The following is a 93913-nucleotide window of genomic DNA, read 5'->3' on the forward strand; positions in this document are numbered from 1 at the left end:
TGGATCCAGCTTTTTGCGGAAACGAACCAGGAAGCCTGCGACCTGCACATCGAAGCCTTCAAGATCGCCGAAGAGATGTCGATTCCGGTGATGGTGTGCATGGACGGGTTCGTGCTCACGCACGCCTTCGAACGCATGGACATTCCCGAACAGGAAGAAGTCGACGCGTTCCTGCCGCCCTATCGTCCCCGTCAGGTGCTCGACCCCGATCATCCGTACTCGATCGGCGCCATGGTCGGCCCCGAAGCCTTTACCGAAGTGCGCTACCTCGCGCACCGTCGCATGCTCGACGCCCTTCCCGTGATCGAACGCACGGCCGAAGAGTTCAAGGCGGCCTTCGGTCGCGAAGCGGGCGGGCTTGTCTCGAGCTACCGCATGGAAGACGCCGAGGTGTGTGTCTTTGCCATGGGCTCGATCCTCGGCACCATCAAGGACACCGTGGACGAACTGCGCGAAGGCGGCATGAAGATCGGCGTCGTCGGTCTCAAGTGCTACCGTCCGTTCCCCGAAAAGGCGGTTCGCGAGGCGCTTGCCCGCGTGCGTTCCGTCGTGGTCGTCGAACGTCAGGTGAGTTCCGGCATGGGCGGGGCGCTCTCGCTCGACGTGATGAAGGCCCTGCGCGGTCTTCCCGTCGAACAGGTGTCCGTCGTGGCGGGCCTCGGCGGGCGTCCCGTCACCAAGGCGTCGCTCACCGACTGCTTCACCCGCGCGGCCGCTGGCGAAATCACCGACGAGCCGTACTTCCTCGACCTCGATCGGGAGCTCGTCGACGCTCAGCTCGAACGCGAGCGCAACGCTCACCACGTCGGTCCCTTGCCCGAAGCCCTCAATCGCGACATCGCCGCCCGCAAGCTCGCGCGCGGCGAGGAGATCTAATCATGAACGAGCAGCAGATCCACTTTTACCAGACGGGCACCTTCACGGTGGGCAACCGTCTTCTCGATCCGTCTCAGCGTTCGGTTCAGTCGTCGATGGATCGCTCGAATTCGCTCAACTCCGGTCATCGCGCCTGTCAGGGTTGCGGCGAGGCGCTCGGCGCCCGCTATGCGGTCGACGCGGCGATGCGAGCAGTCAACGGACGGCTTGCGGCCGCCAACGCCACGGGGTGCCTCGAAGTCTTCTCGACGCCCTATCCGGAAACGAGCTGGCAGATGCCCTGGTTCCACTCGCTCTTCGGCAATACGGCGGCCGTTGCGACCGGCATGGCCGCGGCCTTCCGCGTGCGCGCGAAGAAGACGGGCACGCCCGTCACGCGCGTTCTCGCCATGGGCGGCGACGGCGGCACGACCGACATCGGTTTCGGGTGCCTCTCCGGGATGTTCGAACGCAACGACGACGTGCTCTACATCTGCTACGACAACGAGGCGTACATGAACACGGGCGTGCAGCGCTCGTCGGCGACGCCTCCGGCGGCGCGCACGGCCACCACGCAGATTGCGGGCGAAGAGCCCGGCAACGCCTGGGGGCAGGGCAAGAACGTTCCGCTCATCGCCATGGCGCACGGGATTCCGTACGTCGCCACGGCGACGGTGGCGGACCTGCGCGACCTCGAACGCAAGGTGACGAAGGCCATGTCGATTCGCGGCGCCCGCTACATCCACATCCTCGTTCCCTGCCCGCTCGGCTGGGGGTCGGCCTCCGGTCAGACCGTGCAGCTCGCGCGTCTCGCGCACCAAACGGGGATCTTCCCGGTGTTCGAAGCCGAGTACGGCAAGGTCACCGGCGTCCAGACCATCCGCCGCAAGGAGCCCGTGGAAAGCTACCTGAAGCTCCAGAAGCGCTTCGCGCATCTCTTCGGTCGCAACGGCGAACCCGAAGTGCTCGAACGCATTCAGGCCATGGCGGACAACAACATCGAAAAGTTCGGTCTGCTCGATCTTGACGACGAGACGGCCTCCGTCGTTCCGGTGCCCGAACAGGGCGAAGAACGCGCGCACACGATTTGAGGAGAACGGTCGTGAACAAACCCTTTGCCATCACGCTCGACGTCGGGAGCTCGCTCGCCAACCGCACGGGTTCCTGGCGTACCGTGAAGCCCGTGTATGTCAACCGTCTGCCGCCCTGCAACGCGAAGTGCCCGGCGGGTGAAAAGTGCCGCGACTGGCTCTTCCATGCCGAAAGCGGTCACTACGAAGACGCCTGGCGTACGATCATCGAAGACAATCCCTTCCCCGCCACGATGGGGCGCGTGTGCTATCACACATGCGAAGGCGCCTGCAATCGTGCGGATCTCGACGAATCGGTCGGCATCAATGCGGTGGAACGCTTCCTCGGCGACCACGCGCTCGAAAAGGGCTGGGCTTTCCCGAAGCCCGAAACCTCGAGCGGCCGCCGCGTTCTGGTGGTCGGCTCCGGCCCGGCCGGTCTTTCGGCCGCCTACCACCTCGCGCGTCTCGGTCACGCGGTCCACGTCGTCGAAGCCGCGCCGCAGTCGGGCGGCATGATGCGTTACGGGATTCCCCGTTACCGTCTGCCCCGCGAAATCCTCGACAAGGAAGTCGCCCGCATCGAAGCGCTCGGCGTGACGATCGAATACAACCGCGAAGTGACGGACCTCGCCGAAGAAATGAAGGCGGGCGGCTACGACGCCGTGTTCCTTGCCGTCGGCGCCTCGCAGGCCCGCAACGCCTACATTCCCGCCGGGGACGCGTCGCACATTCTCGACGCGGTGAGCGTTCTGCGCTCGATGGAAGGCGAAGAGCCCCCGATGCTCGGCCGTCGCGTCGTGGTCTACGGCGGCGGCAACACCGCGATCGACGTCGCCCGTACGGCCCGTCGTCTCGGCGCCGAGCCCGTCGTCGTCTACCGACGCACGCGCGATCGCGCGCCTGCGCACGCCTTCGAAATCGAGGAGGCGCTCGAAGAAGGCGTCTCGATGAAGTGGCTCTCCACGATCGCTCAGGCCGAAAAGGGCGAAATCCGCATCGAGAAGATGAAGCTCGACGAGTCGGGCTACCCGCAGCCGACGGGCGAATACGAAACGGTCGAAGCCGATACCGTCGTGCTCGCGCTCGGTCAGCAGTCCAATCTCTCGTTCCTCGACAAAATCGAGGGTCTTGAGATCGACCGCGACGTCCTCAAGGTGGACGAAAACTTCGCCACGGGCGTTCCGGGCATCTACGCGGGCGGCGACATGGTTCCGGGCGACCGGAACGTCACGGCCGCGATCGGTCACGGCAAGCGTGCGGCCCGCGCGATCGACGCCTTCCTGAAGGGTGAGGTCTACAAGGCGCCCGAGCCCGCGGCTCCCGCCACGTACGCCCGCCTCAACACCTGGTACTACAGCGACGCGCCGAAGACGGTGCGCCCGCAGCTCGACCTCATCCGCCGTCAGACGACGTTCGACGAAGTGGTCGAGGGTCTCACCGAAGAAAACGCGCTCTTCGAAGCGCGCCGCTGCATGTCCTGCGGCAACTGCTTCGAGTGCGACAACTGCTACGGCGTCTGCCCCGACAACGCGGTGATCAAGCTCGGTCCGGGCAAGAAGTTCGCCATCAACTACGACTACTGCAAGGGTTGCGGCATTTGCGCGCACGAATGCCCCTGCGGTGCGATCGACATGGTGAGCGAAGACATCTGACGACAGGTGCGGGGAGATGCGTCTCTCCGCCTTCGTCGACGCGCACGCACCCCGACCGGGCCCTCCGATCGGGGTGTTTTTTCGAGGACTCTTATGCAGTTTCTGCAATCGTGGCTCGGGAGCCGATCGCTCTATCGGCAGTTTTCCGCCGTCTTCCGTCTCATCGCCTGCTTCGTCGTTCTCGCGGCCGTACCCGCGCTCGTACTGACGGAGATGTCGTCGGGCTCGGGCGGCGCGATCAACGTGTCGGGGAGCCTGCGCATGCAGAGCTACAAGCTGACCTTCGTCGTCTCCAACCCCTATTCGACCGCTCTCGAGCGTCGGCGCAACACGCTCGAAGCCGTGGCCGAACTCGAAAAACGGCTCTCAAGCCCCGACCTGATCAAGGACGTTCCGAAGGAAGCGGACGACCCCGTGCGCGAACGCTATCGCAATCTTCTGGAAACGTTCGAGAAGGAGATGAAGCCACTCGCGCTCGAGTCGATCGAAAGCGAAAGCGCGCGACGCCTCTTCCTGGGACGCATCGTCGCGTTCGTCGACGACGTGGACGTGTTCGTTCGGGCGCTCGAAGAGAATCTGACGCGCAGGCTGAGCCTACTGAAAATTCTTCTGAGCGTGACGCTCTTGGGGGCCGTGGCTGTGACGTACGTGATGCTGCGCACGTTGCGGCGGCGGATTTTCGCTCCGCTCACCGAACTCGAAGACGCCGTCGACGGCGTGCGTCGCGGGGACTTTTCCGTGCGGCTCCAGGGGCTCGAAGAAAACGAAATCGGCCGCCTGGGCCGCGGGTTCAACTTCATGGTGAAGGAGCTCGAGCGTCTCTACGGGTCGCTCGAAGCGGAGGTCGCGAAAAAGACCGCAGACCTCGATCGGCGCAACCAGGGGCTCGTGTTTCTGCATCGGACGAGCGAGCGGCTCCAGTCGGGCGACGCCGATCTGAAGCGCGTCGCCGCCGAGGTGTTGGAGGACGCGATCGCCTTTTCGGGTGCTCGCGCGGGCGCCCTTCTTCTGCATGCGGGCTCGGGCGAAAACGCGTACGAATTCGCCCGCACGGCGGGCTGGAACGAGGAAGCGCAACACTCGGACTACGTGTTGGAGCTTCCCGTCGTCGGTCGGCACGATGCGTGCTTCGGCGCCTTGAAGGTGTGCTTCGAGCACCCCTGTCCGGAGTGGAAGCGCAACGTCCTCGCGCTCGTTGCGGGTACGTTCGGTCGGGCTCTGGCGGCCGAGCGCCGCGCGTCGGGCGAACGACGGCTTGCCGTGCTCGAAGAGCGTTCGACGATCGCGCGCGAACTCCACGACTCGATCGCACAGTCGCTTTCGTTTGCGCGCATTCAGCTTCTGCGTCTGAAGTTGGGGCTTGAGCGCGACGCGCCCAAAGAGGAAACGATGTCGATTCTCGCCGAGTTGCAGGAAGGCGTCGGGACCGCGTACCGGCAGCTGCGCCAGGTCCTCACGGCCTTTCGTCTGCAAATCTCGGGTGACGGCCTCGACGGGGCGCTCCGTTCCGCGGTCGACGAATTCGCATCGCGCACGGGTATCGAGACGGTTCTTGACAATACGCTTCCCGACTACGAATCGACGGCGAACGATCAGGTGCATCTCGTTCACATCCTGCGCGAGGCGCTCGCCAACGTCGAAAAGCACGCGCAGGCCGCGCACGTCGCCGTGCGGATCGAACCGCTCGGCGAAGGCGGTTTCCGTCTCGAAGTGTGCGACGACGGGATCGGGATTCCCGAGCATGCGGAAAAAGACATGCACTTCGGGCTCTCGATCATGCGCGAGCGCGCTCAGGCGCTCAAGGCCGACATCCGCATCGAGCGGCGCACGGAAGGCGGCACTCGGGTGCTCGTCGAGCGCTCCGGGGAGCGGGCCGATCGTTAAGGTCCGCGGGAGAATCGCGGCCTACAATGAACGCTTCCATCCCGAAGACGGACTACGAAGGGAATCGACCCATCATGACCGAAAAAGAACACTACCGCATTCTCGTCGTGGACGACCATCCGCTTTTCCGTCGGGGCGTACGCGAGCTCCTGAGCCTCGATCCGGGGATCGAGGTGGTCGGCGAAGCGGGTACGCGCGAGGAGGCGGTGGAGCTCGCCCGCAAACTCGAACCCGATCTGACGGTGCTCGACCTGAACATGAAAGGCACGTCGGGCGTTGAAATCCTGACGCTTCTCAAAGAGGAGGACCCTTCGCGGCGCGTCGTGATCCTGACGGTGAGCGACTCGGGCGAGGATCTCACCGCTTGCATCCGGGCGGGCGCGGACGGCTACTTCCTCAAAGACATGGAGCCCGAGCGCTTTCTCGAGGCCGTACGCCGCACGCTCGAGGGGCAGCTGATCGTCGCGCCCTCGATGGTGGTGTACCTCACGGAAATGGTTCGGGACGTGAAGTCCGACCCGATCGTGCAGTTGACCGAGCGCGAGAAGGACGTATTGAAACTCGTGGCCTTGGGCTACACCAACAAAGACATCGCCCGAACGCTCGAGATCGCGGACGGCACCGTCAAGGGGCACGTGAAGCACCTCCTCAAGAAGCTCGGCTTCAAGAGCCGCGTCGAAGCGGCCGTCTGGGCGTCGGGTCAGAAGCTCTGACCGACTGCCCCCGAAAACCAAAGAGCGACGGCAGGCGTGCCGTCGCTCTTTGGTTATCCGGTCGGGAGCGTTCCCGTCAGTTCAGGGGAACGTTCGGATCGGCGGGTTCGTACGAGGGCGCCTGCGCGTCCTTCGAGACGTGGCAGAGCGTGCACTCGTAGCGTTCGCCCGAGAGGCGTTCGCCCGCGTAGTGCGAGCGGGGAATCTGACCCTTCGCGCGCTCGGCGCCTTCCTTCTGCGGACGGTGACACATCACGCACGCATTCTTGTCGGGCGTGATCGGCAGGTAGTCGGCGGTCGGATGCGGCACGGGTGTGGGCGCGCCCGAAGCGCCGGGCAGCTCCGCGCTCGAAGCGGAGAACGCGGCAAGCCCGAGCAGGCAGCCGACCGAAACCGAGAGGATGCGGGTGGAAAGAGGGGTCGTCATGGAGATCTCCTTCAGGTGTTGGAGCGGTCGGACGCGTCGCAACCCGATCGTCGTCCGAAAAGTTCAAAACGCAGGGCGTCCTCGGGGCAGTGTTCGATGCACTTGCCGCAGTTGAGGCATTCGCCCGTCGGAATACGGCCCGTTCGAGCCAGGTCCTTGAAGCGGATGATCTGTCGTTCGGGGCAGACGTGCAAGCAGTCGCCGCAGCGCGTGCACGCCTTGTCCTCGAAGCGGATCCGGAGCGCCGGGCGACGCACGATTCTCCCGACGAGCGCCCAAAAGGCGCCGAGCGGACAGAGGTGGCCGCACCAGCCCTCTTTCATGACCGCAAGCTCCAGGGCGAATACGCCCGAAGCCGCGGCGAGCGCCGAGAGGCCCGTGCCGAAGACGAGGTCCCGCCAGAGGAGCCCCTGAGGGCTCATGACTTCGAAGGCGGCCGTGCCCGTAAGGGCGCTCGCGAGAAGCGCCCCCGCCAGAAGCACGAAGCGCGCCGAGCGGGAAACCCGCAGGGCGTCGGCGGTAAGCCCCAGGCGGCCCCGCAGGAAGGCCGCGAATTCGACCACGGCGTTCATGGGGCAGATCCACCCGCAGAAGGTGCGCGAGCCGAGCGTGCCGTAGAGGAGGAGCACGAGGAGGGCGCCCGTCAATGCGCCGAGCGTCGGGAGGTGTCCCGCCGCGAAGCGCTCGAGCAGTGCCAACGGATCCGAGAGCGGAATCGTATCGAGGACTTTCGACGCGGAGAGCGTCCCCGAGAGGACGGGCCGGTCGAGGAGGGTCCAGCCCCAGCGGGCCGTCCCGATGAAAAGAAGCAGTACGATCCCCTGCACGACGTGTCGCATCGGGGTGTACCGGGAGCGCGGTTTGCGTTCGGTCACGGTTCGTCCTCCCCGCCGTTGAGGTAGTCGAGCGCTTCGGCCGAGGGAGCGTTCCCCGCCGAGGGGGTGCTTTCGGCGGCGGGCGCCTCGCTGCGACGATTTTTCGGGTCGTCCTCGTCGAGCCAGCCGAGTCGGTAGTGCCGGCCGATGGCGCCGAGGTTGGCGTCGCGGTCGACCACGCGAATCGCGGCTTTTTCGGTCGGACAGCCCCGCTCGCAGAGTCCGCACCCCGTGCAGGCGTCGGGATGCACGACCGGAACGAACACCGCGTGCTTGCTCAGTCCCCGGGGGTGCATTTCGATGGTGATGGCGCGGTTGGCTTCGGGGCACTCCCGCAGACACACCTCGCAGCGCAACCCCTGCCACGAGAGGCAGCTGTTCGGGTCGACGGCCGCAACCCCCATGCGGGCGTTGCGGATGTCGTCGAGAAGCGGATCGAGCGCGCCCGTCGGGCACGCTTTCACGCACGGGATGTCCTTGCACATGTAGCACGGGACGTCGCGCGGCGTGAAAAAGGGCGTGCCGATCGGAGCGGGGTCGCCCGGTGCGGCCAGACGCAGCGTGTCGTAGGGGCACGCCGTGACGCAACGGCCGCACCGCGCGCACGCCGCCGTAAAGCGGCTGCCGTCAAGCGCCCCCGGCGGACGGGGGCGCCACTCGGCCCGGCTTTCCCCAAGCGGGGCGAAACCTAGGACGAGCGTGGCGGCGACGGCCGCTCCGGCGGCGCCGGCCGCACGCCCGAGAAGATCGCGTCGTTGGATGGGTGTCGACATCGCAAAGAGCCTTCGTGAGCGTTGCGGAGCGATCAGGCCTTCTTCACGCGAACGGCCGTCTTCTTGTAGTCGGGCTCAAGCGAGATCGGGTCGGTCGCGTCGATGCAGACGGAGTTCGTGCGCACCTTTTCGTCGAAGAAGGCGAGCCACGTGGAACCCTTCGGCATCAGCTGACGGGCCTGGGTTTCGACCACCGCACGGCATTCGCCGTAGCGGCTTTCCACGAGCGCCGTGTCGCCGCGCTTGAGACCGCGCTTCTCGGCGTCGGCCGGGTGCATGTAAAGGAGCGCCGACGGAGCCGCACGGTGCAGCTCCGGCACGCGGCGCGTCATCGAACCCGTGTGCCAGTGCTCGAGGATGCGGCCCGTGGAGAGCCACAGGTCGTAGTGCCCGTCGGGCTGCTCGACCGGAGCGGCGTACGGACGGAAGAAGATCTTGGCCTTGCCCGGATGTGCCTTGGCGGTCTTGTCGGTGACGCCCGTAAGGTTCCCCGTGGGGATCTCCTTCATGAGAGGACCGTAAAAGAGGTTCTCTTCCTTGGCGTACGGGTCGAAGGCCGTGTTGAAGCGGTAGGGCGTTTCCTTGCCGTCGACGACCGGCCACAGGAGCCCCTTCACGTCTTCGCGCATGTACGTGTCGAAGTCCGCGAGGTCGTGACCGTGACCGAGCGTGAACTTGCGATATTCGTCGAAGAGCGCCTTTTCGGGGAAGTACGGGAGACCGAGCGCGTCGCCCGTGCCGTTGAGTTCGTTCGGGTACTTCGGATCGGGCCACACGGCGGCCGCGCGGTCGCCCGTCGGCGCAAAGAGCGCGTCGAAGAGCGTCGACTCGGGCTTGAGACCCATTTCGGCGGCCTTCTCGAGGATGCTCGGGAGCTTGTCGCCCGGGACGCCCTTGAGGGGCGTTTCACCCCAGACTTCGGCGAGCGTGAAGCGCTTGGAGAGTTCCATCATCATCCAGACGTCCGAGCGCGCGTCGCCCGCGGGCTTGACGAGCTGGTGCCAGCCCTGCGTGCGTCGTTCGCCGTTGCCGTAGAGGCCCCACTTCTCGAAGTGGGCCGCGGCCGGCAGGATGAGGTCGGCGGAGCGGGCGGAGAAGGTCGGGTAGATGTCCGACACCACGACGAAGGCGTCCGGACGACGGGCGGCCTTGAGCCAGTGCGTGTTGTTGGGAGCCGACTGCAGGATGTTGACGACCTGCGTCCACACGAAGTCGATCGAGCCGTCTTCGAGGCCGCGCAGCATTTCCATGAGCGACGCGCCGACCTTCGGATTGAGGGTGCCGGCGGGGAGCTTCCAGAGACTTTCCGTCTTCGCGCGGTGCTTCGGATTCGCCACGAGCATGTCGGAAGGCAGTCGGTGGCAGAAGGCGCCCACTTCGCGGGCGGAACCGCAGGCGGAGGGCTGGCCGGTGAGCGAGAAGGCGCCGTTGCCGGGCAGGCCGTGCTTGCCGAGGAGAAGGTGCATCGAATAGACGAGCTCGTTCACCCAGACGCCGCGCTGATGCTGGTTGAAGCCCATGCACCAGAAGCTCATCAGGTTGCGCTTCGTATCGCAGACGAGGTCGGCCAAAGCCATGAGCTTCGCGCGGAAGGTGTCGATCGACTCTTCGTCGTCGCCCTTGGCGAGTTCGGCCACGAAGTCGAGCGTGTAGGGTTCGATCCCGCGCTTGAAGTCTTCGAACGAAATCTGCCAGTGGTTGCCGGCCGTGCCGCCCGAATTCTTCTGTTCGACCACTTCACCCGCCTTGCGGCCCTGCGCAACGGCTTCGTAACGGTCGAGCTTCACTCGGAGCTGGCGCTCAAGCGTGTCCTTTTCGGAGGGCTTGGCGAATTCCGAGGTCGTGCGCAGGCCGTAACCGATGTCGGTCACGCCCGCGGCGAAGATGCAGTGCTTCTCGACGAAGGCCTTGTCGACGAGACCGCGACGCACGATTTCGCGCAGGAGGAAGTTGACGATGGCGAGGTCCGTATTGGGACGGAAGACGATCGTTTCGTCCGCGAGGTTCGAGGAGCTGTTGCGGAAGGTCGTCACGTTGACGATCTTCGTCGTGCGCGCGGTGAGCTTGCGGTTCGCCACGCGGGACCAGAGCACCGGGTGCGCTTCGGCCATGTTGTTGCCCCAGAGAATCATCGTGTCGGCCTTTTCGATGTCCTCGTAGTTGTTGGCCGGCTCGTCGATGCCGAACGTCTGGTAGAAGGCGACGACGGCCGAGGCCATGCAGAGGCGCGCGTTCGGGTCGAGGTTGTTCGAGCGCAAACCGCCCTTAACGAACTTCGACGCCGCGTAGGCTTCCGGAATCGTGTACTGACCCGAGCCGATCACCGAAAGGGCGGCGGGGCCCTTGGCGGCGAGGGTCTTTTTCATCTGACGGGCCATTTCGTCGAGAGCCTCGTCCCAGGTGACGGGTTCGAACTTGCCCTGCTTGTCGAACTTGCCGTCTTTGCGGCGCATCAGGGGCTGCGTGAGACGGTCGGAGCCGTACATGATCTTCGCGTTGAAGTAGCCCTTCACGCAGTTGAGACCGCGGTTGACGGGCGCGTCGGGGTCGCCCTTCGTGGCGACGACGCGACCGTCGCGCACGCCGACCAAAAGGCCGCAACCCGTGCCGCAGAAGCGGCACACGCCTTTGTGCCAGAGGATGCCGTCGTCGGCCGCCTTGGCGGCTTCGGCCTGGGCTTGAGTGACGGGGATGCCGAGGGAAAGGGCGGCGGCGCCGGCGAGGCCCGACTTGATCAGGTCGCGTCGCTGGAAGGTGAGCGGTCGTTCGTGGGTCATGATGCGTAGTCGTAAGAGGAGTGGTCGGAGCGGTGCGGCCCGGGGCCGCGGAGAGCGAAGGTGCGGGCGCGGCCCGTCAGCCTTCCGTGGGTTCGTCGATTCGGTGTTCGATGAGGCTGACGTCGAGCACGCCGCTCGCGCGGCGCACGAGCTCGAAAATCCGAACTTCTTCGTCGACGTTTTCGGCTTCGATCGTGCAGACGATGCGACGCGTGGTCGGGTCCGCGGCATGGACGTCCACGCCGTCGATCTCGGACGCGGCGCGAACCGCATCGTCCAGGCGACCTTCTTCGGCCACCACGAGAATGGAGGAATAGTTCATGGAAAAACGGGGTCTTCGAGTGTCGGAAAAGAACGTCGGGGCGACGTTGAAACCGGAACCGTTTGATGCGGAACTCTCGGTTTTTATTATAAAAATCCGACAAAAATGAACCAGCCCCCGTTGTGGAGAGGGAATCGATCCGTCGCCTCTCCCGAATGGGGGAGGGCGTGTGCCCCCAAGGGGGAGCGAAGCGCCCGAGAGCGTCGAAGAGCGCCCGAAAGCGGGTTACGACGCCCCGTCGTCGAATTTCGACGCGAGTGCCGTGAGGAGTGCGGCTACGAGGAGAAGCGCGGCGAGGAAATAGGGAAGCCCCGCAGCGAGCGCCGACGGGTCCTGTCGACCGGCGTAGAAGATGAGCGGCGTGCCGATCAGGGGACTCACGGCACCCGTAAAGCTGTTGAGCGAGCTGACGGCCCCCATGCGAACGCCCTGTCGCGTGGCGTCGCCCGTGCGGCTCACGAGCCCTTGCACCGTGGGGCCGACGATTCCCATGAGGGCGAACGCGCACATGAGCAAAGCGGCAAGCGGCCCCGAAGTCGAAAGCCCCATGCCGAGAAGCGCGAGGAGCCCGACCAAGAGCCCGATCGTGACGATCCGCTTGGGCGAGAGGCGCCGCGCCGCTTTTGGCAGAAGCCACCCCTGCGTGAACGTGATCGAGAGCCCGAGCGCGAAAATGGAAAAGCCGATCGCCTGAGGTGTCCAGCCGTAGCGGAATTCCGTATAAAGCGCCCACGTGCATTGGACGACGCTTTGCGAAAGTGTGTAGAGCACGACGATGGCGAGCGCGGGAACGAGCGCGCGTTCGCGCCCGAGTTCGGCGAGAGCGCCGAAGGGGTGCATCCGCCGCCAGGGGATCGGCGTCGTGTCGGGCGTCGTGAGGCTCTCGGGCAGAACGAAAAGCCCGTAGAGGAAATTAAGTAAGCAAATGACCGCGGCGACGGCAAAGGGAAGCCTCGGATCGTATTCGCCGAGCAGACCCCCCAGGGCCGGCCCGAGCACGAAGGCGATCCCGAAGATGGCGCCGATTCGGCCGAAAGCGGCGGTGCGTCGATCGGCGGGCGTCACGTCGGCGATGTAGGCCTGCGCCACCACGATATTGGAACTGAGGGCGCCGCCCGCGATGCGGGAAAGAAGGAGAAGCTCCACCGAGGTCGTCACGGCCGGAACGATCATCATCAGTGCGAGCCCGGCGATCCCCGCAAGTAGCACCGGGCGCCGCCCGATGCGGTCCGAAAGCGCTCCGATGAGCGGAGCGAAGAAAAACTGCATGAGGCCGTAACTCACCATGACGGCCCCGTACCAGAGAGTCTGCTCGTCGGGCGAATTCGTCAGCGTGCCGATCAGGCGCGGCAATACGGGGATGATCAACCCGATGCCCAGGGCGTCGAGAAGGACGCAGGCCAGCACGAATCCGACGGCGGGGCGATGGGAGGACATAACGGACGAAGCAAACGATGGGGCTGGGTCGGGGCGTACCCCGACCCAGCCCCGAATAATCGGGGTTCGGAGGAAAAAATATACCGTGTTCGGCCCTCGGGTGCTTAAGTAACATGTCGACACGCAAACGTGTCTAGCGAAATTGTTCAAGATCAAGGGCGCGGAAATTACCGCGTTGCAGGCATTGAAACCCCGGGAATTTTTGTCCGGGTTTCCTTCTGCGCGTCCCGCTCGATGTTAAGGTAGAAACGTATCAACAAAGCGGGCGGCCGCCGATCATGTCCCGAGAAAGCGCGCCCGTTGGTGTTCAACAACCGGAGATTTCTCTATGAATCGCGTCTTTAAGTTCGCGATGCCCTTCCTACAGGCATCGCTTGTAAAGCAAATTTTGGTCGGGCTCGTGCTCGGTATCGCTTTGGGCATGGCTGCTCCGAGCGTTGCGGTTTCGATGGGTTTTCTCGGGACAATCTTCGTTACGGCCCTCAAGGGCGTGGCGCCCATCCTCGTCTTCGTGCTCGTCATGTCTTCGATCGCCAACCAGCGCATCGGAGACGGAGATCTCCACATCAAGCCGATTCTCGTTCTTTACATGGTGGGTACGTTCGGCGCGGCCGTCATTGCCGTGATCGCGAGCTTCCTCTGGCCGACGGAAATTACGCTCGTGGCTCCGCCCGAGTCGGCGAGCGCCCCGGCGGGCATCTTCGAAGTGTTCGAGAACCTGATTCTCAACGTCGTCGACAATCCGGTGCACGCCATTTCGAGCGGCAACTACATCGGCATTCTCGCCTGGTCGATCGCCATGGGGATCGTGTTGCGTCACGGCACGCCCGCCACGCGCGAAGTGCTCTCCGACGCCGCCAAGGGCGTGGAATTCATCGTTCGTCTGGTGATTCGTTTCGCTCCGATCGGTATTTTCGGTCTGGTGAGCTCGACCCTCGCCACGACGGGCCTTGAAGCCATGGCGGGCTACGTGAAGCTTCTTGCGGTGCTTCTCGGTACGATGGCGGTCGTGGCCTTCGTCGTGAATCCGTTCCTCGTTTGGCTCATGATTCGTCGCAATCCGTATCCCTACACTCTGATGACGATTCGCGAGTCGGGCGTGGCCGCCTTCTTCACGCGTTCGTCGGCCGCCAACATTCCGGTGAACCTGGAAATCTGCCGTCGACTCAACCTGCCCGAATCCACGTACGCGGTGTCGATTCCGGTCGGTGCCACCGTCAACATGGCCGGTGCCGCGATCACGATCACGGTGCTCACGCTCTCGGCCGCGTACTCGCTCGGCGTGGCGATCGACATTCCTACCGCGATTTTCCTCTCCTTCATCGCTTCGGTCTGTGCGGCGGGCGCTTCGGGCGTTCCCGGGGGCTCCCTCATGCTGATTCCGCTTGCTTGCGGCTTGTTCGGCATCGACCAGAACACCGCGATGCAGGTGGTGGCCGTGGGCTTCATCATCGGCGTCCTGCAGGACTCCTGTGAAACGGCGCTCAATTCCTCGAGCGACGCGCTCTTTACGATCGCGGCCTGCAAGCGTGCGGAACGCCTGCGTCAGCCGATGAGCTGAAGCAGCTGACCGACGCGAATGCATCGCGCGAAATTCGGGGCCTGCCGGAAACGGCGGGCCCCGTTTTTTCGAGCGTCGCATACGGTCGGGTACAATGGCCGGATTGCCGTTTTTTCAGAAGTTTCGCCCGTTTATGATCCGTTATTCGTCACCTCAGGAAGCGCTCCGACGCGTCTTCGGCTACGACAGTTTCCGAGGATTCCAGGAAGAGGTCGTGAAGACCGTCGTGGAGGGACGGGACGCCTTGGTGCTGATGCCCACGGGCGGCGGCAAAAGCCTCTGCTACCAGATCCCCGCGCTTTTGCGCGACGGCGTGGCGGTGGTGATTTCGCCCCTCATCGCGCTCATGCAGGATCAGGTCGACGCTCTGGAGGAAGCGGGCGTGCGCGCCGCCTACCTCAATTCGACCCAGACGCCCGAAGAGGCGGCCGACGTGCGCGCGGCGCTACAGCGCGGCGAGGTGGACCTTCTTTACATCGCGCCCGAGCGGCTCATGACCGCGGGCATGGGGCGGCTGCTCGACGGTTTGCGTCTGTCGCTCTTTGCCATCGACGAAGCGCATTGCGTGAGCGTCTGGGGGCACGACTTCCGACCCGAATACGGGGCGCTTTCGCACCTGCGGGAGCGCTGGCCCGACGTGCCGCGCATCGCGCTTACCGCCACGGCGGACCGGAAAACGCGCGAAGAGATCGTCGAGAAGCTGCTTGTCGAACCTCGGGAATTCGTGGCGAGCTTCGACCGACCGAACATCTTTTACCGCGTCGTTGAAAAAAAGAACGTGAAGGAGCAGCTCCTCTCCTTCATCCGCTCGGAGCACCCCGGCGAGTGCGGCGTCGTCTACTGCCTGGCGCGCCGCACGACGGAAGAGGTGGCCGAGTATCTGAACGCGGCGGGCATTCACGCGCTCCACTACCACGCGGGGCTCTCGGCCGAGGAACGCTCGCGGCGTCTTTCGGAATTTTTGCGCTGCGACGACACCGTGATGGTGGCGACGATTGCGTTTGGCATGGGGATCGACAAGCCGAACGTGCGTTTCGTCGCGCACGTCGACATGCCCAAGTCGATCGAAGGCTATTTCCAGGAAACGGGTCGCGCGGGCCGCGACGGACTTCCGGCGGATGCGTGGATGGCGTACGGGCTCTCCGACGTCATGACCCAGAAGTACCTGATCGATCAGGGGAATGCCGACTCCCTCTACAAGGAGCTCTCCGTACAAAAGCTCGACGCCATGCTCGCCTACGCCGAGGCGGGCGACTGCCGCCGGCAGCGGCTTCTCGCCTATTTCGGCGAGGCGAGCGCGCCGTGCGGGCACTGCGACAACTGCAAGGAGCCGCCCGAGATGGTCGATATGACGATTGAAGCGCAGAAGCTCCTTTCCTGCATCGTTCGGGTGCAGAAGATGAGCGGCGTGAGTTTCGGTGCCACGCACGTGATCAATATTTTGCTCGGGCGCGAAAACGAGCGGATCGATTCGTTCGGGCATCGGGCGCTCTCCACGTACGGGATCGGGAAAGACGTCTCGGAAGCGCAGTGGCGCATGGTGGTGAGGCAGCTTCTCGCGCGACACGCCCTCTGGGTCGACGTGGAGCGTTTCAACGCGCTTCGCCTCTCGCCCGAAACGGCGGCTCCGATTCTGAAGGGCGAGGAGCGCGTTTTCGTGCGCCGTCTCGTTCACAAGCGTCAGCGGAAAACCGCGGCACCGCAGAAGGACGAAATCCTCCTGCGGCTCTCGAACACGTCCCGCCGCATCTATCACGCGCTTCGGGACTGGCGGCGAACGCACGCCGCGGAAATCGGCAAGCCCCCCTACGTCATTTTCAACGACCGCACGCTTGCGGCCATCGCCGAGGCGAAGCCGCAAAGCGAAGAGGAGCTCGCCGTCATTCAGGGGGTGGGCTCGCGCAAGCTCGAAAACTACGGCGCGGACGTTCTGGAGATCGTCGGGCGCGAGCTCTGATCGGGGACTCAGAGGTCCTTGGGCGAAATGCGCGGCTTTTGCTTGCGCTTGGCGAGAATGCGGTCGAAGAGCCAGTTGGGCAGAAGTCGGAGCACCTTCGCAAGGACGCCCATCTGCCACGGAATGACCGCATAGCTCGTACGGGCGAGAATCGCCTTGACGGCATCGCGGGCGAACTCGTCCGGAGTTTGCAGGAAGGGCATCTTGTAGGGATTCTTGGCCGTCAGGGGCGTGCGCACGAACCCCGGGCAAATCGTCGTCACGCGGATGCCGACCTTGCCCAATTCCACGCGCAGGCTTTCGCAGTACGTGATGACGGCGGACTTGCTCGCGCAATAGGCTTCGGACCCGGGCAGGCCGCGAATGCCCGCCACCGAACCGATCCCGACCAACTGACCCGTGCCGCGGGCCTTCATCGGCGCGATGAAGGGGTGGAAGGTGTTCGCCATGGCAAAGACGTTCGTGCGGTACACCGCTTCGAGTACGTCGAGGTCTTCGTAGAACTCCGTTTTGACGCCGTGGGAGATGCCCGCATTGGCAATGACGATGTCGGCTCCGCCCGTCAGGCGTTCGAATTCGCGCGCGGCGGCGATGATCTCGTCGCGCTTCGTGACGTCGGCCGCAAACGCATGGTGACGTTCGCATCCGCCCGGCAACGTGTCGATGAGTTCGTCGAGTTTTTCGCGGCGACGGGCGACGAGACCGAGTACGGCGCCGCGACGGGCGAATTCGCGGGCCAGGGCTTCGCCGATCCCGCTCGAAGCGCCGGTGATGAAGACGTTGGGCACGGTGGGGCTCCGAAAAAGAAGAGAAAGACCAAAAAGAAAACGGCAGGCCGATCCGTGAAAGACCTCCCTGCCGTTCGGTTCGGGGCGAGCGGGATCAGCCGCGGCGCTGACGACGAACTTCTTCGATGAGGAAGTCGATCGCGGCGGGCGTCTGCTCGCGGGTGCCGACGAGGTGGGCGCCGGTCGTGTAGAGACCCGCGACGCCGACCATCGGCGTGCTGTCGATCTGGTAGGTCTGCCAGGTCTGGGTCGCGATGCGGGCCTTGTTCTGCACGCCGAAGGAGCGCATCGTCTGCTCCCACTTCTTGGCGTCGACGCCGTTGTCGGCCATGAATTCGGCGATGTCGGCGGCGGGGTTTTCGAAGTTGTAGGTGCGTTCCTGATAGATCACGCTCTCGAAGAACTTCGTGTGGAGCTTGTCGAGCAGACCAAGCGCTTCAAGCGCGTAGTAGGTCTGGGTGAAGGGCAGGAACTTCGGCTGCCAGGCGACCGGGCACACGCGGAACGTCACGTCGGCCGGAAGGTTCTTCTTCCAGGCGTTGATCGTGGGTTCGAATTTGAGGCAGTGCGGGCAGGTGTACGCGAAGAACTCGATCACTTCGATCGTGTCGCGACTCGAAGGCGCGGGCGGATTGACGACGAGGTATTCTTTGCCGGCCGTGTAGCTGGGAGCGGCGAACGAGTGGCCCGCAACGGGAGCGAGCGCGGCGGCAATGAGCAGATCACGACGTTGGATCATGGTTCGGAGTCCTTGTTGTGTGTTGTAGGAAGTGGTGTCAGCGACTCGGGATCACTGACGTTGTTCCGCGATCAGAGGCTGATAGCCCTGATCGGAAAGACTGTTGAGCGCTTCTTCGGCGGAAGCCTTGTCGTCGAACGGGCCGACGCGAACGCGCCAGCGGCCGCTCTCGGACGAGATTTTGGTACCGATCCCCATCATGGCGAGTTGGGCGGCGCCGGTTTCGGCTTCGTCTTCGCTCGAGTACGAGCCGACCTGCACCCAATAGGTGACGGGGGTGACCCGACCCGGGGCGACGGCTTTGCCCGAGGCGTCGCGCTCGGCCGTGTCGACCGAGCCCGTCCCAGGGACGGTCACCGTGGCCACGCCGCCGCGGGCGGCGCCCTGGACTTCGGCGGCATTGCGGTTGAGGCGCGCGTTCGGATCGACGCCGCCCGAGAGGGCGACGGAAGGATCGACGTCGGCCGTTACCTTTTCGACCTTTTCCACAAACGGAATGGGGCTGTTGGTAATGAGCAGCGCCGCACCCGCGGCGATGCCGAGACCGGTCACCACACCGATCAGGAAGCCGGCGAAGCCGGTCGAAAAACCACCTTTGGCCACGGTAGGTACCTCCTAAGTGAGTTCGACGGTCAGGCCGCGGGACCTTCCGACTCCTCGCGTCGTTCCATCAGATCGGGAGCGGAGATGCCGAGAAGCGTCAGACCGTTCTTGAGAACGCGACGGGCGGCGGCAAGGAGCGCGAGACGCGCCGTACGTTCCTTTTCGTCTTCGACGAGTACGCGTTCCGCATTGTAGAAGGCGTGGATCGAGGCGGCGAGATCCTTGAGGTAGTAGCAGAGGATGTGCGGCGCCTGATCGCGCGCGGCCTGCGCGAGCGCGGCGGGGAATTCGACGAGCGTGCCGATGAGGGAGAGCGCCGCTTCGCTCGAAAGGGCGGAGAGGTCCGCATCGGCGAGTTCGGCTTCGCTCGGAACGTTCCAGCCCTTGGCGGCGGCGCCCGCAAATACGGACGAAATGCGCGCGTGGGCGTACTGCACGTAGTAGACGGGGTTTTCGTCGCTCTTTTGCTGCGCGAGCGTCACGTCGAAGACGAATTCCGCGTCGGCCTTGCGGGCGACGAGGAAGTAGCGGGCGGCGTCGCGGCCGGCCCAGTCGACGAGGTCGCGCAGCGTGACGTAGTTGCCCGAACGCTTGCTCATCTTGACGGGTTCGCCGTCCTTCACGACGGAAAGCATCTTGTGGAGGATGTATTCCGGGAAGAGCTTCGGGATGTTGAGGTTCTTCACGCCCGAGACGGCCTGCAGACCCGCGCGAACGCGCGCGATCGTGCCGTGGTGGTCGGTCCCCTGAATGTTGATGGCCTTGTCGAAGCCGCGGCCCCACTTGTTGAGGTGGTAGGCGACGTCGGGCACGAAGTAGGTGAACGTGCCGTCGGCCTTCTGCATGACGCGGTCCTTGTCGTCTTTGAGACCGTTGCCGAGGTCGTCGAACGCGGTCGTTCGGAGCCAGAGCGCGCCGTCGGCTTCGTAGGTGTTCCCGGAGGCGATCATCGCGTCGACGGCGTCGCGAACGAGGCCGCGCGAGTAGAGGGAGGACTCGAGGAAGAAGTTGTCGAAGCGAACGCCGAGGGCCTGAAGGTCGTCGTCCTGCTCGTTGCGCAGGTACGCGACGGCGTAGCGGCGAACGAGATCGGTGTCGGAGGCGTCGCCCGTCGATTCGATCGTTTCGCCCGAGTGAGCGTGCACGGGCTTCTTCGCGAGGAAGTCCTTCGCGATCGAGAGAATATATTCGCCGTGGTAGGCGTTTTCGGGCAGTTCGACCGCTTCGCCCTGAAGCTGACGGCAGCGGATCTGCACGGAGAGCGCGAGGTTGCCGATCTGAACGCCCGCGTCGTTGTAGTAGAACTCGCGTTCGACCCCGTAGCCCTGCGAAGCGAAGATGTTGGCGAGCACGTCGCCGAGCGCGCCCTGGCGCGCGTGACCGAGGTGCAGCGGCCCCGTCGGGTTGGCGGAGACGAACTCAAGGAGAATGCGCTTGCCTTCGCCCGCGTTCGAGCGGCCGAAGTCGGCGCCTTCGCGCAGAATCTGGCGAACGACGTCGTGGTGGGCGCTTTGCTGAATGCGCAGGTTGATGAAGCCCGGGCCGGCGATTTCGATCGACGAAACGAGGCTTTCGGTCTTCGGGTTCTGTTTCAGAGCTTCGACCAGAGAAGCGGCGATTTCGCGCGGGTTCTTCTTCAGTTGACGCGCGAGCTGCATGGCGGTCGTACAGGCGACGTCGCCGTGTTCGGGGCTCTTCGGACGTTCGAGAGTGACCGGGGCGTCTTCGACGCCGATCGAGGAGAGGGCTTCTTTGATGAGAGCCTCAAGAGCAACTTTTTGCTGCGCGAGCATGGAGGACGATTCTCTGTGATTGGACGAGCGGCTCAAGTGTATCGGGTGTCTTACGAGAGCACCCTTAAGGGCCGAACGTCGAGGATTAAGAAAATGTTTCGGCCCGTCCTTTTTTGAAGAAACGGGCCCGGGGAAGCGGTTGGCGAACGACTCAGCGCTTGTCGTGCGTGATCGTCGCGTAGGCCGAGTGGTTGTGGATCGATTCGAAGTTTTCCGCCTCGATGCGGTACGCGGCGACGCGGTCGTCGTCGTTGAGCGCCTTGGCCATGTCGCGAACGAGGTCTTCGACGAACTTCGGATGTTCGTAGGCGTACTCGGTCACGTACTTTTCGTCGGCGCGCTTCAGGCGAGCCCAGAGCTGGCACGAGGCGACGGATTCGCTGATGGCGACCTGCTCTTCGAGCGTCATGTCCGACTTGAGGATGAGCGAGCTGGTGAGGTGCGAGCGCTGGTTGTGCGCGCCGTACTTCGAGATTTCCTTCGAGCACGGGCAAAGGCTCGTCACCGGAGTGAGCGTTTCCTGGCGAACCGTGATCGCGCCTTCGTCGGAATCGGCGATCCAGGCGCCTTCGTAATTCATGATGCTCTCAAGCTTGCTCACGGGAGCCGTCTTCTTCACGAAGAAGGGGAAACGGATCTCGATGGTGCCGTCGACCGCGTGGAGGTTTTCGAGCATTTGGCCCATGAGGCGGCGGATGACGTTGACGTTGAGCGGTTCCGTGCACTCGCTCATGAGCGCGATGAAGCGGGACATGTGGGTCCCTTTCTGATCGGCGGGCAACGAAACGGTCATGGCAATCGACGCGACCGTATGCTGGGGGCCGTCGCGACCCTCGATGACAATCGGAAGCGTGACGCCGCGCACGCCGACTCGATCGATGGCGATGTTGCGACCGTCATGGGCGGACTGCACGTCCGGAAGATTGGTTTTAGCGTCCATGGTGTGTTCGTCGAAGTGAGAATGACGGTTCGCGGGTACGCAACCCAAGGCGAACGACGTCAAAATAAGGGAACGATCATCCCGGCGACACGATGCCCCGGGAGAGACGACGAGCCCGAGAGAAGGGCTCCGTCGGGCTTGGGCGCACCCTCGCGAAGGGGGCGCACCAAGTCGCGTTGAACCGCTTATCTTACCTCAACGAGCCGTTCGGTTTTCTCGAAGAGCGCCTCTAAAATAGGCGCAAGACGCTCGGGTACGGCTCGGGATCGGAAAAGAATTCTTGCACTTCGAAGCGTTCGTCCGTATTGAAAAGGCGACCATCGAGCCCCATTCTCTGAGGAAAGACGACCCAAACGGTCGCCGGCATCGACCGGACAACACACATCGGGAGCGTGTCATGCGTTTTGTTTATTTTCAGCCCGGCCGAACTTCGGCAACGAGCATCATTCTCGGCCTGATTTCGATTGCGATCGTGGTTTCGCTCTTCGTCTTCATGATGCCCGTTTTGCTCGGGATCTTCGCCGTCGTCGTGCTGGCCGGCCTGGCCTTCTGGCTCTGGAGCTGGATCAAGATGAAGATGGGCTGGGAGAGCGAGGAGGTGAAGACCTTCCGCGAGGCCATGGCTCAGGCGGAAGCGGCCGCCCGTTCGCAGTATGCGGGGCGCTCGGCGGATCCCGACGGCACGGTCTACGAGTCCGAACGCGTCGAAGTGCGCGCGTTGCGCTCGGATCGCACCCGCCGTCGCGGGATGGACGACGTCTCGGACGTCGAAGAAGTGAAATAACTCAAAGAAGCGGGGAGATGAGGTAACTCGCTCCCTCTTTGAGGCGTTCGACAACGGGACGGCGGCGCCACCGCTCGGGGTCGATCGGAACGGAGGAGGCGCGATAGCGCGCAAGCGTCTTTCCGAAGTTTTCCGCGAAGCCCGCGTCGAAGATGAGGAGCGAAAGCTCGAAATTGAGGTGCATCGAGCGGTTGTCGATGTTGAGCGTTCCGAAGAGAACGAACTCTTCGTCGACGGCCACGGCCTTGGTGTGCAAAAGTCCCCCTTCGAAATAGAGGATTTTGACGCCCGCCTGCAGGAGGTCGTCGAAGTAGCGGCGCGTCGCCCAGGCGACCGCGCGCGAATCCGTGCGGTGCGGCACGATGAGTTCCACCCGAACGCCGCGCAACGCGGCGTTGACGAGCGCGATCACGACGGCTTCGTTCGGAACGAAGTAGGGGGTCGTGATGGAAAGCGTCCGTTCGGCGCGATTGATGGTTTCGATGACGAGGTGAAGACTTTGGTCGCCCTTGTCGTAGGGGCCCGACGGAATGGTGACGACGCTCGCCGGTCCGCAGTTGAGCATGTCGAGTAGCGCGTAATCGTGCTCCAAGTCGGAGAGATCCTCGTCGGGCTGCAGCGCCCAGTCGAAGCGCCATACGGCAAGAAGCGAAATTACGGCGGGCCCTTCGAGGCGCACCATGGCGTCGACCCAGGCGCCCACCTCGACCGCGGCGTCGTACCCCGTCGGGTCGATCATATTGAAGCTTCCCGTATAAGCGACGGCCTCGTCGATCACGACGAGCTTGCGGTGCATGCGCAGGTCGGCCCGTTGGAGGCCCAGGATTTTCCAAAACCGCATCGGCATGGCGGAAGAAAGTTCCACGCCCGCGTCCCGAAAGCGCTGCGCACTCCGGGAGCGGAGAAAACCTCGCGAGCCGAAGGCGTCGAGCAGAATGCGAACGCGCACGCCCCGTGCGCGCGCCGCGAGAATCGCTTCCGAAATGCGATCGATCTCGCCGCCCCCCTCCCAGATGTAGAAGGTCATCGCGATCGACCGCCGGGCGTTGCGAATGTCTCGCAGGAGCGATTCGATCACGGCTTCGGACGTGCCAAGAAGCCGCGGAAGCGACCCCGTCGTCAGCGGCATGCCGCCCAGGCGCGTGGCCAAATGAATGAGCGAGCGGTGCCGCACCAGAAAGCGCGGCAGCGGCCCCAGGGGCGTGAGTTTGTGGTTGGCGATCCGCACCCAGTGTGCGATCGCCTTTTTCTGACGTGCGGCGCGCAGACGACCGACCGGCCGTTCGCCGAACATTAGGTAAAGGAAAAAGCCCGCATAGGGGAGCAGGGTCGTGATGAGGATCCAGGCAAAGCTCGCCCCGGGCGGGTGGCGCGTCAGCATGACGCGCAGCGTCACCGCCACGACGATGAAAACCTGAACGAAGAAGGCGACTAGGCCCCAGAACGAGAAATCCGATGAGCTCGATAGCATGACGATGGTTCCGCTGATCGCCCCATACTAAACGGCAACGGACCCTCGGAGAGCGCGTCGGAAGGCCGATTTCGTGCTGCGCAAGGCCCGAAGGGCATGAAAACTACGTATAAAAACGTATTTTTCGAATTATTTGTGGTATGACCCTTGACAGGTCGCGGGAGGCAGGCAATAATTCAATCCTCTCGCAACGGAGGGGTGCCCGAGTGGCTAAAGGGGGCAGACTGTAAATCTGTTGGCTTACGCCTACGATGGTTCGAATCCATCCCCCTCCACCAGCGAATTTCTTCGCTTCTGCACAGGAAGCAGATAGCGTGCGGAGCTGAAGACACATCGAACTAGGCGGGTGTAGCTCAATGGTAGAGCAGAGGCCTTCCAAGCCCCCGACGAGGGTTCGATTCCCTTCACCCGCTCCATGTCGCGCCCATGTGGCTCAGTGGTAGAGCACTCCCTTGGTAAGGGAGAGGTCATGCGTTCGATCCGCATCATGGGCACCACAAATTCTCCTTTTCTTCCACGTACAGAATCCGCTCGGCGGATTTTTGTTTAGGAGCCTTCCAAAAATGGCCAAGGGTAAGTTTGAACGAACCAAGCCCCACGTTAACGTGGGCACCATCGGTCACGTTGACCATGGCAAGACCACGCTGACCGCTGCGATCACGACGATCCTTTCGTCGCACTTCGGCGGCGAAGCCAAGGCGTACGACCAGATCGACGCGGCTCCTGAAGAAAAGGCCCGCGGTATTACCATCAATACCGCTCACGTCGAATACGAAACGGAAACGCGTCACTACGCGCACGTTGACTGCCCGGGCCACGCCGACTACGTCAAGAACATGATTACCGGTGCCGCCCAGATGGACGGCGCGATCCTCGTGGTCTCGGCTGCCGACGGTCCCATGCCCCAGACGCGCGAACACATCCTGCTCGCCCGTCAGGTCGGCGTTCCCTACATCATCGTCTTCCTGAACAAGTGCGACATGGTCGACGACGAAGAGCTTCTCGAACTCGTTGAAATGGAAGTTCGCGAACTCCTCTCGAAGTACGACTTCCCGGGCGACGACATCCCCATCGTCAAGGGTTCCGCCAAGCTCGCTCTCGAAGGCGACAAGGGCCCCCTCGGCGAACCGGCCATCCTCAAGCTTGCCGAAGTGCTCGACAGCTACATCCCGACGCCGGAACGCGCCGTTGACCTTCCGTTCCTCATGCCGATCGAAGACGTGTTCTCGATCTCCGGTCGCGGTACGGTGGTTACGGGCCGTGTCGAACGCGGCGTGATCTCGGTTGGCGACGAAATCGAAATCGTCGGCATCAAGCCCACGACGAAGACGACCTGCACGGGCGTCGAAATGTTCCGCAAGCTGCTCGACCAGGGTCAGGCCGGCGACAACGTCGGTATCCTCCTCCGCGGCACGAAGCGTGAAGACGTCGAACGCGGCCAGGTTCTCGCCAAGCCCGGTTCGATCACGCCCCACACGCACTTCAAGGGCGAAGTCTACGTCCTGACGAAGGAAGAAGGCGGCCGTCACACCCCGTTCTTCAAGGGCTATCGTCCCCAGTTCTACTTCCGTACGACGGACGTGACGGGTACGATCGAACTGCCGGAAGGCGTTGAAATGGTCATGCCCGGCGACAACATCACGATGACCGTCAAGCTCATCTGCCCGATCGCCATGGAACAGGGCCTCCGCTTCGCCATCCGCGAAGGCGGCCACACCGTCGGCGCCGGCGTCGTTGCCCAGATCATCGAATAAGATCTGAACGACAGGGGTATAGCTCAATTGGCAGAGCGACGGTCTCCAAAACCGTAGGTTGGGGGTTCGATTCCCTCTGCCCCTGCCACCAAACAAAAAAGCCAAGTCCAGCTAACGCGGACTTGGCTTTTTTCTTGACTAAAAAAAAACGCTCCCTGCGGGATGCAGTGCAAAAGGCAAGTCGTTAAAATGACAAGCTATTTTTGCTGTGGCCGCGGGGTACGTCCCCGGAAGAGTCGCACGGCGCGTGCGGCTCGGGTACACCTGGATGAATGAATCATGACCAACAACCAAAACGTTGAAACGGTGACGAGCAAGTCCGACATCGCGCTCGTGACGCTTGCCGTCCTCTGCGCGATCGCCGGTGTCGTGGCGTTCGCCCTCCTGACGGAGCAGCCGCTCTCGATCCGTCTGGCCTCTCTCGGCGGCGGTCTCGTCCTCGGCGTGCTTCTGGCGTGGGTGAGCCCCTCCGGCAAGCGCCTTTTGGCCTACGGCCGTCAGTCGTACGAAGAACTGCGCCGCGTCGTGTGGCCCACGAAGAAGGAAACGCTCAATACGACCGGCCTCGTCATGGCTTTCGTCGTCGTGATGGCGTTTTTCCTCTTCGTCGTGGACAAGCTCATCGAGCTCGGCCTCTACGACGGCCTCCTTCGTCTTTCCCTTTAACCTTCCGGAGTGACTTATGTCGGACGCCAAGATGCAGTGGTACACCCTCCACGTTTATTCGTCGATGGAAAAGAGCGTCAAAAAAGCTCTGGAAGAACGCATTTCGCACAGCGACCTTCGCGACCAGTTCGGTCAGGTGCTCCTGCCGATCGAACGCGTGCAGGAACTGCGCAACGGCCGCAAGATGACGAGCGAACGCCGCATGTACCCCGGGTACGTCTTCATTGAAATGGAAATGAACGACGCGACGTGGCACCTCGTCAACTCGACCCCCCGCGTGATCGAGTTCCTCGGCAACAACAACCCGGTCGTTCTTTCCGAGAACGAAGTCGCGAACATCCTCAACGCCGCGAGCGTGAGCGCCGAAAAACCCCGTCCCAAGATCGAGTTCGAAGTGGGCGAGACGATCCGCGTCAAGCAGGGCGCCTTCAAGGACTTCACGGGTCGCGTCGAAGGCGTCGACTACGACAAGAGCCGCCTCAACGTGTTCGTGTCGATCTTCGGTCGCGACACGCTCGTCGATCTGGCGTTCAACGAAGTCGAAAAAATCTAAAAAAAGCGGGATTTTGAGTTGCACGCCGAAATTCGTGCGTGTATAGTCTCGCTTCTCGATTCAAACCAACTGGGGAGCTTCCGCGCGCATCGGTTTGCGGCGGGGCGCTTGAACCCAAGAGGAAATTTCAATGGCTAAGAAAATCGTCGGCTTTATCAAGCTGCAGGTTCCTGCCGGTAAAGCCAATCCTTCGCCTCCTATCGGCCCGGCGCTCGGTCAGCGCGGTCTGAACATCATGGAGTTCTGCAAGGCCTTCAACGCTAAGACCCAGGGCATGGAAGCCGGTCTTCCGATCCCGGTCGTGATCACGGCTTACGCGGACAAGAGCTTCACCTTCGTGATGAAGACCCCGCCCGCCACGATCCTGATCAAGAAGGCTGCGAAGATCCAGAAGGGCTCCTCGCGTCCCCACACCGACAAGGTGGGCAAGATCACGCGTGCTCAGGCGGAAGAAATCGCCAAGCAGAAGGAACCCGATCTTACGGCTGCCGACCTTGACGCCGCCGTTCGCACGATCGCCGGCTCCGCTCGTTCCATGGGCATCATTGTGGAGGGTCTGTAATGGCTAAGCTTACGAAGCGTATGCAGGCCCTTCAGGGCAAGGTTGAAGCCGGCAAGGTCTACGCCGCCATCGACGCTCTCAACCTCGTCAAGGCCACCGCCACCGCCAAGTTCGACGAATCCGTCGACGTGGCGATCCAGCTCGGCATCGACCCCCGCAAGTCCGACCAGGCCGTTCGCGGCGCCGTCGTGATGCCGGAAGGCACGGGCAAGTCGGTTCGCGTCGCCGTCTTCACGCAGGGCGCCAACGCCGACGCCGCTCGCGAAGCCGGTGCCGACATCGTCGGTTTCGACGATCTCGCCGCCAAGGTCAAGGCCGGTGAACTCGACTTCGACGTCGTGATCGCCTCGCCCGACGCCATGCGCGTCGTCGGCCAGCTCGGTCAGATCCTCGGCCCGCGCGGCCTCATGCCGAACCCCAAGGTCGGTACCGTGACCCCGAACGTCGCCCAGGCCGTCAAGAACGCCAAGGCCGGTCAGGTCCAGTTCCGCGCCGACAAGGCCGGTATCATTCACGCCCCGATCGGTCGTGCTTCGTTCGAAGCCGAACGTCTGCAGAAGAACCTTGCCGCTCTCGTTGACCAGCTCAACAAGCTCAAGCCCGCTTCTGCCAAGGGCCAGTACCTCCGCAAGGTCGCCGTCTCCTCGACGATGGGCCTCGGCGTTCGCGTTGACATCGGTTCGATCAACGCCTAATCGGTACGCAACTTTTCAGGGGTGGACGCTCCTGTCGGCAACGCTGGAAACGGCGTTGCGACTCCCCCGCAACGGGGAGACGTCCGGGGGAATTCGTTCCCTCTCGAGGTCGTGAGGCCTCAAGGGCTTTGGGTGGCGGGAGGCAACTCCCGCCGCTGTCAAAGACCGCTGGAGAGTTCCGGCGCCGTGTATTCGGGAAAGACAATGGATGCACGCCGTCGGACTTTTAATGGTCTTGTGTCTTCGGACGGAAACTTTCCGAGTACCTTCGAAGGAACCGCCAAGACGTCCAGCGCAGACGGTAAACCGAAGAGAGATATTGCGTTGTGTTTCTTTCGCACCGAGCGATCGGTCGAATACAAAAAACAGCCAAAACTCTCAGAAGTGCGCCGGTTATTTAAACCGGTGTCCGGGATTCGTTTCGGACACCTCTGAGTGGAGCCAGACCGTGGGTCTTAATCGTCAAGATAAAGCGGCTGTCATCGAGGAAGTTGCCGGCATCGTTGCCAACTCTTCCGCGATCGTCATCGCCGAATACCGTGGGCTGAGCGTTGAGGCCGTCACCAAGCTTCGTGCGGAAGCGCGTAAGAATGGTGTGACGTTGCGTGTTGTCAAGAACACGTTGGTTCGCCGTGCCGTGGAAGGTACGGAGTTTGCCGGGCTTGCCGACCAGTTCGTTGGTCCGCTCGTCTACGGCTTCTCCGCCGATCCCGTCGCTGCCGCCAAGGTTCTCGTCAACTTCGCCAAGGGCAATGACAAGCTCGTCATCAAGGGCGGTGCGATGGCCAACTACGTCATGGACGTGGAAGCCGTCAAGAACCTCGCCGAAATGCCGAGCCGCGAAGAGCTCATTGCCAAGTTGATGGCTACGATGAACGAACCTATTGCGAAGTTCGTCCGCACCATCAACGAAGTCCCGGCGCGCTTCGTGCGCACCGTGGCTGCCGTGCGCGATGCCAAGGAACAGGCTGCTGCCTAATTTCATTTTCAAAACAAACACTACGTAATACGGAGCTGTAAAATGGCCCTTACCAATGAAGAAATCCTCGAAGCGATCGCTTCCAAGACCGTCCTCGAAATCTCCGAACTCATCAAGATGATGGAAGAAAAGTTCGGCGTTTCCGCTGCTGCCGCCGCTGTTGCCGTGGCCGCCCCGGCTGCTGGCGCTGCCGCCGCTGCTGAAGAAAAGACGGAATTCGACGTCGTGCTCGAAAACGCCGGCTCGAACAAGATCGCCGTCATCAAGGTCGTCCGCGAAATGACCGGCCTCGGCCTCAAGGAAGCCAAGGACCTCGTCGAAGGCGCTCCCAAGGCTGTCAAGGAAGGCCTCCCGAAGGCCGACGCCGAAGCCGCTGCCAAGAAGCTCGAAGAAGCCGGCGCCAAGGTCGTCCTCAAGTAATTCCGTTTGTTGAATTACTCCGCGGGGCAGGCGATAATGGATCACTGCCCTGCGTCAAAGCCTCCGCAAGGAGGCTTTGATCTAGGTTCCCCTCCTGCATAAACCTTGAAGGAACACAGATCAAAGTCTCTTTCCTTGATGAACCGGTCCCAACACACTGCCCGATGATTTGTTCGCCGCGCGGACTCAGATGCCTGTCTGAAGTGCCGAGCGGCTTTTCGGCGTCCATAGGTTCCGCGTTCCTCCAAGATCCGACTTTTTGGTTCATCCCTAGTGCCGAACGGAGTGTCCATGTCGTACTCGTTCACTGAAAAGAAGCGCATTCGGAAGAGCTTTGCCTCTCGTCCGAGCGTCCTTGAAGTGCCTTCCCTGCTTGATACTCAGCTTCGTTCCTACGAAGAATTCCTGCAGGCGAATGTCGCTCCTGCCGCCCGCAACGCTACCGTCGGGCTTCAGGCAGCATTCTCTTCCATCTTCCCGATCCGCAGCCACAACGGTTACGCTTGCCTCAAGTTCGTCAACTACGAACTCGCCGAGCCCGAGTTCGACGTCGCCGAGTGCCAGTTGCGCGGTCTTACGTTCAGCAGCCGCCTGCGCGCCAAGATTCGTCTCGAGATCTACGATCGCGAAGCCGCGCAGCCGGAAACCGTGAAGGAAATCCGCGAGAACGACGTCTACATGGGCGAAATCCCGCTCATGACGGAGAAGGGCTCCTTCATCGTCAACGGGACCGAGCGCGTTATCGTCAGCCAGCTGCACCGCTCCCCGGGCATTTTCTTCGAGCACGACAAGGGCAAGACTCATTCCTCCGGGAAGCTTCTTTTCTCCGCGCGCGTGATTCCGTACCGCGGCTCCTGGCTTGACTTCGAATTCGACGCGAAGGACATTCTCTACTTCCGCGTCGACCGTCGTCGCAAGATGCCCGGCACGATCCTCCTCAAGGCCATCGGCTTTACGGCCGAGGACATCCTTGCGCGCTTCTTCGACTTCGATCGCTTCACGCTGCGCACCGTCGGCGCCGAACTTCCCTTCGTGGCCGAACGCCTGAAGGGCCAGACCGTCTCCTTCGACATCGAAGGACCCGACGGCAAGATCATCGTGCCCCGCGACAAGCGCATCACCGCCAAGCATGTCCGTGACATGACGAAGGCCGGCATGACCTCGATCGTCGTGCCCGACGAGTACCTGCTCGGTCGCGTGCTCGCCAAGGCGGTCGTCGACTCCGAAGGCGAACTCCTCGCGAACTGCAACGAAGAAATCACCGAAGGTCTTCTCTCGAAGCTTCGCACGGCGGGCGTCGCCCAGATCGAAACGCTCTTCACGAACGAGCTCGACCACGGCGCGTACATCTCCAACACGCTCCGCCTCGACGACACGCCCGATCAGTTCTCGGCTCGCGTGGCGATCTATCGCATGATGCGTCCGGGCGAACCGCCCACGGAAGACGCCGTCGAAACGCTCTTCAAGCGTCTCTTCTTCGATGCCGACGCGTACGATCTGTCGCGCGTGGGCCGCATGAAGGTCAACGCCCGCTTCGGTCGCGACTCGGCCGAAGGCGCGATGACGCTTACGAACGAAGACATCGTCGACACGATGGCTCTTCTCGTCGCGCTTCGCAACGGTCAGGACAACGTCAAGCTCATCGATGAAAACGGTGTCGTGCGCGACTGCGCCGTCAACGGCGTCGACGACATCGACCACCTCGGCAACCGTCGTGTTCGCTGCGTCGGCGAACTCGCCGAAAACCAGTTCCGCTCCGGCCTCGTGCGCGTCGAGCGAGCTGTCAAGGAACGCCTCAACCAGGCCGAAAGCGACGGTTTGACCCCGCAGGACCTCATCAACTCGAAGCCCATCTCCGCGGCCATTCGCGAATTCTTCGGTTCGAGCCAGCTCTCGCAGTTCATGGACCAGACGAATCCGCTCTCCGAAATCACGCACAAGCGTCGTATTTCGGCTCTCGGCCCGGGCGGTCTGACGCGCGAACGCGCGGGCTTCGAAGTCCGCGACGTGCACTCGACCCACTACGGTCGCGTCTGCCCGATCGAAACGCCGGAAGGTCCGAACATCGGTCTGATCAACTCGCTCGCCCTTTACGCCCGCCTCAACGAGTACGGCTTCCTCGAAACGCCGTACCGCAAGGTGATCGACGGCGTTGCGACGCAGGAAATCCATTACCTCTCCGCCATTGAAGAAGGCAAGTACATCATTGCCCAGGCCAATGCGGAAATGGACGACGAAGGGCGTCTCACGCAGGAACTCGTTTCCGCGCGCGACAACGGCGAAACGATCCTTGCTTCGCCCGACCGCATCCAGTACATGGACGTGGCTCCGTCGCAGATCGTTTCGTGCGCCGCGGCGTTGATTCCGTTCCTCGAACACGACGACGCGAACCGTGCTCTGATGGGCGCGAACATGCAGCGTCAGGGCGTGCCGTGCCTCCGACCCGAAAAGCCCGTCGTGGGTACCGGGATCGAACGTACGGTGGCCGTCGACTCGAAGACGACCGTCCAGGCTCGCCGCGGCGGCGTCGTCGACTACGTCGACGCCAACCGCGTGGTTATTCGCGTGAACGACGAAGAGAGCGTGGCCGGTGAAACGGGCGTGGACATCTACAACCTGCAGAAGTTCACCCGCTCGAACCAGTCGACGAACATCAATCAGCGTCCGATCGTCGTGAAGGGCGACCACGTTGCCCGCGGCGACGTGCTCGCCGACGGCGCTTCGACCGACATGGGCGAACTTGCCCTCGGTCAGAACATGCTGATCGCGTTCATGCCGTGGAACGGCTACAACTACGAAGACTCGGTGTTGATCTCCGAACGCGTCGTCGCCGACGACCGCTACACGTCGATCCACATCGAAGAACTCTCGGTTGTTTCCCGCGACACGAAGCTCGGGCCGGAAGAAATCACCCGCGACATCTCGAACCTTTCCGAGAACCAGCTCAACCGCCTCGACGACTCGGGCATCGTCTTCATCGGTGCCGAAGTCAAGGCGGGCGACGTGCTCGTCGGCAAGGTGACGCCGAAGGGCGAAACCCAGCTCACGCCGGAAGAAAAGCTCCTGCGCGTGATCTTCGGTGAAAAGGCCTCCGACGTGAAGGACACGTCGCTGCGCGTTCCCTCGGGCATGACCGGTACCGTGATCGACGTTCAGGTCTTCACGCGCGACGGCGTCAAGCGCGACAAGCGTGCCGAAAGCATCATCGCCGACGAACTCAAGCAGTACCACCGCGACCTCGACGACCAGCTTCGCATCGTCGAACGCGACGCGTTCGACCGTCTGCGTCGTCAGCTCGTGGGCCACAAGGTCGTCTCCACGATGCAGCTCGAAGGGCTCGGCGCGGACGGCGTTCTTACGGCCGACGTCCTCGGTGCGATGCAGGGCTACGACCTCTTCAACCTCCGCATGGAAGAAGAAGCCGCCCAGCACTACATCGAACTCACGAAGCAGGCGATCGAGCACACCCGTGCCGAAAACGCCCGCAAGTACGAGCTCAAGAAGGACAAGCTCACCCGTGGCGACGAACTGCCCCCGGGCGTGCTCAAGATGGTCAAGGTCTACATCGCCGAACGCCGTCGTCTGCAGCCCGGCGACAAGATGGCCGGCCGTCACGGTAACAAGGGTGTGGTCTCGAAGATCTGCCCGGTCGAAGACATGCCGTACATGGCCGACGGTCGTCCCGCCGACATCGTGCTCAACCCGCTCGGCGTTCCGTCCCGTATGAACATCGGTCAGGTTCTCGAAGTGCACCTCGGCTGGGCCGCCAAGGGTATCGGCTGGCGCATCGAAGAAATGCTCAAGACCGAAACGGCTCGTCAGATCCGCTCGTTCCTGAACGAGGTCTACAACCGTACCGGCAAGACCGAAGATCTCGACAGCCTCACGGACGAAGAGATCATGGAACTCGCCCGCAACCTCAAGAACGGCATGCCCTTTGCGACGCCGGTCTTCGACGGTGCGAGCGAAGAGCAGATCCGCATGATGCTCGACCTCGCGTTCCCGGACGACGAAGCTCAGCGCCTCGAACTGACGCCCGCCAAGACGCAGGCGCGTCTCTACGACGGCCGTACGGGGGAACCGTTCGAGCGTCCCGTGACCGTGGGCTACATGCACTACCTGAAGCTCCACCATCTCGTCGACGACAAGATGCACGCCCGTTCCACGGGTCCGTACTCGCTCGTCACGCAGCAGCCGTTGGGCGGCAAGGCCCAGTTCGGCGGCCAGCGTTTCGGCGAAATGGAAGTGTGGGCCCTCGAAGCCTACGGTGCGTCGTACGTCCTGCAGGAAATGCTGACCGTCAAGTCCGACGACGTGAACGGTCGTACGAAGGTGTACGAAAACATCGTCAAGGGCGATCACAAGATCGAAGCGGGTATGCCCGAGTCGTTCAACGTGTTGGTCAAGGAAATCCGGTCGTTGGGTATCGACATCGACCTCGTGAAGAACTGATGAGGAAACTTAAGCGATGAAAACAGCGCTTAACGACATTTTCAACCAGGTCCAGAAGGACGAGCATTTCGATGCGATCCGCATTGGTCTTGCGAGTCCCGAGAAGATCCATTCGTGGTCGTACGGCGAAGTCAAGAAGCCGGAAACGATCAACTACCGTACCCAGAAGCCGGAACGCGACGGTCTTTTCTGCGCCAAGATCTTCGGCCCGACGAAGGACTACGAGTGCATTTGCGGCAAGTACAAGCGCCTCAAGAATCGCGGCGTCATCTGCGAGAAGTGCGGCGTTGAAGTCACGCTCGCCAAGGTGCGTCGCGAACGCATGGGTCACATCGACCTGGCGAGCCCCGTCGCACACATCTGGTTCCTGAAGAGCCTGCCGAGCCGTATGGGCATGGTGCTCGACATCCCGCTGCGCGACATCGAACGCGTTCTTTACTTCGAAGCCTATATCGTTGTCGATCCGGGCCTCTCGACGCTCGAACGCGGTCAGCTGCTCAACGAGGAAGAGTTCATCCAGGCGACGGCCGAATTCGGCGACGACTTCAAGGCCATGATGGGTGCCGAAGCCATCGGCGAACTTCTCCGTACGATCGACATCGACGGCGAAGTCGACCGTCTGCGCGAAGAACTCCGCTCGACCAACTCCGAAGCGAAGATCAAGAAGTACGCCAAGCGCCTCAAGGTCCTCGAAGGCTTCCAGCACTCGGGCATCCGTCCCGAGTGGATGATCCTGACGGTTCTGCCGGTGCTCCCGCCCGACCTGCGTCCTCTCGTGGCGCTCGACGGCGGCCGCTTCGCCACGTCGGACCTGAACGACCTCTACCGTCGCGTCATCAACCGCAACAATCGTCTCAAGCGCCTTCTCGAAATTAAGGCGCCGGACATCATCGTGCGCAACGAAAAGCGCATGCTGCAGGAAGCGGTGGACTCGCTCCTCGACAACGGTCGTCGAGGCAAGGCGATGACGGGCGCCAACAAGCGTCCGCTCAAGTCGCTCGCCGACATGATCAAGGGCAAGTCGGGTCGCTTCCGTCAGAACCTGCTCGGTAAGCGCGTCGACTACTCGGGTCGTTCCGTTATTACCGTCGGTCCGGAACTTCGTCTGCACCAGTGCGGTCTGCCGAAGCTGATGGCGCTTGAGCTCTTCAAGCCCTTCATCTTCAACAAGCTCGTGCTGCGCGGTCTCGCGCCCACGCCGAAGGCCGCCAAGAAGATGGTGGAAAACCAGGAAGCGGTCGTTTGGGACATCCTCGAAGAAGTCATCTTCGAGCACCCCGTGATGCTTAACCGTGCTCCTACGCTGCACCGTCTCGGTATTCAGGCGTTCGAACCGAAGCTCATCGAAGGCAAGGCCATTCAGCTCCATCCGCTCGTTTGCGCGGCGTTCAACGCCGACTTCGACGGCGACCAGATGGCCGTTCACGTCCCGCTCTCGCTCGAAGCTCAGCTCGAAGCGCGCAGCCTCATGATGTCTTCGAACAACGTGCTCTTCCCGGCGAACGGCGACCCGTCGATCGTTCCGTCGCAGGACATGGTGCTCGGTCTCTACTACGCCACGCGCGAACGCATCAACGGCAAGGGCGAAGGCATGTACTTCGCCGACGTCGCCGAAGTTCAGCGTGCCTGGGACAACCACGTCGTCGATCTGCAGACGCGTTGTACGGTTCGCATCCGCGAGTACGACCTCAACAAGCAGACGGGCGAATTGACGCCGAAGGTCGTTCGTTACGAAACGACCGTCGGTCGCGCGCTCCTTTCCGAAATCCTTCCGAAGGGCATGAGCTTCAAGGAGCTCAACATCACCCTGAAGAAGAAGGAAATCGCCAAGCTCATCAACCGTTGCTTCCGCAAGTGCGGTCTCAACGCCACGGTGATCTTCGCCGACCGTCTGAAGGACAACGGCTACCGTCTCTCGACGCGCGCCGGCATCTCAATCTGCGTGGGCGACATGACCGTCCCCGCTCAGAAGGAGCAGCTCGTCCGTGCGGCCGAACAGGAAGTGAAGGAAATCGAGGCGCAGTACACCTCGGGTCTCGTCACGCAGGGCGAACGCTACAACAAGGTGGTCGACATCTGGGGCCGCACCTCCGACCAGGTCGGCAAGGTGATGATGCAGGAACTCTCGACCGAACCCACCATCGACCGTCACGGTCAGAAGGTTCGTCAGGAGTCCTTCAACAGCGTCTACATGATGGCCGACTCCGGGGCTCGAGGCTCCGCCGCTCAGATCCGTCAGCTCGCCGGCATGCGCGGCCTGATGGCCAAGCCGGACGGCTCGATTATCGAAACGCCGATTACCGCGAACTTCCGCGAAGGTCTGAACGTTCTGCAGTACTTCATCTCGACCCACGGTGCTCGTAAGGGTCTGGCCGACACGGCTCTGAAGACCGCGAACTCGGGTTACCTGACGCGTCGTCTCGTCGACGTGACGCAGGACCTCGTGGTGGTCGAGGACGATTGCCATACGACGCACGGCGTTGAAATGCGCGCGCTCGTCGAAGGCGGTGAAGTCATCCAGGCGCTGCGCGACCGCGTGCTCGGTCGCGTGACGGCGGTTGACGTCATCAACCCCGACACGAACGAAGTCGCCATCGCCGCCGGCACCCTCATCGACGAAGATCTGTGCGATCTCATCGACGAGCTCGGCATCGACATGGTCAAGGTCCGCACGCCGCTCACCTGCGAAACGCGTTACGGCCTTTGCGCGAAGTGCTACGGTCGCGACCTCGGCCGCGGCTCGATCGTCAACGCGGGCGAATCCGTGGGCGTCATCGCCGCTCAGTCGATCGGCGAACCGGGCACGCAGCTTACGATGCGTACGTTCCACATCGGTGGTGCCGCGTCGCGTGCCGCCGTCGCCTCGAGCATCGAAGCGAAGTCGGCCGGTACGATCCAGTACTCGCCCGCCATGCGCTACGTGAAGTCCTCGAAGGGCGAACTCGTCGTCATTTCCCGCTCGGGCGAAGTGATCGTGACCGAACACGGCCGCGAACGCGAACGCCACAAGGTGCCTTACGGCGCCACGATGCTCGTCCGTCCGGATCAGGAAATCCGCGCCGGCCAGCAGCTCGCGACGTGGGACCCGATGACGCGTCCGATCATTTCGGAGTACGCCGGTCGCATCAAGTTCGAGAACGTGATCGAAAACGTCACGGTCATGAACCAGGTCGACGAAGTGACGGGTCTCTCGAGCCTCGTCGTCATCGACCCGAAGAAGACCACGACGAAGTCGGGCAAGGCGAGCTCCGCGGGCATTCTCCGTCCGTTGGTGCACCTCATCGACGAAAACGGCAACGAAGTGAAGATCCCGGGTACGGACCATTCCGTGACGATTCAGCTGCCGGTGGGCGCCTTCGTGGTGATCCGCGACGGTCAGGAAATCGGCATGGGCGAAGTGCTCGCGCGTATCCCGACCGAATCGCAGAAGACCCGAGACATTACCGGCGGTCTGCCGCGAGTGGCCGAACTCTTCGAAGCCCGCAGCCCGAAGGATGCCGGCATGCTCGCCGAAGTGACGGGTACCGTCACGTTCGGTAAGGAAACGAAGGGCAAGCAGCGTCTCATCATCACCGACAGCGAAGGCAACGCGCACGAAACGCTCATCAGCAAGGACAAGACCGTTCTCGTTCACGACGGTCAGGTCGTGCAGAAGGGCGAAGAGGTGGTCGACGGTCCGGTGGATCCGCACGACATCCTGCGTCTGCTCGGTATCGAAGAGCTCGCTCGCTACATCGTCGACGAAGTTCAGGACGTGTACCGTCTGCAGGGCGTGAAGATCAACGACAAGCACATCGAAGTGATTGTTCGTCAGATGCTGCGCCGCGTTCAGATCACCGATCCGGGCGACACGAACTTCATCCAGGGCGAACAGGTCGAACGCTCCGAAATGCTCGACGAGAACGATCGCGTGATCGCGCTCGGCAAGCGTCCGGCGTCGTACGACAACGTGCTCCTCGGTATCACGAAGGCCTCGCTCTCGACGGACAGCTTCATCTCGGCCGCTTCGTTCCAGGAAACGACGCGCGTTCTGACGGAAGCCGCCATCATGGGCAAGCGCGACGAACTGCGCGGCCTGAAGGAAAACGTGATCGTCGGTCGCCTGATTCCTGCCGGTACGGGTCTTGCCTACCACAAGGCTCACAAGGAAAAGGAACTTGCCGAACGCATCGAGCGCGAAACGGCCGATCCGATCGAGTCGCCCTTCGAAGGCGACGCACCGGTCGCTCCCGCCGCTCCGGTCGTGCAGGATCCGTTCTTCTTCGTGAACTTCCAGGAAGACGCCGAACATCCGATCACCTTCCGTGATCCGGAACCCGAGCCCGAAGGCGAGGGTGAAGGCGAAGCCGCGGCTCAGCCCGAAGGCGAAGCCAAGGCCAAGGCCGAAGCTCCGGCCGAAGCTCCGAAGGCCGAAGAGCCCAAGCAGGAAGAGTAAAGCGAGCAGGGGAGTCCGCCCGAGAGGGCGGCTCTCCGATCGGAACGCTTTCCCGACCGCCCCTTCTCGCGAAGGGGCGGTTTGTTTTTATTGAAAAATATCGCGCGGCCTCGCTTGACAGCGCCTGCGCTATGACCGAAAATCACGTGCTTTCCAGAGTGGGATCAGACCCGCCGCGATCTTCGGACCGCAAAAAGTCCCCCGTTCCGGAAAGTTGAGTAAAAACCTGAGCCCTCCGCCCCCGGCGGTCGGCCAATTTTTAGACGGACGTTTATGCCTACTATCAACCAGCTTGTTCGCAAGCCCCGCGAGCTCACTCGCGACAAGAGCAAGAGCCCCGCGCTGAAGAACTGCCCGCAGAAGCGTGGCGTTTGCACGCGCGTGTACACCACGACCCCGAAGAAGCCGAACTCGGCTCTCCGTAAGGTCGCCAAGGTGCGTCTGACCAACGGCTTCGAGGTCATCTCCTACATCGGCGGTGAAGGCCACAACCTGCAGGAACACTCGGTCGTCCTCATCCGCGGCGGTCGTGTGAAGGACCTTCCGGGTGTGCGTTACCACATCGTCCGCGGCTCCCTCGACACGCAGGGCGTCAAGGATCGTAAGCAGGCCCGTTCCAAGTACGGTGCCAAGCGCCCGAAGGCCGCTTAATTCCATTCGCGGTGACACACCGTGGAGAAACGGTCGGGTTCACCGGTTGAGCCGACCGAGTAAGTCGCGGTCCATGGGACCGCTCATGAAACATTTGCACGTATTCCCGCACTTTGAAATGGGAACGTGCATAGACTGAAGACACGAAAGAGGTAAAAAATGCCCCGTCGTCGCGAAGTTCCGAAACGCGAAGTGCTGCCCGATCCCAAGTTCGGCAGCGTTGAAATCACCAAGTTCATCAACGTGATCATGCTTGACGGCAAGAAGGCCGTGGCCGAACGTATCGTTTACGGCGCCCTCACGCAGATCGAAGAAAAGTCCGGCAAGAACGCCCTGGAAGTCTTCACCACCGCTCTCAACAACGTCCGTCCGTTGGTGGAAGTCAAGTCCCGCCGCGTCGGTGGTGCCAACTACCAGGTCCCGGTTGAAGTCCGCCCCGTCCGCCGTATGGCTCTCGCCATGCGCTGGCTCCGCGAAGCGGCCAAGAAGCGTTCTGAAAAGTCCATGCCGCAGCGCTTGGCTGGCGAGTTGCTCGACGCGGCCGAAGGCCGTGGCGGCGCCATGAAGAAGCGTGACGAAGTCCATCGTATGGCTGAAGCCAACAAGGCCTTCTCGCACTTCCGCTTCTAATTCGCATCTTGCCGCACACGGCCCCGGGCCGTGTGCGGCGTATTTGAGAGGAACCTTAAATGGCTCGTCAAACCCCGATCTCGCGTTACCGCAACATCGGTATTTCCGCCCACATCGACGCGGGCAAGACCACCACGTCCGAACGCATTCTGTTCTACACGGGCGTCAATCACAAGATTGGCGAAGTGCACGACGGTGCCGCCACGATGGACTGGATGGAACAGGAGCAGGAACGCGGCATCACGATTACCTCGGCTGCCACGACCGCCTTCTGGCGCGGCATGGAAATGCAGTGGGAACCGTACCGCCTCAACATCATCGACACCCCGGGCCACGTCGACTTCACGGTCGAAGTGGAACGCTCGATGCGCGTCCTTGACGGCGCCTGCATGGTTTACTGTGCGGTCGGCGGCGTTCAGCCCCAGTCGGAAACGGTGTGGCGTCAGGCCAACAAGTACCGCGTTCCCCGCCTCGCGTTCGTCAACAAGATGGACCGTACCGGCGCCAACTTCTTCAAGGTCTACGACCAGATGAAGAAGCGCCTCCAGGCGAACCCCGTGCCCATCGTCGTGCCGATCGGCGCCGAAGACCAGTTCGAAGGCGTGGTCGACCTCATCAAGATGAAGGCGATCATCTGGGACGACAAGTCTCAGGGCATGAAGTTCGAATACCAGGACATCCCCGCCAACCTTCAGGCCACGGCCGAAGAATGGCGTGAAAAGATGATCGAAAGCGCCGCCGAAGCTTCCGAAGAGCTGATGAACAAGTACCTCGAAGAGGGCACCCTCTCCGAAGAAGACATCATCGCCGGCCTCCGTCAGCGCACGATCGCCTGCGAAGTGCAGCCGATGCTCTGCGGTACCGCCTTCAAGAACAAGGGCGTTCAGCGCATGCTTGACGCCGTCGTTCAGTTCCTCCCGGCTCCGACCGACATTCCGCCGGTCCCGGGCTTCGACCTCGACGACAACGAAGTTACCCGTGAAGCGAGCGACGACGCTCCCTTCTCGGCTCTCGCTTTCAAGATCATGACCGACCCCTACGTCGGCCAGCTCACGTTCTTGCGCGTCTACTCCGGCGTTCTCAACTCCGGCGACACGGTTCTCAACTCCGTGAAGAACAAGAAGGAACGTATCGGTCGACTCCTCCAGATGCACGCCAACGAACGTAAGGAAATCAAGTTCGTTGAAGCCGGCGACATCGCCGCCGCCGTGGGTCTGAAGGACGTGACGACGGGCGACACGCTCTGCGCGATCGAAGCCCCGATCATCCTCGAACGCATGGAATTCCCGGAACCTGTTATTTCGCAGGCCGTGGAACCCAAGACGAAGGCCGACCAGGAAAAGATGGCTCTCGCCCTCAACCGCCTGGCTCAGGAAGACCCGTCGTTCCGCGTTCGTACGGACGAAGAATCCGGCCAGACGATTATTTCGGGTATGGGCGAACTCCACCTTGAAATTCTCGTCGACCGCATGAAGCGCGAATTCAACGTCGAAGCGACCGTCGGCAAGCCCCAGGTGGCCTACCGCGAAACGATCCGCTCCGTCGTCGAAAACGCCGAATGCAAGTTCGCCAAGCAGTCGGGCGGCCGCGGCCAGTACGGTCACGTGGTTCTCAAGCTCGAACCGCTCGAACCCGGTAAGGGCTTCGAATTCGTCGACGCCATCAAGGGCGGCGTGGTTCCCCGTGAATACATCCCGGCCGTTGAAAAGGGCGTGGAAGACACGCTCAAGGCGGGTGTGCTCGCCGGCTTCCCGGTCGTCGACGTGAAGGTCACGCTCCACTTCGGTTCGTACCACGAAGTCGACTCGAACGAAAACGCCTTCAAGATGGCCGCTTCGATGGCCTTCAAGGACGGTATGCGCAAGGCCAACCCCGTGCTCCTCGAGCCGATCATGGCCGTTGAAGTCGAAACGCCCGAAGAAAAGATGGGCGACGTCATGGGCGACCTTTCGTCCCGTCGCGGCGTCATCCAGGGCATGGACGACCTCGTCGGCGGCGGCAAGAGCATCAAGGCCGAGGTTCCCCTCGCCGAAATGTTCGGCTACGCCACGCAGCTCCGCTCGCTCACGCAGGGCCGTGCGACCTACACGATGGAATTCAAGCACTACGCTGAAGCTCCGCGCAACGTCGCCGAAGCCGTCATCGCTGACAAGGCGAAGTAATCTAAAATACTCAGAGTTTTAACCCCATTACTTTAAGGACCTAAAATGGCCAAGGGTAAGTTTGAACGAACCAAGCCCCACGTTAACGTGGGCACCATCGGTCACGTTGACCATGGCAAGACCACGCTGACCGCTGCGATCACGACGATCCTTTCGTCGCACTTCGGCGGCGAAGCCAAGGCGTACGACCAGATCGACGCGGCTCCTGAAGAAAAGGCCCGCGGTATTACCATCAATACCGCTCACGTCGAATACGAAACGGAAACGCGTCACTACGCGCACGTTGACTGCCCGGGCCACGCCGACTACGTCAAGAACATGATTACCGGTGCCGCCCAGATGGACGGTGCGATCCTCGTGGTCTCGGCTGCCGACGGTCCCATGCCCCAGACGCGCGAACACATCCTGCTCGCCCGTCAGGTCGGCGTTCCCTACATCATCGTCTTCCTGAACAAGTGCGACATGGTCGACGACGAAGAGCTTCTCGAACTCGTTGAAATGGAAGTTCGCGAACTCCTCTCGAAGTACGACTTCCCGGGCGACGACATTCCCATCGTCAAGGGTTCCGCCAAGCTCGCTCTCGAAGGCGACAAGGGCCCCCTCGGCGAACCGGCCATCCTCAAGCTTGCCGAAGTGCTCGACAGCTACATCCCGACGCCGGAACGCGCCGTTGACCTTCCGTTCCTCATGCCGATCGAAGACGTGTTCTCGATCTCCGGTCGCGGTACGGTGGTTACGGGCCGTGTCGAACGCGGCGTGATCTCGGTTGGCGACGAAATCGAAATCGTCGGCATCAAGCCCACGACGAAGACGACCTGCACGGGCGTCGAAATGTTCCGCAAGCTGCTCGACCAGGGTCAGGCCGGCGACAACGTCGGTATCCTTCTCCGCGGTACGAAGCGTGAAGACGTCGAACGCGGCCAGGTTCTTGCCAAGCCCGGTTCGATCACGCCCCACACGCACTTCAAGGGCGAAGTCTACGTCCTGACGAAGGAAGAAGGCGGCCGTCACACCCCGTTCTTCAAGGGCTATCGTCCCCAGTTCTACTTCCGTACGACGGACGTGACGGGTACGATCGAACTGCCGGAAGGCGTTGAAATGGTCATGCCCGGCGACAACATCACGATGACCGTCAAGCTCATCTGCCCGATCGCCATGGAACAGGGCCTCCGCTTCGCCATCCGCGAAGGCGGCCACACCGTCGGTGCCGGCGTCGTTGCCCAGATCATCGAATAAACACGGGTTCGCGCTTAGGCGCAAAAAATCCGGTCGTTTGACTTGATCGACAGAGGGAGCGGGGTTATACTCCGCTCCCTCTGTTCTTTTTTTGTTCTTTTTTCTAGGAAAACGAAATGCAGTCTCAGCGCATTCGCATCCGCCTCAAGGCGTACGACTACAAGTTGATCGATCAGTCGGCTCTTGAAATCGTTGACACCGCCAAGCGCACCGGCGCCGTCGTTCGCGGCCCCGTTCCGCTCCCCACCCGCATCCAGCGTTTCGACATTCTCCGTTCGCCGCACGTCAACAAGACCTCGCGCGACCAGCTCGAAATCCGCACGCACCAGCGTCTCATGGACATCGTTGATCCCACCGACAAGACGGTTGACGCGCTCATGAAGCTCGATCTTCCCGCCGGCGTCGACGTCAAGATCAAGGTCCAGTAATACGATTGATCCCCGGCCGTCCTCAAAAAATACAGCAACTTCAGTTGCATGGGATTTTCAAGACGGCTACAATCGCGCCTTTCTGTCCTGATCCCTTTCCGACTTCAAACGAAAGGGCAAGGATTTTTTTGGAAAACGGTCCCGGCCAATCGCAGCCGGGGTGGAGAAAACAATGAGTGATAAGCTCGGCCTCGTCGGTCGTAAGATCGGCATGACGCGTATTTTCACGGAAGACGGCGTGTCCGTGCCCGTGACCGTGCTCGACGTGTCGAACAACCGTGTCACGATGGTGAAGACGGTCGAAACCGACGGCTACAATGCAATCCAGGTCGCGTTCGGCTCCAAGAAGCCCTCGCGTGTGAGCAAGCCCCTTGCCGGCCATTTTGCCAAGGCCGGCGTCGAAGCGGGTTCGACGCTCAAAGAGTTCCATATCGATGCCGAAAAGGTCGCCGAATTCAAGCCCGGCATGACCCTCTCGTGCGAAATGTTCACGGAAGGCCAGAAGGTCGACGTGACCGGCACGACCATCGGTAAGGGTTTCGCTGGCGCCATCAAGCGCCACCACTTCTCGTCCAACCGCGCTTCCCACGGTAACTCCGTGACGACCCGCGCTCCCGGCTCCATCGGTAACCGCCAGGACCCGGGCCGTGTGTTCCCCGGTAAGCGTATGGCCGGCCATCTGGGCGATGTGCAGCGCACGACTCAGAATCTCGTGATCGCGCGTGTCGACACTGAACGTCAGCTTCTGCTGGTTCGCGGTGCGGTCCCCGGCGCTAAGGGCGGCGAAGTCATCGTCCGTCCGGCTGTTAAGGCGTAAGGAGCGAAACAATGGAACTGAATGTCCTGAACGAGCAGGGTAAGACGGTTGCGGCCGCCGACGCCGTGTTCGGTCGTGAATACAACGAAGCCCTGGTCCACCAGATCGTGGTGGCTTTCCAGGCCAATGCGCGTCTCGGCACGCGCGCTCAGCTCACGCGAGCTGAGGTCCACCACTCCACGAAGAAGCCCTGGCGTCAGAAGGGTACGGGTCGTGCCCGTTCCGGTATGACGTCCTCGCCCGTGTGGCGTGGGGGCGGCCGTGCGTTCCCGAACTCGCCGGTCGAAAACTTCAGCCAGAAGGTCAACAAGAAGATGTTCCGCGCTGCGATGGCTACGATCTACTCGAAGCTCGTCGCCGACGAACGTCTGACGGTTGTCGAAACCATCAAGGCTGATCTCCCGAAGACGAAGGCTTTTGCCGATCAGCTCAAGACGATGGGCCTCAACACGAAGACCCTCATCATCGTCGAAGACGAAGAGCTCAGCGACAACCTCATCCTCGCGTCGCGCAACATGAAGGACGTTCTCGTCGTCCCGCCGCGCTACGCCGATCCGCTCTGCCTCCTTTACTTCGACAAGATCGTTGTCACGAAGGCGGCTGTCGCCCAGATTGAGGAGATGTTGGCATGAACCAGGAACGTCTGATGAAGGTGCTCGTCGGCCCCGTGATCTCTGAAAAGTCCACGATGGTTGCCGAGAAGCACAACCAGGTCTCTTTCGTTGTCGTTCCGAACGCCACGAAGACCGAAGTTAAGGCTGCTGTTGAAATGCTCTTCAACGTGCACGTCAACTCCGTTCAAATTCTTAACCTGAAGGGCAAGCAGAAGCGCTTCGGCCGTTTCATGGGCAAGCGCAACGACGTTCGTAAGGCGATCGTCTCCGTTGCCAAGGGTGAAGAAATCAACTTCGCGCAAGAGGTGAAGTAATGGCTCTCGTCAAACTCAAGCCGACTTCCGCCGGTCGCCGTCACGCGGTCAAGGTTGTCAACAAGGAGCTCCACAAGGGCAAGCCCTGGGCCGCTCTCGTTGAGAAGAAGAATCGCGGCTCGGGCCGTAACAACAACGGCCACATCACCTGCCGCCACAAGGGTGGCGGTGCCAAGCGCGCCTACCGTATCATCGACTTCAAGCGTCAGAAGGACGGCGTGCCCGCCCGCGTCGAACGCATTGAATACGATCCGAACCGTTCCGCCAACATCGCTCTCGTGCTCTACGCCGACGGCGAACGCCGCTACATCATCGCCCCGAAGGGCCTGACGGTCGGCCAGGAAATCATGAACGGCCCGGAATCCCCGATCAAGGTCGGCAACACGCTTCCGCTGCGTAACATCCCGGTCGGTTCGACGATTCACTGCATCGAACTCCTCCCGGGCAAGGGCGCCCAGATGGTTCGTGCCGCCGGTGCTTTCGCTCAGCTCGTCGCTCGCGAAGGCGAATACGCTCAGATTCGTCTGCGCTCCGGTGAAGTCCGTCGCGTTCTCATTGAATGCCGCGCCACGATCGGCACGGTCGGCAATGAAGAAAACAGCCTCCGCGAACTCGGCAAGGCCGGTGCGAAGCGCTGGCGCGGTATCCGTCCGACGGTCCGTGGCGTTGCCATGAACCCGGTCGACCATCCGCACGGCGGCGGCGAAGGCAAGACCGGTACCGGTCGTGCTCCTGTCACGCCTTGGGGTCAGCTCACCAAGGGCTACCGCACCCGCAACAGCAAGCGCACCGATTCCATGATCGTGTCGCGTCGTAACCGCAAGTAAGGGGGCCTTGAATGTCTCGCTCTTTGAAGAAAGGCCCGTTCGTCGACGGGCACCTCATGAAGAAGGTCGAAGCCGCTCAGGCGAGCCGCGACAAGCGTCCGCTCAAGACCTGGTCGCGTCGTTCGACGATTCTTCCGGAATTCATTGGTCTGACCATCGCCGTCCACAACGGCCGTCAGCACGTTCCGGTGTACATCAACGAAAACATGGTCGGCCACAAGCTCGGCGAATTTGCGCTCACGCGCACGTTCAAGGGCCACGCTGCCGGTGACAAGAAGGTGGGTAAGTAAATGGAAACTACTGCTATCGTCCGTGGTGTCCGCCTGTCGGCCCAGAAGGGTCGTTTGGTTGCTGACCTCGTTCGCGGCAAGCCCGTGGACAAGGCCCTCGCCATCCTCACCTTCACGCAGAAGAAGGCCGCGGTCATCATCAAGAAGGCTCTCGAAAGCGCCATCGCGAATGCCGAGCACAATGACGGTGCCGACATCGACACGCTCGTCGTGACCAAGATCCATGTGGAAAAGGCTGCCACGTTGCGCCGTTTCGCCGCTCGCGCCAAGGGCCGCGGCACGCGCATCAACAAGCAGACCAGCCATATCTATATCTCCGTCGGCGACGCGAAAGCTAAGTAAAGGTGTACCATGGGTCAGAAAATTAATCCCACCGGCTTCCGTCTTCCCGTGACGCGCAACTGGACGTCGCGTTGGTACGCGGTTGGCCGCGAATTCTCCCGCACGCTCGGTGAAGACCTCGCTGTCCGCAGCTTCCTCCAGAAGAAGCTTCGCAACGCCAGCGTGAGCCGCATCCTCATCGAACGTCCGGCGAACAACGCTCGCATCACGATCTTCTCGGCTCGTCCCGGTATCGTGATCGGCAAGCAGGGCGCCGACATCGAAGCGCTTAAGGCCGAAGTTCAGAAGATGATGGGCGTGCCCGTTCACGTCAACATCGAAGAAGTTCGTCGTCCCGAACTCGACGCTCAGCTGATCGCCGACGGCATCACGCAGCAGCTCGAAAAGCGCGTCATGTTCCGCCGTGCCATGAAGCGCGCGATGCAGAACGCCATGCGTCTCGGTGCCCTCGGCATCAAGATCATGTCCTCGGGCCGTCTGAACGGCGCCGACATCGCCCGTTCCGAATGGTACCGCGAAGGCCGCGTGCCCCTGCACACGCTTCGCGCGAACATCGACTACGGCTTCTCCGAAGCGCACACGACGTACGGCGTCGTGGGCGTCAAGGTCTGGGTCTACAAGGGCGACAACTTCAACGCCGAAGCCCTCGAAGCTCAGGCTCCCCGTGAAGACCGCCGCAGCCGCCGCCCGGGCGACCGTGCCGGCAAGCCCGGTGCGCGCCGCAACAACGGCCGCCGCAACGAAATGAAGCAGGACCGCCCCGCGCGCAAGCCTGCTGCTAAGGACGGAGAATAACGATGCTGCAACCGAATCGTCGCAAATATCGTAAGGACCAGAAGGGCCGCAACTACGGTCTCGCCACCCGTGGCGCGAACGTTTCGTTCGGTGAATTCGGTCTGAAGACGCTCGAACGCGGCCGCATCACGGCTCGCCAGATCGAAGCTGCCCGTCGCGCCATCACGCGCCACATCAAGCGCGGTGGTCGCGTTTGGATCCGCGTGTTCCCGGACAAGCCCATCTCGAGCAAGCCCGCCGAAGTCCGAATGGGTAACGGTAAGGGTAATCCCGAATACTGGGTCGCGCTCGTTCAGCCGGGCCGCGTGCTCTATGAAATGGACGGGGTTGACGAACAGCTCGCCCGCGAAGCCTTCGCGCTCGCCGCGGCCAAGCTGCCCGTGAAGACCACGTTCGTTGTCCGCCAGATCGGCATGTAAGGAGACGGACATGAACGCTAAGGAAATGCGCGCCAAGGATGAGGCCGCGCTCAAGCAGGAACTCAACGATCTTCTGAAGACGGAATTCAAGCTCCGCATCCAGAAGTCCACCCAGCAGCTCCAGAATACGGCTTCGCTGCGTGCTACGCGTCGTGACATCGCGCGTGCCCGCACGATCCTTACCCAGAAGGCGACCACGAAATGACCGAACAGACCAATGAAGCTCTGACCCGTACCCTCCAGGGCACGGTGACCAGCAGCAAGATGGAAAAGACCGTTACGGTTCTCGTGGAACGTAAGGTCAAGCATCCGCTGTATGGCAAGTACGTTCTCAAGAGCAAGAAGTATCATGCTCATGACGAACTCGGCTGCGGTGAAGGCGACAAGGTCGAAATCGCGGAAACGCGTCCGATGTCCAAGACCAAGTCTTGGGTCGTGACCCGCGTGATTTCGAAGGCCGAAGTGCTTTAATCGCGTCGCGAGCAAAAAAACGCTCAAATCGGTTGCACGATAATTTTTCCTAAGTTATAGTTGCAACCCGTCGCCCGGAAGACCCCTGGTGGTGTTCCGGGCGATGCATTTCTAGGGTTGTGATTGAGCCCGTTTCCCCCGACCCTGCAGTCGGGGCTTCGGAGCGGTCTCGCTTATGACCTTCCTCCCGAAACGGGACCAATACTATCCGCTAATGTGGAATAAGTTGGGATTTTCTAACCATGATTCAGATGCAAAGCCGACTGGACGTCGCCGATAACACCGGTGCGCGTTCGGTGATGTGTATCAAGGTGTTGGGCGGCTCCAAGCGCCGTTATGCCAACATCGGTGACGTCATCAAGGTGACTGTCAAGGAAGCGGCCCCCCGCGGCCGTGTCAAGAAGGGCGAAGTTTACAACGCGGTCGTCGTTCGTACCGCTCACGGTGTTCGCCGCGCGGACGGTTCGTCGATCAACTTCGACGGCAACGCCGCCGTTCTTCTCAACAACAAGCTGGAGCCGATCGGCACCCGCATCTTCGGGCCGGTGACGCGTGAACTGCGTACCGAGCAGTTCATGAAGATCGTGTCGCTTGCTCCTGAAGTTATCTAATTCAAGGAGAAGCGATGCAGCGTATCCGTAAGGGTGACGAAGTCATCGTCATTGCTGGCCGCGACAAGGGCACGAAGGGCACCGTCCTCTCCCGCGTCGATGACCGCCACGTCATTGTCGAAGGCGTTAACGTCGTCAAGAAGTGTGTTCGTCCGAATCCCACCCTCGGCGTGACCGGCGGTATCGTCGACAAGACGATGCCCATCGATCAGTCGAACGTCATGCTGGTCAATCCGGCTACCGGTAAGGGTGACCGCGTCGGCTTCAAGGAAGTCGACGGCAAGAAGGTTCGCGTGTTCAAGTCGAACGGCGCTGTTGTCGGCGCCAAGGCCGAATGAGGGTGACGATGTCGCGTTTTAGTTCTCTTTATCAGGACACGATCGTCCCCGAACTCACCAAGAAGTTCGGCTACAAGACCGTCATGCAGGTTCCCCGCATCACCAAGATCACCCTCAACATGGGTGTCGGTGAAGCCGTGAACGACAAGAAGCTCGTCGACAACGCCGTCGCCGACATGACCAAGATCGCCGGCCAGAAGCCTGTGATCACCCGCACCCGCAAGGCCATCGCGAACTTCAAGATTCGCGAAAACATGCCCATCGGCTGCATGGTCACGCTCCGCGGCGAACGCATGTACGACTTCCTTGACCGTCTCGTTACGGTTGCCTTCCCCCGCGTTCGCGACTTCCGCGGCGTGTCGGGTCGCGCCTTCGACGGCCGCGGCAACTACAACATCGGCCTCAAGGAACAGATCATCTTCCCGGAAATCGAATACGACAAGATCGACGCTCTCCGCGGGATGAACATTTCGATTACCACGACGGCGAAGACCGACGAAGAAGCCAAGGCGCTTCTTGCCGGTTTCAACTTCCCGTTCCGCAACTAAGGGTTGACGCAAAATGGCAAAACTTGCTCTGATTAACCGCGAAGCCAAGCGCGCCGCTACGGTCGCCAAGTTCGCGGCCAAGCGCGCCGCCCTCAAGGCTATTATCAACGACGCTACCCGCTCGATGGAAGAGCGCCTGGAAGCCCGCGCCAAGCTGCAGGCTCTCCCGCGCGACGCGAGCCCGGTCCGCCAGCGCAACCGCTGCGCCCTGACCGGTCGTCCCCGTGGCACGTTCCGCAAGTTCGGTCTGTGCCGCGGCATGATCCGTGATGCCGCCATGCGCGGTGACATTCCCGGCCTTGTCAAGGCCAGCTGGTAAGCGAGGAGATTACAACAATGAGTATGAGTGATCCGATCGCCGACATGCTGACCCGCATCCGCAACGGTCAGATCGTCGACAAGGCCGAAGTGGTCATGCCTTCCTCCAAGCTGAAGGTTGCGATCGCCAAGGTTCTGAAGGATGAAGGCTACATCGATGACTTCGCTGTGGTCGCCGAAAACGGCAAGCCCGAACTTCGTGTTCAGCTCAAGTACTACGCCGGCCGCCCCGTGATCGAACGCCTCGAACGCGTTTCCCGTCCTGGCCTCCGTATCTACAAGAGCTCCGGCGCCATTCCCCAGGTGATGAACGGTCTCGGCATCGCGATCGTTTCCACCCCGAAGGGCGTGATGACCGACCGCGCTGCCCGCGCTGCCGGCATCGGCGGTGAAGTTCTCTGCTACGTCGCCTAAGCCAAGGAGTGTGAAATGAGCCGAATTGCTAAGATTCCCGTTTCCATCGCCAAGGGCGTGACGTACACGCTCACCGAGGAAAACATCTCCGTGAAGGGTCCCGTCGGCGAAGTGTCGATGCACATCCTTCCGAAGGTTGCGATCAAGGAAGAAGACGGTCACCTCCACTTCTCCCAGCTTGATGAATCCCGTGAAGCCAACGCCAACGTCGGTACGATGCGTGCGCTCGTCGCCGACATGGTCAAGGGCTGCTCGGTCGGTTTCGAAAAGAAGCTCCAGCTCGTGGGCGTGGGCTACCGTGCCCAGGCTCAGGGCGACAAGCTCAACCTGTCGCTCGGTTTCTCCCACCCCGTCGTGCACCAGATGCCCGCCGGCGTGAAGGTTGAAACGCCCAGCCAGACCGAAATCGTGATCAAGGGTGCCGACAAGCAGAAGGTCGGTCAGACCGCTGCCGAAGTCCGCGCTTACCGTGCTCCCGAACCCTACAAGGGCAAGGGCGTCCGTTACGCCGACGAAGTCGTCATCATCAAGGAAACCAAGAAGAAGTAATCGGGGCGATTGAAGATGATCAACAAGAAACAAAGCCGCTTGCGCCGCGCGCGTGCCACGCGTGCCCGCATTCTCTTGCAGAAGGTCGATCGCCTGACGGTCCATCGCACCAACCTGCACATTTACGCCAGCATCATTTCCGCGGACAACCGCCGCACCCTGGTTTCGGCCTCGACGCTCGAACCCGAAGTGCGCGCGCAGCTCGCGTCCGTCACGGGCCGCGGCGGCAACATTGCCGCTGCCAAGATCGTTGGTGCCCGTCTTGCCGAAAAGGCGAAGGCCGCCGGTATCGAATCCTGCGCCTTTGACCGTTCCGGCTACCGTTACCATGGCCGTGTCGCCGCGCTCGCTGAAGCCGCGCGCGAAGCCGGCCTCAAGTTCTAAGGCAGGAGCTCATGGCTAAGGTTCAAGCTAAAAACGCTGTGGTCGACGAACAGGACGAAGGCCTGCGTGAAAAGATGATCGCGGTCAACCGCGTCACCAAGGTTGTTAAGGGTGGTCGCATCCTCGCGTTCGCCGCTCTTACGGTTGTCGGCGACGGCGACGGTTCGGTCGGTATGGGTACGGGCAAGTCCCGCGAAGTGCCGCAGTCCGTCTCCAAGGCGATGGAACGTGCCCGTCACACGATGAAGCGCGTCCCGCTCAAGAACGGCACGATTCATCACGCCGTCGAAGGTCGTCACGGCGCTTCCCGCGTCATCATGATGCCCGCCCCCGAAGGCACCGGCGTGATCGCCGGCGGCCCGATGCGCGCCGTTTGCGATGCCGTCGGCATCCGCAACGTCGTTGCCAAGGCTTACGGTTCCACGAACCCCTACAACCTGGTTCGTGCCACTCTGAAGGCTCTCGACAATCTGCGCAGCCCGGCGGAAATCGCCGCCAAGCGCGGTAAGACCGTCGAAGAGCTCCTCGGCTAATCAGGAGACCAAGACATGTCCGAAAAGAAGACCGTTAAGGTTACTCTGGTTAAGAGCCCCATCGGTACGAAGGCGGATCACCGTGCCACGCTCGCTGGCCTGGGCTTGAAGAAGCTCAACCAGTCGCGCGTTCTCGAAGATACGCCCGCCGTGCGCGGCATGATCAACAAGGTTGCGTACCTCGTGCGCGCCGAATGATCGGAAAGGATTCGAAAATGCGTTTGAATACGATCAAGCCCGCTGAGGGCTCGAAGCACGCCCGTCATCGCGTCGGGCGCGGCGTCGGCAGCGGCTGGGGCAAGACCGCCGGTCGCGGCCACAAGGGTCAGAAGTCCCGTGCTGGCGGCTTCCACAAGGTTGGTTTCGAAGGCGGCCAGATGCCGATGTATCGCCGCCTCCCGAAGCGCGGCTTCACGTCGCTTACCCGCAAGTTCTGCGAGGTGGTGCGTCTGTCCGACTTGGAACGTCTGGGCGTTGAAGAAATCGATCTCGCCGTCCTCAAGGACGCCGGCGTCGTTTCCGCTCTCGCTCAGAACGCCCGCGTGATCCTCTCGGGTAGCATCACCCGCAAGGTCACCGTGCGTGGTCTCGGCGTCACCAAGGGTGCCCGCGCTGCCATCGAAGCGGCCGGCGGCGCCATTGCTGACTAAGACTCAAAGCTTCTAAAGAGGACACCGACGTGGCGACCAGCCCCAGCACCAAGCAACAGCAGTCGGGCCTCAGCAAGTACGGCGACCTTAAGGGTCGCCTGATCTTCCTGGCGCTTGCGCTCGTTGTCTACCGTATCGGCGCTCATGTGCCGGTCCCGGGTATTGACCCCGACATGCTCAACCAGCTGTTCAATCAGCAGCAGGGCGGCATTCTCGGGCTGTTCAACATGTTCTCCGGTGGCGCTCTCTCGCGCTTCTCGGTGTTCGCGCTCGGCATCATGCCGTACATCTCTGCATCGATCATCATGCAGATGCTGTCCTACGTGCTGCCGTCGCTTGAAGCGTTGCGTAAAGAAGGCGAATCCGGACGCCGCAAGATCACCCAGTACACCCGTTACGGGACTCTGGCACTGGGTATCTTCCAGGGGTTCGGGATCGCCGTCGCCCTCGAGAGCCAGGCGGGCCTCGTTCTTGATCCCGGAATGCTCTTCCGCATCACGACGACGGTCTCCCTGCTCACGGGGACGATGTTCCTCATGTGGCTCGGTGAGCAGATCACCGAGCGTGGCTTGGGCAACGGTATCTCGATCATCATCTTCGCCGGTATCGTGGCCGGTCTCCCGAACGGGGCCTCTGGTCTCTTCCAGCTGGTTTCGACGGGTGCCATCAGCCCCCTGGCGGCGATCTTCGTGATCGCGATCGTGCTCGCCGTTACCGCTTTCGTCGTCTTCGTCGAACGCGGTCAGCGTCGAATCACCGTCAACTATGCCAAGCGTCAGATCGGCAATCGAATCTACGGCGGCCAGAGCTCGTATCTGCCGCTCAAGATGAACATGTCGGGTGTTATTCCCCCGATCTTTGCTTCGTCGTTGATTCTCTTCCCGGCGACCCTTGCGGGTTGGTTCACGAGCGGGGACTCCACCCGCTGGATCCGTGACCTTGCCGCTTCGCTCTCTCCGGGGCAGCCGCTCTACACGCTCCTTTACGCCGCGCTCATCGTTTTCTTTGCCTACTTCTACACGGCGTTGGTCTTCAACCCGAAGGAAACGGCGGAGAATCTGAAGAAGAGTGGTGCTTTCATCCCGGGCATCCGTCCGGGTGAGCAAACGGCCCGCTACATCGACCGGGTGCTTCTGCGCCTAACGCTCGGCGGTGCCGCCTATCTGGTGTTCGTTTGCCTCGTGCCTGAATTCCTGAACCTTCGTTTCAACGTGCCGTTCTACTTCGGCGGCACCTCGCTGCTCATCGTGGTGGTGGTGACGATGGACTTCATGAGCCAGGTTCAGGCGTACATGATGACGCACCAGTATGAAAGTTTGCTGCGGAAGACCAACTTCCGCGGCCTGGGTCAGAAGTAATTCCGACCCATCGTTAAAAACCCGATGCCCTGTTCCGGCCCGACCGGCCGGAACGGCATGGCGGGATTCCAGGCGGGCGTCCTTCCTTCGGGAATGGCGCCCGATGGTTACCCGAAATCCCGAGCCGAAACATCAGGATGCACTACGTCCCGTTTCGAGTTGCAGGGAACAGAAATTTCGATTAGTATTCTGCGTTTCTGCCATGTGGGCATTGTTATCCGTGCACTCGTGCACGTGGAGATGAGAATGAAGGTTAACGCTTCGGTCAAAAAGATGTGCCGCAAGTGCAAGATCATCAAGCGCAAGGGCGTTGTTCGTGTGATCTGCGCCGACCCGCGTCACAAGCAGCGTCAAGGCTAAAGAGGTAACAGAATGGCTCGTATCGCCGGTATTAACATTCCGCCGCAGCAGCACGCCGAAATCGGTCTCACCGCCATCTATGGCATCGGCCGTTCTCGCGCTCGTGCGATTCTCGATTCTTGCGGTATTGAATATTCCAAGAAGATCAAGGATCTTACTGACGCCGAACTCGAACTCGTCCGTGATGGTGTTTCCAAGTACACGGTCGAAGGCGATCTGCGTCGCGAAATCCAGTTGTCGATCAAGCGTTTGATCGACCTCGGTACCTATCGTGGCATGCGCCACCGTCGCGGTCTTCCCTGCCGCGGCCAGCGTACCCGTACCAATGCTCGCACCCGTAAGGGCCCCCGCAAGGCCGGTGTGACGCTCAAGAAGTAATAAAGGATTACTATGGCTGGCAACAATTCCAAGCAGGCTGCTGGGCAGCGTGCTCGTAAGAAGGTCAAGAAGGTTGTGACGGAAGGCATCGCCCACGTCCACGCTTCCTTCAACAACACGATCATCACGATCACCGACCGCCAGGGCAACGCGATCGCCGCGTCCTCGTCCGGCGCTCAGGGCTTCAAGGGCTCCCGCAAGTCCACGCCGTTCGCCGCTCAGGTTGCGGCCGACGTCGCCGGTAAGGCCGCTCTTGAATACGGTCTCAAGAACGTCGAAGTTCGCATTTGGGGTCCCGGTCCCGGCCGCGAATCGTCCGTGCGCGCCCTTAACGCGCTCGGCATCCGCGTGACGTCGATCCAGGACGTGACGCCGATCCCGCACAACGGCGTTCGCCCCTCCAAGCGTCGTCGCGTCTAATCACTGATTGATTTTCTGTTGTATCCCCGTGTCCACCTGCAAACTGAGGCACGTGGACTGAATGTAGGGATTACCTACAGGATAAAAGAGGCATTTTTAAATGGCACGATATCTCGGTCCTAAGCTCAAGCTTTCGCGCCGCGAAGGCATTGATCTTAATTTGAAGAGCGCCCGTCGTTCGTTTGATTCCAAGGTCAAGGACGTCGGTTCCAAGCCGGGCCAGCACGGTAAGATTTCCGGAGCCCGCATGTCCGACTACGGTAACCAGATGCGTGAAACGCAGAAGGCCAAGCGTATGTACGGTGTGCTCGAACGTCAGTTCCGCCGCTACTTCGCGGAAGCCTCGCGTCTGCGCGGCAACACCGGCGAAAAGCTGTTCCAGCTCCTTGAAAGCCGTCTTGACAACGTCGTTTACCGCATGGGCTTCGGCTCCACGCGCGCCGAAGCGCGTCAGCTGGTCAGCCACGGCGCCATCCTCGTGAACGGCAAGAAGGTGAACATTCCTTCTTACAATGTCAAGGCCGGCGACGTCATCTCCGTGCGTGAAAAGGCCCAGAAGCAGGCCCGCATCGCCGAGGCTCTCGACCTCGCGCAGCAGAACGGCTTCCCGGCCTGGGTTAGCGTCGAACCGAAGAAGTTCGAAGGTACCTTCAAGAACGTTCCGGCCCGCGACGAAGTCGCTCCGGAAATCAACGAAGCCCTCATCATCGAACGCTACTCCCGCTAATTGTCCCGACGGCTCTCGTTCCGCACCGTGTAGTGCGCAGTGCGGAACGATCCGTCTCAGACAATGTCCACAGGCAAAAAACGCGGTCTCCTCCGGAGTCCGCGTTTTTGTCCCTTACGGCGTTGGCATTCGCGAGGCGCTTTCTCCTGAGGCCCCTCCCGAATGCATTACAATGCAGGCGGCCGTCCGTCTGGCCGGTCCAATCCCGCCTTATCGGCGTAACGAACCGAGGGCAAGCAGGAATATCACCATGGCAAGCACCGCTCTTTTGAAGCCCACGATGGTTGACGTCCGTCCGGACGCCGACAACCCCAACCGTGCCGTCATCACGCTCGAACCGTTCGAACGCGGCTACGGCCACACGCTCGGCAATGCGCTCCGTCGCATTCTCCTCGCGTCGATGGTCGGCTACGCTCCCACGGAAGCGCAGATCACGGGCATCGTTCACGAATACTCCCAGATCGACGGCGTCCTCGAAGACGTCGTGGACATCCTCCTCAACCTCAAGGGCGTCGTCTTCAAGCTCGAAGGCCGCGACGAAGTCACCGTCATGCTCCGCAAGGACGGCGAAGGCATCGTCACCGCCGGCGACTTCGACCTCCCCCACGACGTTCAGGTTCTCAACCCCGAACACGTGATCGCTCACCTTTCGGGCGGCCGTCTCGAAATGCAGGTCAAGATCGAGAAGGGTCGCGGCTACCAGCCCGGCGACGTCCGCGGCTTCCGCGACGACTACTCGAAGACCAACATCGGCCGCATCATCATGGACGCGTCCTTCTCGCCGATCCGTCGCGTCGCTTATCAGGTTCAGGCCGCTCGCGTCGCGCAGCGCACCGACCTCGACAAGCTCGAAATGACGATCGAAACGAACGGCGCCATCGGTCCGGAAGAAGCCCTTCGCGAATCCGTGCGCATCCTCCAGGATCAGCTCACGGTCTTCGGTTCGATCCACCCCGACGACGTCACCGTCGAGAAGGAAGAAGAAGCGGCCAACAATCCGCCTCCGATCGATCCGATCCTCCTGCGTCCGGTCGACGACCTCGAACTCACGGTTCGTTCCGCCAACTGCCTGAAGGCCGAGAACATCTACTTCATCGGCGACCTCATCCAGCGCACGGAAAACGAACTGCTCAAGACGCCGAACCTCGGCCGCAAGTCCTTGAACGAAATCAAGGAAGTGCTCGCCGCTCACGGTTTGACGCTCGGCAGCAAGCTCGAAAACTGGCCGCCCGCCAACATCGAACGCTAATCGACCGGAATTCCGGAAGGTTCTTCAAACTTCCGGTTTCGAGTTGAACGCGAAGGCGCAATCGTTTATGATTGCGCCTTTCTTCTTGCTCACCCGACCGCCGTTCGACCGAACGGATAGAAGACACGGGGGCTTTTTTCAAGACTCACTCTTAAGGAATACGAATCATGCGTCATCGTCATGGTCTTCGCAAGCTCAACCGCACGAGCGCCCACCGCCTCGCCATGCTCCGCAACATGATGTGCTCGCTCATCAAGCACGAAGCCATCAAGACCACGCTGCCGAAGGCCAAGGAACTCCGTCGTGTCGTCGAACCGATGATCACGCTCGCCAAGGAACCCACGCTCGCCAACAAGCGCCTCGCTTTCAACCGCCTGCGTGACCGCGAAGTCGTCGTCAAGCTCTTCGACGTCATCGGCCCGCGCTTTGCGAACCGTCAGGGCGGCTACACCCGCATCCTGAAGATGGGCTACCGCGTCGGCGACAACGCCCCCATGGCCTACATGGAACTCACGGAACGCGCCGAAAAGGCCGAAGAAGTCACCGCCGAATAATTTCGACGCGTAACTTCCGCTGCGGGCGGACGCTTCTTCCGAGGAGCCCCCGTCCGCCGTTACCTGAAAAGCCCGGTCCCGCGATCGGGCTTTTTTCTTAGCCGGAACACGGAGGAAGTCATGGATGCCATGCGTATCGACAAGTGGCTGTGGGCGGCGCGGTTTTTCAAAACCCGCTCCCTCGCCCAGGAAGAGGTCGGCCTCGGGCGCGTGCTTATAGCCGGTCAGCGTGCGAAACCCTCGCGCGACGTGCGCGTCGGGGACCGCCTTGAAATTCGCCGCGGCGACGAGGTGTTCGTCGTCTACGTCGAAGCCCTCTCCAATCAGCGCGGACCCGCCGAAGCCGCCCGAAAGCTCTACCGCGAAACGGAGGAAAGCCTTCAGGCGCGCGAAGCCGCCAAGGAGCGCCGCCAGATCGCCTTCGAACCTGCGTCGACCATCCGACACGGTCGCCCCACGAAGCGCGAAGGTCGCGAACTGCGTCGCCTTCGCGAAGGCTTCTGAGGCCTTGCGCAAAACGAAAAAGCCCCGCTCGCAGGCGGGGCTTTTCCTCATTCGAGGGCGGTCGGTCAGTAGCTGTAGCCTTCCTTGATCCAACGCGCGACGTCGAGGGCGTAGTACGTGAGGATGCCGTCGGCACCCGCACGCTTGAAGCAGACCATCGTTTCGTAGACGATCTTCTTTTCGTCGATGGCGCCCGCCATGGCGGCGAACTTGATCATCGCGTATTCGCCCGAGACGTGGTAGGCGAAGGTCGGGGCCTTGAACTCTTCCTTCACGCGCCAGAGGACGTCGAGGTAGGGAACGCCCGGCTTCACCATCACCATGTCGGCGCCTTCGGCGAGGTCGAGACCCACTTCCCAGAGCGCTTCGTCGCCGTTGGCGGGGTCCTGCTGGTAGACCGCCTTGTTCGACTTGCCGAGGTTCGAGGAGGACCCCACGGCGTCGCGGAAGGGACCGTAGTAGCAGGAGGCGTACTTGGCCGAATAGGCCATGATGCGCGTGTGGATGAGACCTTCCTTTTCAAGGCGGTCGCGGATGATGCCGATGCGCCCGTCCATCATGTCGCTCGGAGCGACGACGTCGGCGCCCGCGCGGGCCTGAGCGAGAACCTGCTCGACGAGCACTTCGATCGTTTCGTCGTTGAGGATGTAGCCCGTTTCGTCGATGAGACCGTCCTGACCGTGCGTCGTGTAGGGGTCGAGCGCCACGTCGCACATGATGCCGAGCTGCGGATAGGCGGCTTTGAGGGCCTTCACGGCGCGCGGAATGAGACCGTCGGGGTTGGCGGCTTCGCGACCGTCGGGGGTCTTCAGGTCGTCTTCGATGTGCGGGAAGAGCGCGAGCATCGGAATGCCGTATTCGACGCATTCGCCCGCGACCTTGAGGAGTTCGTCGATCGTCAGACGGTCGACGCCCGGCATCGAGGGAACGGGTTCGCGACGGGACGTACCTTCCATCACGAAGACGGGCAGGATGAGGTCGTTGGCCGTCAGCACGTTTTCGCGCATGAGGCGGCGGGAAAAGTCGTCGTGACGCATGCGACGCATGCGCACGCTCGGATATGCACCAAGAGTCTGCATTTCAGTTACCTCAGGAGATTCAGGGGTCTCCGCTAAAAAAATCAGTCGTTTTTTTCGGGGGTCGCGTTCGCGCTCGGGGTTTCGACTTCGGGCGCGGGTTCGCGCAGGCCGAGCCAGAGTTCGAGCCGTTCGGCGAGCTCCGCGGTCCCCTCTTTCTTGAGGCCCGAGAAGAGCTGCACCGTGACGTGAGGACCGATTTCGCGCGCCCGGGCTTCGGCTTCCCGCAGCACCTTGCGTCGTTCCATGGTCTTCAGCTGATCGGCCTTGTTAAGGAGCCAGTGCATCTTCACGCCCGGGCGTGCCTTCATGAATTCGATCAGCCACTCGTCGGTCGGCATGAAGGGACGGCGCGCGTCCATGACGATCACGAGGCCCGTCAACGCTTCGCGTCGCGCGATGTACCCGCCCACGAGGTCGGACCACGTGCGGCGCGTGTCTTCGCTCGCCTTGGCAAAGCCGTAACCCGGCAGGTCGACGAGGTGACCGACCGTTTCACGGCCGCCCTCCTCGGCTCGGCGCGTGAGCCCGAAGAAGTTGATGAGTTGCGTGCGACCCGGGGTCTTGCTCGCGAAAGCCAGTCGCGTCTTTCGGGTCAGCACGTTGATCGTCGTCGATTTGCCGGCGTTGGATCGGCCGGCAAAAGCGATTTCGGGCGCGTCCCCCCGCGGCAGGCCGGAAAGCTTGGCGGCGGAAATCACAAACTGGGCGGTGTCGAAAATGCTCACGTTGATCTCTGGATTCGTACGATGGAGTCGTCGGCGAACGAAGCCCCGCGGGTAACGTTACCCGCCGAAGCTTACTCGGCCGTTAATCGGTTCGGCGTGCGGGCGGAATTCGCATTCGCGGACCCGCACCCGGTTGCAATCTTTCCACATCCTAAAACAAGAACGCCCCGCCGAGGGGTGCGACCCCTTCCTGCGGGACGTTCGTCGGGCGGGCGACGGATGCGGTCGTCGCCTCGCCTCGTCGGAAACGCGCGGACTCAGCTACCGCTCGAACCGAAGACGTCGTTCGTCTGCATGCCGACGCGAACGAAGGTCGTGCGCATCGTGAGCTCCTTGAGGCGACGCGCGCCCACGTAGGTGCAGGCGGAGCGCACGCCCCCGAGGATCCCCTGAACGGTCGCGTCCACCGGACCGCGGGCGGGAATGAGAACGGCTTTGCCTTCCGCCGCTCGGTAGGCGGCGACGCCCCCGGCGTACTTGTCCATGGCGTTCTTCGAGCTCATCCCGTAGAAGCGCTTGAAGACCTTCCCGTTTTCTTCCACGGTTTCGCCGCCCGCTTCGTCGTGGCCGGCGAGCATCCCGCCCAGCATCACCCAGTCGGCGCCGCCCCCGAAGGCCTTGGCGATGTCGCCCGGGACCGTGCAGCCGCCGTCAGCGCAGATGCGCCCGCCCAAGCCGTGGGCGGCGTCCGCGCATTCGATCACGGCGGAAAGCTGCGGGTAGCCCACGCCCGTCATCTTGCGGGTCGTGCAGACGGAGCCCGGGCCGATGCCGACCTTGACGATGTCGGCTCCGGCAAGAAGAAGCTCTTCGGTCATGTCGCCCGTGACGACGTTGCCCGCCATGATGACGACGTTCGGATACGCTTCGCGGACCTTCTTCACGAAGGCAACGAACGCTTCGGTGTAGCCGTTCGCGACGTCGATGCAGACGTATTCGACGGCGTTCTCGGAGCGCGTCATCACGTCGCGGAACTTCTGCCAGTCGTGTTCGCCGATGCCGAGCGAATAGAAGGCCGTGTGCTTCTCTTTGAGGTTGCGGAAAAAGTCCACGTAGGTGTCGGCGTCGTAGTGCTTGTGCAGCGCCGTCGAGAGGCCGTACGCGGCGAGCGCGCGCGCCATTTCGAGCGTGCCCGTCGTATCCATGTTGGCGGCGACGATCGGAATGCCGTGGTAGCGCACGGGCGAGTGGAGGAACTTGAATTCCCGCGTGATATCGACCTCGCTGCGACTCGTGAGGGTGGAGCGCTTCGGACGGATGAGCACGTCCTTGAAGTCCAGACGGAGCGTATTTTCGATATGCATGTCAATCTCGCAAAGTGAATGCCGTTCTCGGCGCGTGCGCAACCGACGGCCACAAAAAACGCCGGACGTCTCGGCAGACGTTCGGCGTTAATGAATTGTAGGAGAAAATCAACGGGTTGTGGGTCGGGGCGCGTGCAAAAAAGTTCGGCCTGTTTGAGCGTGCCCCTCCCCTCCTTTTCCCGTCGACGCCCGTCAGCGGGCGGCGTTGAGGAACGCAAGCCGCACGCGGTTCACGCGTTCGAACGCTTCTTCGTCGAGCGGCCCCTGCTTCGCGCACTCGGGAGCGCGTTCCGCGGCGAAGAGTTCGAGGACGTCCTGACGTTCGCGAAGGGTCGTCGGGAGTCCCTTTTCGATCATGACTTCGGCGGGCAGCGGCCGGGAATTGTAGTTCGAGGCCATGGACATGCCGTAGGCGCCCGCCGTGCAAACGGCGAGCACGTCGCCCGCGGCGACTTCGATCTCGCGGCGGCTCCCGAGCCAGTCGCTCGACTCGCACACCGGCCCCACGATGTTGACGGGCTTGGCGCCCGCTCGGGCGGGGTGCGCCACGGGTTCGATCCGGTGCCAGGCGTCGTAGAGGGTGGGTCGAATGAGTTCCGTCATCGACGCGTCGACGATGCAACAGTCCGCGTCGGCTTCCATGGGCTTCACGTATTCGACGGTTGTGAGGAGCACCCCCGCTTCGGCGACGATCGAGCGGCCGGGCTCGATCAGGATTTCGACGGGGTAAGGCGCCTTTTCCTTCGTGAGCGCCGCAAGGCGCTCGACGAGCGCTTCCGGGGCGAGCTCGGGATCGCCCACGCGGTAGGCCACCGCCGCACCGCCCCCGAAGTCGACGTGCGCGACGCGAATGCCGTCCGCGTCGAGTTCGCGCAGAAGCGCGAAGAGCACTTCGGTCATTTCTTCGTAGGGTCGGGGGTCGGAGACCTGGCTGCCGATGTGGCAGGAGATCCCTTCGACGCGCAGGTTCGCGAGCTCTGCCGCGCGACGGTACGCGTCTTTCACGTCGCGAAGCGCGATGCCGAACTTCGCCGATTTGAGGCCCGTGGCGATGCGCGCGTTCGTGTGCGGGTCGACGTCCGGATTGACGCGCATCGAGACGGGCGCGACGACGCCGAGCTCTCGGGCGACGGCGTCGATGCGCTCGAGTTCGGCGAGGCTCTCGACGTTGAAGCAGCGAATGCCCGCCGCAAGGCCGGCCGCGATGTCGGATCGGGTTTTGCCCACGCCCGAAAAGACGATCCGCTTCGGGTCGCCCCCGGCGTGCAGAACGCGCATGAGTTCGCCCTGGCTCACGATGTCGAACCCCGCCCCTTCGGCGGCGAGAAGCCCCAGCACGCCCATGGTGCTGTTGGCTTTGGCGGCGTAGCAGACGAGATGCGCCGTGTCGCCGAAGGCCGCGTCGTAGCGGCGGTACTTTTCACGGATGAGTTCGGACGAATACACGTACGTGGGCGTCGCATGAAGGCGCGCGACTTCGGAAAGCGGGAAGCCGTCGCAGCAGAGTTCGCCGTCGATGCGCTCAAAGCCCGTACGGCGTGCGACGGTGTCGGCAGTGGTGTTCATGGCGGAAAGAAAAAAGAGAGGGAGTGCGTTAGAAGAAGGCCGACAGGAAGCTCGAAGCTTCGGGAAGATAGAGATCTCCCTTGAGGCCGCAGCCTGAGATAATGCCCGTAAGGGCGGCAAGCGCCCCGATGATCATGAATTTGCGCATGGGAAGAGTTCCTTCATGGATGAAACGAAGTTTCTCGAGCTCGCGGACGCCGAGCTCAACCGCCTTCAGGATGCGATCGAATCCGAAAGCGACGACGCGGAGTGCACGCGCAGCGGCAACGTGCTCTCCATTGTGACCGACGACGGCCCCGAGGTGGTCGTCAACATTCAAACGCCGATGCGTGAGATTTGGTTGGCGAGCCTTCGCGGAGGGTATCACTTCCGCTTGGAGGGCGGCGTCTGGAAGGAGCGCCGCACGGGCGAAACGCTCGAAGCGCGTTTGCGCGCGGCGATGAAGCCCTGAGGAGCCTTGGACGAAATCTTTGAGGAAAACGGCCGCCCCCTTTCGGGGAGCGGCCGATTTCGTACGTCAGAAGATTTGATCCCGCACGAGATCGCGGGTTTCCGCGTCGCCGCTCGCGCCGAGGAGTCCCTCGGTGCCGCCCTTCACCGGATCGCGGTAAAAGAGCTCGCCGTCGCGCTCGATCACGGTTTCGGGTTGGACGCGCACGGCTTCGGGTTCGTCCTTGAGCGCGGCCTTCATGAAGTCGATCCAGATCGGCAGCACGAGACCGCCCCCGGTTTCCCGAGCCCCGAGCGGACGGGGCGTGTCGTAGCCCATCCAGCCCACGGCCACCGTGTTGCCCGCGTAGCCGCAGAACCAGGCGTCGTGGCTGTCGTTGCTCGTACCCGTTTTGCCCGCGATGTCGTCGCGCTTCAGAAGACGCGTCGCGCGCGCGGCGGTGCCGCGAACGGCCACGCCGTGCAGGAGCGAATTCATGATGTAGGCGTTGCGCTCGTCGATCGCGCGGATCGATTCGTCGCCCGCCTGACGGTTCGTAGCCTGCATGAGGGTGCGGCCGTCCGCATCGGTCACGCGGTCGATGAGGTAGGGCTGCACGCGGTAGCCGCCGTTGGCGAACACCATGTAGCCGCCGAGCATCTGCCAGGGCGTGACGCTGCCCGCGCCGAGCGCCATCGGGAGGTTGGCCGGGTGGTTCTCGGGCGCGAAGCCGAACTTCGTCACGTACTCCTGCGCGTAGGCCGGCGTGATCGCCTGCATGACGCGAATCGTCACGAGGTTCTTCGACTTTTCAAGCGCCTTCCGCAGGGGCATCGGCCCGTCGAAGCGCCCGTCGTAGTTCTTCGGCTCCCAGAGGCGGTTGCCCGTCAATTTCGGGTCGATCGAAATCGGCGCGTCGTTGACGATGGTCGTGGGCGAAAAGCCCTTGTCGAGCGCCGCCGAGTAGATGAAGGGCTTGAAGCTCGAACCGGGCTGACGCCAGGCCTGCGTCACGTGGTTGAACATGTTGAGGTTGAAGTCGAACCCTCCGACGAGCGCGCGCACGGCACCCGTGTTGTAGTCGGCGGCGACGAACGCCGTTTCGACCTGCGGCACCTGGGCGAGCGTCCACTGTTCGTTCTTCTTCCCGCTGCGCATCACGCGGATGATCGAGCCCGGTCGCAGGGGCGTGATGTTCTTCGCGGGCTTGGCCGCGAGATGGCGCCGACCGAACTTGAGGCTTTCCTTGTCGAGCGTGACGGTGATGCTCGGCGAAATGGCGGCGACGACGTGCTTCGAGTCGGCTTCGAGGACGACCGCGGGGAGCATGAAGGGCGAGGACGCCGTTTTCGAGAGCGCCGTGCGGATCGCCTTGGCGCGCTCTTCGGGCTTCGAAATGTCGACGAACCCCTCGGGACCGCGGTAGCCGTACTTGCGGTCGTAGGCGATCAGGTGACGGCGCACGGCCTCGACGGCCGCGTTCTGTTCGTCGGTGCGGATGGTGGTGTAGACGTTGATGCCGCGCGAATAGGTTTCGTCCTTGAAGATGTCGTAGACGAGCATGCGGGCGAGCTCGGCCGCATAGTGCGCGCTCACGCGGTCGTTTTTCAGGTTGCGCGCGATCTGCTCCTCTTCGGTGGCGGCGCGGCGCGTCTGCATCGGCTGGCTCTTTTCGGTGACGTACGTGAGCTCGTCGATGTAGCCGAGGTCGTACATGCGACGTAGCACGTAGTTCTTGCGCATCGTGGCGCGCGTCGGATTGACGATCGGGTTGTAGGCCGAGGGCGCGACCGGAAGACCGGCGAGCGTCGCCGCCTCGCCCACGGAAAGCTCCGCAAGCGACCGGCCGAAGTACGTGCGCGCGGCGCTCGCAAAGCCGTAGGAGCGCTGCCCGAGGTAAATCTGGTTGAGATAGATTTCGAGGATTTCGTCCTTCGTGAGCTGCTGCTCGATCTTGAAGGACATGGCGATTTCGTAGAGCTTGCGGGTGTAGGTGCGCTCCGAGGAGAGGAAGAAGTTGCGCGCCACCTGCTGCGTGATGGTCGAGCCCCCCTGACCGCGGCGGCCCGTGAGCACGTTGATGATCGCCGCACGGGCGATCCCCGTGATTTCAATCCCGGGGTGCTCGTAAAAGCCCGCGTCCTCGGCGGCGAGGATGGCGTTTTTCACGTAGGGCGGAATGTCTTTGAGACGCACGAAGTCGCGACGCTCTTCGCCGAACTCGCCGATGAGCTTGCCGTCCGCGCTCCAGACGCGCAACGGCACCTTCGGACGGTAGTCCGTCAGGGTGTCGATCGGGGGGAGCTGACGGTAGATGAAGGCAAAAACAAAAACGGCGAGCAGGATTCCGGAAAGAACCCCCGCCGCCGAGATGCCGAGAAACCACTTCATGAAAGTCCGGAACCGGGACGGAGTCGTCGGTCGGGTCGGCTTTTTTCGAGGAGTTGTCGTCACGTCGTAAATCTGGCTCGGAGAAAAAGGAGGGACGCGGATACCCGCGTATCCGCGAGATTATAAGTGTCGTCGTCGGCGCAAAACCGATTCGCCCCTCGCGCAGTGTGTAAGAAAAGCTTCCTTTTTCTGAGGCCTCCCGCAGGGAGGTCGGGACGCTTGTCGTAAAATATCGATCTTTTCGAGGGGCGATCCGACCTGACGGATTCCCCCCGTTCGACACAACCGCCGGGGCGCTTTCGACAGTCGGTCGAAGGTGCCTTTTGCCGTCTCCGTCCGATTTTTCTTTTTCTGCGCTCATGTGCGACGCCATCTATCGCTACGACATCACGGTCGGCTCCGAGTCGATCGACCTGCTCGGCCACGTCAACAACCGCGAGTATTTGCGTTGGATGGAAGAGGCCGCCACGGCTCACGCCGCCGGTCTCGGCTGGAGCTTTGAGAATCTCAAGGCGATTCGTCGCGCCTGGGTGGCGCGCGAGCATTGGATCGAATACCTGATGCCCGCGTTCGAAGGCGAGCGGCTCGCACTTTTCACGTGGGTGCAGAATCTGCGCGGCGCGGCGAGTCTTCGCCGCTACGCGCTGCGCCGGGGCGACGATCTTCTCATGACGGGCGCCACCGAGTGGGTGTTCGTCGACTACGAACGGCGCCGCCCCGTGCTTGTGACGCCGGAGATGCGCGCGTCGTTCCCGCGCGTGGCCGAAGACGATCCGCGACTCGAGGCGCTCGGCATCGCGCGGTGCGTGCGCTGGTCGCCCGCGCCCGCACACCGGGGAGGGGCCTGATGCAGGATTACGTAACGATCGACCGACTCACCTTCGGGTACGGGTCGCGGAAAATTCTCGAAGACGTTTCGATGCGCTTCGGGGCGGGCCAGGTGGTGGCCATCATGGGCGGCTCGGGCATGGGCAAGACGACGCTTCTCAAATTGATTGGGGGTCTGCTCGTACCGCAATCCGGGCGCATCGCGATCGGCGGTGAAACGCTCGACCCGCGCGACCGCAAGGCGCTCTACCGGATCCGCCGCCGCATGGGGATGCTCTTTCAGTTCGGGGCGCTCTTCACGGACCTTTCGGTCTTCGAGAACGTGGCCTTTCCGATGCGCGAGCAGACGGACCTCGACGAAGAGACCGTGCGGGACCTCGTCCTCATGAAGCTCAACGCCGTGGGGTTGCGCGGGGCGGCCTCCTTGATGCCCTCCGAAATCTCGGGCGGCATGGCGCGGCGCGTGGCGCTTGCGCGCGCGATCGCGCTCGACCCCGCGCTCATTCTCTACGACGAACCCTTTGCGGGGCTCGATCCGATTTCGATGGGGGTGACGGCGAACCTCATTCGCCGCCTGAACGACGCGCTCCATGCGACGTCCCTCATCGTGACGCACGACGTGGCGGAAACCTTTGCGATCGCCGACTACGTCTATATGGTGTCGTCGGGCCGCGTGGCGGCTCAAGGGACGCCCGAGGAGCTGAAGCGCTCGGACGACCCCTTCGTGCGTCAGTTCATCGGGGGGCTCCCCGACGGTCCCGTGCGGTTCCACTACCCCGCGGGGACGCTCGCGGACGATTTCGGTTGGGGGAAAAATCGATGAACGTCATTGAAAGCATCGGTCGCTTTTTCGTCCGGCTTTTCCGCTCGATCGGACGCTTCGGACTCTTTTCCTGGGCGCTCTTGACGCGCCTTGCGGGCGTGCGCGCCTCGCACGTCGTCAAGCAGATCCACTTCATCGGGAACTATTCGCTCCTCATCATCGGCGTCTCGGGCCTTTTCGTCGGCTTCGTTCTGGGGCTTCAGGGCTACTACGTGCTTGTGAGCTACGGGAGCGAAGAAGCGCTCGGCGTCATGGTCGCGCTTTCGCTCGTGCGCGAGCTCGGTCCCGTCGTCACCGCCCTTCTCTTTGCGGGGCGCGCGGGTACGGCCTTGACCGCCGAAATCGGCCTCATGCGCGCGGGCGAACAGCTCGCCGCCATGGAAATGATGGGGGTCGATCCGATGAAAAAGGTGTTCGCGCCGCGCTTTCTCGGGGCCTTCGTCGCGATGCCGATTCTGGCGCTCGTCTTTTCCGCCGTGGGCATCATCGGCGCCTGGATTGTCGGCGTGGGCCTCATCGGCACGGACTCGGGCGCCTTCTGGTCGCAGATGCAAAGCGGCGTCGACTTCAATCACGACGTCGTGAACGGCATCGTCAAGTCGGTCGTCTTCGGCACGGCCGCCGCGCTCGTCGCGCTTTACGAGGGCTATGCGGCCCGTCCCACGCCCGACGGCGTCGCCCGCGCGACGACGACGACGGTGGTGGTTTCCTCCCTTCTCGTTCTCGGGCTCGACTTCATGATGACGGCCTGGATGTTTACTACGGTGTGAAGAAGATGCAGAACAATCGTTCGCTTGAATTTTTCGTCGGGCTCTTCATCGTCATCGGCTTTGCGGCGCTCCTTTTCATGGCTCTGCAGTCGGCGAATCTCGGCAGCTACAGCTGGGGCCACAAGACCTATTCGGTCACGGCGGATTTTGAAAACATCGGGGGCCTCAAGCCCCGTGCCGCCGTGAAGAGCGCGGGCGTCGTGGTCGGTCGCGTGAAGTCGATCGAGTTCGATCCGCAGACCTTCCAGGCGCGCGTCACGATGGACATGGACGCGGCCTATCCCTTCCCCGCGGACACGTCCGCGAAGATTCTGACGGCCGGTCTGCTCGGCGAGCAGTACGTCGGCCTCGAAGCGGGCGCCGACGAAGCGAACCTCGAAGACGGCGGTCGCATCCGCCGCACGCAGTCGGCGGTCGTTCTTGAAAACCTCATCAGTCAGTTCCTCTATTCGCAGGCCGAAGGCGGCTCGAAGAACTAAGGAGAGTCACCGTGAACAACAAACGACCCGTAGGCGTGTTGCTCGGCTGTGCGGCGGTTGCGCTGCTTGCGACGGGCTGCGCCGAAATTCCTTCCAACGCGGGCGAAAATCCCGCCGACCCGTGGGAAACCATGAACCGCCACGTCTGGAGCTTCAACGACGGGATCGACCGCGCGGTTCTGAAGCCCGCGGCCGAAGGGTACGTGAAGGTCACCCCGGAAATCGTTCGTACGGGCGTCTCGAACGCGTTCGACAACCTTTTCGTCCCGAGCCACGCGCTCAACAACACCCTGCAGGGGAAGGTGGACGACGGTATCGGCTCGGTCTTCCGATTCCTCGTCAACACGACCTTCGGGATCGGGGGGCTCTTCGACGTGGCAAGCCGCATCGGTCTTGAGGCGAAGCCCGAAGACTTCGGGCAGACGCTCGGCGCCTGGGGCGTGCCCTCGGGTCCCTACGTCGTTCTCCCCCTCCTCGGCCCCTCGTCGACGCGCGACATGTGGCGCTTCGCCGAAGAGTTCGGTACCAGTCCGCTCACGTACGCGCTCTGGCACGAGGACTGGTACTGGTCGACGGGTATCGGTGCTCTGACCGTGGTCGAAGCCCGCGCGCGGTTGCTTCCGCTCGAAGACATCCGCAAGAATACGGTGGACGACTACGTGGCCGTGCGCGACGCGTACCTCGCGCAGCGGCGCATGCTCGTCAACGACGGCAAGGTCGACGAAGCGGAAGAACTTCAGTCGCTCACGGCCCTCCCCGTCGACGACGAAGAGTGAGCCCGCGGGCCCGTGCAACTTTAAGGAAGATCCATCATGACGACTTGGAATCGACGAACCGTCCTTACGGGCGCATGCGGCGCCGCGCTCCTTTTGGCCGCGGGCCTGCCCGTTCGCGCCGCGGACGACAAGGGCGACCCCTACGCGTTCGTGGTCGACTTGACGAACGCCGTGCTTGAAGAAATCCGCAAGGATCCGAAGCTTCACGCCGCCGAGCCCGCCCGCGTGCGCGCGCTCGTCGACACGTACCTCCTCCCTGCGGCGGACTTCACGATGATGACCCGCATGACCGTAGGGCCGAAGTGGCGTCAGGCCTCGCCCGAACAGAAGGCGCGTCTGGAGAAGGGTTTCCAGGAACTCCTCATTCGCGTCTATTCGGGGGCGCTCACGAACGTGACGGACGAGCGGTGCGAACTGCGTCCGACGCGCCGCCGCCCCCCGGCCGACGAAATGGTGATCCGCACGCTTCTGAAGAGTTCGGGCAAAAACGACGTCGGCATCGACTACCGCATCTACCGCAACAAGGCGGGTGCCTGGAAGGTGGTCGACGTCAACGTCGAAGGCATCTGGATGGTGGAAAACTACCGCTCGCAGTTCGCCTCCGTGCTGAGCCAGGACGGCATCGACGGTCTCATCGCGATGCTTGAGACGCGTACCGACGAACTCGCGGCGAAGAACGGCTCCGCCGCCGGGACGAAGTGACCATGCGCGTCGACGACGAATCGATTACGATCGAGAACGTGCGCGAGGTGAAGGCGAAGCTCTTCGCCCGACTCGAAGCGGGCGAGACGCTCTTCGACCTCTCCGGGGTGAAGCGCGTCGACAGCGCCGCGCTCTCCCTCGTGCTCGCGCTCGGCCGAGCGGCTGGGGCGCGCGGCGCGCGCGTAGCGTTTGCGAATCCCCCCGAGCAGCTCCGCGCCCTCGGGGACTTGTACGGGCTCGAGGCGCTCGGACTTTTCGAGGGCGCGAAAGAAGGGGACTGACTCCCAACTTTCATTACATTTTGTCCGCAATCGCATCGTGCGCCGATGCGGGGCGGACCGTTAAGATGTGTGCGCACGCACATAACAGACGCGCCGATTGAGGGGGCGCCCTTTGGGGCGGTCCCCTCTTTCATTTGGGGGCGCGCGACAAGAGAGATTCACATGCAGAAACTTCGAATTACGGGCGGTCGCCGCCTCGTCGGTGAAGTCCGTACCTCGGGCGCCAAGAACGCCGCTCTTCCGATCCTCGCCGCATCGATTCTGACGGCCGAGGACCTCGTCCTTCACAACGTGCCCGATCTGGCCGACGTGCGCACGATGCTCAAGCTGCTCGAAGGCATGGGCGTGAGCGTGAAGCGTTCGGGCAACGACGTGACGCTCAACGCCGGGGCCCTCACCGAAACGGTGGCGCCCTACGAACTCGTGAAGACGATGCGTGCCTCCATCCTCACGCTCTGTCCGCTCGTCGCGCGTTTCGGCTCGGCAAGCGTCAGTCTGCCGGGGGGCTGCGCCATCGGGGCGCGCCCGGTCGACCAGCACATCAAGGGCCTGCGCAAGCTCGGCGCCGAGGTGGAAATCGAGCACGGCTACGTGAACGCGAAGTCGGGTCGCCTCAAGGGCGCCCGCATCGTCACCGACATGGTGACCGTGACGGGTACGGAAAACCTCATGATGGCGGCCGTTCTCGCCGAAGGCACCACCGTTCTCGAAAACGCGGCCCGCGAACCCGAAGTGGTCGACCTCGCCGTGTGCCTCAACGCCATGGGCGCGAAGATTTCCGGGGCGGGCACCCCGACGATGGTGATCGAAGGGGTCGAGCGCCTCCACGGCGCGGAACACGCCGTGATCGCCGACCGCATCGAAGCGGGCTCCTTCATGTGTGCGGCGGTCGCGACGCAGGGCGACGTGCTCGTCACGCACTGCGTTCCCTCCGACATGGAAGCCGTCATCGTGAAGCTGCGCGAAACGGGCGCGACCGTCGAAACGGGCGCCGACTGGGTGCGCGTGAAGATGGACAAGCGCCCCGCGGCGGTGTCTCTGCGCACGGCCCCGCATCCCGCCTTTCCGACCGACATGCAGGCGCAGTTCATGGCCGTGAACGCCCTCGCGGAAGGCACCGCCCACATCACCGAAACGATCTTCGAAAACCGCTTCATGCACGTGCCCGAGCTCGCCCGCATGGGGGCGAAGATCGAAATCGAAGGTCACACCGCCATCGTGCACGGCGTGCCGAGCCTTTCGGGCGCGGACGTCATGGCGACCGACCTGCGCGCCTCCGCTTCGCTCGTCATCGCGGCTTTGGCCGCCAACGGCACGAGCACGGTCGACCGCATCTACCACCTCGACCGCGGCTACGAAGCGATGGAAGCGAAGCTCCGAGCGCTCGGCGGCGACATCGTTCGCATCAACGAGTAAGGCGCGGCCCCTCGGGCCCGAGCCGAAAAACCGAAAGAGAACCGGCCTCGCGCGTCGGTTCTCTTTTTTTTGCGCGTTTTCTCATCCGTCCGACGTAGTCAATCTCTATTTTGGTCGATGGCGGCGTCGGGCTTCTTGCGGGATAATGAAGAGATACGTCCGTCGGACGTGTTTTCGACCATTCAAAAGAGGCTCTCCATCATGGAAGATTGTCTGTTCTGCCGGATCGTCCGGGGCGACATCCCTTCTCAGAAGGTTTATGAGGACGACGACGTTCTCGCTTTCCGCGACATCCATCCCAAGGCTCCGGTGCACTTCCTCATCATCCCGAAGAAGCACATCACCTCCCTTGCCGAGGCCGAACCCGAGGACGCGCCGCTTTTGGGTAAAATGCTTTCGCTCACCCGGACGCTGGCTCTCCAAGAGGGCTGCCGGAACGGTTTCCGCGTGATCATCAACACCGGCCGCGACGGCGGTCAGGAGGTCGGTCACCTGCATATTCACGTGCTGGGCGGTCCCCAGCCCTGGAAGTAATTCACCAATTCCCAACGGAGATTCACTATGGGTTCCTTTTCTGTCTGGCACTGGCTGATCGTCCTCGTCATCGTCGTGCTTGTTTTCGGTACGGGCAAGCTCAAGAACATGGGCAAAGACCTCGGCGGCGCCATCAAGGGCTTTAAGGAAGGCATGAAGGAAGGCGACGACGACAAGGCTCCGCAGGCCAAGGAGCAGCTCGCTCAGTCGAAGGACACGGTCGACGTCGAAGCCAAGGAAAAGACCAAGGCCGACTGATCGACGTCCCCTCGGGCGCGCGTCGCTCGAAGACCCGTCAACGACCGCGGCAGTCTTACGGCTGACCGCGGCCTTTTCAATGCCTCACTGCCGGAAAACGCATGTTTGATTTCGGTTTCAGCGAAATGCTCATCATCGGGGTGGTCGCACTGGTCGTGCTCGGCCCCGAACGCCTTCCGACGGTCGCACGGACGGCCGGGGAATGGGTCGGCAAGGCCCAGCGCTTCGTCGCGCAGGTGAAGTCCGACATCGATCGGGAGGCTTCGCTCTCGGAACTGAAGAAGATTCAGGACGAAGCCAAAGCGATCGCGAACGACATGAAGTCGAGCGTCGAAGCGGCGGCGAGCGACATCGAAAAAGACGTCAACGCCGTGGCGAGCGACGTGAAGACGGCTGGCGACTCGATCGAATCGGCCGTCGAAGATGCGGTGGCCGAAGCCAAGCCCGAACCCGTCAAGACGGCGTCCGCGGAAGACATCGCGAACGTGTACGGCTGGGGTACGCCTTCCGGAGCGCAGAGCGCCCCGGGCGCCAACGGTTGGGGCGGCGGTTGGTCCGAACCCAAGACGTTCTCGAAGCGCTACCACTCGGGCCCGTCCGTCGACGAACTCGCCTCCGAGATCGATCGCCTTCGCCGCGAACTCGGCTTGAAGGAAGCCCAAATGGGCGGTACGGCCGGTCGGGGCCGTCGCCTCGCGCCCCGCGCACGCAGCAACCGCCCGCGCATCTACCGCTGACGAATTCCTATGGCTCAAGAGAACCTTCCTATTGAAGCGCCGGACGATCCCGCCAACGAGCAGCCGCTCGTGAGCCACCTCGTCGAGCTGCGCAACCGTATGGTGAAGTGCGCGATTTCGATCATCGTCGTTTTCGTCGCGCTTTCGCCCTTCATGAAGCAGATCTTCGACTTCCTGAGTCAGCCGCTGATGGTGGCTCTGCCTCAGGGCGTGAAGCTTCTGGCGACGGGGGTCGTGGCGCCCTTCATGGTGCCCTTGAAGGTGACGCTCTTCGTGGCGTTCCTCATCGCGCTCCCCTTCGTTCTTTATCAGATCTGGGCGTACGTGGCGCCCGCTCTCTACCGTCGCGAAAAGCGCCTCGCGCTCCCGATTCTCGTTTCGTCGATCATCATGTTCGCGATCGGGATGGCGTACTGCTACTTCATCGTGTTCCGCATGGTGTTCCAGTTCATCGCGGGCTTCTCGCCCGACTCGGTGAATTTCGCCCCGGACATCGACTCGTACTTCAGCTTCGTTCTGACGATGTTCCTCGCTTTCGGTCTCACGTTCGAAGTGCCGATCGTCGTCGTGGTGCTCAACCGCGTGGGTTTCGCCACGCACGAAAAGCTCGTCAAGGTGCGTCCCTACGTGATCGTCGGCGCCTTCATCCTCGCGGCCATCTTCACGCCGCCCGACGCGCTTTCGCAGCTGCTGCTCGCGGTGCCCCTCGTCGTGCTCTTCCAGCTCGGCATCTGGCTTGTGAAGATGTTCGGGAAGTCGAGCGAAGAAATCGAAGAAATGAAGGCCAAGCAGGCGAACGAAGACGAGTAAGTCGCTTTTCCGTCCGCACGGCATTCGCAATACAAGAAGGGCCGCCCGCAGGGGCGGCCCTTCTTTTTCGGGTGCTTGGCGTCGGCAACGAACTCCGTCAGTGTTCGGGGGCGTCTTCGGGGGCCGACTCTTCGTCGTAGGCGGGCGGAAGCGACTCTTTTTCGAGGGAGCCGAGCGGCCGCACCGACGCCTTGATCGAGAGACGAACGCGCTTTTGGCCGCGGAGCACCTCGACCGAAACCGTTTTTCCGGGCGGAATTTCGGCGATGCGCTGCAACACGCGATTGACCCGCACCGCGGGGACGTCGTCGATCGACAGCACCACGTCGCGGGCGCGCAGGCCCGCCGCGAGCGCGGGGCTCTCGGGAATCACCTGACGCACCACGATCCCGCTCGTCACCGAGAGTCCGAGATCGCGCGCGAGCTCGTCCGAGAGCTGCTGCGGCACGAACCCGAGATAGCCGCGCTTGACGCGCTCGCCCGCCATCAGGCTCGGGAGCACCCGCTCGATGATCGAAGTGGGGATGGCAAAACCGATGCCGACGAATCCTTCCGAGAGGTCCGGGGAGAAGATGGCGGTGTTGATGCCGATCAGACGCCCTTCGAGGTCGACGAGGGCGCCGCCCGAATTCCCCTGATTGATGGCGGCGTCCGTCTGAATGAAGTCCTCGTAGTTGTTGAGCCCGAGTCCGTGGCGCCCGAGCGCCGAAACAATCCCGGCCGTCACCGTCTGCCCCACGTCGAAGGGGTTGCCGATCGCAAGGACGGGCGCGCCCACGCGCAGCGCGGTGCTGTCGCCCATGGCGATCTTGGCAAGCCCCGTCGCGTCGACGCGCAGGAGCGCGAGGTCCGTTTCAGCGTCGGTGCCGACGATCCGGGCGGTGTAGGTCTTGCCGTCGGGGAGGGCGACCTTCGGGTTTGAAATGCCCTCGACGACATGGTAGTTTGTGAGGATGTAGCCGTCGGAGGTGACGACGACGCCGCTTCCGAGCGGGTTGACGTGGTGCTCGACGTGCGCGTCGGCGCCCGCCTCGTCCCGACGCGCGTCGCGGCGGGTGAAAATGTTGACGACGGCCGGTGCGGCCCGGTCGACGGCGGCCGAGAGGATCGATTCGGTGTCCGCGGCCGACGTAACGTGAGGAACGGGTGCCGGTGCGGCGCCCGGGGTTGCGGGCGCTTTTGTGACGGCTTCGGCGGGTGCCCGTTCGGGGCCGACCGCTTCCCACGTCCAGACGACGCCGACGGCAATCGTGACGGTTTGAGCGAATAAGAGCCAGAGACGTTTGAGCATGCGCGTCGTAGGGTGAAAATCGCGGATAGGACGAAGGAAAAATGAAGACAACGGAACTCGCCGCCGAAATCGGCGGCTTTCTCGAAGCGGACAACTTTCAAGATTATGCTCCGAACGGACTTCAGGTCGAGGGGGGCGGCGAGAGTCGTCGCATTCTGCTCGGCGTGACGGCCTCGCAGGCACTCCTCGATCGGGCGGTCGAGCAGGGGGCCGACACGGTGCTCGTGCACCACGGCTGGTTCTGGAAGGGCGAATCCCCGCGCGTCGTCGGCATGAAGGCGCGTCGCCTTCGCACGCTCATGAAGCACGACATCGCGCTCCTCGCGTACCACCTGCCGCTTGACGCCCATCCCGAGGTCGGCAACAACGCCGAAATCGCCCGACTGCTTGAACTTTCCGTTCTCGGGAAGGCGGGCTCGCTCGGGCTCCTTCACTACGGGGAGCCGCTCGGGGGCGACGTCGCTTTCGACGCTTTCTTCGAGAAGGTCGGGCGTGTCTTCGACCGCACCCCTCAGCTTCTCGGTCGTGCGCCCGAACGGGTGCGGCGCGTCGCCTGGTGTTCGGGTGCGGCTCAGGACGAGCTCGAACGCGCGGCCGCCCTCGGGTGCGACGTCTATATCTCGGGCGAAGCAAGCGAACGGACGACGCACGAAGCGCGCGAACTCGGGATCGCGTACCTCGCCTGCGGCCACCACGCGACGGAGCGCTTCGGCATTCAGGCGCTCGGCCGGTGGCTCGCAAACCGGCATCCGGAGCTTGAAATCGCGTACGAAGAAATCGACAATCCGATCTGACATATCTCGTAACAATTGCCGTCTTCTCCTCTCTCCGTAGGGAAGGCGGCAGTTTTCAGGGTGCTTCGTTGGCGAGACGGGTGGATTTCCACTAAAATCAAAGTCTTTCGGTCGGGATTTCCCCCGTTCCTTTTGCCGCGCTTGCGTCAGGCTAGAGTCGCGGCCCTATTGACAGAGAGTTTGTCCACCATGATGACGCTTTTTTCGGGCCCCACGTGCCCGTTCTCCCAGAGCAGCCGCATTGTTCTTCATGAAAAGGGATGTGAGTTCTGCATCGAGTCGCTCGACCTCGAAGGCATCAGCCCCGAACATCAGGCTCAGTTCGAAGCGATCAGCCCGTACCGCGAACTCCCGGTTCTCATCGAACGCGACCTGATTCTCTACAACGTGTTCGTCATCAACGAATACATCGACGAACGCTTCCCGCATCCGCAGCTCATGCCCGCGGATCCCGTCGGTCGCGGCCGTACCCGTCTGTTCCTCAACATCTTCGAGCGCGACCTCTTCCCGCACGTTCGCGTGCTCGAAAACACGCAGTCGACCGAGGCGCAGCGTGAAACCGCCCGTCGCAGCCTCATCTACTACCTCAACTTCATCGCCCAGCGCATCGGCCCGACGAAGTTCATCATGAGCGACGACTTCCAGATGCTCGACGCCGTGCTCGCTCCGATCCTCTGGCGCCTGCAGCACTACGGCATCACGCTGCCCAACGAATCGTCGAAGCTCTCGATCTACGCCGAACGACTCTTCACCCGTCAGTCCTTCATCGACTCGATGACGGCTCAGGAACGTTCGATGCGCAAGTAATCGAACGCCCGGGAGGGGAACCGAGTCTCCCCTCTTCCCGTTCGTGTTTTACCGAGGAGCCAAACATGAGTCTGCGCGAATCCGTGCTTCTGACCGTCCGCGAGTGGTGCGAAGAGAAGAACGACGATTGCTACATCTGGGTTGCGGTGGACGATTCGGTCCGCGTGCCGGCCGCGTGCGTGCACGACGGCTGGGTCATCCTGGACATTTCCTCGTCGGGCGTCGACGGCTTTTCGACGGCCGACGGCTGGATGAGCTTCGTGGCCGACTTCCCCGACAATCCCGACTTCACGGTGTGCCTGCCGCTTTGCCGCATTCTGCGCGTCGGCTCCCCGAACGAATTTGAAGACGGGGTGCACTTCGAAGGTGCGGGCGTTGCCACGGACGAACTCTGGGCGCGCTGTCCCGTTCCCGAGCTGTACGACCGACCGAAGGCCGAAAGCGAGCCCGCCGACAACGGCGCCTCGGGCGGCTTCCGCGTGATCGAATAAGCTATAATATTCGGCCCGCCTCTTTAGCTCAGTTGGTAGAGCAACCGCCTTGTAAGCGGTAGGTCGTCTGTTCGAGTCAGACAAGGGGCACCACAAATTCAAGTCCCGTACCGTCGATTGACGGTGCGGGATTTTCGTTTTTGCTTCCGGGGCGCGCGCGAAGGACGCCCCGGACGAGCGGTCTTCAGTTCGGGCGGCGCCCCGACGTCACGCGTTCGTTGTCGCCGTAGTCGCGCTTCGTGTGCACGGCCGCAAAGCCCGCCTCAAGGAGCGCCTCCCGAACGGCTTCGCCCTGGTCGTACCCGTGCTCGAGAAGGAGCCACCCGTTCGGGTTCAAGTGCGCCATCGCGCCCGCTACGATCGCTTTCAGGTCCGCGAGACCGTTCTCGGGCGAAGTGAGGGCCGTGATCGGCTCGCAACCGAGGGCCTTCAGGTGCTCGTCGTCTTCGCGGATGTAGGGCGGGTTGCTGACGATGATGTCGAACGTTTCGTCGCCGACCGCCTCCCACCAGGAGCCCGAGCGGAATTCCACCGCGGCCTCGAGCGCTTCGGCGTTTTTGCGGGCGACGACGAGCGCCTTTTCGGAGGCGTCGGTGGCCACCACGGTCGAGCCCGGCATTTCAAGCGCGAGCGTCACGGCGATGCAGCCGCTCCCCGTTCCGAGGTCGAGCACCTTGGGCGCGGCGGGCGCGACGACGAGCGTCTGCTCGACGAGTACTTCCGTATCGGGTCGGGGAATGAGGACGGCATCGTCGACGAAAAAGTTGCGACCGAAAAATTCCTGCCGCCCCGTGAGGTACGGAACGGGGGTGCCCGCAAGCCGGAGCGAAACGAGCATTTGAAAGCGCAGTACGGACTCGTCGGAGAGTTCCTCGTCGTCGTGGGCGATGAGGTACTCGCGGCGCTTGCCGATGACGTGTGCGAGCAAAACGGCCGCTTCGAAGCGCCCGACCTGCATCGAGCCTTCTTGCAGTACGCCGCGGATCGTGCGCACGAGGATGGGATGGGTAGAGGTCGTACTGGTCATGCGGTTTCTCCGTTCTTGTCCCTGTCGAAAGCGGCGCCCCTGCGGTCGGCTTCTCCCCGAATCGGGCTTTACTCCCCGAGTGCGGCAAGTTCCCGCACCTGGTGCTCCATGAGAAGCGGTTCGATCAGCTCGTCGAGGTCGCCGTCGAGAATGTCCGACAGTTTGTAGAGGGTCAGATTGAGGCGGTGATCGGTCACGCGGCCCTGGGGAAAATTGTAGGTGCGAATGCGCTCCGAGCGGTCGCCTGAACCGACGAGTTCGCGCCGCTCCGAGGCTTCCCGCGCCTGCTGCTCGGCCAAACGCGCCGCGCGGATGCGGGCGGCGAGGATGCTCATCGCCCGCGCTTTGTTCTGCGTCTGGCTGCGTTCGTCCTGACATTCGACGGTGAGGCCCGTCGGCAGGTGCGTGATTCGGACGGCCGAATCCGTTTTTTGCACGTGCTGCCCGCCCGCGCCCGAGGCGCGGAAGACGTCGATGCGCAGGTCCGAGGGGTTGAGGTCGACCTCGTCGAGCTCGTCGGCTTCGGGCATGACGGCGACGGTGGCGGCGGACGTGTGGATGCGCCCGGCCGACTCGGTGGCGGGCACGCGCTGCACGCGGTGCACGCCCGACTCGAATTTGAGGCGCTCGTAGACGCCCCGCCCGACGATGCGCACGATGATTTCGCGGTACCCGCCGTGCTCGCTCGGATTGCTTGAAACGACTTCGGACGTCCACCCGCGGCTTTCCGCGTAACGCAGGTACATGCGCAGGAGGTCCCCGACGAAGAGCGCGGACTCGTCGCCGCCCGTGCCCGCACGCAGTTCGAGAAAGACGTTGCGCTCGTCGTTGGGATCCTTCGGAAGGAGCGAGATGCGTAGCGTGCGTCCGTACGCGTCGAGTCGCTTGCGGGCCTGTGCCATCTCGTCGAAGGCGAAGTCCGCCGTGTCGGGGTCGAGGCTCAGTTCGCGGGCGGCCTCCAAGTCGGCTTCGCTCGACTCGTAGGAGCGCAGCGTCTCGACGACGGGCTCCAATTCGCTTCGCTCCTGAAGGAGCGCGGTGTAAAAGCAGATGTCGCCGAGCGTCGAAGAGTCGGAGAGTTGCCGGTCGATTTCCTCAAGACGGCGCGCAAGTGCGTAGAGTCGATGGCGAAGACGGTCGTCGAGCATGGAGGGTGGGCGGAAAAATTCGGGTGAAAAGCGAAGCGGACTTCGCGGGGCGGACCGTTTCGGGGAGGCTTGCGCTTCCCGACGGTCGGCCAAGACGCAGAAAAGTATAGCCATTCTCAAAAACCGTCTGCGTATCGGCATATCGGTGTTGCGGTACGGCGCCTCGGGCGCGTACTCGCAAAAAAAGGGATCGCGCATGCGATCCCTTTCGGTCGGGTTTCCCCGGAAGACTCAACGGTCGTGACGTCGATAGAAGCGGTCGAGCAGCCGCTCCATGAGGTCGCGGTCTTCGTTCGAGAGCCCTTCGCCGTTGCGAAGCAGAATCGTCGGGTCGTGCATGAGCTTGTTGGTGAGACCGTGCGCGAGCATTTCGAGGACTTCCTCGGGCTTGTCGCCGTGGTGCAGGTGGCGAAGCGCCCGGTTCAATTCGAAGTCGCGCAGATAGTTCGCGCGGTCGCGCAGCGACTGAATGGAGGGCACGGCGTCGCGCAGTTTGAGCCAGTCCGCAAAGTCCGTCACGCGCAGACCGATGATGGTTTCGGCCTGGGTGATCGCGGCCTGGCGGCTTTGCTTCCCTTCGCTCACGACCTTGCCGAGGTCGTCGACCGTATAGACGTACACGTCGTCGAGGCGGTCGATTTCGGGTTCCACGTCGCGCGGCACCGCCAGGTCGACGATGAACATCGGACGGTGACGGCGTTCCTGAACGGCGCGCTCGATCATGCCGAGACCGATGATCGGGAGGGCGGAAGCCGTGCAGGAGACGATGATGTCGTACTGGGCGATTTGCGCAGGCAGGTCCGCGAGACGGATCGCGTCGGCGTGCACCGTGCGCGCGAGGGTCTGACCGCGTTCCATGGTGCGGTTGGCGATCGTGATCGACTTGGGCTTCTGGGCGGCGAAGTGCGCGGCGCAGAGTTCGATCATTTCGCCCGCACCGACGAAGAGCACGCGCTCGTCGTCGAGGTGCCCGAACAGGCGCAGCGCGAGACGCACGGCGGCCGCGGCGAGACTCACGGAGTTCGCGCCGATGGCGGTGGCCGTACGCACTTCCTTGGCGACCGTGAAGGTCGACTGGAAGAGGTGGTTGAGCATGACGCCGAGACCGCGGGCGGTGCGAGCAAGCTTCTCGGCCTTCTTCATCTGCCCGACGATCTGCGTTTCACCGAGCACCATGGAGTCGAGCCCGGAGGCGACGCGGAACGTGTGACGGGCGGCCTCTTCCTGCTCGTAGGTGTAGATGTGGGGTTCGAGCTCCGAGAGCGGAACGTCCTTCTCGTTGGCGATGAAGGAGAGAAGCGCCGTGCGCGCGCTCTGGGCGTCGGTCGCCGCGCAGTAGATTTCCGTGCGGTTGCAGGTCGAGAGGATGGCGCATTCGTGGATGCCGCCCTGAGACGGTGCCGAGTAGCGTTCGAGCAGGCGCGCGATCGTATCGACGATCTCGTCGGGGCCGAAGGCCACGCGCTCGCGAACGGAAATGGGTGCCGTCGTATGGTTGAGACCTAAAGCAAGAAGCTGCATTGCTGATCGTAAGAGGGCATCGGACGCGCCGCGGCGTACCGGCGGCACGTCGAGACGTCCGAAGAAAAGTTATTCTTTAGGGGCCTGCGAATTATACGTAGTCTAGGTTTTCCGCAATCTTAAGACGATTTTTGAATTTTGCTATGGACGGAGCAAAGAGCGCGTATTCCTCGGAAAGAGAGCCGCTTCGGCGTGCCGCCGAGCGCGCGAAGGCGCTCGTGCGCCGTCGGGCGCTCCTCGCGGCGGGCGCGGCCGGGGTCGCACCCCCGGGGGTGGACGTGCTCGTCGATGCGGCCTCGCTTGCGGACCTGCTCGCGCGGATCAACCAGCTCTTTCTTCTCGCGCCCGAAGATGCGGCGAAACTTTCCACCGAGGAGCGCATCGCGGTCGCGCAAGCGCTCGACGACGTCGGGGCGCGCTTTGCGGGGCGAAGCCTTTCGGGCTTACTCGTTCTCGAAGCCCTTAAAGCCGCGGGCGCCCGCTGGGCGGGCGCTCGGGTCGCGAGTTGGGTCCCCGTGGCGGGACGCGTTGCGGCGGCTTCGCTTTCCTACTACCTTTTCCACCGGCTCGGTACCGAGCACATCAACGAATGCCTGCGCGTTCGGACGGTGGCCGCTTTGCGGCTCGGACGGCCGGACGACTTTTGAACCCATTCGAACCCATTCTCCATTCCTTCAACGGACTTACACCATGACGAATTTGTCGCAAGGGACGCAGCGTCGTCCGCTCGGCCTCGGTCATCACCGCTCGGCCCTCATTCTTTTTTCGGGCGGTCAGGACTCGACCACCTGTCTCGGCTGGGCGCTGGAGCGCTTCGAGCGCGTCGAAACGCTCGGCGTCGAGTACGGCCAGCGTCACGACGTCGAAATGACCTGCCGGCGCCGCGTGCTCGAAGTGGTCCGCACGCTCAAGCCCGAATGGAACGAACGCCTGGGCGAAGATCACGTGCTCGACCTCTCGGTGCTCGGTCAGGTGTCGGACTGTGCGCTGACGCGCGAAAAGGCGATCGAATTCGAGGAGGACAAGGTCCCGAACACCTTCGTTCCGGGGCGCAACCTGCTCTTTTTCACGCTCGCGGCCGCGCTCGGCTATCGACGCGGGATCGACGTGCTCGTGGGCGGGATGTGCGAGACGGACTACTCGGGTTACGCCGACTGCCGCGACTCGACCATGAAGAGCCTCCAGGTGACGCTCGGCCTCGGGCTCGACCGCCCGGTGGTGATTGAAACGCCCCTCATGTGGAAGACGAAGGGCGAAACCTGGGCGATGGCGCACGAAGCGGGCGGCGACGCGTTCGTCGATCTGATTCTCGAAGAAAGCCACACGTGCTACGCGGGCGACCACACGCACCGCCACGCGTGGGGGTACGGTTGCGGCGAATGCCCGGCCTGCCGCCTGCGCGAGCACGGCTGGAACGAGTGGCTCGCCCTGAAGGCCGAAGCGGAATAAAAGAAAGGGCCGTCGCAGAGGCGACGGCCCTTTGAAAATTTGGTGGCTAGGGACGGAATCGAACCGCCGACACGCGGATTTTCAATCCGCTGCTCTACCAACTGAGCTACCTAGCCGAAGCTCAAGCCTCTCCGTTCCGAGGGAACGGGGTGTGTGGTGGCTAGGGACGGAATCGAACCGCCGACACGCGGATTTTCAATCCGCTGCTCTACCAACTGAGCTACCTAGCCATCCATGAGGTTAGAAGCGTAATTCTATAGATGAAATTTCGTTTTTGCAAGGGGGCTTCCAAGAAAAACATGGAAATACCGCAAACTTGGTATTTCCGGGTTGACGTGGGCGCCGACTTAAACCGTACACTCTCGAAAATCAACCATCCATCCGACGGAGCCACGCGACGTGAAGCATTGTTTTATTGCCGCCCTCACCGCTCTCATGCTGATTCCGGGCGTTCAAGCCGCCACCGAACAGTCGGTGCGCGACAACCTCATGAAATCGACGGGCCTGAAGGCCGAAGCGGTTCGTCCCGCCCCCGTGAAGGGGCTCTGGGAAGTGGTGATCCAGGATCGCATCTTCTACGTCGACGACGACGTGAAGGTCGTCTTCTCGGGTTCGCTCATCGATACCGCCACGAAGACGAACCTCACGCAGGAGCGTCTGCGCGAAGTGGCGCGCGACAACTGGAAGAAGTGGCCCTTCGAAGACGCCGTGAAGCAGGTCTTCGGCAAGGGCGAACGCGAAGTCATCGTCTTTTCGGACGCGAACTGCACGTACTGCCGCATGATGGAAGACACCTTCGCCGCGGCGGGCAACCTGACGGTCTACACGTTCATCGTCCCGATGTTGCGCGGTGAAACCAACAACCGCGAAATCGTCTGCTCGAAGGACCCGGCCGAAGCTTGGCACAACTGGATGGCGCGCGGCATCGCGCCCGCTCCCGCGCCCGAGGGGTGCGACGCCTCGGTTCTGCAGCGCAATGCCCGTCTGATGAGCCGCTACAACATCACGGGTGCGCCCACGCTCTTTTTCCCGTCGGGCGACCGCATGACGGGCGCCATGACGCCCGAACAGCTCGAAAGCATGCTGCAGCGCTGAGGGCGCACGGCACATGAAAAAAGCTCGGCCTCGGCCGAGCTTTTTTCATGTCCGGACGCTTTTCGTGCGCCTCCGTGCGCCTCGTCAGCGGCGAAGATCCCGGGGTTCGAGCCCGTTCGGCACGAGCATCCAGGCTTCGACGCGACTCTTTTGGCGCCCCGCCGCGGCACCCGCATCGTCGCCGAATCCCCAGAAGAAGTCGAAGCGAATCGGACCGCGGATCGCACCCCCCGTATCCTGAGCGACGACGGGTTTCACGAAGCGAAGATCGGGCTTTTCCTGACTCACGCTCACGACGGCGGGCGTGCCGAGCGTCCAGAATTTCGGGTCGACCGCGACGCTTGCGCGCGGGGTGAGCGGGACGCCCTGAGCGCCCGTGGGCCCGAGGTTCGGGTCGCCGTTGCGCTCTTCGAAAAAGACGTAGCTCGGGTTTTGGGCGAGCGCCTCGGCGACGCGCTTGGGATTCTCTTTCGCCCAGGCCTGGATGCGCTGCATCGAGAGTTCGTGCGGTTTCAGGTGGCCCTTCTCGACAAGCCACCTGCCGATCGAGCGGTAGCGGTAGCCGTTCTGGTCGGCAAAGCCCACGCGCATGTAGGTGCCGTCGGGCAGAAGAATCCGGCCCGACCCCTGCACCTGGAGGAAAAAGGCCGCAACGGGATCGTCGACCCAGGCGATCGCCCACCGATCGAGGTCGGTGCGCTTTTGAATGACGCCGCGGGTGTCGTAGGGAACGACGCGGCGGCCTTCAAGCTTGCCGCGAAGGCGCATCCCCTTGAGTTCGGGGTAGAGGTCCGCGAGGTCGATCACGAGAAGGTCGTCGGGCACGCCGTAAATCGGATGCACGAAGGGAGCCTGGCGCACGCGGCTTCCGAAAAGGAGCGGCTCGAAGTACCCGGTCATGAGGCCCGCCTCCTGGCGCCCGACCTCTTCGTTGTTTTCGTACTTCGCCACTTCGACCTTCCAGGGCGTGAAGTTCGCCTCGAAGAATTCCCGAGCGAGTCCCGGCCGAACGGTTTGCGCCCGCAGGCAAACGTCGCGCCACGCGTCGCGCTTGCCGATCGACGTGCAGGAGAGGCGGAAGGCTTCGAGGGCGCTCTCCCAGTCCTTCTTTTCCGAAGCGGGCAGGGCCGAGAAGGACACGGCCTCATAGACGGGGCCCGACGCTTTTTTGACGGGCGCGGCGGGCTCGGTCGGCTCCGGAGGCGTCGTCGAACAGGCGGCAAGGAGCGTAAGGAGCGCGAGCGCGCTCCATCGAAGCGGTTTCAAAGTCATCGGAAAATGTCTGCGGATTGAGTTCGTGACGCGTGCGGATTGCGTCGCGTCGGTGGGGGAAGTCTAGCGTTTCGTCGACGAAGACGAAGTGCGGAATCGTCCGAAAGGTCCCCTCCGAGTATACTGAGCCGCACCCAACAACCGGTTTTTTCGAGGAGTTCCTCATGCGTACCTGCCGCATCGCCCCGTCCATCCTTTCCGCGGATTTCGCCCGTCTCGGCGAAGAGGTTCGCGCCGTAACGGAAGCGGGCGCGGACTGGATTCATTTCGACGTGATGGACAATCACTACGTGCCCAACCTCACCGTGGGGCCCCAGGTGCTCAAGGCCATCCGTCCGTGGACGACGGCGCCGATCGACGTGCACCTGATGGTCGAGCCCGTCGACGCGCTCGTGCCCGCCTTCATCAAGGCGGGTGCCGACATCATCACGTTCCACTGCGAAGCGTCTCGGCACATCGACCGTACGCTTCAGCTGATCCGCGACGGCGGCGCCAAGGCGGGCCTCGTCTTCAATCCCGCCACGCCTCTTTCCTACCTCGACTACGTGCTCGATCGCGTCGACGTGGTCCTTCTGATGAGCGTCAATCCGGGCTTCGGCGGCCAGAGCTTTATCTCGTCGACCCTCGAAAAGGCCGCCCGCGTGAAGGAGATGCTCGATCGGTACGAAGCGGAATCGGGTCGTCGGATCGCGCTTGAAATCGACGGCGGCATCAAGCCCGAGAACATCGCCGCCGCGGCCGCCGCGGGGGTCGATACGTTCGTGGCGGGCTCGGCCGTGTTCGGCGCGGGGCATATCGACGGCTATCGCGACGTCATCGCCCGAATGCGTGCGGCCGTGGCCGCGCTCGACGCCTGAGGTCGTACGATGCCCGAAGCGGTACTTTTCGACCTCGACGGCACGCTCGTCGATTCGCTTCCGGAGCTCCACGAGGGGGTCGCGCGCACGGCGCGCGAACTCGGCCTGCGCGAGCCCGACCCTTCCGTCACGGCGCGCATGATCGGGAAAGGCATCAAAGTTCTCGGCGAGCGCCTTGCCGCCTGGTGGCGGGAGGGGGAGGCCCTCCCCGCCGGGGTCGACGCGACGACGATCGTCGAGCGACTCTCCGCAAACTGGTGCGCGATGACGGGCGAGCGGGTGCGGCCCTTTCCGGGCGCCTTCGAGGGCGTACGGGCGCTGCGTCGTGCGGGGATCCGCACGGCGCTCGTCACGAACAAGATTCGTCCCCTGACGGAAGCGTTCCTTGCGTCGCGCGGTCTCGCGGACGCGTTCGACGCGGTCCTGACGGGAAGCGACGTCGAACGCCTGAAGCCCGAACCCGACATGCTTCGGGCCGCTCTGAAGCAGCTCGGCGTCGCGCCCGAGGAGGCGGTCATGGTCGGCGACAGCGCCAACGACGCGCTCGCGGGACGCCGCGCGGGCGTTCGGGTGTGTCTTCTTGAATGCGGCTACAACGAAGGCGTGCCGATGAAGACCTGGGCCGCCGAGAACGGCTTCGACGAAGTCGACGCCGACGTGGCGGCGCTCGTCGAACGGTTGTTGAAGGAGGACCGGCAATGACGCGTCCGTTTTTCTCCGCCGCGGGCGTGCTTCCCGCGGTGTGCGCGCTGCTTTTGGGTCTCGGCGGTGCGGCGCCCGTTGCGGCCGCCGCCGACAACAAGGGCGCTTCCGCCGACACGATCGAAACGATCCTCGCCTGCCACGCGAAGGCGAAAACGGACGACCAGAAAGGGCGGTGCCTCGAGCGCGAACTGAAGTTCGTCGAAGCCGAACACAAGGATGCGGTCGAGCGCGTGACCGTCGTTGCCAAGGCCTGGGACAAGCCCACCAAAACGCGTCGCCGTTGGGACGCGTTCCTGCGCTCGTCGCAAAGCTTCGAGACGTTCGTGAAGCGCGAGTGCGCCTTCGTGGCGCTCACGACGAAGGGGAACCGCACGAAGGAAGAAAACGCCGAACTCGCCTGTCGAATCGGCTACTACCGCATGCACACGGACGTGCTGGAAAATCACTACCTCGGAGCCGCCCGATGAGCGACCTGCGACGACCCGACTGGAGTACCGAGCGCGTCGACGCCGCCTGGCGCGAGACGATCGACGCCTACATGGCGTCGCCCCGGGGCGAAGAACTTCGAGAACGCGTTGCCGCAGCAGACGTCTCCGTCTTTCCTCCGCGCCCCTTTCGGGCGCTCGAATTGACGCCGCTTGCCTCCGTGCGGGCGGTGATTCTGGGGCAGGACCCCTACCACACGCCGGGGAAAGCCGAGGGGCTTGCCTTCTCGGTCCCGACGGGCGAGCGGATGCCGCCGTCGCTACGGAACATCTTCAAGGAAATCGCCGCCGAAACGGGCGCGGCGCCGCGCGGCGACACGTCGCTCGTCGACTGGGCCGAATCGGGGGTGCTCCTTCTCAACACGCTCTTGACCGTCGAAGAAGGGCGCCCGATGAGCCATCGGGGGCTCTGGGAGCCCCTGACCGATCAGCTGATCCGACGCGTTTCGGAGGGGTGCGACCACGCGGTCTTTCTCCTCTGGGGTGCGCCCGCCCAGGAAAAGCGCCCGCTCATCGACGAAAGCCGCCACGCGGTGCTCGTCTCGAACCACCCCTCGCCCCTTTCGGCGACGCGCGGCCGCACGCCCTTTCTCGGAAACGGCCACTTCGCGCAAGCGAACGCCCTCCTCACGGCCTGGGGTAAGCCCCCCGTCGCCTGGGGCGGAGCCGCCGAACCGACGCTCTTCTGATGGAGAGGGTACCCCCTCTCCCCTCCCCCTCCCCGGGGGAGGGTCTCTCCGATCCCGACCGAACCCGAAGTCAGGATTCGGCGTGCAGGTCTGCGAGTTCGAAGGGAAGGAGCGCCTGCCAGGCGGTGTCCGTTCGAGTGAGGTCGAGGACGCCCTCAAAGATCCGGTTCTCCCGGAACCAGTGAAGGACGACCTTGCGCCCCGTTGCGCGTTCGAACTGGCGGTCGATTTCGTCCGGACGGCAGCGCAGCCCGTCGACGGCGAGAAGTTCGTCCCCCGGGAAGAGCCCCGCGGCGCGCGAGGGACTCCCAAGAGCGCTCCACGTCACCGTGCTGCGTCCGTCCGCTTCCTTTTTGAGGCCGAGCCCCGCCAGCCGCAGCGCGGCGGGCGCCGACGGGTCGGCTCGGCGCTTCAAGCCCCGGCGCGCGAGCGCCGCATCGAGCCGCTCGCCCCAGAGGGCGCGGTCGCCCTCCTCACGGGTGAGGCTCGCGATGAAGGCCGTCAAGTCGATCCCGGAGGCGCCCCGAACGACTTCCGCGAAGCCCCCCGGCGCAAGGCCCCGGTAGGTGCCGTTCGCAAGGCTCGCGCGGTCCCTCGCCCACCAGGCCGCAAGCACCGTGTCGAGCGAAGCGCGCCCGCAGGTGCGGGTGCGCAGTTCCTCGTCGAGAAGGAGCGCCGCAAAGGCGCCCTTCGCGTAGTAGCTCACCGTGCTGTAGAGCGAATCGGCCGTGGGGCGGTAGAGCTTCACCCAGGCGAGGCGACTCGAACGCTCGAGCGACATCGCGTCGAACCCCTCCCGACCCCAGGCCGCGTTGAGGCGGGTGACGAGCGCTTTGCGGGTTTCCTCCGCCGTACGCAGGCCCGCAAGTTCCAGAAGGCGGCTCTCGTAATAGGAGGTGATCCCTTCGAAAATCCACAGGTCGTCCGTATAGACGGGACGCGTGAGGTCGGCCTCGACGATGACGGTCGGGCGCAGCCTGCGAACGAGCCAGGCGTGGAAGTATTCGTGGGCAACGAGGGAGAGAAATTCCGAATAGGCCTTCGGGGGCTCGGTTTCGCCTTCGGCGGGAAGCGCGTAGAGGTCTTCGAGCAGCACGCACCCGTCGGCGTGCTCCAGACCGCCGTAACTCTTCGGCGAGAGGTGCAGGTGAACGACGTAGCGGGAGAAAGGCGCCTTTTCTTCGTTCGGGTCCCAGAAGCGGATCACGGTTTCGAAGATCGTTCGCAAGTCCTTCGCGATGCGCTTCGTGTTGAGGGACGCGGTCCCCGTGACGACGATCTCGTGTTCGACGCCGCAGGCGTCGACGAGAAAGCGCACGGCTTCGGAGCGCTTCAAGGGAAGAAGCGTCATGGGGGCGTCGAGGAGCGCTTCGCGCGAGGGGGCGCCGAACGCACGATCGGGGCGGCGCGCAAGCGTCGTGCAGACGGACCACTCGTCGGGGAAGCTCACCCGAGCCCAGTCGTCGTTCGGGGACTCGGCCGCTCCGTCGAGCGGCATGATGAAGAGCGCGCTCGGATTGATGAAGCCGCGCTTTTCGTCGATGTAGGCGTCGTGGATGCCGAGGCTGTCGGCAAAGACGTCGTAGGCGAGCGTGATGCGGTTCCCCGGCTCGATGCCCGCCAACGAGACGCGCCAGCGATCGGCTTCGTACCAGTCGACGACGAGCGGCGCCCCTTCGCACGAGGCGGTGACGTTGCGCACCCGCCCCGAGTAGGCGCGTTCGACGTAGCTGCCGAAGGTCCACGAGGGAAGGTAGAGCGTGAGGGTTTCGGCCTTCGGCGCGTCGAGCGCGAGCTCGACGCGGAAGAGACGGGCTTCGGGGAGGGGACGGATGACGTAATCGAGCATGTCGTGAGTGGGCGGGGCCCGGAACAAAAATGCAATGGAAAAAGGATACGCCGCACGGGGCTCAAAAAAGTTCTTGACAACGCAAAAAATCTGCGTATAATTTACTTCCTCTCGCGAACGACGACGCTTCGAGCGGCGGACTTTGAGAGGGAAGCAAGAACGAGAACGAAAAAACTTCGAAAAATTTTCAAAATCGCTCTTGACAAAACGAAATCGACTCTGTATGATTTCAACTCTGTGCTTCACGAAGCGCAGTGCTCTTTAAAAATTAGATTCAACGAACCGATAAGTGTGAACATCGGAAAGCGAGAGGTCGTTTAACGACAACGTGTCCTCACGGGCACGGCTCAAAAATTTTACGAAGTTCGCACTTGTCTGATAGAAAGACGAAGGTTAATTCCTTCCTCTTTCAATTCCGGCGAGAGAGCGAAAAACAGAGATTGAACTGAAGAGTTTGATCCTGGCTCAGATTGAACGCTGGCGGCATGCTTTACACATGCAAGTCGAACGGCAGCACGGGGAGCTTGCTCCCGGGTGGCGAGTGGCGCACGGGTGAGTAATACATCGGAACGTGTCCTCTTGTGGGGGATAACAACCCGAAAGGGTTGCTAATACCGCATGAGACCTGAGGGTGAAAGCGGGGGATCGCAAGACCTCGCGCAAGGGGAGCGGCCGATGCCCGATTAGCTGGTTGGTGAGGTAAAGGCTCACCAAGGCGACGATCGGTAGCTGGTCTGAGAGGACGACCAGCCACACTGGGACTGAGACACGGCCCAGACTCCTACGGGAGGCAGCAGTGGGGAATTTTGGACAATGGGGGAAACCCTGATCCAGCCATGCCGCGTGCAGGATGAAGGTCTTCGGATTGTAAACTGCTTTTGTCAGGGACGAAAAGGTTTCGGTTAATACCCGGAACTGCTGACGGTACCTGAAGAATAAGCACCGGCTAACTACGTGCCAGCAGCCGCGGTAATACGTAGGGTGCAAGCGTTAATCGGAATTACTGGGCGTAAAGCGTGCGCAGGCGGTTCCGTAAGATAGATGTGAAATCCCCGGGCTTAACCTGGGAATTGCATTTATGACTGCGGGACTGGAGTTTATCAGAGGGGGGTGGAATTCCAAGTGTAGCAGTGAAATGCGTAGATATTTGGAAGAACACCAATGGCGAAGGCAGCCCCCTGGGATACGACTGACGCTCATGCACGAAAGCGTGGGGAGCAAACAGGATTAGATACCCTGGTAGTCCACGCCCTAAACGATGTCTACTGGTTGTTGGGGATTCATTTCCTTGGTAACGAAGCTAACGCGTGAAGTAGACCGCCTGGGGAGTACGGTCGCAAGATTAAAACTCAAAGGAATTGACGGGGACCCGCACAAGCGGTGGATGATGTGGATTAATTCGATGCAACGCGAAAAACCTTACCTAGCCTTGACATGCCAGGAATCCCGAAGAGATTTGGGAGTGCCCGCAAGGGAATCTGGACACAGGTGCTGCATGGCTGTCGTCAGCTCGTGTCGTGAGATGTTGGGTTAAGTCCCGCAACGAGCGCAACCCTTGTCACTAGTTGCTACGAAAGGGCACTCTAGTGAGACTGCCGGTGACAAACCGGAGGAAGGTGGGGATGACGTCAAGTCCTCATGGCCCTTATGGCTAGGGCCTCACACGTCATACAATGGTCGGAACAGAGGGCAGCGAAGCCGCGAGGCGGAGCAAATCCCAGAAAACCGATCGTAGTCCGGATTGCAGTCTGCAACTCGACTGCATGAAGTCGGAATCGCTAGTAATCGCGGATCAGCATGCCGCGGTGAATACGTTCCCGGGTCTTGTACACACCGCCCGTCACACCATGGGAGTGGGGTTCACCAGAAGACGTTTGTTTAACCGCAAGGAGGACGGCGTCCACGGTGGGCTTCATGACTGGGGTGAAGTCGTAACAAGGTAGCCGTACCGGAAGGTGCGGCTGGATCACCTCCTTTAAAGAGAGCAAGTCCGAACGGCCTGCCGCTCTTCACGGTGTTCACACTTATCCGTGTCGTTGAAATGATTTTCGAAGACAGGAATGTTCTTTAAAAATTTGGAAAAGAAATGAAGCGTTCAACTGAATGCGCCGGCTCTTGATGAGAGGGTCGGAGATGCAGCAGTTGAGGGTTGTGATTGCATTCATTTGATTTCATGAAGTTCTCAAGAACCGACATAAATCAGAGAAACAGCGAAACACGTTACAGGTTGCTTGTAGCTTTGAAGGCAAAAGGCTTCAGAGTTATAGGATCAAGTGACTAAGTGTATGTGGTGGATGCCTTGGCGATCACAGGCGATGAAGGACGTGACAGCCTGCGAAAAGCTGTGGGGAGCTGGCAAATAAGCTTTGATCCACAGGTCTCCGAATGAGGAAACTCACCTGTTTTACAGGTATTCATAACTGAATACATAGGTTATGAAGGCGAACGCGGTGAACTGAAACATCTAAGTAACCGCAGGAAAAGAAATCAACCGAGATTCCGAAAGTAGCGGCGAGCGAAATCGGAGAAGCCCTGTGTTTGATAATGACTTCGATACCGGAACGATCTGGAAAGTTCGGCTATAGAGGGTGACAGCCCCGTACGGGAAATCGCAGTCATGGTACTAAGAACACGACAAGTAAGGCGGGACACGTGACATCCTGTCTGAAGACGGGGGGACCATCCTCCAAGGCTAAATACTCGTGATCGACCGATAGTGAACCAGTACTGTGAAGGAAAGGTAAAAAGAACCCCGGGAGGGGAGTGAAATAGATCCTGAAACCGCATACATACAAACAGTAGGAGCCTCGTAAGGGGTGACTGCGTACCTTTTGCATAATGGGTCAGCGACTTACGTTCAATGGCAAGCTTAACCGTATAGGGGAGGCGCAGCGAAAGCGAGTTCGAACAGAGCGATTCAGTCGTTGGGCGTAGACCCGAAACCAGATGATCTATCCATGGCCAGGTTGAAGGTGTGGTAACACACACTGGAGGACCGAACCGACTAGTGTTGCAAAATTAGCGGATGAGCTGTGGATAGGGGTGAAAGGCTAAACAAATCTGGAGATAGCTGGTTCTCCCCGAAAACTATTGAGGTAGTGCCTCGTGTATGACTCCAGGGGGTAGAGCACTGTTATGGCTAGGGGGACATGGCGTCTTACCAAACCATGGCAAACTCCGAATACTTGGAAGTTTGAGCACGGGAGACAGAGCACCGGGTGCTAACGTCCGGACTCAAAAGGGAAACAACCCAGACCGCCGGCTAAGGTCCCTAATATTGACTAAGTGGAAAACGAAGTGGGAAGGCTAAGACAGTCAGGAAGTTGGCTTAGAAGCAGCCATCCTTCAAAGAAAGCGTAATAGCTCACTGATCGAGTCTTCCTGCGCGGAAGATGTAACGGGGCTAAGTCAATAACCGAAGCCGCGGATGCACAGCAATGTGCGTGGTAGGGGAGCGTTCCGTAAGCCTGCGAAGGTGACTTGCAAAGGTTGCTGGAGGTATCGGAAGTGCGAATGCTGACATGAGTAACGTTAAAGCGGGTGAAAAGCCCGCTCGCCGTAAGCCCAAGGTTTCCTGCTCTACGTTCATCGGAGCAGGGTGAGTCGGCCCCTAAGGCGAGGCTGAGAAGCGTAGCTGATGGGAACAAGGTTAATATTCCTTGACCGCCGCCAAGTGCGAAGGGGGGACGGAGTATTGAAGATCATCCGGGTGTTGGAAGTCCCGGTTTCCGAGCGTAGGAAGTCGACAGGCAAATCCGTCGACGAATTTCCGAGGCGAAGGATCGAGGTTCTACGGAACCGAAGTGATTGGATGTGCTTCCAGGAAAAGCCTCTAAGCTCCAGCTTGGCGGGACCGTACCGCAAACCGACACTGGTGGGCGAGCTGAATATGCTCAGGCGCTTGAGAGAACTCAGGAGAAGGAACTCGGCAAATTGACACCGTAACTTCGGGATAAGGTGTGCCTTGGTAGCGTGAAGGGAGAAACACCCGGAGCGTGAAGAGGTCTCAGAGAATCGGTGGCTGCGACTGTTTACTAAAAACACAGCACTCTGCAAAGACGAAAGTCGACGTATAGGGTGTGATGCCTGCCCGGTGCTGGAAGATTAATTGATGGGGTGCAAGCTCCTGATCGAAGTCCCAGTAAACGGCGGCCGTAACTATAACGGTCCTAAGGTAGCGAAATTCCTTGTCGGGCAAGTTCCGACCTGCACGAATGGCATAACGATGGCCACACTGTCTCCTCCTGAGACTCAGTGAAGTTGAAGTGTTTGTGATGATGCAATCTCCCCGCGGCTAGACGGAAAGACCCCATGAACCTTTACTGTAGCTTTGCATTGGACTTTGAACCGATCTGTGTAGGATAGGCGGGAGACTGTGAAGCGAGGACGCCAGTTCTCGCGGAGTCGTCCTTGAAATACCGCCCTGATTTGTTTGAGGTTCTAACCTAGGTCAGTCATCCTGATCGGGGACCGTGCATGGTAGGCAGTTTGACTGGGGCGGTCTCCTCCTAAAGGGTAACGGAGGAGTGCGAAGGTACGCTAGGTACGGTCGGAAATCGTGCTGATAGTGCAATGGCAAAAGCGTGCTTGACTGCGAGACCGACAAGTCGAGCAGATACGAAAGTAGGTCATAGTGATCCGGTGGCTCTGTATGGAAGGGTCATCGCTCAACGGATAAAAGGTACTCTGGCGA

97 protein-coding genes, 7 tRNA genes and 2 rRNA genes (2 of these 106 only partly in view) are annotated in these 93913 nt (G+C 62.3%); 80 read left to right on the top strand and 26 right to left on the bottom strand.

Annotated elements, in window-relative coordinates; all coding sequences use genetic code 11:
• From S6FBBBH3_RS01310 to narL, 5 genes are all read left to right on the top strand, one after another.
• A protein-coding gene (locus tag S6FBBBH3_RS01310; RefSeq protein ID WP_120176037.1) for a transketolase C-terminal domain-containing protein crosses the window boundary here: on the top strand, window positions 1-876 show its 3' portion. 390 nt of this gene lie to the left of the window's left edge; only the last 876 of its 1266 coding nucleotides appear in the window; the start codon falls outside the window, past its left edge; it ends in the stop codon at window positions 874-876.
• Between the two features lie 2 nt (window positions 877-878).
• On the top strand, window positions 879-1946 hold the full coding sequence (locus S6FBBBH3_RS01315) for a thiamine pyrophosphate-dependent enzyme (protein WP_120176039.1): 1068 nt from the start codon (window positions 879-881) through the stop codon (window positions 1944-1946).
• Between the two features lie 11 nt (window positions 1947-1957).
• Window positions 1958-3580 carry an NAD(P)-binding protein gene (locus S6FBBBH3_RS01320; protein WP_170143794.1) on the top strand — a complete coding sequence of 541 codons (1623 nt, stop codon included), beginning with the start codon at window positions 1958-1960 and terminating at the stop codon, window positions 3578-3580.
• A 93-nt stretch (window positions 3581-3673) separates the two neighbouring features.
• Window positions 3674-5464, top strand: coding sequence for an ATP-binding protein (locus S6FBBBH3_RS01325; RefSeq protein WP_120176042.1), 1791 nt, complete (start codon window positions 3674-3676; stop codon window positions 5462-5464).
• A gap of 26 nt (window positions 5465-5490) precedes the next feature.
• The gene (gene narL / locus S6FBBBH3_RS01330; protein WP_232008805.1) at window positions 5491-6177 is read left to right on the top strand and encodes a two-component system response regulator NarL; all 687 of its coding nucleotides are present in this window, start codon (window positions 5491-5493) and stop codon (window positions 6175-6177) included.
• A 76-nt stretch (window positions 6178-6253) separates the two neighbouring features.
• On the opposite strand, the gene S6FBBBH3_RS01335 is transcribed toward narL, so the two are convergent.
• The 6 genes from S6FBBBH3_RS01335 to S6FBBBH3_RS01360 all read right to left on the bottom strand — a co-directional run bounded on the left by S6FBBBH3_RS01335 (window position 6254) and on the right by S6FBBBH3_RS01360 (window position 12788).
• On the bottom strand, window positions 6254-6604 hold the full coding sequence (locus tag S6FBBBH3_RS01335) for a nitrate reductase cytochrome c-type subunit (RefSeq protein ID WP_120176043.1): 351 nt from the start codon (window positions 6602-6604) through the stop codon (window positions 6254-6256).
• An 11-nt stretch (window positions 6605-6615) separates the two neighbouring features.
• Window positions 6616-7479 carry a quinol dehydrogenase ferredoxin subunit NapH gene (gene napH, locus S6FBBBH3_RS01340; RefSeq protein ID WP_232008806.1) on the bottom strand — a complete coding sequence of 288 codons (864 nt, stop codon included), beginning with the start codon at window positions 7477-7479 and terminating at the stop codon, window positions 6616-6618.
• Window positions 7476-8252: a ferredoxin-type protein NapG gene (gene napG, locus S6FBBBH3_RS01345; RefSeq protein ID WP_120176046.1), complete on the bottom strand. Its 777-nt coding sequence runs from the start codon at window positions 8250-8252 to the stop codon at window positions 7476-7478. Before napG ends, napH begins: the two co-directional genes overlap by 4 nt.
• Window positions 8253-8284: 32 nt before the next feature.
• Window positions 8285-11029, bottom strand: a complete 2745-nt coding sequence (napA, locus tag S6FBBBH3_RS01350) for a nitrate reductase catalytic subunit NapA (RefSeq protein ID WP_120176047.1) — start codon at window positions 11027-11029, stop codon at window positions 8285-8287.
• 76 nt (window positions 11030-11105) lie between these two features.
• Window positions 11106-11351: a chaperone NapD gene (locus S6FBBBH3_RS01355; protein WP_120176049.1), complete on the bottom strand. Its 246-nt coding sequence runs from the start codon at window positions 11349-11351 to the stop codon at window positions 11106-11108.
• Between the two features lie 225 nt (window positions 11352-11576).
• The gene (locus tag S6FBBBH3_RS01360; protein WP_331813071.1) at window positions 11577-12788 is read right to left on the bottom strand and encodes an MFS transporter; all 1212 of its coding nucleotides are present in this window, start codon (window positions 12786-12788) and stop codon (window positions 11577-11579) included.
• A 328-nt stretch (window positions 12789-13116) separates the two neighbouring features.
• Here S6FBBBH3_RS01360 and sstT point away from each other — a divergent pair, with 328 nt between their 5' ends.
• Both sstT and recQ read left to right on the top strand, forming a co-directional pair.
• Window positions 13117-14349 (top strand): serine/threonine transporter SstT, encoded by a 1233-nt coding sequence (gene sstT / locus S6FBBBH3_RS01365; RefSeq protein ID WP_120176052.1) that lies wholly within the window; start codon window positions 13117-13119, stop codon window positions 14347-14349.
• 133 nt (window positions 14350-14482) lie between these two features.
• Entirely contained in the window at window positions 14483-16306 is a 1824-nt protein-coding gene (gene recQ, locus S6FBBBH3_RS01370; RefSeq protein WP_120177777.1) for a DNA helicase RecQ, read from the top strand.
• A gap of 8 nt (window positions 16307-16314) precedes the next feature.
• Here the strand turns inward: recQ and S6FBBBH3_RS01375 are convergent, their stop codons facing one another.
• The 5 genes from S6FBBBH3_RS01375 to folE2 all read right to left on the bottom strand — a co-directional run bounded on the left by S6FBBBH3_RS01375 (window position 16315) and on the right by folE2 (window position 21169).
• Window positions 16315-17094, bottom strand: a complete 780-nt coding sequence (locus tag S6FBBBH3_RS01375) for an SDR family oxidoreductase (protein ID WP_120176054.1) — start codon at window positions 17092-17094, stop codon at window positions 16315-16317.
• A 94-nt stretch (window positions 17095-17188) separates the two neighbouring features.
• Window positions 17189-17833 (bottom strand): thiol:disulfide interchange protein DsbA/DsbL, encoded by a 645-nt coding sequence (locus S6FBBBH3_RS01380; protein ID WP_120176055.1) that lies wholly within the window; start codon window positions 17831-17833, stop codon window positions 17189-17191.
• Between the two features lie 51 nt (window positions 17834-17884).
• On the bottom strand, window positions 17885-18436 hold the full coding sequence (locus S6FBBBH3_RS01385) for an SPOR domain-containing protein (RefSeq protein WP_120176057.1): 552 nt from the start codon (window positions 18434-18436) through the stop codon (window positions 17885-17887).
• A 29-nt stretch (window positions 18437-18465) separates the two neighbouring features.
• Entirely contained in the window at window positions 18466-20229 is a 1764-nt protein-coding gene (gene argS / locus S6FBBBH3_RS01390) for an arginine--tRNA ligase (RefSeq protein ID WP_120176058.1), read from the bottom strand.
• A 151-nt stretch (window positions 20230-20380) separates the two neighbouring features.
• Window positions 20381-21169, bottom strand: coding sequence for a GTP cyclohydrolase FolE2 (gene folE2 / locus S6FBBBH3_RS01395; RefSeq protein ID WP_120176060.1), 789 nt, complete (start codon window positions 21167-21169; stop codon window positions 20381-20383).
• Window positions 21170-21566: 397 nt separating this feature from the next.
• Here folE2 and S6FBBBH3_RS01400 point away from each other — a divergent pair, with 397 nt between their 5' ends.
• Window positions 21567-21953 carry an adenosylhomocysteine nucleosidase gene (locus S6FBBBH3_RS01400; protein WP_120176061.1) on the top strand — a complete coding sequence of 129 codons (387 nt, stop codon included), beginning with the start codon at window positions 21567-21569 and terminating at the stop codon, window positions 21951-21953.
• 1 nt (window position 21954) lies between these two features.
• On the opposite strand, the gene cls is transcribed toward S6FBBBH3_RS01400, so the two are convergent.
• Window positions 21955-23424: a cardiolipin synthase gene (cls, locus tag S6FBBBH3_RS01405; RefSeq protein ID WP_120176062.1), complete on the bottom strand. Its 1470-nt coding sequence runs from the start codon at window positions 23422-23424 to the stop codon at window positions 21955-21957.
• A 192-nt stretch (window positions 23425-23616) separates the two neighbouring features.
• Between cls and S6FBBBH3_RS01410 the strand changes: the two genes are divergently transcribed.
• The 46 genes from S6FBBBH3_RS01410 (at window position 23617) to S6FBBBH3_RS01635 (ending at window position 57831) form a co-directional block, all read left to right on the top strand.
• Window positions 23617-23702: transfer RNA gene (locus tag S6FBBBH3_RS01410), tRNA-Tyr, on the top strand.
• Between the two features lie 64 nt (window positions 23703-23766).
• Window positions 23767-23840 (top strand) — tRNA-Gly (locus S6FBBBH3_RS01415).
• Window positions 23841-23846: 6 nt separating this feature from the next.
• A tRNA-Thr gene (locus S6FBBBH3_RS01420) sits at window positions 23847-23921 on the top strand.
• 66 nt (window positions 23922-23987) lie between these two features.
• Window positions 23988-25178, top strand: coding sequence for an elongation factor Tu (gene tuf / locus S6FBBBH3_RS01425; RefSeq protein ID WP_120176064.1), 1191 nt, complete (start codon window positions 23988-23990; stop codon window positions 25176-25178).
• A 12-nt stretch (window positions 25179-25190) separates the two neighbouring features.
• Window positions 25191-25266 (top strand) — tRNA-Trp (locus S6FBBBH3_RS01430).
• 191 nt (window positions 25267-25457) lie between these two features.
• Window positions 25458-25844 carry a preprotein translocase subunit SecE gene (gene secE / locus S6FBBBH3_RS01435; RefSeq protein WP_120176065.1) on the top strand — a complete coding sequence of 129 codons (387 nt, stop codon included), beginning with the start codon at window positions 25458-25460 and terminating at the stop codon, window positions 25842-25844.
• 16 nt (window positions 25845-25860) lie between these two features.
• A complete protein-coding gene (gene nusG, locus S6FBBBH3_RS01440) occupies window positions 25861-26397 on the top strand; it encodes a transcription termination/antitermination protein NusG (protein WP_120176066.1) in 537 nt (178 codons plus the stop codon).
• 130 nt (window positions 26398-26527) lie between these two features.
• On the top strand, window positions 26528-26959 hold the full coding sequence (rplK, locus tag S6FBBBH3_RS01445) for a 50S ribosomal protein L11 (RefSeq protein ID WP_120176067.1): 432 nt from the start codon (window positions 26528-26530) through the stop codon (window positions 26957-26959).
• On the top strand, window positions 26959-27654 hold the full coding sequence (rplA, locus tag S6FBBBH3_RS01450) for a 50S ribosomal protein L1 (protein ID WP_120176069.1): 696 nt from the start codon (window positions 26959-26961) through the stop codon (window positions 27652-27654). The genes rplK and rplA overlap by 1 nt, the downstream gene beginning before the upstream one ends.
• Window positions 27655-28102: 448 nt before the next feature.
• Window positions 28103-28633 carry a 50S ribosomal protein L10 gene (rplJ, locus tag S6FBBBH3_RS01455; protein ID WP_120176070.1) on the top strand — a complete coding sequence of 177 codons (531 nt, stop codon included), beginning with the start codon at window positions 28103-28105 and terminating at the stop codon, window positions 28631-28633.
• Between the two features lie 42 nt (window positions 28634-28675).
• Window positions 28676-29053, top strand: coding sequence for a 50S ribosomal protein L7/L12 (gene rplL / locus S6FBBBH3_RS01460; RefSeq protein WP_120176072.1), 378 nt, complete (start codon window positions 28676-28678; stop codon window positions 29051-29053).
• 291 nt (window positions 29054-29344) lie between these two features.
• Window positions 29345-33505 (top strand): DNA-directed RNA polymerase subunit beta, encoded by a 4161-nt coding sequence (gene rpoB, locus S6FBBBH3_RS01465; RefSeq protein ID WP_120176073.1) that lies wholly within the window; start codon window positions 29345-29347, stop codon window positions 33503-33505.
• Between the two features lie 16 nt (window positions 33506-33521).
• Window positions 33522-37940, top strand: coding sequence for a DNA-directed RNA polymerase subunit beta' (gene rpoC / locus S6FBBBH3_RS01470; RefSeq protein ID WP_120176075.1), 4419 nt, complete (start codon window positions 33522-33524; stop codon window positions 37938-37940).
• A 273-nt stretch (window positions 37941-38213) separates the two neighbouring features.
• Window positions 38214-38591, top strand: a complete 378-nt coding sequence (gene rpsL / locus S6FBBBH3_RS01475; protein ID WP_120176076.1) for a 30S ribosomal protein S12 — start codon at window positions 38214-38216, stop codon at window positions 38589-38591.
• Between the two features lie 159 nt (window positions 38592-38750).
• Window positions 38751-39221, top strand: coding sequence for a 30S ribosomal protein S7 (gene rpsG / locus S6FBBBH3_RS01480; RefSeq protein ID WP_120176077.1), 471 nt, complete (start codon window positions 38751-38753; stop codon window positions 39219-39221).
• A gap of 59 nt (window positions 39222-39280) precedes the next feature.
• Window positions 39281-41383 carry an elongation factor G gene (gene fusA, locus S6FBBBH3_RS01485; protein WP_120176079.1) on the top strand — a complete coding sequence of 701 codons (2103 nt, stop codon included), beginning with the start codon at window positions 39281-39283 and terminating at the stop codon, window positions 41381-41383.
• A gap of 45 nt (window positions 41384-41428) precedes the next feature.
• Window positions 41429-42619, top strand: a complete 1191-nt coding sequence (tuf, locus tag S6FBBBH3_RS01490) for an elongation factor Tu (protein ID WP_120176064.1) — start codon at window positions 41429-41431, stop codon at window positions 42617-42619.
• A 116-nt stretch (window positions 42620-42735) separates the two neighbouring features.
• A complete protein-coding gene (gene rpsJ / locus S6FBBBH3_RS01495) occupies window positions 42736-43047 on the top strand; it encodes a 30S ribosomal protein S10 (RefSeq protein ID WP_005431601.1) in 312 nt (103 codons plus the stop codon).
• 172 nt (window positions 43048-43219) lie between these two features.
• A complete protein-coding gene (rplC, locus tag S6FBBBH3_RS01500; RefSeq protein WP_120176080.1) occupies window positions 43220-43864 on the top strand; it encodes a 50S ribosomal protein L3 in 645 nt (214 codons plus the stop codon).
• An 11-nt stretch (window positions 43865-43875) separates the two neighbouring features.
• Window positions 43876-44496: a 50S ribosomal protein L4 gene (gene rplD, locus S6FBBBH3_RS01505; protein ID WP_120176082.1), complete on the top strand. Its 621-nt coding sequence runs from the start codon at window positions 43876-43878 to the stop codon at window positions 44494-44496.
• Window positions 44493-44792: a 50S ribosomal protein L23 gene (gene rplW / locus S6FBBBH3_RS01510; protein ID WP_120176083.1), complete on the top strand. Its 300-nt coding sequence runs from the start codon at window positions 44493-44495 to the stop codon at window positions 44790-44792. Before rplD ends, rplW begins: the two co-directional genes overlap by 4 nt.
• Window positions 44792-45619: a 50S ribosomal protein L2 gene (gene rplB, locus S6FBBBH3_RS01515; RefSeq protein WP_120176085.1), complete on the top strand. Its 828-nt coding sequence runs from the start codon at window positions 44792-44794 to the stop codon at window positions 45617-45619. The genes rplW and rplB overlap by 1 nt, the downstream gene beginning before the upstream one ends.
• A gap of 11 nt (window positions 45620-45630) precedes the next feature.
• Window positions 45631-45909: a 30S ribosomal protein S19 gene (gene rpsS, locus S6FBBBH3_RS01520; RefSeq protein ID WP_120176087.1), complete on the top strand. Its 279-nt coding sequence runs from the start codon at window positions 45631-45633 to the stop codon at window positions 45907-45909.
• Window positions 45910-46251, top strand: a complete 342-nt coding sequence (rplV, locus tag S6FBBBH3_RS01525) for a 50S ribosomal protein L22 (RefSeq protein ID WP_005434263.1) — start codon at window positions 45910-45912, stop codon at window positions 46249-46251.
• A gap of 9 nt (window positions 46252-46260) precedes the next feature.
• Window positions 46261-47046 (top strand): 30S ribosomal protein S3, encoded by a 786-nt coding sequence (gene rpsC, locus S6FBBBH3_RS01530; RefSeq protein WP_120176088.1) that lies wholly within the window; start codon window positions 46261-46263, stop codon window positions 47044-47046.
• Between the two features lie 2 nt (window positions 47047-47048).
• A complete protein-coding gene (rplP, locus tag S6FBBBH3_RS01535; protein WP_005434266.1) occupies window positions 47049-47465 on the top strand; it encodes a 50S ribosomal protein L16 in 417 nt (138 codons plus the stop codon).
• A gap of 10 nt (window positions 47466-47475) precedes the next feature.
• A complete protein-coding gene (gene rpmC / locus S6FBBBH3_RS01540; RefSeq protein WP_120176090.1) occupies window positions 47476-47670 on the top strand; it encodes a 50S ribosomal protein L29 in 195 nt (64 codons plus the stop codon).
• A complete protein-coding gene (gene rpsQ / locus S6FBBBH3_RS01545) occupies window positions 47667-47936 on the top strand; it encodes a 30S ribosomal protein S17 (RefSeq protein ID WP_120176092.1) in 270 nt (89 codons plus the stop codon). The genes rpmC and rpsQ overlap by 4 nt, the downstream gene beginning before the upstream one ends.
• 242 nt (window positions 47937-48178) lie before the next feature.
• On the top strand, window positions 48179-48547 hold the full coding sequence (rplN, locus tag S6FBBBH3_RS01550; protein ID WP_120176093.1) for a 50S ribosomal protein L14: 369 nt from the start codon (window positions 48179-48181) through the stop codon (window positions 48545-48547).
• Between the two features lie 14 nt (window positions 48548-48561).
• The gene (gene rplX, locus S6FBBBH3_RS01555; RefSeq protein WP_120176095.1) at window positions 48562-48885 is read left to right on the top strand and encodes a 50S ribosomal protein L24; all 324 of its coding nucleotides are present in this window, start codon (window positions 48562-48564) and stop codon (window positions 48883-48885) included.
• Between the two features lie 8 nt (window positions 48886-48893).
• Complete coding sequence (gene rplE, locus S6FBBBH3_RS01560) at window positions 48894-49433, top strand: 50S ribosomal protein L5 (RefSeq protein WP_120177778.1); 540 nt, start codon at window positions 48894-48896, stop codon at window positions 49431-49433.
• Window positions 49434-49446: 13 nt separating this feature from the next.
• Window positions 49447-49752 carry a 30S ribosomal protein S14 gene (rpsN, locus tag S6FBBBH3_RS01565; protein ID WP_120176097.1) on the top strand — a complete coding sequence of 102 codons (306 nt, stop codon included), beginning with the start codon at window positions 49447-49449 and terminating at the stop codon, window positions 49750-49752.
• 17 nt (window positions 49753-49769) lie between these two features.
• On the top strand, window positions 49770-50165 hold the full coding sequence (gene rpsH, locus S6FBBBH3_RS01570; RefSeq protein ID WP_120176099.1) for a 30S ribosomal protein S8: 396 nt from the start codon (window positions 49770-49772) through the stop codon (window positions 50163-50165).
• A gap of 15 nt (window positions 50166-50180) precedes the next feature.
• Window positions 50181-50714, top strand: coding sequence for a 50S ribosomal protein L6 (rplF, locus tag S6FBBBH3_RS01575; protein ID WP_120176100.1), 534 nt, complete (start codon window positions 50181-50183; stop codon window positions 50712-50714).
• 15 nt (window positions 50715-50729) lie between these two features.
• Window positions 50730-51098, top strand: a complete 369-nt coding sequence (rplR, locus tag S6FBBBH3_RS01580; RefSeq protein ID WP_120176102.1) for a 50S ribosomal protein L18 — start codon at window positions 50730-50732, stop codon at window positions 51096-51098.
• Window positions 51099-51109: 11 nt separating this feature from the next.
• Entirely contained in the window at window positions 51110-51631 is a 522-nt protein-coding gene (gene rpsE / locus S6FBBBH3_RS01585) for a 30S ribosomal protein S5 (RefSeq protein WP_120176104.1), read from the top strand.
• A 15-nt stretch (window positions 51632-51646) separates the two neighbouring features.
• Window positions 51647-51829: a 50S ribosomal protein L30 gene (gene rpmD / locus S6FBBBH3_RS01590; RefSeq protein ID WP_120176105.1), complete on the top strand. Its 183-nt coding sequence runs from the start codon at window positions 51647-51649 to the stop codon at window positions 51827-51829.
• 17 nt (window positions 51830-51846) lie between these two features.
• Window positions 51847-52281 (top strand): 50S ribosomal protein L15, encoded by a 435-nt coding sequence (gene rplO, locus S6FBBBH3_RS01595; protein WP_120177779.1) that lies wholly within the window; start codon window positions 51847-51849, stop codon window positions 52279-52281.
• 29 nt (window positions 52282-52310) lie between these two features.
• Entirely contained in the window at window positions 52311-53639 is a 1329-nt protein-coding gene (secY, locus tag S6FBBBH3_RS01600; protein ID WP_120176106.1) for a preprotein translocase subunit SecY, read from the top strand.
• Between the two features lie 246 nt (window positions 53640-53885).
• Window positions 53886-53999, top strand: a complete 114-nt coding sequence (gene rpmJ, locus S6FBBBH3_RS01605; protein ID WP_038006473.1) for a 50S ribosomal protein L36 — start codon at window positions 53886-53888, stop codon at window positions 53997-53999.
• Between the two features lie 12 nt (window positions 54000-54011).
• A complete protein-coding gene (gene rpsM / locus S6FBBBH3_RS01610) occupies window positions 54012-54377 on the top strand; it encodes a 30S ribosomal protein S13 (protein WP_120176108.1) in 366 nt (121 codons plus the stop codon).
• A 12-nt stretch (window positions 54378-54389) separates the two neighbouring features.
• Window positions 54390-54797 carry a 30S ribosomal protein S11 gene (gene rpsK / locus S6FBBBH3_RS01615; protein WP_120176110.1) on the top strand — a complete coding sequence of 136 codons (408 nt, stop codon included), beginning with the start codon at window positions 54390-54392 and terminating at the stop codon, window positions 54795-54797.
• A 100-nt stretch (window positions 54798-54897) separates the two neighbouring features.
• Window positions 54898-55524, top strand: coding sequence for a 30S ribosomal protein S4 (rpsD, locus tag S6FBBBH3_RS01620; protein ID WP_120176112.1), 627 nt, complete (start codon window positions 54898-54900; stop codon window positions 55522-55524).
• A 250-nt stretch (window positions 55525-55774) separates the two neighbouring features.
• A complete protein-coding gene (locus tag S6FBBBH3_RS01625) occupies window positions 55775-56773 on the top strand; it encodes a DNA-directed RNA polymerase subunit alpha (RefSeq protein WP_120176114.1) in 999 nt (332 codons plus the stop codon).
• A gap of 167 nt (window positions 56774-56940) precedes the next feature.
• Complete coding sequence (gene rplQ / locus S6FBBBH3_RS01630; protein ID WP_120176116.1) at window positions 56941-57327, top strand: 50S ribosomal protein L17; 387 nt, start codon at window positions 56941-56943, stop codon at window positions 57325-57327.
• Window positions 57328-57447: 120 nt separating this feature from the next.
• Window positions 57448-57831: an RNA-binding S4 domain-containing protein gene (locus S6FBBBH3_RS01635; RefSeq protein WP_120176118.1), complete on the top strand. Its 384-nt coding sequence runs from the start codon at window positions 57448-57450 to the stop codon at window positions 57829-57831.
• A gap of 65 nt (window positions 57832-57896) precedes the next feature.
• On the opposite strand, the gene hemB is transcribed toward S6FBBBH3_RS01635, so the two are convergent.
• The 5 genes from hemB to lptM form a co-directional block, all read right to left on the bottom strand.
• A complete protein-coding gene (gene hemB, locus S6FBBBH3_RS01640) occupies window positions 57897-58910 on the bottom strand; it encodes a porphobilinogen synthase (RefSeq protein ID WP_120176119.1) in 1014 nt (337 codons plus the stop codon).
• Between the two features lie 41 nt (window positions 58911-58951).
• Window positions 58952-59635 (bottom strand): ribosome biogenesis GTP-binding protein YihA/YsxC, encoded by a 684-nt coding sequence (gene yihA, locus S6FBBBH3_RS01645; protein WP_120176121.1) that lies wholly within the window; start codon window positions 59633-59635, stop codon window positions 58952-58954.
• 257 nt (window positions 59636-59892) lie between these two features.
• Complete coding sequence (locus tag S6FBBBH3_RS01650; RefSeq protein ID WP_120176123.1) at window positions 59893-60939, bottom strand: GMP reductase; 1047 nt, start codon at window positions 60937-60939, stop codon at window positions 59893-59895.
• Window positions 60940-61131: 192 nt separating this feature from the next.
• Window positions 61132-62505 carry a diaminopimelate decarboxylase gene (lysA, locus tag S6FBBBH3_RS01655; protein ID WP_120176125.1) on the bottom strand — a complete coding sequence of 458 codons (1374 nt, stop codon included), beginning with the start codon at window positions 62503-62505 and terminating at the stop codon, window positions 61132-61134.
• 28 nt (window positions 62506-62533) lie between these two features.
• Window positions 62534-62653 (bottom strand): LPS translocon maturation chaperone LptM, encoded by a 120-nt coding sequence (gene lptM, locus S6FBBBH3_RS11215; RefSeq protein WP_120176127.1) that lies wholly within the window; start codon window positions 62651-62653, stop codon window positions 62534-62536.
• 15 nt (window positions 62654-62668) lie between these two features.
• Between lptM and cyaY the strand changes: the two genes are divergently transcribed.
• Window positions 62669-62956, top strand: coding sequence for an iron donor protein CyaY (cyaY, locus tag S6FBBBH3_RS01665; RefSeq protein ID WP_120176128.1), 288 nt, complete (start codon window positions 62669-62671; stop codon window positions 62954-62956).
• A gap of 66 nt (window positions 62957-63022) precedes the next feature.
• Here the strand turns inward: cyaY and S6FBBBH3_RS01670 are convergent, their stop codons facing one another.
• Window positions 63023-65326, bottom strand: coding sequence for a penicillin-binding protein 1A (locus S6FBBBH3_RS01670; protein ID WP_232008808.1), 2304 nt, complete (start codon window positions 65324-65326; stop codon window positions 63023-63025).
• Window positions 65327-65685: 359 nt separating this feature from the next.
• Between S6FBBBH3_RS01670 and S6FBBBH3_RS01675 the strand changes: the two genes are divergently transcribed.
• The 12 genes from S6FBBBH3_RS01675 to tatC all read left to right on the top strand — a co-directional run bounded on the left by S6FBBBH3_RS01675 (window position 65686) and on the right by tatC (window position 73740).
• Entirely contained in the window at window positions 65686-66174 is a 489-nt protein-coding gene (locus S6FBBBH3_RS01675) for an acyl-CoA thioesterase (RefSeq protein ID WP_120176131.1), read from the top strand.
• Complete coding sequence (locus tag S6FBBBH3_RS01680) at window positions 66174-66977, top strand: ABC transporter ATP-binding protein (RefSeq protein ID WP_120176133.1); 804 nt, start codon at window positions 66174-66176, stop codon at window positions 66975-66977. Before S6FBBBH3_RS01675 ends, S6FBBBH3_RS01680 begins: the two co-directional genes overlap by 1 nt.
• Window positions 66974-67747, top strand: coding sequence for a lipid asymmetry maintenance ABC transporter permease subunit MlaE (gene mlaE, locus S6FBBBH3_RS01685; RefSeq protein ID WP_120176135.1), 774 nt, complete (start codon window positions 66974-66976; stop codon window positions 67745-67747). The genes S6FBBBH3_RS01680 and mlaE overlap by 4 nt, the downstream gene beginning before the upstream one ends.
• A 5-nt stretch (window positions 67748-67752) precedes the next feature.
• Window positions 67753-68226, top strand: coding sequence for an outer membrane lipid asymmetry maintenance protein MlaD (gene mlaD, locus S6FBBBH3_RS01690; RefSeq protein WP_120177780.1), 474 nt, complete (start codon window positions 67753-67755; stop codon window positions 68224-68226).
• 11 nt (window positions 68227-68237) lie between these two features.
• A complete protein-coding gene (locus tag S6FBBBH3_RS01695) occupies window positions 68238-69002 on the top strand; it encodes an MlaA family lipoprotein (protein ID WP_120176137.1) in 765 nt (254 codons plus the stop codon).
• 36 nt (window positions 69003-69038) lie between these two features.
• Window positions 69039-69704 carry an MlaC/ttg2D family ABC transporter substrate-binding protein gene (locus S6FBBBH3_RS01700; RefSeq protein ID WP_120176139.1) on the top strand — a complete coding sequence of 222 codons (666 nt, stop codon included), beginning with the start codon at window positions 69039-69041 and terminating at the stop codon, window positions 69702-69704.
• Window positions 69705-69706: 2 nt separating this feature from the next.
• Window positions 69707-69985, top strand: a complete 279-nt coding sequence (locus tag S6FBBBH3_RS01705; RefSeq protein ID WP_120176141.1) for an STAS domain-containing protein — start codon at window positions 69707-69709, stop codon at window positions 69983-69985.
• Between the two features lie 162 nt (window positions 69986-70147).
• Complete coding sequence (gene murA, locus S6FBBBH3_RS01710) at window positions 70148-71401, top strand: UDP-N-acetylglucosamine 1-carboxyvinyltransferase (protein ID WP_120176143.1); 1254 nt, start codon at window positions 70148-70150, stop codon at window positions 71399-71401.
• A 201-nt stretch (window positions 71402-71602) separates the two neighbouring features.
• Window positions 71603-71935, top strand: coding sequence for a histidine triad nucleotide-binding protein (locus S6FBBBH3_RS01715; protein WP_120176144.1), 333 nt, complete (start codon window positions 71603-71605; stop codon window positions 71933-71935).
• Between the two features lie 27 nt (window positions 71936-71962).
• Window positions 71963-72193: a Sec-independent protein translocase subunit TatA gene (tatA, locus tag S6FBBBH3_RS01720; RefSeq protein ID WP_120176146.1), complete on the top strand. Its 231-nt coding sequence runs from the start codon at window positions 71963-71965 to the stop codon at window positions 72191-72193.
• A 101-nt stretch (window positions 72194-72294) separates the two neighbouring features.
• The gene (gene tatB, locus S6FBBBH3_RS01725) at window positions 72295-72930 is read left to right on the top strand and encodes a Sec-independent protein translocase protein TatB (protein WP_120176148.1); all 636 of its coding nucleotides are present in this window, start codon (window positions 72295-72297) and stop codon (window positions 72928-72930) included.
• A gap of 9 nt (window positions 72931-72939) precedes the next feature.
• Window positions 72940-73740: a twin-arginine translocase subunit TatC gene (tatC, locus tag S6FBBBH3_RS01730; protein WP_120176149.1), complete on the top strand. Its 801-nt coding sequence runs from the start codon at window positions 72940-72942 to the stop codon at window positions 73738-73740.
• 97 nt (window positions 73741-73837) lie between these two features.
• On the opposite strand, the gene S6FBBBH3_RS01735 is transcribed toward tatC, so the two are convergent.
• Window positions 73838-75031, bottom strand: a complete 1194-nt coding sequence (locus tag S6FBBBH3_RS01735; RefSeq protein ID WP_120176151.1) for a S1C family serine protease — start codon at window positions 75029-75031, stop codon at window positions 73838-73840.
• Window positions 75032-75072: 41 nt separating this feature from the next.
• Between S6FBBBH3_RS01735 and S6FBBBH3_RS01740 the strand changes: the two genes are divergently transcribed.
• The 4 genes from S6FBBBH3_RS01740 (at window position 75073) to S6FBBBH3_RS01755 (ending at window position 77216) form a co-directional block, all read left to right on the top strand.
• Window positions 75073-75825 carry a Nif3-like dinuclear metal center hexameric protein gene (locus S6FBBBH3_RS01740; protein WP_120176153.1) on the top strand — a complete coding sequence of 251 codons (753 nt, stop codon included), beginning with the start codon at window positions 75073-75075 and terminating at the stop codon, window positions 75823-75825.
• Between the two features lie 189 nt (window positions 75826-76014).
• Window positions 76015-76632, top strand: a complete 618-nt coding sequence (locus S6FBBBH3_RS01745) for a glutathione S-transferase N-terminal domain-containing protein (RefSeq protein WP_120176154.1) — start codon at window positions 76015-76017, stop codon at window positions 76630-76632.
• Window positions 76633-76697: 65 nt separating this feature from the next.
• The gene (locus tag S6FBBBH3_RS01750) at window positions 76698-77123 is read left to right on the top strand and encodes a stringent starvation protein B (RefSeq protein ID WP_120176155.1); all 426 of its coding nucleotides are present in this window, start codon (window positions 76698-76700) and stop codon (window positions 77121-77123) included.
• Window positions 77124-77140: 17 nt separating this feature from the next.
• Window positions 77141-77216, top strand: a tRNA-Thr gene (locus tag S6FBBBH3_RS01755).
• A gap of 91 nt (window positions 77217-77307) precedes the next feature.
• On the opposite strand, the gene prmC is transcribed toward S6FBBBH3_RS01755, so the two are convergent.
• From prmC to hemA, 3 genes are all read right to left on the bottom strand, one after another.
• The gene (gene prmC / locus S6FBBBH3_RS01760; RefSeq protein ID WP_120176156.1) at window positions 77308-78150 is read right to left on the bottom strand and encodes a peptide chain release factor N(5)-glutamine methyltransferase; all 843 of its coding nucleotides are present in this window, start codon (window positions 78148-78150) and stop codon (window positions 77308-77310) included.
• Window positions 78151-78218: 68 nt separating this feature from the next.
• Window positions 78219-79298, bottom strand: coding sequence for a peptide chain release factor 1 (prfA, locus tag S6FBBBH3_RS01765; protein ID WP_120176157.1), 1080 nt, complete (start codon window positions 79296-79298; stop codon window positions 78219-78221).
• A 231-nt stretch (window positions 79299-79529) separates the two neighbouring features.
• The gene (gene hemA, locus S6FBBBH3_RS01770; protein WP_120176158.1) at window positions 79530-80819 is read right to left on the bottom strand and encodes a glutamyl-tRNA reductase; all 1290 of its coding nucleotides are present in this window, start codon (window positions 80817-80819) and stop codon (window positions 79530-79532) included.
• A 143-nt stretch (window positions 80820-80962) separates the two neighbouring features.
• On the opposite strand from hemA, the gene S6FBBBH3_RS01775 reads away from it, so the two are divergent.
• A complete protein-coding gene (locus tag S6FBBBH3_RS01775; RefSeq protein WP_120176159.1) occupies window positions 80963-81466 on the top strand; it encodes a hypothetical protein in 504 nt (167 codons plus the stop codon).
• Between the two features lie 43 nt (window positions 81467-81509).
• Window positions 81510-82268, top strand: coding sequence for a 7-cyano-7-deazaguanine synthase QueC (queC, locus tag S6FBBBH3_RS01780; protein WP_120176160.1), 759 nt, complete (start codon window positions 81510-81512; stop codon window positions 82266-82268).
• A 40-nt stretch (window positions 82269-82308) separates the two neighbouring features.
• On the opposite strand, the gene S6FBBBH3_RS01785 is transcribed toward queC, so the two are convergent.
• Together S6FBBBH3_RS01785 and S6FBBBH3_RS01790 are read right to left on the bottom strand one after the other, a co-directional pair.
• Window positions 82309-82384 (bottom strand) — tRNA-Phe (locus S6FBBBH3_RS01785).
• Between the two features lie 38 nt (window positions 82385-82422).
• A tRNA-Phe gene (locus S6FBBBH3_RS01790) sits at window positions 82423-82498 on the bottom strand.
• A gap of 169 nt (window positions 82499-82667) precedes the next feature.
• On the opposite strand from S6FBBBH3_RS01790, the gene S6FBBBH3_RS01795 reads away from it, so the two are divergent.
• Window positions 82668-83363: a DsbC family protein gene (locus tag S6FBBBH3_RS01795; RefSeq protein WP_232008809.1), complete on the top strand. Its 696-nt coding sequence runs from the start codon at window positions 82668-82670 to the stop codon at window positions 83361-83363.
• 84 nt (window positions 83364-83447) lie between these two features.
• Here S6FBBBH3_RS01795 and mltA read toward each other — a convergent pair whose 3' ends face one another.
• Entirely contained in the window at window positions 83448-84635 is a 1188-nt protein-coding gene (gene mltA, locus S6FBBBH3_RS01800) for a murein transglycosylase A (protein ID WP_120176161.1), read from the bottom strand.
• Window positions 84636-84799: 164 nt separating this feature from the next.
• Here mltA and rpe point away from each other — a divergent pair, with 164 nt between their 5' ends.
• From rpe to S6FBBBH3_RS01820, 4 genes are read left to right on the top strand one after another with little or no spacing between them, the layout of a single operon-like run.
• Window positions 84800-85492, top strand: coding sequence for a ribulose-phosphate 3-epimerase (gene rpe / locus S6FBBBH3_RS01805; protein WP_120176162.1), 693 nt, complete (start codon window positions 84800-84802; stop codon window positions 85490-85492).
• Window positions 85493-85501: 9 nt separating this feature from the next.
• The gene (locus tag S6FBBBH3_RS01810; protein ID WP_120176163.1) at window positions 85502-86194 is read left to right on the top strand and encodes an HAD family hydrolase; all 693 of its coding nucleotides are present in this window, start codon (window positions 85502-85504) and stop codon (window positions 86192-86194) included.
• A complete protein-coding gene (locus tag S6FBBBH3_RS01815; protein WP_120176164.1) occupies window positions 86191-86664 on the top strand; it encodes a lysozyme inhibitor LprI family protein in 474 nt (157 codons plus the stop codon). The genes S6FBBBH3_RS01810 and S6FBBBH3_RS01815 overlap by 4 nt, the downstream gene beginning before the upstream one ends.
• Window positions 86661-87371, top strand: coding sequence for a uracil-DNA glycosylase (locus tag S6FBBBH3_RS01820; RefSeq protein ID WP_120176165.1), 711 nt, complete (start codon window positions 86661-86663; stop codon window positions 87369-87371). The genes S6FBBBH3_RS01815 and S6FBBBH3_RS01820 overlap by 4 nt, the downstream gene beginning before the upstream one ends.
• 70 nt (window positions 87372-87441) lie before the next feature.
• Here the strand turns inward: S6FBBBH3_RS01820 and S6FBBBH3_RS01825 are convergent, their stop codons facing one another.
• Window positions 87442-89220, bottom strand: a complete 1779-nt coding sequence (locus tag S6FBBBH3_RS01825; RefSeq protein WP_120176166.1) for a M61 family metallopeptidase — start codon at window positions 89218-89220, stop codon at window positions 87442-87444.
• 442 nt (window positions 89221-89662) lie between these two features.
• Here S6FBBBH3_RS01825 and S6FBBBH3_RS01830 point away from each other — a divergent pair.
• Both S6FBBBH3_RS01830 and S6FBBBH3_RS01835 read left to right on the top strand, forming a co-directional pair.
• A 16S ribosomal RNA gene (locus S6FBBBH3_RS01830) occupies window positions 89663-91197 on the top strand.
• 290 nt (window positions 91198-91487) lie between these two features.
• Window positions 91488-93913 (top strand): 23S ribosomal RNA (locus S6FBBBH3_RS01835); it runs 455 nt beyond the window's last position.
• The 16S and 23S rRNA genes sit together here, the layout of an rRNA operon.

The organism is Sutterella megalosphaeroides (genome assembly GCF_003609995.1).
Taxonomy (GTDB): domain Bacteria; phylum Pseudomonadota; class Gammaproteobacteria; order Burkholderiales; family Burkholderiaceae_F; genus Sutterella; species Sutterella megalosphaeroides.

What these genes read in the sequence shown, in the direction of transcription:
- S6FBBBH3_RS01315 (WP_120176039.1), top strand. Translation starts at nt 879, where the DNA reads ATGAACGAGCAGCAGATCCACTTTTACCAGACGGGCACCTTCACGGTG.
- S6FBBBH3_RS01325 (WP_120176042.1), top strand. Translation starts at nt 3,674, where the DNA reads ATGCAGTTTCTGCAATCGTGGCTCGGGAGCCGATCGCTCTATCGGCAG.
- narL (WP_232008805.1), top strand. Translation starts at nt 5,491, where the DNA reads ATGAACGCTTCCATCCCGAAGACGGACTACGAAGGGAATCGACCCATC.
- S6FBBBH3_RS01335 (WP_120176043.1), bottom strand. Translation starts at nt 6,604, where the DNA reads ATGACGACCCCTCTTTCCACCCGCATCCTCTCGGTTTCGGTCGGCTGC.
- napG (WP_120176046.1), bottom strand. Translation starts at nt 8,252, where the DNA reads ATGTCGACACCCATCCAACGACGCGATCTTCTCGGGCGTGCGGCCGGC.
- napA (WP_120176047.1), bottom strand. Translation starts at nt 11,029, where the DNA reads ATGACCCACGAACGACCGCTCACCTTCCAGCGACGCGACCTGATCAAG.
- S6FBBBH3_RS01355 (WP_120176049.1), bottom strand. Translation starts at nt 11,351, where the DNA reads ATGAACTATTCCTCCATTCTCGTGGTGGCCGAAGAAGGTCGCCTGGAC.
- S6FBBBH3_RS01360 (WP_331813071.1), bottom strand. Translation starts at nt 12,788, where the DNA reads ATGTCCTCCCATCGCCCCGCCGTCGGATTCGTGCTGGCCTGCGTCCTT.
- sstT (WP_120176052.1), top strand. Translation starts at nt 13,117, where the DNA reads ATGAATCGCGTCTTTAAGTTCGCGATGCCCTTCCTACAGGCATCGCTT.
- recQ (WP_120177777.1), top strand. Translation starts at nt 14,483, where the DNA reads ATGATCCGTTATTCGTCACCTCAGGAAGCGCTCCGACGCGTCTTCGGC.
- S6FBBBH3_RS01380 (WP_120176055.1), bottom strand. Translation starts at nt 17,833, where the DNA reads ATGATCCAACGTCGTGATCTGCTCATTGCCGCCGCGCTCGCTCCCGTT.
- argS (WP_120176058.1), bottom strand. Translation starts at nt 20,229, where the DNA reads ATGCTCGCGCAGCAAAAAGTTGCTCTTGAGGCTCTCATCAAAGAAGCC.
- folE2 (WP_120176060.1), bottom strand. Translation starts at nt 21,169, where the DNA reads ATGGACGCTAAAACCAATCTTCCGGACGTGCAGTCCGCCCATGACGGT.
- S6FBBBH3_RS01400 (WP_120176061.1), top strand. Translation starts at nt 21,567, where the DNA reads ATGCGTTTTGTTTATTTTCAGCCCGGCCGAACTTCGGCAACGAGCATC.
- cls (WP_120176062.1), bottom strand. Translation starts at nt 23,424, where the DNA reads ATGCTATCGAGCTCATCGGATTTCTCGTTCTGGGGCCTAGTCGCCTTC.
- tuf (WP_120176064.1), top strand. Translation starts at nt 23,988, where the DNA reads ATGGCCAAGGGTAAGTTTGAACGAACCAAGCCCCACGTTAACGTGGGC.
- secE (WP_120176065.1), top strand. Translation starts at nt 25,458, where the DNA reads ATGACCAACAACCAAAACGTTGAAACGGTGACGAGCAAGTCCGACATC.
- nusG (WP_120176066.1), top strand. Translation starts at nt 25,861, where the DNA reads ATGTCGGACGCCAAGATGCAGTGGTACACCCTCCACGTTTATTCGTCG.
- rplK (WP_120176067.1), top strand. Translation starts at nt 26,528, where the DNA reads ATGGCTAAGAAAATCGTCGGCTTTATCAAGCTGCAGGTTCCTGCCGGT.
- rplA (WP_120176069.1), top strand. Translation starts at nt 26,959, where the DNA reads ATGGCTAAGCTTACGAAGCGTATGCAGGCCCTTCAGGGCAAGGTTGAA.
- rplL (WP_120176072.1), top strand. Translation starts at nt 28,676, where the DNA reads ATGGCCCTTACCAATGAAGAAATCCTCGAAGCGATCGCTTCCAAGACC.
- rpoB (WP_120176073.1), top strand. Translation starts at nt 29,345, where the DNA reads ATGTCGTACTCGTTCACTGAAAAGAAGCGCATTCGGAAGAGCTTTGCC.
- rpoC (WP_120176075.1), top strand. Translation starts at nt 33,522, where the DNA reads ATGAAAACAGCGCTTAACGACATTTTCAACCAGGTCCAGAAGGACGAG.
- rpsL (WP_120176076.1), top strand. Translation starts at nt 38,214, where the DNA reads ATGCCTACTATCAACCAGCTTGTTCGCAAGCCCCGCGAGCTCACTCGC.
- rpsG (WP_120176077.1), top strand. Translation starts at nt 38,751, where the DNA reads ATGCCCCGTCGTCGCGAAGTTCCGAAACGCGAAGTGCTGCCCGATCCC.
- fusA (WP_120176079.1), top strand. Translation starts at nt 39,281, where the DNA reads ATGGCTCGTCAAACCCCGATCTCGCGTTACCGCAACATCGGTATTTCC.
- tuf (WP_120176064.1), top strand. Translation starts at nt 41,429, where the DNA reads ATGGCCAAGGGTAAGTTTGAACGAACCAAGCCCCACGTTAACGTGGGC.
- rpsJ (WP_005431601.1), top strand. Translation starts at nt 42,736, where the DNA reads ATGCAGTCTCAGCGCATTCGCATCCGCCTCAAGGCGTACGACTACAAG.
- rplC (WP_120176080.1), top strand. Translation starts at nt 43,220, where the DNA reads ATGAGTGATAAGCTCGGCCTCGTCGGTCGTAAGATCGGCATGACGCGT.
- rplD (WP_120176082.1), top strand. Translation starts at nt 43,876, where the DNA reads ATGGAACTGAATGTCCTGAACGAGCAGGGTAAGACGGTTGCGGCCGCC.
- rplW (WP_120176083.1), top strand. Translation starts at nt 44,493, where the DNA reads ATGAACCAGGAACGTCTGATGAAGGTGCTCGTCGGCCCCGTGATCTCT.
- rplB (WP_120176085.1), top strand. Translation starts at nt 44,792, where the DNA reads ATGGCTCTCGTCAAACTCAAGCCGACTTCCGCCGGTCGCCGTCACGCG.
- rpsS (WP_120176087.1), top strand. Translation starts at nt 45,631, where the DNA reads ATGTCTCGCTCTTTGAAGAAAGGCCCGTTCGTCGACGGGCACCTCATG.
- rplV (WP_005434263.1), top strand. Translation starts at nt 45,910, where the DNA reads ATGGAAACTACTGCTATCGTCCGTGGTGTCCGCCTGTCGGCCCAGAAG.
- rpsC (WP_120176088.1), top strand. Translation starts at nt 46,261, where the DNA reads ATGGGTCAGAAAATTAATCCCACCGGCTTCCGTCTTCCCGTGACGCGC.
- rplP (WP_005434266.1), top strand. Translation starts at nt 47,049, where the DNA reads ATGCTGCAACCGAATCGTCGCAAATATCGTAAGGACCAGAAGGGCCGC.
- rpmC (WP_120176090.1), top strand. Translation starts at nt 47,476, where the DNA reads ATGAACGCTAAGGAAATGCGCGCCAAGGATGAGGCCGCGCTCAAGCAG.
- rpsQ (WP_120176092.1), top strand. Translation starts at nt 47,667, where the DNA reads ATGACCGAACAGACCAATGAAGCTCTGACCCGTACCCTCCAGGGCACG.
- rplN (WP_120176093.1), top strand. Translation starts at nt 48,179, where the DNA reads ATGATTCAGATGCAAAGCCGACTGGACGTCGCCGATAACACCGGTGCG.
- rplX (WP_120176095.1), top strand. Translation starts at nt 48,562, where the DNA reads ATGCAGCGTATCCGTAAGGGTGACGAAGTCATCGTCATTGCTGGCCGC.
- rplE (WP_120177778.1), top strand. Translation starts at nt 48,894, where the DNA reads ATGTCGCGTTTTAGTTCTCTTTATCAGGACACGATCGTCCCCGAACTC.
- rpsN (WP_120176097.1), top strand. Translation starts at nt 49,447, where the DNA reads ATGGCAAAACTTGCTCTGATTAACCGCGAAGCCAAGCGCGCCGCTACG.
- rpsH (WP_120176099.1), top strand. Translation starts at nt 49,770, where the DNA reads ATGAGTATGAGTGATCCGATCGCCGACATGCTGACCCGCATCCGCAAC.
- rplF (WP_120176100.1), top strand. Translation starts at nt 50,181, where the DNA reads ATGAGCCGAATTGCTAAGATTCCCGTTTCCATCGCCAAGGGCGTGACG.
- rplR (WP_120176102.1), top strand. Translation starts at nt 50,730, where the DNA reads ATGATCAACAAGAAACAAAGCCGCTTGCGCCGCGCGCGTGCCACGCGT.
- rpsE (WP_120176104.1), top strand. Translation starts at nt 51,110, where the DNA reads ATGGCTAAGGTTCAAGCTAAAAACGCTGTGGTCGACGAACAGGACGAA.
- rpmD (WP_120176105.1), top strand. Translation starts at nt 51,647, where the DNA reads ATGTCCGAAAAGAAGACCGTTAAGGTTACTCTGGTTAAGAGCCCCATC.
- rplO (WP_120177779.1), top strand. Translation starts at nt 51,847, where the DNA reads ATGCGTTTGAATACGATCAAGCCCGCTGAGGGCTCGAAGCACGCCCGT.
- rpmJ (WP_038006473.1), top strand. Translation starts at nt 53,886, where the DNA reads ATGAAGGTTAACGCTTCGGTCAAAAAGATGTGCCGCAAGTGCAAGATC.
- rpsM (WP_120176108.1), top strand. Translation starts at nt 54,012, where the DNA reads ATGGCTCGTATCGCCGGTATTAACATTCCGCCGCAGCAGCACGCCGAA.
- rpsK (WP_120176110.1), top strand. Translation starts at nt 54,390, where the DNA reads ATGGCTGGCAACAATTCCAAGCAGGCTGCTGGGCAGCGTGCTCGTAAG.
- rpsD (WP_120176112.1), top strand. Translation starts at nt 54,898, where the DNA reads ATGGCACGATATCTCGGTCCTAAGCTCAAGCTTTCGCGCCGCGAAGGC.
- S6FBBBH3_RS01625 (WP_120176114.1), top strand. Translation starts at nt 55,775, where the DNA reads ATGGCAAGCACCGCTCTTTTGAAGCCCACGATGGTTGACGTCCGTCCG.
- rplQ (WP_120176116.1), top strand. Translation starts at nt 56,941, where the DNA reads ATGCGTCATCGTCATGGTCTTCGCAAGCTCAACCGCACGAGCGCCCAC.
- S6FBBBH3_RS01635 (WP_120176118.1), top strand. Translation starts at nt 57,448, where the DNA reads ATGGATGCCATGCGTATCGACAAGTGGCTGTGGGCGGCGCGGTTTTTC.
- hemB (WP_120176119.1), bottom strand. Translation starts at nt 58,910, where the DNA reads ATGCAGACTCTTGGTGCATATCCGAGCGTGCGCATGCGTCGCATGCGT.
- S6FBBBH3_RS01650 (WP_120176123.1), bottom strand. Translation starts at nt 60,939, where the DNA reads ATGCATATCGAAAATACGCTCCGTCTGGACTTCAAGGACGTGCTCATC.
- lysA (WP_120176125.1), bottom strand. Translation starts at nt 62,505, where the DNA reads ATGAACACCACTGCCGACACCGTCGCACGCCGTACGGGCTTTGAGCGC.
- lptM (WP_120176127.1), bottom strand. Translation starts at nt 62,653, where the DNA reads ATGCGCAAATTCATGATCATCGGGGCGCTTGCCGCCCTTACGGGCATT.
- cyaY (WP_120176128.1), top strand. Translation starts at nt 62,669, where the DNA reads ATGGATGAAACGAAGTTTCTCGAGCTCGCGGACGCCGAGCTCAACCGC.
- S6FBBBH3_RS01670 (WP_232008808.1), bottom strand. Translation starts at nt 65,326, where the DNA reads ATGAAGTGGTTTCTCGGCATCTCGGCGGCGGGGGTTCTTTCCGGAATC.
- S6FBBBH3_RS01675 (WP_120176131.1), top strand. Translation starts at nt 65,686, where the DNA reads ATGTGCGACGCCATCTATCGCTACGACATCACGGTCGGCTCCGAGTCG.
- S6FBBBH3_RS01680 (WP_120176133.1), top strand. Translation starts at nt 66,174, where the DNA reads ATGCAGGATTACGTAACGATCGACCGACTCACCTTCGGGTACGGGTCG.
- mlaE (WP_120176135.1), top strand. Translation starts at nt 66,974, where the DNA reads ATGAACGTCATTGAAAGCATCGGTCGCTTTTTCGTCCGGCTTTTCCGC.
- mlaD (WP_120177780.1), top strand. Translation starts at nt 67,753, where the DNA reads ATGCAGAACAATCGTTCGCTTGAATTTTTCGTCGGGCTCTTCATCGTC.
- S6FBBBH3_RS01700 (WP_120176139.1), top strand. Translation starts at nt 69,039, where the DNA reads ATGACGACTTGGAATCGACGAACCGTCCTTACGGGCGCATGCGGCGCC.
- S6FBBBH3_RS01705 (WP_120176141.1), top strand. Translation starts at nt 69,707, where the DNA reads ATGCGCGTCGACGACGAATCGATTACGATCGAGAACGTGCGCGAGGTG.
- murA (WP_120176143.1), top strand. Translation starts at nt 70,148, where the DNA reads ATGCAGAAACTTCGAATTACGGGCGGTCGCCGCCTCGTCGGTGAAGTC.
- S6FBBBH3_RS01715 (WP_120176144.1), top strand. Translation starts at nt 71,603, where the DNA reads ATGGAAGATTGTCTGTTCTGCCGGATCGTCCGGGGCGACATCCCTTCT.
- tatA (WP_120176146.1), top strand. Translation starts at nt 71,963, where the DNA reads ATGGGTTCCTTTTCTGTCTGGCACTGGCTGATCGTCCTCGTCATCGTC.
- tatB (WP_120176148.1), top strand. Translation starts at nt 72,295, where the DNA reads ATGTTTGATTTCGGTTTCAGCGAAATGCTCATCATCGGGGTGGTCGCA.
- tatC (WP_120176149.1), top strand. Translation starts at nt 72,940, where the DNA reads ATGGCTCAAGAGAACCTTCCTATTGAAGCGCCGGACGATCCCGCCAAC.
- S6FBBBH3_RS01735 (WP_120176151.1), bottom strand. Translation starts at nt 75,031, where the DNA reads ATGCTCAAACGTCTCTGGCTCTTATTCGCTCAAACCGTCACGATTGCC.
- S6FBBBH3_RS01740 (WP_120176153.1), top strand. Translation starts at nt 75,073, where the DNA reads ATGAAGACAACGGAACTCGCCGCCGAAATCGGCGGCTTTCTCGAAGCG.
- S6FBBBH3_RS01745 (WP_120176154.1), top strand. Translation starts at nt 76,015, where the DNA reads ATGATGACGCTTTTTTCGGGCCCCACGTGCCCGTTCTCCCAGAGCAGC.
- S6FBBBH3_RS01750 (WP_120176155.1), top strand. Translation starts at nt 76,698, where the DNA reads ATGAGTCTGCGCGAATCCGTGCTTCTGACCGTCCGCGAGTGGTGCGAA.
- prmC (WP_120176156.1), bottom strand. Translation starts at nt 78,150, where the DNA reads ATGACCAGTACGACCTCTACCCATCCCATCCTCGTGCGCACGATCCGC.
- prfA (WP_120176157.1), bottom strand. Translation starts at nt 79,298, where the DNA reads ATGCTCGACGACCGTCTTCGCCATCGACTCTACGCACTTGCGCGCCGT.
- hemA (WP_120176158.1), bottom strand. Translation starts at nt 80,819, where the DNA reads ATGCAGCTTCTTGCTTTAGGTCTCAACCATACGACGGCACCCATTTCC.
- S6FBBBH3_RS01775 (WP_120176159.1), top strand. Translation starts at nt 80,963, where the DNA reads ATGGACGGAGCAAAGAGCGCGTATTCCTCGGAAAGAGAGCCGCTTCGG.
- queC (WP_120176160.1), top strand. Translation starts at nt 81,510, where the DNA reads ATGACGAATTTGTCGCAAGGGACGCAGCGTCGTCCGCTCGGCCTCGGT.
- mltA (WP_120176161.1), bottom strand. Translation starts at nt 84,635, where the DNA reads ATGACTTTGAAACCGCTTCGATGGAGCGCGCTCGCGCTCCTTACGCTC.
- rpe (WP_120176162.1), top strand. Translation starts at nt 84,800, where the DNA reads ATGCGTACCTGCCGCATCGCCCCGTCCATCCTTTCCGCGGATTTCGCC.
- S6FBBBH3_RS01810 (WP_120176163.1), top strand. Translation starts at nt 85,502, where the DNA reads ATGCCCGAAGCGGTACTTTTCGACCTCGACGGCACGCTCGTCGATTCG.
- S6FBBBH3_RS01815 (WP_120176164.1), top strand. Translation starts at nt 86,191, where the DNA reads ATGACGCGTCCGTTTTTCTCCGCCGCGGGCGTGCTTCCCGCGGTGTGC.
- S6FBBBH3_RS01820 (WP_120176165.1), top strand. Translation starts at nt 86,661, where the DNA reads ATGAGCGACCTGCGACGACCCGACTGGAGTACCGAGCGCGTCGACGCC.
- S6FBBBH3_RS01825 (WP_120176166.1), bottom strand. Translation starts at nt 89,220, where the DNA reads ATGCTCGATTACGTCATCCGTCCCCTCCCCGAAGCCCGTCTCTTCCGC.